Origin of the sequence: Leucobacter komagatae (genome assembly GCF_006716085.1) — a bacterium.
Lineage (GTDB): Bacteria > Actinomycetota > Actinomycetes > Actinomycetales > Microbacteriaceae > Leucobacter > Leucobacter komagatae.
Genome location: NZ_VFON01000001.1, coordinates 1,725,380 through 1,839,577, shown reverse-complemented (window position 1 = coordinate 1,839,577; position 114,198 = coordinate 1,725,380). Strand labels below are relative to the sequence as shown.

General features: G+C 67.3%; 104 protein-coding genes, 1 tRNA gene and 1 riboswitch (2 of these 106 only partly in view). Of the genes, 64 read left to right on the top strand and 41 right to left on the bottom strand.

Annotated features, from left to right (window positions below):
* From FB468_RS08425 to FB468_RS08415, 3 genes are all read left to right on the top strand, one after another.
* Positions 1-2,000: the 3' portion of an efflux RND transporter permease subunit gene (locus tag FB468_RS08425; RefSeq protein ID WP_141886945.1), read on the top strand. Its footprint begins 1,507 nt before the window's first position; only the last 2,000 of its 3,507 coding nucleotides appear in the window; its start codon lies off the left edge, out of view; it ends in the stop codon at positions 1,998-2,000.
* A 186-nt stretch (positions 2,001-2,186) separates the two neighbouring features.
* Complete coding sequence (locus tag FB468_RS08420) at positions 2,187-3,647, top strand: DEAD/DEAH box helicase (RefSeq protein ID WP_246055814.1); 1,461 nt, start codon at positions 2,187-2,189, stop codon at positions 3,645-3,647.
* Between the two features lie 224 nt (positions 3,648-3,871).
* Entirely contained in the window at positions 3,872-5,950 is a 2,079-nt protein-coding gene (locus FB468_RS08415; RefSeq protein WP_141886943.1) for an acyl-CoA dehydrogenase family protein, read from the top strand.
* Positions 5,951-6,046: 96 nt separating this feature from the next.
* Here FB468_RS08415 and FB468_RS08410 read toward each other — a convergent pair whose 3' ends face one another.
* Genes FB468_RS08410 through FB468_RS08395 form a run of 4 tightly spaced genes read right to left on the bottom strand, consistent with a single transcriptional unit; the run spans position 6,047 to position 8,326 of the window.
* Positions 6,047-6,811 (bottom strand): ABC transporter permease, encoded by a 765-nt coding sequence (locus FB468_RS08410; protein ID WP_141886942.1) that lies wholly within the window; start codon positions 6,809-6,811, stop codon positions 6,047-6,049.
* Positions 6,808-7,575 (bottom strand): ABC transporter ATP-binding protein, encoded by a 768-nt coding sequence (locus FB468_RS08405; protein WP_141886941.1) that lies wholly within the window; start codon positions 7,573-7,575, stop codon positions 6,808-6,810. The genes FB468_RS08410 and FB468_RS08405 overlap by 4 nt, the downstream gene beginning before the upstream one ends.
* Entirely contained in the window at positions 7,572-7,952 is a 381-nt protein-coding gene (locus tag FB468_RS08400) for a DUF1048 domain-containing protein (protein WP_141886940.1), read from the bottom strand. The genes FB468_RS08405 and FB468_RS08400 overlap by 4 nt, the downstream gene beginning before the upstream one ends.
* A gap of 47 nt (positions 7,953-7,999) precedes the next feature.
* A complete protein-coding gene (locus FB468_RS08395) occupies positions 8,000-8,326 on the bottom strand; it encodes a PadR family transcriptional regulator (protein ID WP_141886939.1) in 327 nt (108 codons plus the stop codon).
* A 114-nt stretch (positions 8,327-8,440) separates the two neighbouring features.
* On the opposite strand from FB468_RS08395, the gene pip reads away from it, so the two are divergent.
* Both pip and FB468_RS08385 read left to right on the top strand, forming a co-directional pair.
* Positions 8,441-9,418, top strand: a complete 978-nt coding sequence (pip, locus tag FB468_RS08390) for a prolyl aminopeptidase (protein ID WP_211359109.1) — start codon at positions 8,441-8,443, stop codon at positions 9,416-9,418.
* 30 nt (positions 9,419-9,448) lie between these two features.
* The gene (locus tag FB468_RS08385; RefSeq protein WP_141886938.1) at positions 9,449-10,366 is read left to right on the top strand and encodes a glutaminase; all 918 of its coding nucleotides are present in this window, start codon (positions 9,449-9,451) and stop codon (positions 10,364-10,366) included.
* Here FB468_RS08385 and FB468_RS17115 read toward each other — a convergent pair.
* Genes FB468_RS17115 through FB468_RS08370 form a run of 4 tightly spaced genes read right to left on the bottom strand, consistent with a single transcriptional unit; the run spans position 10,363 to position 15,405 of the window.
* Positions 10,363-11,979, bottom strand: a complete 1,617-nt coding sequence (locus tag FB468_RS17115; RefSeq protein ID WP_170219673.1) for a dipeptide ABC transporter ATP-binding protein — start codon at positions 11,977-11,979, stop codon at positions 10,363-10,365. The genes FB468_RS08385 and FB468_RS17115 overlap by 4 nt on opposite strands.
* A complete protein-coding gene (locus FB468_RS17110) occupies positions 11,976-12,890 on the bottom strand; it encodes an ABC transporter permease (RefSeq protein ID WP_170219672.1) in 915 nt (304 codons plus the stop codon). The genes FB468_RS17115 and FB468_RS17110 overlap by 4 nt, the downstream gene beginning before the upstream one ends.
* The gene (locus tag FB468_RS08375; protein ID WP_121078076.1) at positions 12,887-13,870 is read right to left on the bottom strand and encodes an ABC transporter permease; all 984 of its coding nucleotides are present in this window, start codon (positions 13,868-13,870) and stop codon (positions 12,887-12,889) included. The genes FB468_RS17110 and FB468_RS08375 overlap by 4 nt, the downstream gene beginning before the upstream one ends.
* Entirely contained in the window at positions 13,867-15,405 is a 1,539-nt protein-coding gene (locus tag FB468_RS08370) for an ABC transporter substrate-binding protein (RefSeq protein ID WP_141886937.1), read from the bottom strand. Before FB468_RS08370 ends, FB468_RS08375 begins: the two co-directional genes overlap by 4 nt.
* Positions 15,406-15,518: 113 nt before the next feature.
* Between FB468_RS08370 and FB468_RS08365 the strand changes: the two genes are divergently transcribed.
* Positions 15,519-16,211, top strand: coding sequence for a DUF1028 domain-containing protein (locus FB468_RS08365; RefSeq protein WP_141886936.1), 693 nt, complete (start codon positions 15,519-15,521; stop codon positions 16,209-16,211).
* Positions 16,212-16,228: 17 nt separating this feature from the next.
* Here FB468_RS08365 and FB468_RS08360 read toward each other — a convergent pair whose 3' ends face one another.
* Positions 16,229-16,822 (bottom strand): helix-turn-helix domain-containing protein, encoded by a 594-nt coding sequence (locus tag FB468_RS08360; RefSeq protein ID WP_141886935.1) that lies wholly within the window; start codon positions 16,820-16,822, stop codon positions 16,229-16,231.
* Positions 16,823-16,886: 64 nt separating this feature from the next.
* On the opposite strand from FB468_RS08360, the gene FB468_RS08355 reads away from it, so the two are divergent.
* Complete coding sequence (locus FB468_RS08355; RefSeq protein WP_141886934.1) at positions 16,887-18,578, top strand: DUF885 domain-containing protein; 1,692 nt, start codon at positions 16,887-16,889, stop codon at positions 18,576-18,578.
* Positions 18,579-18,595: 17 nt separating this feature from the next.
* A complete protein-coding gene (ypfJ, locus tag FB468_RS08350; RefSeq protein ID WP_141886933.1) occupies positions 18,596-19,489 on the top strand; it encodes a KPN_02809 family neutral zinc metallopeptidase in 894 nt (297 codons plus the stop codon).
* Here ypfJ and FB468_RS08345 read toward each other — a convergent pair.
* Positions 19,486-20,409 carry a LysR family transcriptional regulator gene (locus tag FB468_RS08345; RefSeq protein WP_141886932.1) on the bottom strand — a complete coding sequence of 308 codons (924 nt, stop codon included), beginning with the start codon at positions 20,407-20,409 and terminating at the stop codon, positions 19,486-19,488. The two genes, ypfJ and FB468_RS08345, sit on opposite strands and share 4 nt — an antisense overlap.
* A gap of 86 nt (positions 20,410-20,495) precedes the next feature.
* On the opposite strand from FB468_RS08345, the gene tdh reads away from it, so the two are divergent.
* Together tdh and FB468_RS08335 are read left to right on the top strand one after the other, a co-directional pair.
* A complete protein-coding gene (gene tdh / locus FB468_RS08340; RefSeq protein ID WP_141886931.1) occupies positions 20,496-21,539 on the top strand; it encodes an L-threonine 3-dehydrogenase in 1,044 nt (347 codons plus the stop codon).
* A complete protein-coding gene (locus FB468_RS08335; protein WP_141886930.1) occupies positions 21,539-22,723 on the top strand; it encodes a glycine C-acetyltransferase in 1,185 nt (394 codons plus the stop codon). The genes tdh and FB468_RS08335 overlap by 1 nt, the downstream gene beginning before the upstream one ends.
* Before the next feature lie 219 nt (positions 22,724-22,942).
* Here FB468_RS08335 and FB468_RS08330 read toward each other — a convergent pair whose 3' ends face one another.
* Entirely contained in the window at positions 22,943-23,572 is a 630-nt protein-coding gene (locus FB468_RS08330) for a TetR/AcrR family transcriptional regulator (protein WP_141886929.1), read from the bottom strand.
* Between the two features lie 69 nt (positions 23,573-23,641).
* Between FB468_RS08330 and FB468_RS08325 the strand changes: the two genes are divergently transcribed.
* Positions 23,642-24,553: a DMT family transporter gene (locus FB468_RS08325; RefSeq protein ID WP_211359108.1), complete on the top strand. Its 912-nt coding sequence runs from the start codon at positions 23,642-23,644 to the stop codon at positions 24,551-24,553.
* 25 nt (positions 24,554-24,578) lie between these two features.
* Here FB468_RS08325 and FB468_RS08320 read toward each other — a convergent pair whose 3' ends face one another.
* The 4 genes from FB468_RS08320 to FB468_RS17380 form a co-directional block, all read right to left on the bottom strand.
* Positions 24,579-25,439, bottom strand: a complete 861-nt coding sequence (locus tag FB468_RS08320) for a substrate-binding domain-containing protein (RefSeq protein WP_141886928.1) — start codon at positions 25,437-25,439, stop codon at positions 24,579-24,581.
* Positions 25,436-25,774 (bottom strand): MGMT family protein, encoded by a 339-nt coding sequence (locus tag FB468_RS08315; protein ID WP_141886927.1) that lies wholly within the window; start codon positions 25,772-25,774, stop codon positions 25,436-25,438. The genes FB468_RS08320 and FB468_RS08315 overlap by 4 nt, the downstream gene beginning before the upstream one ends.
* A 60-nt stretch (positions 25,775-25,834) precedes the next feature.
* Positions 25,835-26,566: a VIT1/CCC1 transporter family protein gene (locus tag FB468_RS08310; protein ID WP_246055813.1), complete on the bottom strand. Its 732-nt coding sequence runs from the start codon at positions 26,564-26,566 to the stop codon at positions 25,835-25,837.
* A gap of 160 nt (positions 26,567-26,726) precedes the next feature.
* Positions 26,727-27,197, bottom strand: a complete 471-nt coding sequence (locus FB468_RS17380) for an Rv3235 family protein (RefSeq protein WP_246055812.1) — start codon at positions 27,195-27,197, stop codon at positions 26,727-26,729.
* A gap of 177 nt (positions 27,198-27,374) precedes the next feature.
* On the opposite strand from FB468_RS17380, the gene FB468_RS08305 reads away from it, so the two are divergent.
* Positions 27,375-28,883, top strand: coding sequence for a sensor histidine kinase (locus tag FB468_RS08305; RefSeq protein ID WP_141886925.1), 1,509 nt, complete (start codon positions 27,375-27,377; stop codon positions 28,881-28,883).
* Between the two features lie 34 nt (positions 28,884-28,917).
* Here FB468_RS08305 and FB468_RS08300 read toward each other — a convergent pair whose 3' ends face one another.
* Positions 28,918-29,394 (bottom strand): hypothetical protein, encoded by a 477-nt coding sequence (locus tag FB468_RS08300; protein ID WP_141886924.1) that lies wholly within the window; start codon positions 29,392-29,394, stop codon positions 28,918-28,920.
* Positions 29,391-31,091 carry a PspC domain-containing protein gene (locus FB468_RS08295; protein WP_141886923.1) on the bottom strand — a complete coding sequence of 567 codons (1,701 nt, stop codon included), beginning with the start codon at positions 31,089-31,091 and terminating at the stop codon, positions 29,391-29,393. Before FB468_RS08295 ends, FB468_RS08300 begins: the two co-directional genes overlap by 4 nt.
* Positions 31,092-31,206: 115 nt before the next feature.
* Here FB468_RS08295 and FB468_RS08290 point away from each other — a divergent pair, with 115 nt between their 5' ends.
* The 5 genes from FB468_RS08290 (at position 31,207) to FB468_RS08270 (ending at position 36,573) form a co-directional block, all read left to right on the top strand.
* Positions 31,207-32,664 carry an ATP-binding protein gene (locus FB468_RS08290; RefSeq protein ID WP_246055811.1) on the top strand — a complete coding sequence of 486 codons (1,458 nt, stop codon included), beginning with the start codon at positions 31,207-31,209 and terminating at the stop codon, positions 32,662-32,664.
* On the top strand, positions 32,661-33,335 hold the full coding sequence (locus FB468_RS08285; protein WP_141886922.1) for a response regulator: 675 nt from the start codon (positions 32,661-32,663) through the stop codon (positions 33,333-33,335). Before FB468_RS08290 ends, FB468_RS08285 begins: the two co-directional genes overlap by 4 nt.
* A 132-nt stretch (positions 33,336-33,467) precedes the next feature.
* Positions 33,468-34,244, top strand: a complete 777-nt coding sequence (locus FB468_RS08280; RefSeq protein ID WP_141886921.1) for an SDR family oxidoreductase — start codon at positions 33,468-33,470, stop codon at positions 34,242-34,244.
* Positions 34,241-35,491, top strand: coding sequence for an acyl-CoA dehydrogenase family protein (locus tag FB468_RS08275; protein ID WP_141886920.1), 1,251 nt, complete (start codon positions 34,241-34,243; stop codon positions 35,489-35,491). Before FB468_RS08280 ends, FB468_RS08275 begins: the two co-directional genes overlap by 4 nt.
* Positions 35,488-36,573 (top strand): phosphotransferase family protein, encoded by a 1,086-nt coding sequence (locus FB468_RS08270; protein ID WP_246055810.1) that lies wholly within the window; start codon positions 35,488-35,490, stop codon positions 36,571-36,573. Before FB468_RS08275 ends, FB468_RS08270 begins: the two co-directional genes overlap by 4 nt.
* 108 nt (positions 36,574-36,681) lie before the next feature.
* Here the strand turns inward: FB468_RS08270 and FB468_RS08265 are convergent, their stop codons facing one another.
* Positions 36,682-37,275, bottom strand: coding sequence for a TetR/AcrR family transcriptional regulator (locus FB468_RS08265; RefSeq protein WP_141886919.1), 594 nt, complete (start codon positions 37,273-37,275; stop codon positions 36,682-36,684).
* Positions 37,276-37,457: 182 nt separating this feature from the next.
* Between FB468_RS08265 and FB468_RS08260 the strand changes: the two genes are divergently transcribed.
* The 3 genes from FB468_RS08260 to FB468_RS08250 all read left to right on the top strand — a co-directional run bounded on the left by FB468_RS08260 (position 37,458) and on the right by FB468_RS08250 (position 42,075).
* Positions 37,458-39,122 (top strand): class I adenylate-forming enzyme family protein, encoded by a 1,665-nt coding sequence (locus FB468_RS08260; protein WP_141886918.1) that lies wholly within the window; start codon positions 37,458-37,460, stop codon positions 39,120-39,122.
* 85 nt (positions 39,123-39,207) lie between these two features.
* On the top strand, positions 39,208-40,548 hold the full coding sequence (locus tag FB468_RS08255) for an MFS transporter (protein ID WP_141886917.1): 1,341 nt from the start codon (positions 39,208-39,210) through the stop codon (positions 40,546-40,548).
* Between the two features lie 177 nt (positions 40,549-40,725).
* On the top strand, positions 40,726-42,075 hold the full coding sequence (locus FB468_RS08250; RefSeq protein WP_141886916.1) for an MFS transporter: 1,350 nt from the start codon (positions 40,726-40,728) through the stop codon (positions 42,073-42,075).
* Here FB468_RS08250 and FB468_RS08245 read toward each other — a convergent pair whose 3' ends face one another.
* Complete coding sequence (locus FB468_RS08245; RefSeq protein ID WP_246055809.1) at positions 42,076-42,987, bottom strand: LysR family transcriptional regulator; 912 nt, start codon at positions 42,985-42,987, stop codon at positions 42,076-42,078.
* 141 nt (positions 42,988-43,128) lie between these two features.
* The gene (locus FB468_RS08240) at positions 43,129-44,124 is read right to left on the bottom strand and encodes an IS481 family transposase (RefSeq protein ID WP_141886915.1); all 996 of its coding nucleotides are present in this window, start codon (positions 44,122-44,124) and stop codon (positions 43,129-43,131) included.
* 113 nt (positions 44,125-44,237) lie between these two features.
* Between FB468_RS08240 and FB468_RS08235 the strand changes: the two genes are divergently transcribed.
* The gene (locus FB468_RS08235) at positions 44,238-45,125 is read left to right on the top strand and encodes an NAD(P)-dependent oxidoreductase (RefSeq protein WP_141886914.1); all 888 of its coding nucleotides are present in this window, start codon (positions 44,238-44,240) and stop codon (positions 45,123-45,125) included.
* Positions 45,126-45,129: 4 nt separating this feature from the next.
* On the opposite strand, the gene FB468_RS08230 is transcribed toward FB468_RS08235, so the two are convergent.
* Positions 45,130-46,647: a phospholipid carrier-dependent glycosyltransferase gene (locus tag FB468_RS08230; RefSeq protein WP_246055807.1), complete on the bottom strand. Its 1,518-nt coding sequence runs from the start codon at positions 46,645-46,647 to the stop codon at positions 45,130-45,132.
* A 28-nt stretch (positions 46,648-46,675) separates the two neighbouring features.
* Here FB468_RS08230 and FB468_RS08225 point away from each other — a divergent pair, with 28 nt between their 5' ends.
* Together FB468_RS08225 and FB468_RS08220 are read left to right on the top strand one after the other, a co-directional pair.
* Entirely contained in the window at positions 46,676-48,439 is a 1,764-nt protein-coding gene (locus FB468_RS08225; protein WP_141886913.1) for a proline--tRNA ligase, read from the top strand.
* A gap of 281 nt (positions 48,440-48,720) precedes the next feature.
* Positions 48,721-49,608, top strand: a complete 888-nt coding sequence (locus tag FB468_RS08220) for an alpha/beta hydrolase family protein (RefSeq protein WP_170219671.1) — start codon at positions 48,721-48,723, stop codon at positions 49,606-49,608.
* Positions 49,609-49,827: 219 nt separating this feature from the next.
* On the opposite strand, the gene FB468_RS08215 is transcribed toward FB468_RS08220, so the two are convergent.
* Entirely contained in the window at positions 49,828-50,313 is a 486-nt protein-coding gene (locus tag FB468_RS08215; protein WP_141886911.1) for a CarD family transcriptional regulator, read from the bottom strand.
* A gap of 181 nt (positions 50,314-50,494) precedes the next feature.
* On the opposite strand from FB468_RS08215, the gene FB468_RS08210 reads away from it, so the two are divergent.
* Positions 50,495-51,130 (top strand): DNA modification methylase, encoded by a 636-nt coding sequence (locus FB468_RS08210; protein ID WP_141886910.1) that lies wholly within the window; start codon positions 50,495-50,497, stop codon positions 51,128-51,130.
* Between the two features lie 117 nt (positions 51,131-51,247).
* On the opposite strand, the gene FB468_RS08205 is transcribed toward FB468_RS08210, so the two are convergent.
* On the bottom strand, positions 51,248-51,940 hold the full coding sequence (locus FB468_RS08205) for a response regulator transcription factor (protein WP_141886909.1): 693 nt from the start codon (positions 51,938-51,940) through the stop codon (positions 51,248-51,250).
* The gene (locus FB468_RS08200) at positions 51,940-53,052 is read right to left on the bottom strand and encodes a sensor histidine kinase (RefSeq protein ID WP_141886908.1); all 1,113 of its coding nucleotides are present in this window, start codon (positions 53,050-53,052) and stop codon (positions 51,940-51,942) included. The genes FB468_RS08205 and FB468_RS08200 overlap by 1 nt, the downstream gene beginning before the upstream one ends.
* A gap of 137 nt (positions 53,053-53,189) precedes the next feature.
* Between FB468_RS08200 and phoU the strand changes: the two genes are divergently transcribed.
* Genes phoU through rlmB form a run of 3 tightly spaced genes read left to right on the top strand, consistent with a single transcriptional unit; the run spans position 53,190 to position 56,402 of the window.
* Positions 53,190-53,843, top strand: a complete 654-nt coding sequence (gene phoU, locus FB468_RS08195; protein WP_141886907.1) for a phosphate signaling complex protein PhoU — start codon at positions 53,190-53,192, stop codon at positions 53,841-53,843.
* 58 nt (positions 53,844-53,901) lie between these two features.
* A complete protein-coding gene (cysS, locus tag FB468_RS08190; RefSeq protein ID WP_141886906.1) occupies positions 53,902-55,386 on the top strand; it encodes a cysteine--tRNA ligase in 1,485 nt (494 codons plus the stop codon).
* Positions 55,383-56,402: a 23S rRNA (guanosine(2251)-2'-O)-methyltransferase RlmB gene (gene rlmB, locus FB468_RS08185; RefSeq protein ID WP_141886905.1), complete on the top strand. Its 1,020-nt coding sequence runs from the start codon at positions 55,383-55,385 to the stop codon at positions 56,400-56,402. The genes cysS and rlmB overlap by 4 nt, the downstream gene beginning before the upstream one ends.
* Before the next feature lie 115 nt (positions 56,403-56,517).
* Here the strand turns inward: rlmB and serC are convergent, their stop codons facing one another.
* Positions 56,518-57,642, bottom strand: coding sequence for a phosphoserine transaminase (gene serC / locus FB468_RS08180; protein WP_141886904.1), 1,125 nt, complete (start codon positions 57,640-57,642; stop codon positions 56,518-56,520).
* Positions 57,643-57,803: 161 nt separating this feature from the next.
* On the opposite strand from serC, the gene FB468_RS08175 reads away from it, so the two are divergent.
* From FB468_RS08175 to FB468_RS08160, 4 genes are all read left to right on the top strand, one after another.
* Positions 57,804-58,493 carry an iron-dependent transcriptional repressor DtxR gene (locus tag FB468_RS08175; protein ID WP_141886903.1) on the top strand — a complete coding sequence of 230 codons (690 nt, stop codon included), beginning with the start codon at positions 57,804-57,806 and terminating at the stop codon, positions 58,491-58,493.
* 99 nt (positions 58,494-58,592) lie between these two features.
* Complete coding sequence (gene gdhA, locus FB468_RS08170) at positions 58,593-59,945, top strand: NADP-specific glutamate dehydrogenase (RefSeq protein ID WP_141886902.1); 1,353 nt, start codon at positions 58,593-58,595, stop codon at positions 59,943-59,945.
* A gap of 124 nt (positions 59,946-60,069) precedes the next feature.
* Positions 60,070-60,819 carry an NlpC/P60 family protein gene (locus FB468_RS08165; RefSeq protein ID WP_141886901.1) on the top strand — a complete coding sequence of 250 codons (750 nt, stop codon included), beginning with the start codon at positions 60,070-60,072 and terminating at the stop codon, positions 60,817-60,819.
* Between the two features lie 172 nt (positions 60,820-60,991).
* Positions 60,992-61,064 (top strand) — tRNA-Arg (locus tag FB468_RS08160).
* A 28-nt stretch (positions 61,065-61,092) separates the two neighbouring features.
* On the opposite strand, the gene FB468_RS08155 is transcribed toward FB468_RS08160, so the two are convergent.
* A complete protein-coding gene (locus FB468_RS08155; RefSeq protein WP_141886900.1) occupies positions 61,093-62,118 on the bottom strand; it encodes an Lrp/AsnC family transcriptional regulator in 1,026 nt (341 codons plus the stop codon).
* 114 nt (positions 62,119-62,232) lie between these two features.
* On the opposite strand from FB468_RS08155, the gene FB468_RS08150 reads away from it, so the two are divergent.
* From FB468_RS08150 to FB468_RS08105, 10 genes are all read left to right on the top strand, one after another.
* A complete protein-coding gene (locus tag FB468_RS08150) occupies positions 62,233-63,522 on the top strand; it encodes an MFS transporter (protein WP_170219670.1) in 1,290 nt (429 codons plus the stop codon).
* Complete coding sequence (locus FB468_RS08145; protein WP_141886898.1) at positions 63,519-64,721, top strand: M20 metallopeptidase family protein; 1,203 nt, start codon at positions 63,519-63,521, stop codon at positions 64,719-64,721. Before FB468_RS08150 ends, FB468_RS08145 begins: the two co-directional genes overlap by 4 nt.
* Positions 64,718-66,088, top strand: coding sequence for an MmgE/PrpD family protein (locus FB468_RS08140; RefSeq protein ID WP_170219669.1), 1,371 nt, complete (start codon positions 64,718-64,720; stop codon positions 66,086-66,088). Before FB468_RS08145 ends, FB468_RS08140 begins: the two co-directional genes overlap by 4 nt.
* Positions 66,085-67,161, top strand: a complete 1,077-nt coding sequence (locus FB468_RS08135) for an asparaginase (RefSeq protein ID WP_141886896.1) — start codon at positions 66,085-66,087, stop codon at positions 67,159-67,161. The genes FB468_RS08140 and FB468_RS08135 overlap by 4 nt, the downstream gene beginning before the upstream one ends.
* Positions 67,162-67,423: 262 nt before the next feature.
* A riboswitch (M-box (ykoK) riboswitch) is annotated at positions 67,424-67,589 on the top strand.
* A gap of 48 nt (positions 67,590-67,637) precedes the next feature.
* Complete coding sequence (locus FB468_RS08130) at positions 67,638-68,003, top strand: hypothetical protein (protein WP_141886895.1); 366 nt, start codon at positions 67,638-67,640, stop codon at positions 68,001-68,003.
* Between the two features lie 57 nt (positions 68,004-68,060).
* Positions 68,061-69,011 (top strand): CorA family divalent cation transporter, encoded by a 951-nt coding sequence (locus tag FB468_RS08125; RefSeq protein WP_141886894.1) that lies wholly within the window; start codon positions 68,061-68,063, stop codon positions 69,009-69,011.
* A 39-nt stretch (positions 69,012-69,050) separates the two neighbouring features.
* Entirely contained in the window at positions 69,051-69,299 is a 249-nt protein-coding gene (locus tag FB468_RS08120) for a hypothetical protein (RefSeq protein ID WP_141886893.1), read from the top strand.
* A 62-nt stretch (positions 69,300-69,361) separates the two neighbouring features.
* Complete coding sequence (locus FB468_RS08115; protein WP_141886892.1) at positions 69,362-70,309, top strand: CorA family divalent cation transporter; 948 nt, start codon at positions 69,362-69,364, stop codon at positions 70,307-70,309.
* Positions 70,306-71,199, top strand: coding sequence for a CorA family divalent cation transporter (locus FB468_RS08110; protein WP_170219668.1), 894 nt, complete (start codon positions 70,306-70,308; stop codon positions 71,197-71,199). The genes FB468_RS08115 and FB468_RS08110 overlap by 4 nt, the downstream gene beginning before the upstream one ends.
* 171 nt (positions 71,200-71,370) lie before the next feature.
* Entirely contained in the window at positions 71,371-71,748 is a 378-nt protein-coding gene (locus FB468_RS08105; protein WP_141886890.1) for a DUF4259 domain-containing protein, read from the top strand.
* Between the two features lie 66 nt (positions 71,749-71,814).
* Here FB468_RS08105 and FB468_RS08100 read toward each other — a convergent pair whose 3' ends face one another.
* The 3 genes from FB468_RS08100 to FB468_RS08090 all read right to left on the bottom strand — a co-directional run bounded on the left by FB468_RS08100 (position 71,815) and on the right by FB468_RS08090 (position 75,441).
* On the bottom strand, positions 71,815-72,078 hold the full coding sequence (locus tag FB468_RS08100; RefSeq protein WP_141886889.1) for a hypothetical protein: 264 nt from the start codon (positions 72,076-72,078) through the stop codon (positions 71,815-71,817).
* A gap of 141 nt (positions 72,079-72,219) precedes the next feature.
* Positions 72,220-73,590, bottom strand: coding sequence for an ABC transporter ATP-binding protein (locus FB468_RS08095; protein WP_141886888.1), 1,371 nt, complete (start codon positions 73,588-73,590; stop codon positions 72,220-72,222).
* A gap of 21 nt (positions 73,591-73,611) precedes the next feature.
* On the bottom strand, positions 73,612-75,441 hold the full coding sequence (locus FB468_RS08090; RefSeq protein ID WP_246055806.1) for an ABC transporter permease: 1,830 nt from the start codon (positions 75,439-75,441) through the stop codon (positions 73,612-73,614).
* 58 nt (positions 75,442-75,499) lie between these two features.
* On the opposite strand from FB468_RS08090, the gene FB468_RS08085 reads away from it, so the two are divergent.
* Positions 75,500-75,886 (top strand): ArsR/SmtB family transcription factor, encoded by a 387-nt coding sequence (locus tag FB468_RS08085; protein ID WP_141886887.1) that lies wholly within the window; start codon positions 75,500-75,502, stop codon positions 75,884-75,886.
* Between the two features lie 286 nt (positions 75,887-76,172).
* Here the strand turns inward: FB468_RS08085 and FB468_RS08080 are convergent, their stop codons facing one another.
* On the bottom strand, positions 76,173-76,712 hold the full coding sequence (locus FB468_RS08080) for a hypothetical protein (RefSeq protein ID WP_141886886.1): 540 nt from the start codon (positions 76,710-76,712) through the stop codon (positions 76,173-76,175).
* Positions 76,713-76,754: 42 nt separating this feature from the next.
* Here FB468_RS08080 and FB468_RS08075 point away from each other — a divergent pair, with 42 nt between their 5' ends.
* The 3 genes from FB468_RS08075 to FB468_RS08065 all read left to right on the top strand — a co-directional run bounded on the left by FB468_RS08075 (position 76,755) and on the right by FB468_RS08065 (position 79,873).
* A complete protein-coding gene (locus FB468_RS08075) occupies positions 76,755-78,344 on the top strand; it encodes an EamA family transporter (RefSeq protein WP_141886885.1) in 1,590 nt (529 codons plus the stop codon).
* Complete coding sequence (locus FB468_RS08070) at positions 78,341-78,553, top strand: MFS transporter (protein WP_141886884.1); 213 nt, start codon at positions 78,341-78,343, stop codon at positions 78,551-78,553. The genes FB468_RS08075 and FB468_RS08070 overlap by 4 nt, the downstream gene beginning before the upstream one ends.
* Before the next feature lie 105 nt (positions 78,554-78,658).
* Positions 78,659-79,873, top strand: coding sequence for a globin domain-containing protein (locus FB468_RS08065; protein WP_342777245.1), 1,215 nt, complete (start codon positions 78,659-78,661; stop codon positions 79,871-79,873).
* A gap of 33 nt (positions 79,874-79,906) precedes the next feature.
* Here the strand turns inward: FB468_RS08065 and FB468_RS08060 are convergent, their stop codons facing one another.
* Complete coding sequence (locus FB468_RS08060; protein WP_141886883.1) at positions 79,907-80,581, bottom strand: helix-turn-helix domain-containing protein; 675 nt, start codon at positions 80,579-80,581, stop codon at positions 79,907-79,909.
* 121 nt (positions 80,582-80,702) lie between these two features.
* On the opposite strand from FB468_RS08060, the gene FB468_RS08055 reads away from it, so the two are divergent.
* From FB468_RS08055 to FB468_RS08035, 5 genes are all read left to right on the top strand, one after another.
* Positions 80,703-82,124 carry an NAD(P)/FAD-dependent oxidoreductase gene (locus tag FB468_RS08055; protein WP_141886882.1) on the top strand — a complete coding sequence of 474 codons (1,422 nt, stop codon included), beginning with the start codon at positions 80,703-80,705 and terminating at the stop codon, positions 82,122-82,124.
* A gap of 99 nt (positions 82,125-82,223) precedes the next feature.
* Entirely contained in the window at positions 82,224-83,636 is a 1,413-nt protein-coding gene (locus FB468_RS08050; RefSeq protein WP_170219667.1) for a choice-of-anchor D domain-containing protein, read from the top strand.
* 113 nt (positions 83,637-83,749) lie between these two features.
* Complete coding sequence (locus tag FB468_RS08045; RefSeq protein ID WP_141886880.1) at positions 83,750-85,099, top strand: uracil-xanthine permease family protein; 1,350 nt, start codon at positions 83,750-83,752, stop codon at positions 85,097-85,099.
* Between the two features lie 125 nt (positions 85,100-85,224).
* The gene (locus FB468_RS08040; protein WP_246055805.1) at positions 85,225-88,992 is read left to right on the top strand and encodes an AAA family ATPase; all 3,768 of its coding nucleotides are present in this window, start codon (positions 85,225-85,227) and stop codon (positions 88,990-88,992) included.
* Between the two features lie 16 nt (positions 88,993-89,008).
* Positions 89,009-89,257, top strand: coding sequence for a hypothetical protein (locus tag FB468_RS08035; RefSeq protein ID WP_141886879.1), 249 nt, complete (start codon positions 89,009-89,011; stop codon positions 89,255-89,257).
* Positions 89,258-89,317: 60 nt separating this feature from the next.
* Here FB468_RS08035 and FB468_RS08030 read toward each other — a convergent pair whose 3' ends face one another.
* Both FB468_RS08030 and FB468_RS08025 read right to left on the bottom strand, forming a co-directional pair.
* A complete protein-coding gene (locus FB468_RS08030; RefSeq protein ID WP_141886878.1) occupies positions 89,318-89,557 on the bottom strand; it encodes an FmdB family zinc ribbon protein in 240 nt (79 codons plus the stop codon).
* 11 nt (positions 89,558-89,568) lie between these two features.
* Positions 89,569-90,186 (bottom strand): 5-formyltetrahydrofolate cyclo-ligase, encoded by a 618-nt coding sequence (locus FB468_RS08025; RefSeq protein ID WP_141886877.1) that lies wholly within the window; start codon positions 90,184-90,186, stop codon positions 89,569-89,571.
* Positions 90,187-90,266: 80 nt separating this feature from the next.
* Between FB468_RS08025 and galU the strand changes: the two genes are divergently transcribed.
* The 3 genes from galU (at position 90,267) to FB468_RS08010 (ending at position 92,966) form a co-directional block, all read left to right on the top strand.
* Positions 90,267-91,172: a UTP--glucose-1-phosphate uridylyltransferase GalU gene (gene galU / locus FB468_RS08020; RefSeq protein ID WP_141886876.1), complete on the top strand. Its 906-nt coding sequence runs from the start codon at positions 90,267-90,269 to the stop codon at positions 91,170-91,172.
* Between the two features lie 21 nt (positions 91,173-91,193).
* Positions 91,194-91,832 carry a GNAT family N-acetyltransferase gene (locus tag FB468_RS08015; protein WP_141886875.1) on the top strand — a complete coding sequence of 213 codons (639 nt, stop codon included), beginning with the start codon at positions 91,194-91,196 and terminating at the stop codon, positions 91,830-91,832.
* 81 nt (positions 91,833-91,913) lie between these two features.
* Complete coding sequence (locus FB468_RS08010) at positions 91,914-92,966, top strand: hypothetical protein (RefSeq protein ID WP_141886874.1); 1,053 nt, start codon at positions 91,914-91,916, stop codon at positions 92,964-92,966.
* Positions 92,967-93,409: 443 nt separating this feature from the next.
* Here FB468_RS08010 and FB468_RS08005 read toward each other — a convergent pair whose 3' ends face one another.
* The 4 genes from FB468_RS08005 to FB468_RS07990 all read right to left on the bottom strand — a co-directional run bounded on the left by FB468_RS08005 (position 93,410) and on the right by FB468_RS07990 (position 98,363).
* The gene (locus FB468_RS08005) at positions 93,410-95,008 is read right to left on the bottom strand and encodes a sensor histidine kinase (RefSeq protein ID WP_141888200.1); all 1,599 of its coding nucleotides are present in this window, start codon (positions 95,006-95,008) and stop codon (positions 93,410-93,412) included.
* 8 nt (positions 95,009-95,016) lie between these two features.
* The gene (locus FB468_RS08000) at positions 95,017-95,718 is read right to left on the bottom strand and encodes a response regulator transcription factor (protein WP_141886873.1); all 702 of its coding nucleotides are present in this window, start codon (positions 95,716-95,718) and stop codon (positions 95,017-95,019) included.
* A 198-nt stretch (positions 95,719-95,916) separates the two neighbouring features.
* Positions 95,917-97,563, bottom strand: a complete 1,647-nt coding sequence (locus FB468_RS07995) for a DNA repair helicase XPB (RefSeq protein WP_141886871.1) — start codon at positions 97,561-97,563, stop codon at positions 95,917-95,919.
* 50 nt (positions 97,564-97,613) lie between these two features.
* A complete protein-coding gene (locus FB468_RS07990) occupies positions 97,614-98,363 on the bottom strand; it encodes a GntR family transcriptional regulator (RefSeq protein WP_141886870.1) in 750 nt (249 codons plus the stop codon).
* 205 nt (positions 98,364-98,568) lie between these two features.
* Here FB468_RS07990 and FB468_RS07985 point away from each other — a divergent pair, with 205 nt between their 5' ends.
* From FB468_RS07985 to FB468_RS07950, 8 genes are read left to right on the top strand one after another with little or no spacing between them, the layout of a single operon-like run.
* Positions 98,569-99,657 carry a substrate-binding domain-containing protein gene (locus tag FB468_RS07985; RefSeq protein WP_170219666.1) on the top strand — a complete coding sequence of 363 codons (1,089 nt, stop codon included), beginning with the start codon at positions 98,569-98,571 and terminating at the stop codon, positions 99,655-99,657.
* A gap of 31 nt (positions 99,658-99,688) precedes the next feature.
* On the top strand, positions 99,689-101,188 hold the full coding sequence (locus FB468_RS07980; protein ID WP_170219665.1) for a sugar ABC transporter ATP-binding protein: 1,500 nt from the start codon (positions 99,689-99,691) through the stop codon (positions 101,186-101,188).
* Complete coding sequence (locus FB468_RS07975) at positions 101,185-102,156, top strand: ABC transporter permease (protein ID WP_141886867.1); 972 nt, start codon at positions 101,185-101,187, stop codon at positions 102,154-102,156. The genes FB468_RS07980 and FB468_RS07975 overlap by 4 nt, the downstream gene beginning before the upstream one ends.
* Positions 102,153-103,238 (top strand): ABC transporter permease, encoded by a 1,086-nt coding sequence (locus FB468_RS07970; RefSeq protein WP_141886866.1) that lies wholly within the window; start codon positions 102,153-102,155, stop codon positions 103,236-103,238. The genes FB468_RS07975 and FB468_RS07970 overlap by 4 nt, the downstream gene beginning before the upstream one ends.
* A complete protein-coding gene (lsrF, locus tag FB468_RS07965) occupies positions 103,231-104,103 on the top strand; it encodes a 3-hydroxy-5-phosphonooxypentane-2,4-dione thiolase (protein WP_141886865.1) in 873 nt (290 codons plus the stop codon). Before FB468_RS07970 ends, lsrF begins: the two co-directional genes overlap by 8 nt.
* A gap of 54 nt (positions 104,104-104,157) precedes the next feature.
* Positions 104,158-105,795, top strand: a complete 1,638-nt coding sequence (locus FB468_RS07960; RefSeq protein WP_211359107.1) for a glycerol-3-phosphate dehydrogenase/oxidase — start codon at positions 104,158-104,160, stop codon at positions 105,793-105,795.
* A gap of 8 nt (positions 105,796-105,803) precedes the next feature.
* Entirely contained in the window at positions 105,804-107,294 is a 1,491-nt protein-coding gene (locus tag FB468_RS07955; RefSeq protein WP_141886864.1) for an FGGY-family carbohydrate kinase, read from the top strand.
* Entirely contained in the window at positions 107,291-109,213 is a 1,923-nt protein-coding gene (locus FB468_RS07950) for an SDR family NAD(P)-dependent oxidoreductase (protein WP_211359106.1), read from the top strand. The genes FB468_RS07955 and FB468_RS07950 overlap by 4 nt, the downstream gene beginning before the upstream one ends.
* A 45-nt stretch (positions 109,214-109,258) precedes the next feature.
* Here the strand turns inward: FB468_RS07950 and FB468_RS07945 are convergent, their stop codons facing one another.
* Together FB468_RS07945 and FB468_RS07940 are read right to left on the bottom strand one after the other, a co-directional pair.
* On the bottom strand, positions 109,259-111,124 hold the full coding sequence (locus tag FB468_RS07945; RefSeq protein WP_141886863.1) for a helicase-associated domain-containing protein: 1,866 nt from the start codon (positions 111,122-111,124) through the stop codon (positions 109,259-109,261).
* 12 nt (positions 111,125-111,136) lie between these two features.
* Complete coding sequence (locus FB468_RS07940; protein WP_141886862.1) at positions 111,137-111,403, bottom strand: hypothetical protein; 267 nt, start codon at positions 111,401-111,403, stop codon at positions 111,137-111,139.
* A gap of 170 nt (positions 111,404-111,573) precedes the next feature.
* Here FB468_RS07940 and FB468_RS07935 point away from each other — a divergent pair, with 170 nt between their 5' ends.
* Genes FB468_RS07935 through FB468_RS07925 form a run of 3 tightly spaced genes read left to right on the top strand, consistent with a single transcriptional unit; the run spans position 111,574 to position 113,078 of the window.
* A complete protein-coding gene (locus FB468_RS07935) occupies positions 111,574-111,951 on the top strand; it encodes a cold-shock protein (protein WP_141886861.1) in 378 nt (125 codons plus the stop codon).
* Complete coding sequence (locus FB468_RS07930; RefSeq protein WP_141886860.1) at positions 111,944-112,597, top strand: DUF3027 domain-containing protein; 654 nt, start codon at positions 111,944-111,946, stop codon at positions 112,595-112,597. The genes FB468_RS07935 and FB468_RS07930 overlap by 8 nt, the downstream gene beginning before the upstream one ends.
* Positions 112,598-112,616: 19 nt before the next feature.
* Complete coding sequence (locus FB468_RS07925; RefSeq protein WP_141886859.1) at positions 112,617-113,078, top strand: ASCH domain-containing protein; 462 nt, start codon at positions 112,617-112,619, stop codon at positions 113,076-113,078.
* Between the two features lie 14 nt (positions 113,079-113,092).
* On the opposite strand, the gene FB468_RS07920 is transcribed toward FB468_RS07925, so the two are convergent.
* Positions 113,093-114,088 carry an IS481 family transposase gene (locus FB468_RS07920; protein WP_141886858.1) on the bottom strand — a complete coding sequence of 332 codons (996 nt, stop codon included), beginning with the start codon at positions 114,086-114,088 and terminating at the stop codon, positions 113,093-113,095.
* A gap of 104 nt (positions 114,089-114,192) precedes the next feature.
* Positions 114,193-114,198 carry the 3' end of an LppP/LprE family lipoprotein gene (locus FB468_RS07915; RefSeq protein WP_141886857.1) on the bottom strand. 1,047 nt of this gene lie beyond the right edge of the window, so only the last 6 of its 1,053 coding nucleotides appear in the window; its start codon lies off the right edge, out of view; its stop codon occupies positions 114,193-114,195.

The window sequence follows — 114,198 nt, the reverse complement described above, 5'->3', positions numbered from 1 at the left end:
GCGGCATGGTTGGCGAGCTGTTTAGGCCGTTCGCCTTCACGGTGACGATCGCGCTCGCCGCATCGCTGCTCGTCTCGCTCACCATCGTGCCGGTGCTCGCGTACTGGTTCCTGAAGTCCGAGGCGCGGCCCGCCGCGGTTGAAGGCGCAAGCGCTGAGAGCTCGACTGAGAACGAGCACCGCGGCAACTGGCTGGCGCGCGGCTACAAGCCGATCATTGAGTGGACGCTCGGCAAGCCGGGCATCACCCTGATCCTCTCCGTGCTTGTACTCGCGGGCACCGTGCTCGCGACGCCGCTCATGAAGACCACGTTCATGAGCGAGGACGAGCAGAACTCGGTCGGGCTGACACAGACCCTCGCCCCGGGCGCGAGCCTCGACGAGCAGCTTGCGCAGGCCGAGCGGGTCGAAGACGCCCTCTCGGGGCTCGACCAGGTCGAGACCGTGCAGGTGACGATCGGCTCCGCAGGCGGCATGATGGCGATGTTCGGCGGGGGCGGCGACGGCGCGATCAACTACTCACTGACGCTCGACCCCGACGCCGACCAGGCGAAGGCGAAGGACGACATTCGGTCGGCGGTCGACAAGATCTCTGACGCGGGCGACTTCTCGATCGGGCAGTCGGGCGGCGGCATGTCGATGTCGAGCGCGATCCAGGTCAACGTGACGGCGCCCGACCAGGAGACGCTCGCCGCCGCGAGCGACGACATCGTCGCCGCGTTGAAGAAGCAGGACGGGTTGCAGCAGGTCGAGAGCGACCTCGCGATGTCACGACCGTACGTGCGCGTCGCTGTGGATCGCCAGAAGGCCGCCGAGGCCGGCCTCAGCGAGGCCGCTGTCGGTGGCATGGCCGCGAAGACCATGCAGCCCAGCCAGGTTGGCCGCATCACGATCGATGACTCGACGGTCAACGTGTTCCTCGACCTCGGCGATGCGCCCTCCGACGTGGAGGGCGTGAAGGCCCTGAAACTGCAGACCGGCGTTGGCGAGAAGCGCCTCGACGAGCTCGCGACGGTTGAGGTCGCCGACGGCCCCGTGACCGTTCGCACCGAGAACAACGCGCGCATGGTCACGGTTTCGGCGCTCCCGAAGGGCGATGACCTCGGGGCAGCTGGCACTCAGGTAACGGCCGCGCTTGACAGCGTTGACCTGCCGACGGGGGCCTCGGCGAGCATCGGCGGCGTCATGTCGCAGCAGGAAGAGGCCTTCCAGCAGCTTGGCATTGCGCTGCTCGCCGCGATCCTCATCGTGTACGTGGTCATGGTCGCGACGTTCCGCAGCCTGCTGCAGCCGCTCCTGCTGCTCGTGTCGGTGCCGTTCGCGGCGACGGGCGCCATTCTGCTGCTCATCGCGACCGGCATCCCGCTCGGCGTTGCCTCGCTCATCGGCGTGCTCATGCTCGTCGGTATCGTCGTGACGAACGCGATCGTGCTCATCGACCTGGTAAACCAGTACCGAGACCGCGGCGACAGCCTGCGTGACGCGGTGCTGCACGGCTCACTGCAGCGTCTCCGGCCGATCGTGATGACCGCGCTCGCGACGATCCTCGCTCTGACCCCGATGGCACTGGGCATCACGGGCAAGGGTGGGTTTATCTCGCAGCCGCTTGCTGTCGTCGTCATCGGCGGCCTGCTCTCGTCGACAGTGCTCACGCTTGTCGTGCTGCCGACGCTCTACTACCTGGTTGAGCGCAAGCGCGAGGAGGCTCGTGAACGCTGGGCGGCGAAGCGTGAGGCGAAGGCCGCTGGTGCTGTTGCTGGTGCTGGTGTTGAGCTCGCTGGGGTCGCTGGTGCTCACGGTGGGGCGGTTGACACCAAGCCAGCTGCCGCGCTTGGTGAAGCCGTGGAGCCTGAGCACGCGGCGCCCGAGGCTGCGGTGCTTCCGGAGGCTGAGGCTGAGGCTGAGGCCCAGGCCCCTGGCGAGATTGCGGCGCCTGAGGCTGAGCCTGACACCACACTCGATGGTGGACCCTCTCTCGACACCCAAGAACGGAACAGCTAACTCATGGCGCAGAAGAAGCGGCGCGGGTTCAAAGCCCCGGCCAACTACGACCCGAACCGTACCAGAGCTCCGAAGCGCAAGTACGGCGGGGCCGCGGCTGGCCGGGATGGCTCTGGCGGTTCTGGCAGCTCCGGTGGCTCTGCCAGGGCCCGCCGTGGGGCGCAGGGCCTGGGATCTGCAGAAGATATGTCGAACTCCAGGGGTTCGGGCATTGGTGGTGCAGGTCGCAGGTCTACTGCCGGCGGCAGGCCGGGAAGAAGGGATGGCCGGCCGGAAACTCGGGGTAGCAAGCCTGAAAGCAAGGGCGGCCGTGACGACCGTACCCAGCGGCCGGGCGGGGCCGAGCGTGGCGCGAAGCGACTGCGCCCGGCGGGGGAGACCCTGCAGAACTACACGCCGAAGGTGTGGAGAGCTGAGGACGCCTCGGGGCGAAGCTTCGGCGACCTCGGGCTCGGCCAGAACCTCGTGCGAACGCTGGGGGAGCTTGGCGCAGACGCACCGTTCCCGATTCAGGTTGCGACGATCCCCGACGCTATTGCGGGTCGCGACGTGCTTGGCCGGGCCGAGACCGGCTCTGGCAAGACCATCGCTTTTGGCGCCGCACTCGTTGAGCGCATGCTCATCCTCAAGGCAGACGGCCGGTTCGGCGAGCCCGCGGCGAAGAAACCGAAGCAGGCCAAGCGGGGCGAACGCGTCTCGCGCGGCTCGGCCGGGGCGACGCGAAAGCCCAAGGCGCTGATCCTCGCCCCCACCCGCGAGCTCGCGCTGCAGATCGATCGCACCGTGCAGCCGCTCGCGCGCTCGGTCGGGTTCTACACCGCCCAGCTCGTTGGCGGCGTGCCGAGCGAGCCGCAGGTGCACGCTCTCGAGCGCGGCGTCGACATCGTCATCGGCACCCCGGGGCGCATCCGCGACCTCGTCGAACGGCGCAAGCTCGACCTGCGCGAGGTGCAAGTCTCAATCGTTGACGAGGCTGACCACCTCTGCGAGCTCGGCTTCCTTGAAGAGACTCAGTGGACGCTGCGGCAGACGGCGAGGGGCGGCCAGCGGCTGCTCTTCTCGGCGACGCTCGACCGCGACGTTGAAGAGCTCGTCAGCGAGTTTCTCGTCGACCCCGCTGCCCACGAGATCGAGCGCACAAAGTCGACCGTGCCGCACCGCGTGTACATGGTGATGCGCGAGGACAAAGACGCGGCGGTGCTCGAGTTCGCGAAGATCCCGGGGCGCGTCATGCTCTTCTCGCGGACCCGCGCTGCGGCCGAACGCATCACCGAGCAACTGCTCGACGCCGGCGTATCGGCGACGTCGCTGCACGGCAACCTCAGCCAGGCCCGCCGCGAGATCAACCTCAAGCAGTTCGCCACGGGCAAGGCTCGCGTGCTCGTCGCGACCGATGTCGCGGCCCGGGGCATCCACATCGATGACGTCGATGCCGTCGTTCAGCTCGATCCGCCGCAGGAGGCGAAGACCTTTGTGCACCGCTCGGGTCGCACCGGCCGGGCCGGGCGGGGCGGACAGGTGGTGACGCTGATCCCGCGCACCTGGCAGAAGCGCACGCGCGAAATGCTCGACGAAGCCGGCATTGAGCCGCTCGTGTTCGAGGCCTACGAGCCGGGCAAGCAGCCCCGAGCGCAGCGGCGCAAGTAGCGTTCGATAGAGAAACTGTACAGGTTACGCTCGCCCAGCTTGTAGGTTCTTGACAAGACTCGGGAAGGGGTGCCCGACCGTGGTTGTCGAGTGCCCCGCGAACGGTTGAGGGTTTCTCGACGTCGACATACTCTGGCTCCATATTCAGGGCAGAGAGAGCTGTGCCGCCAGCCCGGTGGCCCGAGCGGCTCTGCCTCCGCCGTCAGGTCGAATTGGAGATATCGATGGCCGACAACGCCCCTCGCATCAACGTCCAGCAGGTGAGCGACGCGCTCCTCGGGAAGTGGAAGACCGAGCGCCTCGAAGCCAGGGAGCTCGTACGCTCGAGGCCGAGCCTGCACACGATTCCCGGCCAGCCGATGGACGAGCACCGCATCCGGGTGCTCAGCCAACTGCACGAGCTTGTTGAGGCGGGCGCGATCCAGCGCGCGTACCCGAAGTACCTCGGTGGCGGCGACAACCACGGCGGCAACGTCGCGGCGTTCCAGGAGCTCGTGCTCGCTGACCCCTCGATGCAGATCAAGGGCGGCGTGCAGTGGGGGCTGTTTGGCTCCGCGATCCTGCACCTCGGCAACAAGGCGCACCACGAGAAGTGGCTGCCAGACGTGATGAGCCTGAAGCTTCCCGGCGCGTTCGCGATGACCGAGATCGGGCACGGATCTGACGTGGCGTCGATCGGTACGACCGCGACCTACGACCCCGACACCGAAGAATTCGAGATCCACACCCCGTTCAAGGGCGCGTGGAAAGAGTTCCTTGGCAACGCCGCGCTGCACGGCCAAGCCGCGGTGGTCTTCGCCCAGCTCATCACCCGCGGGGTGAATCACGGCGTGCACGCGTTCTTCGTGCCGATCCGCACCCCCGAGGGCAAGCTCCTGCCTGGCGTCGGTAGCGAGGACGACGGCGTCAAGGGCGGCCTGAACGGTATCGACAACGGCCGGCTGCACTTCACGAACGTCAGGATCCCGCGCGAGAACCTCCTCAACCGCTACGGCGACGTCGCGGCCGACGGCACCTACTCGTCGCACATTGAGAGCCCCGGTCGGCGCTTCTTCACCATGATCGGCACGCTCGTGCAGGGCCGCGTCTCGCTCGACGGATCGGCCGTGCGCGCGATGCAGGCCGCGCTCACCATCGCCATCCGCTACGGCACGCAGCGCCGGCAATTCCCTGGTGCATCGGGCCGCGAGACCGTGCTCATGGACTACGGCCAGCACCAGCGCCGCCTGCTGCCCCGGCTCGCAGAGACCTACGCAATGGCGTTCGCGCACGAGCGGCTGCTCACGGTGTTTGACGAGGTGTTCTCGGGCGTGAAGGACACCGATGAGAACCGCGAGGATCTCGAGACCCTCGCCGCCGGCCTGAAGTCGCTCTCGACGTGGGCCGCGCTCGACACCCTGCAGGAGGCGCGCGAGGCCTGCGGTGGCGCGGGCTTCATCGCGAAGAACCGCCTGACCGGCCTGCGCGCCGACCTCGACATCTATGTCACGTTCGAGGGCGACAACACTGTGCTGCTGCAGCTCGTTGGCAAGCGCCTGCTCACCGACTACGCCGCGCAGTTCAAGGACGGCGATAAGGCCGCCCTCGCGCGCGCCGCGGCGAGCCAGATCGGCGACCGTGTCAGCCGCTTCGGGCTTCGCCAGCTCGGCCAGAGCATCGCCGACTTTGGGCAGACCGCCCGCTCGGTTGAGAGTTTCCGCAGCCCCGAGTCGCAGCGCGAGCTGCTCACCGACCGCGTCGAGACCATGGTCGCCGAGGTTGCGGGCGCGCTGCGCGACGCGACGAAGGACGTGCCGAAGGCCGAGCGCGCCGCGCGCAGCGAGGATGCTTTCAACGCCCAGCAGCACAAGCTCATCGAGGCAGCTCGCGCGCACGCCGAGCTGCTGCAGTGGGAGGCCTTCACCGAGGAAGTCGACAAGCTTACGGACCCGGGCACGAAGCAGGTCATGACCTGGCTGCGCGACCTGTTCGGCCTCACCGTGATCGAGCGCAACATGACCTGGTACCTCGTGCACGGCCGCATGTCGGGCAAGCGCGCCGAGTCGGTCACCGCGTACATCGACAGGCTGCTCGGCCGCCTCCGCGAGCACGCGCTCGACCTTGTTGACGCGTTTGGGCTCGACGACGCCCTGCTGCGCGCGGAGATCGCGACGGGCATCGAGGAGGAGCGCCAGCAGGAGGCGCAGAACTACGTCGACGAGCAGCGCGCCGCCGGCCTCTGGCCCGTGCACGAGAAGGAGCTTCGCGCACAGGCGAAGGCGGCAGCGAAGATCGCTGAGAAGGCCGCCGCCACAGCGAGCTGAGTCGCGCACCACCCAGCCGCAGACAGCATGGACAGCGCAGGCAGCGCGCCCCGCAACCGGTGAGGTTGCGGGGCGCGCTGCCGTATCGGGGAGCGGCTATCTGATCTTTCGACGGTAGATCAGGATCGCGGCGCCGTATGCGACTCCGAGGATGCCGACGAGCCAGGCGAGGGCGACCCACAGCTCGCTCCCGACGGGGGCGCCTGCGAACAGGTTGCGGATCGAATCAACGATCGCCGTGACCGGCTGGTGCTCGGCAAACCACGCGACCGGGCCGGGCATGCTCGCCGTCGGCACGAACGCCGAGCTGATGAACGGCAGGAAGATGAGCGGGTAGCTGAACGCGCTCGCGCCGTCGACTGTCTTCGCCGAGAGCCCGGCGATGACCGCCACCCAAGTGAGGGCGAGCGTGAACAGGGCAAGGATCCCGATGATCGCGAACCACGCGCCGGGCGACGCGCTCGTGCGGAAGCCGAGGAGCAGTGCGACCCCGATGACGAGCCCGATCGACACGAGGTTCGCCGCGAGCGACGTGAGCACGTGCGCCCAGAGCACGCTCGACCGCGCGATCGGCATGGATTGGAATCGCTCGAAGATGCCGCCTTGCATGTCGAGGAACAGTCGGTACGCGGTGTACGCGATCCCTGATGCGATCGTGATGAGCAGGATGCCGGGCAGCATGTAGTTGATATACGAGTCGCCGGAGCCCGTGTTGATCGCACCGCCGAGCACGAACACAAAGAGCAGCATGAGCGCGACCGGCGTGACCGCGGTCGTGATGATCGTGTCGGGGCTGCGGAGGATGTGCCGGAGCGAGCGCGCGGTGAGCGCGCTGGTGTCTGAGAGTGCTTGAGTGCTCATCGTTCCCCCACCAGCGTGAGAAACACGTCTTCAAGCGAGGGCTGCTTCTCAATGTACTCAACCTGCGCGGCGGGGAGCAGAGCCTTGAGCTCGGCGAGGGTGCCGTTCTGGATGATCGTGCCCTCGTGCAGGATCGCGATCTGGTCGGCGAGCTGCTCGGCCTCGTCGAGGTACTGGGTGGTGAGCATCACCGTCGTGCCGCCGCGGGCGAGCTGCCGAATCGTCTCCCAGACCTCGATGCGAGACTGCGGGTCGAGACCCGTCGTCGGCTCGTCGAGAAAGATCACCTGGGGGTCGCCGATCAGGCTCATCGCGATATCAAGCCTGCGGCGCATCCCGCCCGAGTACGTGCACGCCCGGCGGCCACCGGCCTCGGTCAGTGCGAACCTGTCGAGCATCGCGTCGGCGATCTCGGCGGGGCGATCGAGGTGGCGCAGCCGCGCGATGAGCGCGAGGTTCTCGCGGCCGGTGAGGATCTCGTCGACCGCTGCGAACTGGCCGGTCAGACTGATCGCTCGGCGCACCTCAGCCGGGGCCTCGGCGACGTCATGGCCCGCAACTGTGGCGCTGCCCGCGTCAGCAGACGTGAGTGTCGCGAGGATGCGAACGAGGGTGGTCTTTCCGGCGCCGTTCGAGCCGAGCAGCGCGAAGATGCTTCCCGGCCTCACCGCGAAGTCGACGCCGCGGAGCACGGCGAGCTCGCCGAACGCCTTCGTGATTCCCTCGACTCTGAGGGCGGGTTCGGGTTCGTTCGTGGCGGTCATGACTCTTGCCTGCCCTCTTGCTTCGCCGCGGCTGCGTCGATCGCCTGCGTGAGGCGGTTCCGCTCGCGGTCGATCCACTGCTTGCCCGCGTAGGCCCTGGCGAACTCCTCCGCGAACTCGACGGGGTTGTCGCCCACGATCGCTCGGACGGGGGTGCCGTCCACTGCCGCGCGCTCCCAGAGATCGACGTGGTCGCCGATCATCGTGACGAGGGTGTCGCCGTCTTCCGCGGCGCCCGCGTAGGTGAGGTAGCGCTGTACGGCCTTCGCCGCCTCGCCGTATGGCGCGGGGAGAGCGTCGAGGCGAGCCACGTGCTCCCGGTACTGCTTCTTCTGCTCGAGTGAACCGGTGAGCATTTCAATCCACTTTGCGGCCATGATGTTCTCCTTGAATACGTGTGTGTCTGTTTGCGTGTGGTGTCGGGCTACGCGGTGGGGCGGAGCCGTTCGATGCGGCCGGCGAGGAAGTTCCACGTCTGCCAGAACTCCGCGAGCTGGGTGCGCCCGGCCTCGTTGATGGAGTAGACCTTGCGGGGCGGCCCCTTCTCTGACGGGACCTTTGCGACGTCGACGAGCCCCCGCTGCTCGATGCGCACGAGAAGCGCGTACACCGTGCCCTCGGCGATGTCCTCAAACCCCTCGTCGCGCAGGCGCGTGGTGATCTCGTACCCGTACGCCGGGTCTTCGGTGAGAAATGCGAGGACGATCCCTTCTAGGGTGCCCTTGAGCATTTCGGTGAGTTGGTTTGCCAACCTCAACCTCCTCTACTTAGCGTGAGTGACTACCGCTAGAAAGTAACACTAAGTACCGCTACTTAGCAAGGCCAAGTACCAAACAAGTTGGGCCGGGGGTTCTAGAGTGGGGGAATGACTGAACTGCGCACGCTGTACCCGCCCATCGAGCCCTACGACCACGGGATGCTCCCGGTCGGCGACGGCCACGAGGTCTACTGGGAAGTCTGCGGAAATCCCGACGGAAAGCCGGCCATCTTCCTGCACGGCGGCCCCGGTGGTGTGCTCTCGGCCGACTATCGCCGCTACTTCGACCCCGAGCGTTACCGCATCGTGCTACTCCAGCAGCGCGGCAGCGGGCGCTCGACGCCGCACGTGAGCGCGCCCGATGCCGACATGTCGGCGATCACCACCTGGCACTTTGTTGCCGACATTGAGCGCCTGCGCGAGCACCTCGGCATCGACCGATGGCTCGTGTTTGGCGGCTCCTGGGGGTCGACGCTCTCGCTTGCATACGCGCAGACGCACCCCGAGCGGGTCACCGAGCTCGTCGTGCGCGGCATCTTCACGCTGCGAAGGAGCGAGATCGACTGGTTCTATCAAGACGGCGCCTCGCACCTCTTCCCCGACTTCTGGGAGGAGTACCTCGCGGCGATCCCCGAGAGCGAGCGCGGCGATCTCGTCGCGGCCTACCGCCGCAGGCTCACCGATCCTGACCCCGCGGTGCACGTGCCTGCCGGGGTCGCCTGGACGGTCTGGGAAAACGCGACCGTGCGTCTGATCCCCGACTCCGACGTCATCGCGGAGGCGCGCGCCGACGTTGCGGGCGCGGTCGCGTTCGCGCGCATTGAAAACCACTTTTTCTCGAATGGAGGGTGGTTCGAGGACGGGCAGCTCATCGCGAACGCAGGCAAGCTCGCCGGCATCCCCGGCGCGATCGTGCAGGGGCGCTACGACGTCTGCACACCGGCGCGCACCGCGTGGGATCTGCACCGCGCGTGGCCCGAGGCCTCGATCGATATGGTCGCCGACGCAGGGCATGCCGCGAGCGAGCCGGGCATCGTCGACGCGCTCGTGCGGGCGACGGATCGCTTCGCGGAAAACCTGGCTTGAGCAGGGTAATTTCGATAAACTAGCCCCACTATGACGAGTGATCTGCAGGGCGTGCTTGACGAGGTGTACGAGGCCGTTCGGCCGATCATGGGCGGCGGCAGCGTCGCCGACTACATCCCGCGTCTCGCGGCGGTGAACCCAGACCAGTTTGGCATCGCAGTCATGACGACGGACGGCGAGCGGTTCGCCGCCGGAGACGCGGCAGTCGACTTCTCGATCCAGAGTATTTCGAAGGTGTTCTCGCTTGCCCTGGTCATGGCCGAGGACGGCGATGAGATCTGGCAGCGCGTGAACCGCGAGCCGTCGGGCGCCGCGTTTAACTCGCTCGCACAGCTTGAGTACAAACGCGGTATCCCGCGCAACCCGTTCATGAACGCGGGCGCCCTCGTGGTCGCCGATCACCTATTGAGTCTGACGCCTGGAGAGCAGTCGCCCGTGCTCGAATTCGTCCGCGCCGAGTCGGGCAACCCCGACGTCTCGGTTGATGCGCTGACCGCGGCGTCCGAGCTCAGCCACTCCGACAGAAACTCGTCGATCGCGCACCTGCTGCGCAGCTTCGGCAACCTCACCAACGACGTCGAGGCTGTGCTCGCGCGCTACGTCGACCAGTGCGCGATCGCGATGACCTGCGAAGATCTCGCGGCTGCCGGCGCGTTCCTCGCTCGGCGCGGGGTGCGCGCGGACGGCACCCGGCTGCTGAGTTCAAACCAGGCCCGCCGCGTGAACGCCGTGATGCTCACCTCGGGGTTCTACGACGCCGCGGGCGAGTTCGCCTACCGCGTTGGCCTGCCCGGGAAGTCTGGCGTCGGCGGCGGCATCCTCGCGATCGTGCCCGACGTGTGCTCGATCTGTGTCTGGGGGCCGGGCCTAGACGGTTCCGGCAACTCGTTGACGGGCATGGCGGCGCTTGCCGAGCTCACGGCACGCACCGACTGGTCGATCTTCTAACTCAGCGCAGCCGCAGGCCGGTTCGGCGGGATCGCTGCGAGCAGCGACCGCGTGTAATCGTGTCGGGGCGCCCCGTAGAGCGCCTCGCTCGGGCCCGCCTCCACGATCTCACCACGGCGCATCACCATGACCTCGTGGCTCATCTCGTGCACGACGGCGAGGTCGTGCGCGATGAAGAGATAGGCCAACCCGAGCTCGCGCTGGAGCCGCTTGAGTAGCGCCATGACATCGGCCTGGATCGAAACATCGAGCGACGCGGTCGACTCATCGAGGATCAAGACGTCAGGCTCGCAGGCGAGCGCGCGCGCAATGCAGACCCGCTGCCGCTGGCCGCCGGACATCTCGTGCGGGTAGCGCGACGCGAACGAGGTCGGCAGATTGACCTGTTCGAGGAGCTCCGCGACGCGCGAAGCACGGGCGCGCTTGCCGTCGCGTAGGCCGTGCACGATGAGCGGCTCGGAGATCGCCTCGGAAACTGTCGTGCGAGGGTTCAGTGCAGAGAAGGGATCCTGGAAGACCATTGCTAGCCGTCGGCGGATCCCCCGCAGCTCGCCCCCACGGGCGGCGAGCACGTCGGAGCCCGACAGGGAGACCGAACCGCTCTCGGGCGACACCTGGCCGGTGAGCGCACCAGCGATGGTCGATTTGCCAGACCCTGACTCGCCCACGAGCCCGAGCGTCGTCCCGCGGGCAATGGTGAAGCTCACGTCGCGCACCGCGTGCACCCAGGTGGTGCCAGTCTTTGACTTCACCGGGAACCTGACGTTGAGGCCGGACACCTCGAGCACGGGCGCTGCGTCGGCGGGCGCGGGCTCGGGCGGCGGACTCGACAGTGAAGGCCGGCTGGCGAGGAGCCGCTTGGTGTAGTCATGATCGGGCCGGTCGAAGAGGTCGAGCACCGGCCGCTGCTCGACGGCGTCGCCGCGGAACAGCACGGTCACGTCGGTCGCGACCTGCCCGATCACGCCGAGGTCGTGGCTGATCCACACGACTGCCATGCCGCGCTCGCGCTGCATCTCTCGGACGAGGTCGATAATCTGCGCCTGTGTCGTGACGTCAAGCGCCGTTGTCGGCTCATCGGCGATGAGCAGCGACGGGTCGCAGGCGAGTGCGATCGCAATCATCACGCGCTGGCGCTGGCCGCCGGAGAGCTGATGCGGGTAGGATTGCAGCCGGCGTTCGGGATCGGGAAGACCGACGGCCTCCAGCAGCTCGATCGCCCGCGTGCGTGCGGCACGGTGGCTGAGCCTGAGGTGCGTCTCGGGCCCCTCCGTGAGCTGCCGTTCGAGCGTGAGGAGCGGGTTCAGCGACGTGCTGGGATCTTGGAAGACGAACCCGATTTCAGGGCCGTGCACGCGCCTGAGCTTCGCTTTGGGGGCGGTCACGAGATCGTCGCCGCGGAGCAGCGACCGCCCAGTCACCCGCTGGTGCGGGAGGTCGAGCAGGCGGGTCGCGCTGAGCACGCTCAGTGACTTACCGGAGCCAGATTCACCGACGATGCCGACGGTCTGCCCGTCGTGGACGTCGAACGAGACGCCGTGAACGAGCTCGGTTGCTCCGATGGTGACGCGCAGGTCCTGCACGGAGAGAACGGGGGTGTCTGTGTGGCTCATCGGCGAGCGCTCCTTGATTCGATGACGCTGCGCTGCTTGGGATCGAGGACGTCGCGGAGGCCGTCGCCGACGAGGTTGCAGGACAGCACGGTGAGAAAGATCGCGAGCCCCGGGAAGACCGCGAGCCACCAGGCAGTACCCAGAAACGATTGCGCTTCGAAGAGCATCCGACCCCACGACGGCTGCGGCGGCTGCACGCCAAGCCCCAGGAACGAGAGCGCGGCCTCGGACAAAATCGCGAACGCAAGGGAGAGCGAGGTCTGCACGATGATCGGGCCCGAAATGTTGGGGAGGATGTGCTTCACGAGAATCCTGCCGGCGCCCGTCCCCATGGTCTGCGACGCGCGGACGAAGGGTTCCGAGCGCACGCTGAGCGTGCTGGCTCTGGCAACGCGGGCGAAGATCGGCACGTAGACGACGCCGATAGCGATGGTCGCGGTGTTCGCACCGGGACCGAGCACCGCGACGATCGCGAGCGCGAGGATGAGCATCGGGAACGCGAACATCACGTCAACGATTCGCATGAGCACGCCGTCGGCCCAACCGCCCGCATAACCGGACACGATGCCGAGGAGCACCCCCAGCACGAGCGCGATGGCGACGCTGATGACGGCGACGCGCAGCGATACCTGCGCGGCGATGACGACTCGCGAGAACACGTCTCGCCCGAGGTCATCGGTCCCGAACCAGTGCTCGGCGCTCGGCGCTTTGAGCGCGCCGGCGATGTCGGTCTCGTTCACGCCGTAGGGCGCGAGCGCCGGCCCGACGAGCGCCGCGGCGATCATCACGAGGAGCACGAGGCTGCCGACGACGCTCACGGGGCTTCGAAGGAACAGGCGGAAGGCCGACGGGCGGCTGCCATCAGCGAGTGTGGGCGCGGTCGCGAGTGCGACGGTGTCTGGCGCGGTCATGACAGTCGAATCCTCGGGTCGATGAGGGCATACAGTGCGTCGACAACGAGGTTGACGACGAGGAACGCGATGGCGATGAGCAGCACCGCCCCTTGCACGACCGGGTAGTCGCGGGAGGCGACCGAGTCGTAGACGAGCCGGCCGAGCCCCGGCCACGCGAACACGACCTCGACGACGAGTACGCCGCCGAGCATCGTTGCCAGCTGGATGCCCGTGATGGTGAGGATCGGAATGAACGCGTTCCGGGCGATGTGCACGCCCGTCACGACCGCGGGCCGCAGCCCCTTCGAGCGTGCCGTGCGGACGTACGCTGCCTCAGCGACCTCAAGCACCGCACCGCGGACGTAGCGCGTCATGATCGAGCCGGCGACGAGGCCGACGGTCAGGGCGGGGGTGAACACGCGCCGGAGCCACTCGCCCGGATCCTCGCCGAACGCGACGTACCCTGACGGCGGCAGCCAGCCCAGGATCGTCGAGAACAGCGTGATGAGCAGCATGCCCATCCAGAAATCAGGGATCGAGACGCCGAACTGGCTGAACACTCGGACGATGCCGTCGCCGACGGTGCCCTCCTTCAGCGCCGAGAACGTTCCGGCTGGGATCGAGATGAGCAGCGCAATGAGCATGCCGACGCCGGCGAGCGACAGTGTCGCGGGGAGCCGCTCGAGCAGGATCTCCGTGACAGGCTGGCCGTTTCGGAAGCTGACGCCGAGATCACCCGTGAGCGCGTGGCCGACGTACGCGAAGAACTGCTCGATGAGCGGCCGGTCGAGCCCTGAGGCGGCCCGCAGCGCATCGTACGATTCCTGGGTGTACCGGGTGCCGAGCGCGATTCGGACAGGGTCGCCCGGCACCAGGTGGATCAGCGTGAACACCAGCACAAGTACGCCGAGAAGCACGACGACGGTGTGAAGGAGTCGCTTCCCGAGGAAGCGCAGTGTTGCCGAGCCGGTGACGCGGCTCGTCAGCGTGGACGTCATTCGGCGAGGCTCACATCCTTGAAGCGGACGGCGCGGTCGCTGCGCACCTCGTACCCCTCAACGGCGGGCAGCCAGGCCTGCACGACCGAGGGGTTGTAAAGGTAGATGTAGCTTGCCTCCTGGGCGATGAGGGTCGCGGCCTCGTCGTAGAGCTTCTTGCGGGCGTCGACGTCGGTCTCGGTACGTCCGGCGTCGAGCAGCTCGTCGACCTTGGGGTTGCTGTACCCCTGCGCATTGCTCGCGCCCTTCGAGTGGTGCTGCGCGTAGTAGAAGTCGTCAGGATCGATGTTGCCGAGCCAGGCCATCATGAGCATGTCGAAGTTGCCGCTGTTCTGCTCGTCGAGCCAGGTGGCGAAATCGGGCTGCCGGATCGAGACATCGATCCCGAGCGGCGCGAGGTTGTCGGCGATCACCTGCGCGGCGGTGACAGTCTCAGGGTAGTCCGAGGAGGCGAGCAGGTCGAGCGTGAGCGTCGAACCGTCGACTCCTGCCTCAGCGAGCAGCTTCTTGGACTCGTCGACGTTGGTGCTGAACTCGTCGAACTCCGTGTACCAGGCGCTCTGCTCGGGGATCGCGAGCTGGTTCGTCGCCGCGGTCCCGTAGCTCGTGACCTGGGCGATCGCCTCCCGATCGATGGCGTAGGCGATTGCCTGGCGCACGCGGACGTCACCGTACGGCTCGTGCCCTTCGTTCAGCGCGAGGTACCAGTAGTCAGTGCTCGGTTCGACGCCGATCTCGAGGGCGGAGTCGCCACTCAGCTGCTCGATCTGCTGGGCGGGAATCGAGTCGGTCCAGTCGATCTCCCCGCTCTTCAGCGCGGCGATCGCAGTGTTGCCCTCGGAGAGGAAGGAGAAGTTCACGCCGCTGACCTTGGGCGCACCACCCCAGTAGTCCGGGTTCGCGGCGAGCTTGATGCTGTCGCCCTGGGTGTAGCTCGTGAGGGAGAAGGGGCCGGTGCCGATTGGCTTGGTGGTGATGTCGCCGCTCTCGACGTTCTCGCGCTGCACAATCGCCATGCCCTTGAACCCGCCGAGGCTCGACAGTAGGTTCGGGGTGGGCTGCGCGACCGAGATGACGACGGTCGTGTCGTCTGGCGTCTCGATCCCGGTGATCGCGCTGAGCCGCCAGGCGTTCGCAAGCTCGTCGTCGATGATCCGGTTCAGCGAGTATGCGACGTCCGCGGAGGTAAACGGCGAGCCGTCGTGGAATGTCACGCCCTCGCGCAGATGGAATGTCCAAGTGAGCTGGTCGTCGCTCAGGTCCCAGCTCTCCGCGAGTGCCGGCTGCATTTCGAGGTTCTCGTCAGGCTGCACGAGCGTGTCAAAGACATTCTCGAGCACCTCAAATGAGAAGTAGGCGGTGGTCTTGTGCGGGTCGAGCTGATCCGGCTCGCCAGCGATTGCCGCCGTCAGCACGGCGCCGGAGGCGCCGCCGGTGCCGCCGCCATCGAGGTCGACGGCGGTGCCGGTCGAACAGCCGGCGAGAACGAGGGCGCCCAGCAGGGCGACTCCTGGGAGTAGTGTGCGTGACTTCATCGGCACTGATCCTCTGCGTGAGTGGGCGGAATTATCATTTTTATGATGGAATCATCATTATTGCGATAGTCAACATCGAAAACGGGCTCGCGTCAACCCGAGGAAGCAGCGACATGACATTTACCATCCTGGCGAGCGACCCAACGAGGGGTCTACTCGCCGCGGCGACGGTGAGCCGCTCGCTCGCCGTCGGCGCGGGCGTGCCGGCCCTGCGGGTCGGCGTCGGGGCCGCAGCAAGTCAGGCCTACACGAACCGATCCCTGCGCGGGCTGCTGCTCGACGCTGTCGCCTCGGGGGCGTCGCCGGCAACGGCAATCGCGCGCATCCCCGACTGGGATTCCGGCGCAGCGTGGCGGCAGGCCGCGGTCGTGACGGCGGACGGCGCCGTCTCAGCGCACACTGGCGATGCCTGCACTGCGTGGGCGGGAAGCGAAGTCGGGGAGGGGTTCGTCGTGCTCGGCAATCTCCTGCCCGGCCCTGAGGTGCTTGCCGCGATGGTGGCGGCGTTCGAAGGCGCACCCGATGATGACGGCGTGGCTAGCGAACGGGCCCTCGCTGGCTTCTCGCGCCGCGTGCTCGCGGCGCTCGCCGCAGGTGATGCTGCAGGCGGAGACCTTCGCGGCAGGCAATCTGCTGCGCTGCTCGTTGGGGTCGCGCCAGCCGCTGCCGACGCGGCGACGCACGAACCTGCTCCGCGCGACGCGCCCCTTGCGATCGATCTGCGCGCGGACGATCACGTGCGGCCGATCGACGAACTCGCAAGGTTGCTCGATCTTGCCCTTGATGAACGGCGGGCGACTGGGTGATGGCTCGCCGGCCAGGGCTACTGCTCGAACGGGGTCACAGCCCCGAGCACAACGCACGGCTCCGCGGTCGTGTTCGCCCACCAGTGCGGCACCGAGCACGGATAGGTCATGGCGTCGCCCGGCTCGAGCTCCACTCGGCGCTCGCCGTGCACGACGGTGAGCGTGCCCGACTCGACGACGACACACTCGGTCCCCAGATGCCGGAACGCCTTGCCCTCGTTCGTGAAGCCTGGCGGCAGCGTGCTGCGAATCACCTGCAGCGACGACCGTCGGCCGGGCGTGAGCAGCTCACGCACCACGAGCTGACTCTCGGGCTCGCTCTCAAGGACCGGAAGCATCGTGCGCTCGTCGGCGCGCACGACAAGGTCGTCGCGGTCGGCGCCGCCCTCAAGAAAGCGCGAGATGGGGATCCCGAGCGCTTCGGCCAGCCGCTTCAGCGCGAGGAAGGAAGGGTTGCCAAGACCGCGTTCAAGCTGGCTGATCAGCCCGAAGCTGACGCCGGAGCGCTGGCTCAACGCGTTCAGGCTCAATCCCTGTCGCTGGCGCTCGTCGCGCAGCTCGCGACCCAGTGCAGCGACCTCGGCGTTCGGGGCATCTCGTTCCTTGCTCACACCCACAGACTAATCTCCCAGCCCAGCGGCCCCCACACCGGGGTAGCAGAAAGGTGACCGGACAATGAGCCCTCAGCATCGAACCGGAGCGATCTCTGGCTCTCGGCAACCCACGGCCATCGACGCTATCGCCGAGCGGTGGCTCGACACCGAGGTCGGGCTTGACCCGGTACTCGGCACCAAGCTCGGGCGGGTCGAGTCGGCGACGACCTTTGGTGACTACTCGCCCGATGGGTCGGCCCAGGCCGCTGCCGACGCTCGCGCCGTACGCTCGAAACTGGAGCGTGCAGTCCCTGCGGACCGCACAGACGACATCACGGTGCGCGAACTGCGCGATCGTCTCGACGTTCGTATCGCCCGCGTCGAAACGGGCCTCGCGCTGCGAGACCTGACGGTGCTTGAAACACCCGCACAACTGATTCGCCAGGCGTTCGACCTCATGCCGCGAGCAGCGGAGGGTGACTGGGAGGCGATTGCCAGGCGGCTCGCGGCGGTTCCCGCGGCGCTGTCAGGGTATGTGCAGTCCCTGGAACTCGGCGCCTCGCGCGGCAATGGACCCGCGCGGCGGCAGGTGCTCGCGGTCGCTGCTCAGGCCGACAGGTTTGCTGTCGAGTACTTCTCGCGGCTTGGGGAATCCGCCAACGACGCGGCCCAGACCTGGCCCTCGGAAGGCCGCGCGCTGGTGGCAGAAGTGAGCGAAGGAGCCCGTGGCGCGGCCCGCGCCTATGCCTCGTTCGCTCGATACCTGCGTGAGCAACTCGCGCCGACGGCCAACGCAGACGACGCAGTTGGTCGCGACCACTACGCACTTGCCGCCCGTGACTTCCTCGGCACCGACATCGACGCCGACGAGACCTACGAGTGGGCGCTCGTTGAGATTGACAGGATTGCCGCCGAGCAGCGGTCGACGGCCGAAGCGATCGCGCCGGGAGCGTCGCCCGCGGAGGCGATCGCCCTGCTCGACCGGGACCCCCAAAAAACCATCCACGGGGAGGAGGCCCTCCAGCGGTGGCTGCAGGAGCGTAGTGACGAGGCCATTGAGGCGCTTGACGGGACGGTCTTTGCGATCCCAGGAGAACTCCGCCGGCTGGACTGCCGTATCGCCCCGACCAGTGAGGGAGGGATCTACTACACGGCCCCGAGCGATGACTTCGCCCGGCCCGGCAGCATGTGGTGGACCGTGCCCGCAGGCGTGACAGAGTTTCGAACCTGGCGTGAGCTCACGACGGTCTACCACGAGGGAGTTCCCGGCCATCACCTGCAGCTCGGCGGGGCCGTCGCCCGACGAGTCGAACTGAACGCCTGGCGGCGTACTCGGGCGGGAACATCGGGGCACCTCGAGGGGTGGGCGCTCTACGCCGAGCGCCTCATGGCCGAGCTCGGGTTTCTTGAGGATCCCGGGGCCCGCCTCGGCATGCTCGACGCGCAGCGCATGCGGGCCGCCCGGGTGGTCGTCGACATCGGATTGCACCTCGGCAAGCATGCCCCCGACGGCAGTGTGTGGACAGCGGAGCGAGTCTACGACTTCATGGCGAGCAACGTGACGATGCGCCCCGAGGCGCTCCGATTTGAGGTGCTCCGCTACCTCGGCTGGCCAGGTCAGGCGAGCTCATACAAAGTGGGGGAGCGCCAATGGTTGGAGCTTCGGGCAGAGGCAGAAAGTGAGCCCGGGTTCACGCTGGCATCGTTCCACGATCGTGCGCTTTCGCTCGGCACGCTCGGGCTCGACACTCTGCAGTGGGCGATGCGCCGCTGACGGGATACTATTCGAGCATGACATTCAACGAGAACGTTCGCATCGACACGAGTCAGGTGCAGAAGCGCAGCGGCGGCGGGCGTCGCACGGGCTTGGCCGTCGGTGGCGGCGGCATCGGGCTCATGCTCGTGCTGTTTCTCGGGTCACAGCTTCTCGGCGTTGACCTCACGAGCTTCGCTCCGGCGCTGAGCTCTGGTGGCGGCGGCACCTCATCGAGCGAAGAGATCGTCGCGGTCGAGAACTGCGAGACGGGCGCCGACGCGAACGCGAATGTCGAGTGCCGCATGACCGCGACGAGTGATTCGCTCAACCGCTACTGGAATACCCAGGTCGGCAACTACCGCGGCCCGCAGCCGGTCGCCCTCTTCAGCGGCCAGACCCAGTCGCAGTGCGGCACCGCGTCGGCAGCGACCGGGCCGTTCTACTGCCCTCCGGAGGAGCGGATTTACGTCGATACCGCGTTCTTCGACACGCTGCGCTCTGACTACGGCGCGTCGGGCGGGCCGCTGGCCGAGATGTACGTGCTCGCGCACGAGTGGGGCCACCACATCTCGAACATCACTGGTTCGCTGAACCAGGCAGGCCGTGAGTCGGGCGCGACCTCGGGCTCGGTGCGGCTCGAGCTGCAGGCCGACTGTTTTGCGGGGGCGTGGGTTGGGGCGGCGCAGACCGTCACCGACGACAGCGGCGTGCCGTTCCTGAAGCCCGTCACGCAGTCTGAGATTAACGACGCGCTGAGCGCCGCGGCCGCCGTTGGCGACGACCACATCATGCAGTCCTCGGGCATGCGCGTTGACCCCGAGCGGTTTACGCACGGCACCTCTGAGCAGCGCCAGCGCTGGTTCATGGTGGGCTATGAGCAGGGGCCGACCTCGTGCGGCACCTTCGAGGTGCCCGCGAGTCAGCTCTAGCGCCTCGCTTCGCCCGCGCTGACCAGGCGATCCATCGCGGTGCGGAGCGCCGTCACCGTTACCTGAACGGAGCGGCGGTGCAGCGTCTCCGGGCGCGTGAGCAGGTCGATCGCGCGGGTCGCGTTCACGCCCTGGAGTGGGCGGAGCACGAGCCCGGCGAGGGCCGAGCCGACCGTGTAGCGCGGAACCATGCCGATCGCGTCGCCCGTCGCGACGATCGACGCGACTGAGCCGTAGTCGTTGATGCGGTGCACCACCTTGACCGAGCGGTCGGCGACCGCTGCGATGGCGCCGAGCAGGTCGTCGGGGGAGTAGCCAGCCCGGCTCGTCACCCACGCCTCACCGGCGACGTCGGACGGCGTGAGGTGATCCCTATCCGTGAGCGGGTGGCCCACCGGGAGTGCGATGTCGAGCGGCTCTTGCGCGAGCCGGATCACCCGAAGCCCTGCTTCGGGCCAGGGCGGGCTGTGTTCAAGTCTGTGAGCGATGACGAGGTCGTAGCTCGCAGTGAGGAGCGGAAACTCCTCCTGCGCCACGTCCTCGTCAGACAGCCTGAGATCGGGCGCGGCTTCAACGCCCCGCAGTTCGCCGAGTAGCCCGCCGAAGATCGCCTGGGAGGCGCTGTGGAACCCGCTGACGGTGACGATGCCCGCGGGCTCCTGCTCAAAGGCTTCGACCGCGCCGGCCGCCGCCGCCATCGCCTCGATGACGCCGGTGCCTGCCCTGGCGAGCGCGTGGCCTGCCTCGGTGAGTACGAGCGTGCGCCCGTCTCGGCGGGTGAGTGGCGCACGGAAGCCGCGCTGTAGGGCGGAGAGCTGCTGCGAGACCGCCGAGGGCGTCACATGCAGGCTCTCGGCGACGGCGGTGACGCTTCCCAGCGTGCCGAGTTCACGCAGAATCTCGAGCTGGTAGATCTCCATGCTGCCGCCTTTCTTTAGCTATAGCTTAATGAAAACTAAAGAAAGAGCATCTTGTTCTGAAGTGTGTTCCGTGGCGAAATAGCTCTATGCGAGCACTCACGAAACCGGAGGCGGGGCCAGGCCTCGTTCTGACCGACGTCCCCGATCCAGAATGCGGCCCCGACGACGTCGTCATCCGCGTCCTCCGCACCGGCATCTGCGGCACCGACTTGCACATCTTGGAGTGGGACGCGTGGGCCGCGAATAACATCGCCGCCCCGCTGATTCCCGGGCACGAGTTCTACGGTGAGGTCATCGAGATCGGCGCTGGCGTGCGCGACGTGCGCGTCGGCGACCGCGTATCGGGCGAGGGCCATATCGTGTGCGGCACCTGCCGCAACTGCCGGGCGGGCCGCCGCCAAATGTGCATCCGCACGAAGGGGCTCGGCCTGCACCGCGATGGTGCGTTTGCCGAATACCTGTCGCTGCCGGCGAGCAACGTCTGGGTGCACTCCGACACGATCTCGCCCGAGCTCGGTGCGATCTTCGACCCGCTCGGCAACGCGGTGCACACGGCGCTCGCGTTCCCGCTCGTCGGCGAAGACGTGCTCGTGAGCGGCTGTGGCCCGATCGGGCTCATGTCGGTCGCCGTCGCCCGCCATGTTGGCGCGCGATATGTCGTTGCGACAGACATCAGTGACGCCCGGCTTGAGCTCGCACGCGGCCTGGGCGCTCACGCGACGGTCAACGTCGCGAGCGAATCGATCCGTGACGCGCAGACGCAGCTCGGCATGCGCGAGGGCTTCGATATTGGGTTCGAGATGAGCGGCGCGAGCCCCGCGCTGCCCGGCATGCTCGAGAACATGAACCACGGTGGCAGGATCGCGATGCTCGGGCTGCCGACAGCGGAGTTTGCGATCGACTGGGCGAAGGTCGTGACCCACATGATCACGTTGAAGGGCATCTACGGACGTGAGATGTTCGAGACCTGGAACGCGATGGCTGCGATGCTCGAGACGAGTGAGCAGCTGCGCGAGCGCATCTCGTCGGTGATCGCCGACACCATCCCCGCGCGTGACTGGCAGCGGGGTTTCGACGCCGCGCGTTCGGCGACGACCGGAAAAATCATCCTCGACTGGACGGAACTGTAATGTACGGAGCATTCAAAGCACACCTGAACGCGGAGCTCGCTGAGATCGAGGGCGCCGGGCTGTTCAAACGCGAGCGCGGTATCGCGGGCCCGCAGGGCCCCGAGATCACCGTGGGCGACACGCAGGTGCTGAACTTCTGCGCGAACAACTACCTCGGCCTCGCCGACCACCCGGCGATCGTCGCCGCGGCGCACACCGCACTCGACGAGTGGGGGTACGGCCTCGCGAGCGTGCGGTTCATCTGCGGCACGCAGGATCAGCACCTCGAACTCGAATCGCGGCTCTCGAGCTTCCTCGGGACCGAGGAGACGATTCTTTTCGCCTCGTGCTTCGACGCAAACGGCGGCGTCTTCGAGACGCTCTTCGGAGCGGAGGATGCGATCATCTCGGACGCCCTCAACCACGCGTCACTCATCGACGGCATCAGGCTGTCGAAGGCCCGCCGGTACCGGTACGCGAATTGTGACATGAAAGATCTTGAGGCCCGCCTGCAGGAGGCCGCTGATGCCCGGTTCCGGGTGATCGTGACCGACGGTGTGTTCTCGATGGACGGCTTCGTCGCCCCGCTTGAGGCGATCTGTGACCTGGCCGACAAGTACGACGCGCTCGTGCTCGTCGATGACTCGCACGCGGTCGGCTTCATGGGGGAGACCGGCGCCGGCACCCCCGAGCTCTGTGGTGTCGCTGACCGCGTCGACATCCTCACGGGCACGCTCGGCAAGGCCCTCGGTGGGGCCTCCGGTGGCTACGTGTCGGGCCACAGCGAGATTGTGCAGCTGCTCCGCCAGCGCGCGAGGCCGTACCTCTTCTCAAACACCCTCGCCCCGGCGATCGTCGCGGGCTCGCTCGCCGCGCTCGACCTCGTCGAGGGTGCCGGCGACGCCCGGGTGCGGCTGCAGCAGAACGCAGAGCTGTTCCGGTCGCTGATGACGGAGGCCGGCTTCGAGCTGCTCCCCGGCAACCACCCGATCGTGCCGGTGATGTTCGGCGACGCCGCTGTGACCGCTCAGGTCGCGGCCGAGCTGCAGCGCCGCGGGGTCTTCGTGACTGCGTTCAGCTTCCCCGTCGTTCCGCGCGGCGAGGCGAGGATTCGCGTGCAGTTGTCTGCGGCTCACACCGAGGCGCAGATCCGCGCCTGCGTGACGGCGTTTGTTGAGGCGACCCGCGAGGTGCAGTCGGCGTAGGGATTGGCCTGCGCACGGACGCGCGTGCTGCGTCTTACGCTCTGTCCCGTGCCTCCCGTACCGCGCTGTGTGCCTCCCGTACCGCGCTCTGTGCCTCCCGCTTGCCAACTTTGTCTACGTTTTGACGTAGTTCGAAGCCAGTGAACTACGTCAAAACCGAGAGAAAGTTCGCGGGGCGGGGCGGGCCGGGGCTGAGACGCTGCTGCGGGGCTGATCGCCTCAGCCCCGCAGCAGCGCCTCAGCGAGCCCCCGCGCCGTCTGTACCCAGGCGTCAGTGCCCTCAAGCCCCGACTTCGCCATAGAGCCTTCGAGTAGCAACGACAGGTGCGCCGCCAGCGCGTCGGGTGTCTCGGTGATCCCGGTGAGGTGCTCTCTGAGAAGCCCCTCGACCTCGTCTTTGTGCGCCCGCACCGCGGCTCGTCCCGGGTGCCCGACGGGGAGCTCGGCGGCCGCGTTGAGTAGCCCGCAGCCCCGCCAGCCGTCGCGGTAGTCGAAGTGCACGTGGTCTGCGTACGCGTCGAACACCGCGAGTACGCGTTCGGTCGGAGTTGAAGCCTTGGCGAGGCGGGCCTCGAAGAGGGCGAGCCACTCGCGGTGGCGCTCCTCAAGGTAGGCAGCGACGAGCGCGTCCTTCGAGTCGAAATTGTTGTACAGGCTCTTCTTCGCGACACCGGCGGTCGCAATAATCGTGTCAATGCCCGTACCTGTGACCCCTGAGGCGTAGAACTCCTCAGATGCCGCTCGAAGCAGCCGATCGCGGGCAGGCTTGCGCTTCGTGCCGGCGGAAGCCGCGGAAGCGGCAGATGCCGCAGGAGCGGCAGATGCTGCAGGAGCGAAAGCGGTGTTCACGGGGCCCTCCCTGGTGTGAGACGCTGCCACAAGTGTAGCAAGGTAGACTGATCTGTCTACTATGCTGGGATGATGCTATCCGCTTCATCTGTGCGCCCTGGGTTCGGCGTCCTCCTCGTCCTCCTCGCGTCCCTCCTATGGGGCACCACGGGTACTGCCGCGACGTTCGCGCCAGAGGTTGGCCCGCTCGCGATCGGCGCGGTGGCGCTCGGCATCGGCGGGCTACTGCAGGCCGTGGTCGCAGGGCGCGGGCTCGTGCGGGCGCTGCCGCACCTGCGGGCGAGGTGGGGTCTCGTGCTGTTCGGTGGCCTCGGCGTGTTCGCCTACCCGCTCGCGTTCTATAGCAGCATGCACACCGCGGGGGTCACGATCGGAACGGTCGTCTCACTCGGGTCTGCCCCGGTGTTCGCAGCGCTGCTCGACTGGGCGATCGACCGCAAGCGTCCCTCCCGAAGGTGGCTTCTTGCGGCCGCCCTGGGGCTCGCCGGAATGGCGGTGCTCAGCCTCTTTGGCGGGCACGCGTCGACGGGCGGCACCGGGCAGGTCGGCCTAGGTGTCGGCCTTGGCCTCGTTGCGGGCGTCAGCTACGCCGGGTACGCCTGGGCGGCCCATCGACTCATTGGGCCCGGCGTGGATTCGCGCGTCGCGATGGGGGCCGTGTTCGGCCTCGGCGGACTCCTGCTCATGCCCGTGCTCATCGCTACGGGCGGCCCGCTGCTGAGCTCGTGGCGGACGTTCGGTGTCGGCGCGTACATGGCGCTCGTGCCGATGTTTCTCGGTTACGTGCTATTCGGGCTCGCGCTGCGCCACGTCGACGCGACCACGGCGACCGTGCTGACGCTGTCGGAGCCAGTCATTGCCGCCGGGTTCGCCGCGCTGATCGTCGGAGAGCGACTTGCTGGCGGTGGGATCGTAGGCGTCTGCCTGATCGGGGCAAGCCTCGTACTGTTCGCCTTGCCGTCGAAGAGAGCGAAACCCTAGAGCAACCGGGGCGCTGCGAGCCCCGCTACTTTCGCTTGGCCTTGCGGCGGGCGGCCTTCTCGCGCTCGCGCTTCTCGGTCGCCGCCTGGAGCTGAGCGCCGCGGGAGTTCGGCTTCAGCTTCGCCTTTGCCTTCGCGGGCTGCGCCTGCCGGTTCCCGGTCTTCCCTGCCTTCGCCGCTTTCTCAGCCTTTGAGGGTCGCCCAGTTGCAGACCCGCCATCGGCCGAGGCCCGCGATGAGCGGGCGGTGCGGCCGCGCATGACGCCCGCGAGGTGCTGCATATCGGGGGCGTCGCGCTCGACACGCCAGCTCGCCCAGACGGTGCCGCCGACGATCGGTTCGGCGAGGCGGATCGCGATGTGCGAGTGCTTGTCGATGATGTGGCGGGCGAGCGGGGCTGGCATCAGGATCCCGCCGAGGCCAGTTGCCACGATCGCGAGCGCGGCGTGAATGTCCGAGGGCATCCATGCGGGGTCTGCCCACGGCTCAGCTGGCGGCCACTCGGGAGCGTGGTCGGGGTGGTCGAGGATCCGCACGTCGGCGAGGTCTGCCAGAGACACGCTCTCGCTCCCCTTCAACTCGTGACCCTTCGGGAGGACGAGCGCGAGTGCCTCGTCATAGAGGCGGAGCGCGTGGTGGGTTCGGGATCCCTCGCTCGCGGAGCCCGCGGGCGCACCGCCCGGTGCGCTCCGTTCGAGCATCATGTCGAACTCGTCGGTGCCCTCGGGGCGGCCGTAGGGTTCGGGGAACGGCACGATCGTGAGGGGGTGCTCGGGCGAGATGGCGTTCCACCGCCGCTCCCACTTCGAGGGGGCGACGCCGCGAGTGAACCCGAGCAGGATCTTCGCCGCGCCCGTGTTCTGGTCGTCTGCTGGTGACTCGTTCACAGCTGTACCTCTGCGTAGATTTCGTGGGTGTAGGGCAGCCGGGCGGCTGAGAGTGCGATGCGGTACTCATCGGGAGACGCGACCGACCGAAGCGGGGTGCCCTCTTCGCGGTAGCGGGGGAGCGCATCGCGCGCGTGCCCCTGGGGTGGCAGCCCGCTCGCCGGGACGACACGCCACCAGGCGACCGCGTGGCCGAACAAAGCCATCACGCGGCCGACCGCGCGGGGCGCGTTCGACCCCACGGCGAGGGCAACGTCGCCGTACGTCATGACGCGGCCCGCTGGGATCTCCCCAACGACCGCGAGCACGGCTTCGGTAAATTGGGCGTCTGGCACGGAGACAAGCCTACGCCCGCCGGGTGGCGTGCGGGCGTAGGCCGCGGCTGGAGAAGCCTGCTAAATGTTGGAGACCCCGAGGAGCATGCCGATCGTGTAGGTCGCGGTGACGGCGATGCCCCCGAACAGCAGCTGGCGGGCAGCGCCCGCGAGCCAGTTGCGCTTCGTGGTGGTCGCTGCCAGCGCGCCGGCGAGGAGGAGGCCAGCGCCGCCGAAGGCGAGCCCGACCCAGAGGTTTCCGAAGCCGAACACGAACGGGATGATCGGGATGAACGCGCCGACACCGAACGACAGGAGCGACGAGAACGCCGCGACCCACGGCGACGGGCGGTCGTCGAGGCTCAGGCCAAGCTCGTGCGCCAGGTGGACGCGCACGGCGCTCTCACTGTTCGCGTGCACCTGCGAGGCAGCCTCGTCGGCGGTGTGCTGCTCCATTCCGAGCTTCGCGAAGAGCGCCGAAAGCTCGGCCTGCTCACCAACGGGGTTGCGCGAGTGCGCTTGCCGCTCGGTGATGACCTCGGCGTCGAGCTGTTCGTTTGCCGTGCGAACGGAGGTGTACTCGCCGAGCGCCATTGAGATTGCGCCGGCGATGAGCCCAGAGATACCGGTGATGGCGACGATGGTGTTCGAAGCGCCGGCCGCCGCGATGCCGGCGATGAGGCCGATGTTCGACACGAGCCCGTCCATTGCGCCAAACACGGTCGCGCGCAGCCAACCCGACGAGACGTCGGCGTGCCGGTGGTCGTAGTCGTGGGGGCGGGAAATGTCGCTGGGTTGCGCGGGGAGACTCACGGTCGCCTTTCTGAAATGTACTGCGTGTTGTGTGGCCCCCGGGAGGGCCAAAGGGCAACGGTAACAGGGATTTTGCGTGAGGGAATAGCCCTGTGAGACCTCGGAAGATCGTGTTTTTGGAGTTCGATATGGCGAACTCAGGAGCCGGATAGAGCGCCGGCTACAGCACCGTGATTGAGGTCGCCTGCCACCTGCCTCGGATCGCCTCAAACCTGAGCGCGACGGCGCGAGACCTGCTCGGCGTGGAAAGTACGACGGCGGCTTCGGTAACGTCGTCGTTCGGCCGAGTTGTGCGGACCCGCTGGATCGCGGGCACGATGCGACGGCTATCGCGGTAGAGGGATCGGCGCTCAACATTGAGTCGGCGCAACTCAGAGAGCTGTGCGGCGACGGTGTCCGTGATCCACCTGCCGAGCTGCGCGACCTGGCGCGCCCCCTCGACGGCCTCGAACGCGAACACCGCGATTGCGCCGATGACGCGGGGCTCGAGCGCGGGAAGCGGCGGGGGTAGCGATGCCCGGGTGGGGTCCCCGGAGTCCGTGGGCGTTCCGGCCCCGACCGCGCGGAGGTGCCGGGACCGCGGCGTGCGCGAAACATCGATATGGGCAGGCGAAGAAAGCGGCACACTCATGGTGAGGACTCCCTGTGTCGGGCTGGACAACCCGCACCCCCACCGCGGTCTGACTGGAAGACTCACGTTACGACGCCCGGCTCAACGCTGGTCAAGCGCACTTTTCGCCCGGGTGGCCTGGCGCGTGGGCGCGGGCCGCAGCGTCGCAAAGCGGGCGGCGTACTCTAGGCTATGACCGTGGCAACCCTTCGAAATCTTGCAACGAAGTACTCCGATCTCACCGAGGACGAGCTCGAGTGGCTTGAGCTGCTCGCCCTCGACCTCCCGCTGCTCGCCGACGTCGCGCTGAGCGACATTGTGCTGTGGGTTCCGTCAGAGAACGGCGACTACCTCGCCGTCGCGCACAGCAGGCCAGCCGGGTACATCACGCTGTTCTACCGCGACGTCATCGGCGACTTCCTGCGGCCCGAGTGGCGCGAGGTCGTCGAGCAGGCGCTCGAGACCGGCAAGCCGGCGGCGTCGACGTCACCCGCGTGGTACGAAGAGAACCCGATGAAGCTGACCGCCTACTCGATCAGTAGGCGTGACAGCCAGGGGAAGGTCTTCGGCCCCTTCGCGGTCGCTACCGTCCACACGAGCGCGCACGACACGCAGCATGCTTCGCGCATCGCCGCGGCGTTCCGCGAGGTCGCGAGCGACCTGCTCGGGATGATTCAGACCGGCGCGTTCCCGAACCCGGGTGGTGTCGGCGGCCAGCAGGGCGCGCCTCGCGCGACCGATGGGCTCGTGCGGGTCAACCTCGACGGCATCGCGACGTTCGTGAGCCCGAACACGCAGACGACGTTCACGATGCTCGGCTACCGCGACGAGATCGAGGACCAGAACTTCTCGGAAGTGCTCGCGGAGGTGCTGAAGGGCCAGTTCGACACGAACGAGTCGCTGCCCCTCATCAGCCAAGGCAAGGTCGCACGGCGCACGGAGATCTTCGCCCGCGGGCTCTCGGTCGCGATGCGCTCGATCCCGGTGTTCCGCGACGGCGAACGGATCGGCGGCGTCGTGCTGACGCGCGACGTAAGCGAGCTGCGCCAGCAGGCGCAGGAGCTCATTACCAAGGACGCGACGATCCGCGAGATTCACCACCGCGTGAAGAACAACCTGCAGACGGTCGCATCGCTGCTGCGCGTGCAGGCCCGCCGCGCCCGCAGCGAGGAAGCGAAGCAGGTGCTCGGCCAGGCGATGCGTCGCGTCGCCGCGATCGCGGTCGTGCACGACACACTGTCGACCGGCCTCGCCCAGATCGTCGACTTCGACGTGGTCTTCGAGCGGGTGCTCGGCCTCGCTGCCGAGGTCGCGAGCCTGCACGGCACGACGGTGCACCCGCGCAAGGAGGGCGAGTTCGGCGAGCTGCCCTCCGAGTACGCGACGCCGCTGGCGCTCGCGCTGACGGAGATCGTGACGAACGCTGTCGAGCACGGCCTCGCCGGGCGCGAGGGCGAGGTCTTCATTCGGGCCGACCGCACCCCCGAGAAGCTCGCGGTCGAGGTCATCGACACGGGCACCGGTCTCCCCGGTGGCACGGTCGGCGACGGGCTCGGCACCCAGATTGTGCGCACCCTCATCGAGGGCGAGCTCGGCGGGACGATTCACTGGGGCGCCGACGTCGGCGGCGGCACCCGGGTTGCGATCGATATCCCGCTCCACTGGCTCGCAGCCCAGACCCGGCCGATTCCGAAGGTCGAGCGCTAGCGAGCCAGCGGGCGGAGGATCGCGGGGGTCGGCGCTAGCGCCGATCCCCCGAACTACGCACGAGCACCGCGACGCCGACGACCAGCAGGAGCGCTCCGAGGCCAAGGATCGTCGTGATGAGCCACGCCGTCACATCGATCGAGCCGCCGGCCGCGCGCACGGCAACGTAGGCGCAGAACACGAGGATCAGCGCACCCCACACAATCGGGCTCGTGCGCGGGCGAGGACGCTTCTGCGCAGCCGGGGCCGGAACGGTAGCCGGGCCGCTCACCGTGTGCGGGGTTGGTGCCGCGTGTGTTGTGTGAGCGCTGGGTGCTGCCTGGGCCCCGAGCGGGGTCGTTGCCGCGGTTGCCTGGTGCGGAGCGTACGCGCCCTCGGCCCCCTGCGGGGTCGGCGGCACCGGAGGGATCGGCGGGGACTGGACCGTCGGGCCTGTCGAGGCCATCGGCACTGCCTCAGTCATCTCGGCATCGCCGACGGGCTGGTCTGCGGGGTTCTGCTCGGTGCTCATCGTGCGAGCTCCTTCTCTAGCTTTGCGATCTCGTCGCGGGTGAAGTCAAGCGTATTCTCCAGCCGCTCCTGCCGCACCTCGCTGAGGCCGGGGGCGTCGAGCTCGTGCTCAAGCTGCCCCTCCTCCTCGCGGAGGTCGGAGAGCTCCTCGCGCAGGTCGGCCCGGTTCTCGGACGTGGCTGACCCTGCGCTCGCGGTCGAGCGGGAGCCCGAACGACCGGCTTCGTTCACGTGAACGCTGCCCGCGAGGAGGTACACGGTCACCTGCGATGCCTCGTCGGAGACGTCGTCGCGAGTGTCGATGGTGCGCGACAGGAAGGGTCCGGCAGCGGTTGAAGCGCCCGAGCTGAGATTGGAGGCATCGATCGTGCCCGCGAGTACCCGCACGGTGAGCTTCACGTCCTCGTGCGAGGGGAGCGTGATCGTCGAGCGGCCCGCGACCTGCCAGATGTCGATGCTGCGCCACCCTGGAGCATCGTCGAGCGTCGAGAGGTCGATATCGGTGTTTCCGCCGATGAGCACCGCGCCCGTGTCTTCTGCGGTGACCTGCACGTTGCCGAACGGCTGGAACCTCGTGCCCTGGGGCAGCACGGCGGTGAAGAGTAGAGCGATGACGCCACACGCGGCCAGGAACCCGACCCAGCCGGTCTGCCTGCCGCGAATGCCTGCCACGATCAGCGAAACCGCGAGCACACCTGTCGCTCCGAGCAGAGCTGCGGTGAGCATGAGGCTCGAGTCCAGCTGCATGTCGAACGCGATATACGAGGCACCGCCAGCGGCGAGCAGTGCGAGCGCGAGCGTGATGACGACGTGTGCGGCGCCGAGCTTCATCATGTCGTGCTGCGCGGCGTAGCGGGCGCTCCACTCGTCGGCCTGCTTCCCGACATCTTCGCTCCAGCGGGTGGCTCGCTCGGTGGCCCGTTCGGCCTTCTCAGTGAAGCGCGTCGCCCAGTCCGGTTCCCCATCAGGGGCTGCGGTAGGGGCTGAGGCATCAGGGCTCGACCACGAGCCGGGGGAAGCCGCGGCGAAGGCCTGAGGGGCCTGCGGGTCATACGGAGTCTGCGGGGCATACGTCTGCTGCGGGGCCTGCGCCGTCGGTGCGCCAGAGGGGTCGCCCGGGTGCTCAGCCGTCGGCGCGTCGTAGGCACCCTGCTGTGCTTCGTCGCGAACCTTGCGGCCGTGCTGCAGCACGAGCCTGCTCACGAGGTAGCCCGCGACCGCGATCACGGCGATCCATACGAGCACGGAAATCGTGGTCGTGAGCCAGTGGGGCATACCGAACGCGTTCCAGATGCTCCAGCCCCCGATGGTCGTCACCCCGAGAATGCGGAACAGAGTCGGGAAGACGACGAAGACGCCGACCGCGACGGTGGCTACTACCGCCGCGGTCCCCGCTCGCCCCCGGAAGACCTCCTCCAGGTGAATGCGCCCGCCCTGGTCGGGGAGCAGCAGCCAGCCGAGCAGGTAGAGCACGATGCCCGGGCCGCCGAGGATAGCAAGCACGATGAAGAGCCCGCGGACGATGATCGGGTCGATCCCGGCGCGCATCGCGATGCCGCCAGCGACGCCCGCAAACCAGCGGTCGCCGCCGCGGCCGATACCGAGGCCACGGATCCATGCGAAGAAGCCGGCGCCGAAGGGCGCGTTCGGGGGAGTGCCCTCGGGGGCGCCGCCTGTTGGGGGAGGAGTGTGGTTCATGCTTCGAGTTTGCCCGGAACGGTCTGCCGGGGGCTATGGGGGTTCCCCCTGATCGAACCCTGGTTCGTACCCCTGAGGGGTGTGAACCCCCAACAACGGGTGCTTTGATAGTGACATGAGCTACAGCACCCCGCCCAAGCGCATGCTCGTGCGCTCGGAGTCCGACCGTCTCCTTGCGGGCGTCTGCGGCGGGCTCGCTGAGCACCTTGGCGTCCCGGTGATGGCCGTGCGAATCGGCATGCTGATCCTCACCCTCGCGGGCGGGGCTGGCGCGATCTTCTACCTGTGGCTGTGGGGCACCGTGCCACTCGGTGGCGCCGCGGATACCGTGGCGCCGATGCGCCGCGCGCTCACCCGCGATGCGGCAACGCTCGGCAAGGCGGGCGTGGCGCAACCGCGCTCGCCGCAGTCTGCACCCGCGAGTCAGCCACCGCAGGCGCCTGCCGCCCCGCTGGCGCAGGCGACTCCGCAAGGGCAGCAAGCTCCGCTGGCGCAGGCCGCGACGGCGAACGCGGCAGCGCCTGTGCCGGTCGCCGAAGCGATGCCCGTTCCTGGGCCGGCTGGGCCGGCTGGGCCGCCTGCCAGATCGCTCACGAGGTGGCCCATCGCTGAGCTGCTGCTCGGCGCCTGCCTCTTGGTCGTGGGGGCGCTGCTCGTCGTTCAGCGGATGGGCGTTGAGCTGCAGCTCTCACTGATCCTCCCCGGCCTTGCCGTGCTCGTTGGCGTCGGGCTGACCTGGTGGCAGATCGCTGACCGCAACCGGCCCGAGTCGAACCCCGTGCCGCGCGTACTCGGTGCGCTGTCGCTCGTAGCGGTCGGCGTGCTCATGTTCTTCGTCACCTCTGAATCCCCGAACGTCTGGACGGTGATGGCGGCGGCGCTCGCCGCACTGGCTGGTGTTGCGCTCGCGATCGCGCCCTGGCTGCTCAGGCTCAACCGCGAGCTCATCGCAGAGCGCGCGGGGCGTGAACGCGAGGCCGAGCGGTCGGAGATCGCGGCCCACCTGCACGACTCAGTGCTGCAGACGCTCGCGCTGATCCAGCAGCGCTCGGCGCCGGGCAGCGAGGTTGCGCGGATCGCCCGCGGCCAGGAGCGCGAGCTGCGTGAGTGGCTGTTTCGGGCAGCGGACGGTGGCGTGACCGCGCCGAAAGAGACCGCGCTTGAAGAACTCCGAGCCCACGCCGCTGGCCTTGAGGACGCGCACGCCGTGCGGTTCGAGATCGTCGGCGTCGGCGCCGAGGTCGTGGTGCCTGAGCCGATTGTCGCCGCCGCTCGCGAGGCGATGCTGAACGCAGCTCAGCACGCAGGGGGCGAGGTGACCGTGTATGCGGAGGTCTCGCCAACACGGGTGTCGATCGACGTGACCGACCGGGGCCCCGGCCTCGATCCCGAGCACCTGCCGGAGGGGCGGATGGGGGTTCGCGATTCGATCCTTGGCCGCATGGCGCGCGCAGGTGGAACTGCGAAGATTGTGCCGGGGCCCGGCGGAAACGGTACCTCGGTGCGGCTTGAAATGCCGCGTGAGAACAGAACGGACACTGCGGCTGACGCAGGGACAGGAGCCACCCCGTGAGTGAGGCATCGCAGGCTGCCGCCACCATTCGCGTGGTCATCGTTGACGACCACCAGATCTTCCGCACGGGCCTCCGCGCCGAGCTCGGCGCCGAGATCGAGGTTGTCGGCGAGGCTGCAACGGTCGATGAGGCCGTGGCATTGATCCCCGGCCTTGCCCCCGACGTTGTGCTGCTCGACGTGCACCTTCCGGGCGGCTCCGGCGGCGGCGGTGCAGAGGTGCTGCAGCGCCTCGCCGGTGTGACTGGCGAGACGCGCTTTCTTGCGCTGAGCGTCTCGGACGCCGCCGACGATGTCGTGAGCGTGATTCGAGCGGGCGCTCGCGGGTACCTCACCAAGACCGCGTCGGGCGCCGAGGTGACCGCCGCGGCCCTTCGCGTGCGCGGTGGCGACGCCGTGTTCTCGCCGCGCCTCGCGGGGTTCGTACTCGACGCCTTCGGGACGGGCCTCGGCGAAACCGCGGCAGCCGACGATGAGCTCGACCGGCTCACGGCACGGGAGCAGGAGGTCATGCGCATGATCGCGCGCGGCTACGCCTACAAGGAAGTCGCCGCTGAGCTGTTCCTGTCGGTGAAGACCGTCGAGACGCACGTGTCGAGTGTGCTGCGCAAACTCCAGCTGTCAAACCGGCACGAACTCACAGCTTGGGCGCTCTCGAAGCGACTCCTGTAATACCGAACTGAGTCATCTTTGCCATTTCAGGGAGTTGTGAGTGGCAATCTCCTCGGGTTACAGTGAGACCGAGCGAGTGATCGGTAAGGCCCGAGGTGTGCCTGCGATCCTCCCCGAACGATGGAGTTTCACATGACTGACAGCAAGAACCAGCCGCTCGCGGGAAAGACCGCGATTGTGACGGGGGCGAGCCGTGGCATCGGCCTCGCGATCGCGGCGCGGCTCGCCGCAGACGGGGCGAAAGTTTGCATCACCGCCCGCACGGAAGACGCGCTGCGCGAGGCCGCGGCGACGCTCCCCGCGGGGCAGGTCATCGCCGTCCCCGGCAAGGCTGACGATTCCGAGCACCGCGCGGAGGTGATGGATCGGGTCGCCGCTGAGTGGGGGCGCCTTGACATCCTCGTGAACAACGCAGGCATCAACCCGATCTATGGGAAGCTGATCGATGTCGACCTCGCGGTGGCCCGAAAGATCATCGAGGTCAACATCGTCTCGACGCTCGCCTGGTCGCAGGCCGCCTATCAGCACCCGGGGCTCGGCTTCACCGAGCACGGCGGCTCGATCGTGAACCTCTCGTCGGTGACGGGCTACATCCCCTCGCCGGGTATCGGCATGTACGGGGTCACCAAGGCCGCCGTGTGCCACCTGACCACGACGCTCGCCGCCGAGCTCGGCCCCGAGGTGCGCGTGAACGCGGTCGCGCCGGCCGTCGTCAAAACCGACTTCGCGAAGGCCCTCTACGAGGGGCGCGAGGCCGACGTTGCCGCCGAGTACCCGCTGAAGCGCCTCGGCACCCCCGAAGACATTGCGGGCGCCGTCGCGTACCTCGTCTCACCCGACGCCTCGTGGGTTTCGGGCCAGACGCTTGTGCTCGATGGCGGCTTGCTCACCGTTGGGGGTGCGGCATGACCGCGGTGCTCCCGGAGCCCTACGAGGGACTGCGCCTCCGCACGCGTGAGTTCATCCGTAACGTGGTCATTCCTGCCGAGCCAAAGCCCGGCACGACGCTCACGCACGAGAACCGGCTTCAACTCATGGAGCAGACGAAGGCCGCTGGAGTCTTCGCGCCGCATCTCGCCGAGGAGTACGGCGGCCAGGGCGTGCCGCTTGAGCACTGGCCCGCGATCTTCATCGAGGCGGGCTACTCGCCGATCGGGCCCGCGGTGCTCAACTGCATGGCCCCCGACGAGGGCAACATGCACATGCTTGAGCTCATCGCGACCGACGCCCAGAAAGAGCGCTACCTCCGGCCCCTCGGCGCTGGCGCGGTGCGGTCGTGCTTCGGCATGACGGAGCCCCACCCCGGCGCCGGGTCTGACCCGCTGGCCCTGCGCTCCTCGGCTGAGCGAGTCGACGGCGGCTGGAAGATCAACGCACACAAGCGCTTCATTAGCGGTGCCGAGGGGGCTGCGTACTGCATCCTCATGGTGCGCACGTCTGCCGTCCCCGCGGAGGGATTCCCCGAGGGGGCGACGATGTTTCTCGTCGACATGGACCACCCCGGCGTGCGCGTCGGCAACCCCATCAACGCGATCGACACGGCGATCGCTGGCGGGCATCCACACCTCTACTTCGAGGATTGCCTCGTGCCAGACGACGCGGTGCTCGGCGCTCCGGGGGAGGGGTTCGCGTACGCCCAGGTGCGCCTCGGCCCCGCCCGCCTGACGCACTGCATGCGCTGGCTCGGCCTCGCGAAGCGGGCGCAAGACATCGCACTCGATCGGGCCGCGAGCCGCGAGCTGTTCGGCTCGCCCCTGCGGAGCCTCGGCGTCGCCCAAGACATGCTCGCGCAGTCGGAGATCGACATCGCGACGTCGGAGGCAATCATCGACCGCACGGCGGCCCTGCTCGAGCGGGATCCAAAGGCCGGCGCCGCGCTCTCGGGCGTCGCGAAGGTGCACTGCTCTGACGCAATCGGCCGGATCATCGACCGCGCGATCCAGATCTGCGGTGGCGACGGGGTGACCGATGCGCTGCCGCTCGCCTCCTACGCGAACGAGGTGCGGCCCTTCCGCATCTACGACGGCTCGAACGAGACGCACAGGTGGGCGATCGCGAAGCGCGCCTCGTCGCGCCGCCGGCGCGAGGTTGAGGCCGGCGCGCCCCGTTTGGACCTCGTCGACGAGCACGGCGCCGACACGTGGGGCACGCTGTGAGTGGCGGGAGCGGGGCGGTCGAAGCGGTCGAAGTCGTCGCGACGTTCGCCGACGCGGCCGGGCTCGCGATGCCGCCGCTGTTGATCTTGGACAGGGTCGCCGCGTTCCTCGATGCCCACGGCATCGGCGAGGGTGAGATCGCGTGGCGAAGGATCGGCGACGGTCAGTCCAACATCACCTTCCTCCTCGAGCGCGGCGAGACCCGCGTGGTGCTGCGACGCGGCCCGCGCCCACCCCTGCCGCGGTCAACGCACGACATGATCCGAGAGGCCACCGTGCAGCAGGGGTTGGGGCGCGTCGGGATCCCGGTTCCGCGCATCCTCGCGGTGTGCTCAGACGCCGAGGTGCTCGGCGTGCCCTTCTACGTGATGGAGTACCTCGACGGCGTGATCCTGCTCGATGAGACGCCTCGTGCGTTCGACGGGAGCGACGGGCGGCGCCTCGCCTCTGAGGCGCTCGTCGACACCCTCGTGGCGCTGCACAGCGTCGACCTCGACCGTGCCGACCTCGGGGGCTTCGGCCGCCCCGACGGGTACCTCGAGCGGCAGCTGAAGACCTTCACGGGCCTTGCGGGCCAGGTCTCGCGGCGTGAACTCCCGCTCGTCGCGGAGCTGGGGGCGAGGCTCGCTAAGACGATGCCCGTGTCGCAGGGCGCCTCGCTCGTGCACGGCGACTACCGGTTCGGCAACGTGATGTTCAGGGAGTCGTCGCCGCCGAGCGTGCTCGCGGTGCTCGATTGGGAGATGGCGACGCTTGGCGACCCGCTCGCCGACCTGGGGTACCTCACCGCGACCTACTCAGACGCAACGTCGCCGCGCACGGTGATGGAGCTCACGAGCGCGACCCGCGAGCACGGCTACCTCACGCGTGATCAGCTTGCGGAGCGGTACGCGCGCGGCACGGGCCTCGACGTGAGCGACCTGCGTTGGTACCAGGCGCTCGCGCTGTGGAAGTCGTCGGTGTTTCTCGAAGCGATCTACACGAGGTGGCTGGCGGGGGAGCGCCCGGACGACGACTTCGCGCACACCCTGGAGCACGCCGTGCCCGAGGTGCTTGAGCGGGCGCAGGAGCTCGCCCGGTAAGTGATTGCCGCCGTCGGCACATGATTCTCTGGCCGCCACATCTTATTTGTTGTGATTAAGGTGTGGCGGCCAGAAGATGATGTGGCGGCGCGCTGCCGCGGCATCGCGTCAGCGGACGAAGCGCGCGGTGTCGCGGCAGATTCCGGTGTAGGTCTCAACGATCTCCGCGACAGAGTTCACGCCGCCCGGGCGGTACCACTGCGCGACTCCCAGGCAGATGTGCGTAATGGCGCGCGCAACGTGGCGGGGTTCGTTGGTCGCGAAGATGCCCTCTGCGATGCCGTCGGTGACCGCGTCGATGACGTACTGCTCGACGCGTCGGCGCGATTCGATGTGGGCCTCTCGGGGGCCGGGCTGGAGCGACCGGATCTCGCTGTACGTCACGAACGCGACCGCCCCAAACTCGGCGTGGAACTCGAGAAGGCACGCGACAAGGCGATCGAAACGGTCAAGCGTGGAGGTCGCGCCGTCGCGCGCATTCGTGAGGGCGGCGTGCAGCTCGGACATGGAGACCTCGCAGAGCTTCTCGAGTAGCGCGGCCTTCGACGGGTAGTGGTGGTACAGGCCCGGGACCGAGAGCCCGGCGGCGCTCGCGATCTGACGGATCGACGTGCCGTGGAAGCCATTCTGCTCGAAGCACGACAGCGCTGCAGTGCAGCACGCGTCGAAGACGATGGCCTCTGGAAAGTGGGACTCGGTCATGGGTGTCAGACTTCCACGCCACGCCTGTCCGCGCAACTGAGACGCGCCCCTGAATCAGGGTTGATTCTGGGCGAGCATCCTGGTTACACTGGGACAACCTATTCACCGAGCGAGTGATCGGTCGGTAATGTTGTGAGGCCTGCGTGCCCACGCATGACAGCTTTCACAAGTAAGGATCAATGATGATCGACACGTTGGAACGGTGGTACGAGTGGTACCCCAAGAACGTCTCGCGAGAGCTCCCGGTGCCGAAGCGCACGTTGGCGGAAGCCTGGTCTATGCGCGTCTCCGAAACGCCAGAGGCTACGGCGTTGCGATACTTCGACGCCGAGTACACGGCGCGCGAGGTCGACACTGCCGCGAGCGCTATTGCAGTCGGGCTACGACGCCTCGGCGTACGCCGCGGAGACGTTGTCGGGATCCAGCTCCAAAATGTCCCGCAGTTTGTGCTCGTTGAGCTTGCCCTGTGGCAACTAGGCGCCGTGGCATTGGTCTTGAACCCGATGTACAAGCAGCGTGAACTCGCGACGATCGTCGCTGATGCGCGACCCGTCGGTCTCGTGGGGGCCGAGGGTGAGATTGAGGCCGCTGCGAGTATGCTCGGTGATCTCTTCTCGGGGTGGGTGCTCACCACACGGGAGTACGACGCCTCCGCTCGCGATTCACGCATGCCCGACGAACTCGGTAGGCCAGTTGCAGGCGACCTCCCTCAGACGGACCTACATACGTTGCTCGCGCGGCATCAGGGTGAGACGCCCGGCCAAGTGGAGCTGTCCCCGGATGCTCCTGCTCTGCTCACGTACACCTCGGGAACGACGGGGGAGCCCAAGGGAGCTGTGGCCTCGCACGCGAACCTGTTGGCGACAGCGGAGTCGACGCGCCAATGGTTAGACCTGCGTCCCGGCGAGCGTGTGCTGGCTATCGCTCCGCTCTTCCACATCACTGGTGCCGTGGCCGTGGCGGTCACCTCCCTCGTATCGGGAGCCGAGCTCGTGTTCATCGGCAGGTTGACTCCGGAGCGCTTCTTGCAGGCGGTCGTCGACTACCGGATCCAACATCTCTGCGGATCTATTACGGCGTACAACTCCCTGCTGGATCTTCCGGCCGGCAACGCCGATAGTTTTCAGTCTTTGCGCACAGTGTTTTCCGGCGGGGCACCTGTGCCTCCCCAGACTGTTGCACGATTCCAGGCACGGTTCGGGCATTACATTCGCAACATCTACGGCATGACCGAGACCGCGTCCGCGTGTATCGCCGTGCCCCTCGGCCACGAGGCGCCGGTCGAGCCCAGCACTGGCACACTGGCGATCGGAGTGCCGATGCCGGGCGTCCGCGTGCGGGTGCGAGGCTCTGAGGGAAGCGTTGCCGCTCCTGGCGTGCAGGGAGAACTCGAGATTTCGGGGCCAAGTGTGACCCGCGAGTATCTCAACAAGCCTGACGCTACGGCCGAGACGATTGTCGACGGGTGGCTGCGTACGGGAGACGTCGCCATCCTCGACACTGCCGGTTGGGTCTACCTGGTTGACCGCATGAAGGACCAGATTAACGTCTCCGGGTATAAGGTTTGGCCGCGCGAGGTTGAGGACGTGCTCTACGAACATCGCGCAGTGCGCGAGGCCGCCGTCGTGGGGCGCCCTCACCCATACAGCGGCGAAGAAGTAGTCGCATATGTGTCGTTGCGGACTGGGGGAGTAGCAACCAGCGAGGAGATCCGCGCGTATGTCAAGGCCCGACTCGCGGCTTACAAGGCTCCGAAGACCGTCGTAATCCTGTCGGACCTGCCAAAGACCGCGACCGGCAAGATTCAGCGGCGCGCACTGCGGGACCCATCGACCGACCTCCAATAGGTCCGTGCACGGGCCACTGACGCACACCAGGATTCTTCCGACTCACGCCTAACCGACCAACCATTCAATGCAAAGGAGCACTGACATGACCTCGCAGACACTTGAAGACCAGAAGCAGCAGGGCCGACCTGTGTCGGCGGAACACCGTAGATCCATGATCGCCAGTAGCGTGGGCCAGATCCTCGAGTGGTACGAGTGGAGCGCGTATGCGGTCTTCGCGCCGTTCATCGCTGGCATGATGTTCAACCCCGAGAATCCTGTGTCTGCCCTCCTAGCGACCTTCGCCGTGTTTGCCGTCGGCTTCCTCATGCGCCCGCTCGGAGGGCTCGTGTTCGGCATTGTCGCTGACCGCAGGGGACGCAAGTTTGTCCTCATCACTACGATGCTCTCGATGGCCGTGGCTTCAGTCGCGATCGGCGTCATGCCGTCCTACGCTCAAGTTGGCATCTGGGCATCGGTGGGGCTGCTGCTGGCGCGGATGGTGCAGGGGTTTGCCCATGGCGGAGAATCCGCGACCGCTAACTCGTATGTTGCGGAGATTGCGCCCCGACACAAGCGGGGTCAGTGGGGCAGCGTGGTGTTTGTCGCAATCTTCGGAGGCACGATCATTGCGTACTCACTGGGAGGGGCAATCACCAACGTGCTCCACGAGGGTGCGGTCGCAGCATGGGGTTGGCGGATTCCTTTCCTCCTCGGCGCGGTTCTCGCGTTGGTCGCGCTGTGGCTGCGCCGCGGAATGATCGAGTCCGAGGTATTTGTCGAGGAGGCAGTCGAGGAGCAGTTGCAAGACGACGGCGAGCCCGCCACTCGACTCACCGCTGCCGCGATTGCAGGCCGCCCGCGGGGGCAGCTCGTCTCGGTCCTGTTACTGATCGGGATGGTGACGGGGATTACTGCCGCGCACTACACCTGGAGCTCGTATGTCTCGACCTATGCGATTGTGGAACGCGGCATGGCGACACAGTCCGCCTACTGGGCGATCGTGCTCGCGCAGATCATCGCGTGCATTGCGCTGCCGTTCTGGGGAAGGCTGTCAGACCGCGTTGGAAGGAAGCCGGTGCTGTACGGCTTCACGATCGCGATGGCGCTCGCCCAGTTCCCGTTGATGAGCCTGATCTCTGACCAGGCTTGGATGCTATTCGTCGCGTCAACGATTGCGTTGCTCATTGTTGGCGCCGCAGGCGCGCTGCTCTCGAGCTACATGTCCGAGATCTTTCCCACAGCCACCCGCACGCGCAATATTGGGATCGCTTACGGTTTCTCCGTTGCGGTGTTTGGCGGCTCCGCTCCCTACCTCAATCAGCTGTTCAACAGCATGGATGTCGGCTGGCTCTCGAGTGTTTACGTCATCGTGCTGTGCGGTGTCACCTTCCTTGCGCTGACACGGCTGCCGGAAACTCGCGGGATCGACCTGAGCAAGGTGTAGTGGGTGGACGCTGCACCCAATGCGGGTGCAGCGTGAGGAACGGAACCCCGCCCGCGAGTGTGCAAATTTGCGCATGAGCGGTGCGGGAAGGGCCGTTGCGGGGGCTGAGGAGACCGAGCAGCATGGGAATCCCGGGACATGTACGTCAGCAATAGTCGGAGCTACAAGGAGGTAGCAATGTCAGTGGATTCTTCACGCACCGAACCCACAGGTAAACTCGGGGCACTGCGCAAGGTCGTCGTCGCGTCGATGGCGGGGACGGTCGTCGAGTGGTACGAGTTCTTCCTCTACACGTCAGCCGCGACGCTCGTGTTCAACCTCATCTTCTTCCCGCAGACGGACGAGCCGCTCGATGGCGTGATTGCGGCGTTCGTGACCTACGCCGTCGGGTTCGTCGCGCGGCCGCTCGGCGGTGTCGTGTTCGGGTACTTCGGTGACAAATACGGACGCAAGAAACTGTTGCAGGTCGCGATCATTTTGGTGGGGCTCAGCACATTCCTGATGGGGTGCCTGCCAACGTTCCAGACGATCGGCTACTGGGCACCGGCACTGCTTGTGACGCTGCGCTTCCTGCAGGGCTTCGCGGTCGGTGGGGAGTGGGGCGGCGCGGTGCTGCTCGTCGCCGAGCACGCGCCGAAGGACCATCGCGGGTTCTGGGCAAGCTGGCCGCAGGCCGCACTGCCGCTCGGGAACCTGCTCGCGACGATTGTGCTCTGGATGCTGTCGGGCGTGCTGACTCCCGATCAGTTCCTGTCCTGGGGCTGGCGGATTGGGTTCTGGCTCTCGGTTGTCATCGTCGCCGTCGGGTACTACGTGCGAACGAAGGTCACGGATGCGCCGATCTTCACCGAATCGCAGAAGATTGAGGTCGTCGCTGAGAAGCGCACGAACGGACTCGTCGAGGTGTTCCGTTACTACCCCCGCCAGGTGTTCACCGCGATGGGCCTTCGGTTCGCCGAGAACATCATGTATTACCTCGTCGTGACATTCTCGATCACGTACCTTTCGATTCATGTCGGGATGGAGACGACGCCGATCCTCGGATTCCTGCTCATCGCGCACGCCGTCCAGTTCATCGCGATTCCCCTGATCGGGAGACTCGCAGATGCTCTCGGTCGGCGCGTCGTCTACGGCGTCGGGGCCGTGCTTTCCGCGGGGTGGGGGTTCATCGCCTTCCCGATGTTTGACACGCAGAACACCGTGATCATCGTGACCGCTATCGTCATCGGCCTCCTGTGCCACGGCATGATGTACGCGGGACAGCCCGCGATTATGGCCGAGATGTTCCCGACGCGCATGCGCTACTCGGGGGTCTCGCTCGGCTACCAGGTGACGTCGATCGTGGCGGGTTCGATCGCGCCGATCATCGCGGCTGAGTTGCTGAAGCGGACGGGGTCGAGCGTGCCAATCGCGGTGTACCTCGCGGCCGCGTGCCTGGTGACGCTCGTCGCGGTGCTCTCGCTGCGGGAGACCAAGGGCATCGATCTGCAGGACCTCGACCGGGCAGACCGCGCGCGGTTCGCCTAACTATGTGGTCGCCGGGGAGGCCGCGGGCCTCTGCGGGCCGGCGTGATCCACGAGTGCTTGGATGGTGAGCGCGACGGCCGGCTTGCGGAAGCCCTCCTCGCGCACGACAGCCCAGTACTCCACGGGGTGCTCGTAGGCCGTGGGCAACACGCGCCGGAGCGTGCCATACTGCTCTGCGAGGTAGTCGGGGAGGATCCCGATCCCGGCGGACTCGAGTGTGGCCGAGACGTGCGCGAAGACGCTCGTCGAACTGATGCTTGGCTTACCGAGCGGCAGCCGCTGGTGCGCGGCGTCGAGCTCATCGACCTGGAGCGCAGATTCGACGTAGTAGATCAGGCGGTGCTCCGAGAGATCGTCGAGCGAGAGCGGTTCACCGTAGACCCGCAGGTACTCGTCGGTCGCGTACAGTGCGAGTCGATAGCCCGAGAGCCGCAGCGCCGACGCCTTATACACCTCCGGTTTGCCGACGACGATCTCGACGTCGACGCCCGACCGGTGCTGGCGTACGCGCTGCGTCGCCGCGATCACTTCGAACGCGACGTCAGGATGGCGCTCCTGCACTCGCGCAAGGGCTGGAATCGCGCAGGCGGAGCCGAACGCGTCGGGGGTGGCGATCCGGACGAGGCCCGAGATCGTGCTCGGACTGTCGTGCGCCGCGAGCCTGCCGATCGCCGCCTCCATCTCCTCGGCCGCGAGCATCGCCTTGTGGCCGAGATCAGTGAGTTCCCAGCCATTCGGCGTGCGGACGAGGACGCGGTCGCCGAGGCTTTCCTCGAGCGCCGCGAGGCGGCGGGAGACCGTGGAATGGTTGATACCGAGCGAGTCTGCGGCCGCTGTGTAGCGGCCGAGCCGGGCCACCGCGAGGAATGTCATGAGCGCCTCGGGCTGGAGGTCGGGTCGGAGATGTCGCATGCCGCCATTGTGCGTCAGCGCACGGAGCGATTGCAAGAAAGGGCCTGCGCTGTGTATTGATTCCTAGTCGGTCGTTCGGCAGGCTGAAGCTACACCAGAGAGGTCAAGGAGGACACGATGGCAACGATTGCGTGGATCGGGCTAGGTGTACTGCCCGGGGAGGTTGCTCGATAGTCGTGTGACTGGCGGGAGCTGCCCGATGGCCGAGTGGGGCCTGTGCTGATTGTAGTAGTGCAGCCACGCGGGGAGCGCTTTCCGTCTCGCCTGCTCTGAAGAGTAGTGCCGACTGTACGCCCACCCGTCCGCGAGGGTGCGATGGAACCGCTCGATTTTCCCGTTGGTCTGCGGCCGGTACGGGCGTGTCCACTTCGGTGTGATTCCCAAGCCGCTGCAGGCATCACGCCAGGCGTGAGAGCGGTACGCGGATCCGTTGTCCGAGAGCACCCGCTCGACCCGCACCCCGCGATCTTGGAACCAGGACACGGCCCGCTGGAGTACTCCGATCGCGGTCTCGGCCCGCTCGTCATCGTGGATCTCGGCATACGCGACTCGGGAGTGGTCATCGATCACGGTGTGCACGTAGGCGTGCCGCATCAGCACGTCACGCCTACGGCTCCGTTCCTTCCCGGGAGTCGCAGCCCGGTTCTTCCCACCCTGGACTCGTCCGACCGTGCGCCAGCCTCCTCCGTCAGGAATGTTGCCGAGCTTCTTCACATCGACATGGATCAGGGAACCCGGATGCGGGTGTTCGTACCTGCGGGCTGGTTCCCCGGTCTTCCGGTCGATGTGGGAGAGCCGGTTCAACCGTTCCCGCACCAAGACTGCGTGAACCGTGGAGGGTGGAAGCTGCAGGAGACCGCCGATCTCGACCGGGCCGAGTCGGCGCGTGATCCGCAGGTGCTTGATCTTCCGCACGATCGGGCGCGGGGTCTGGTTCGGGTGGGCGTGCGGGCGAGAGGATCGGTCGGTCATGCCGGCGATCCCATGCTCGGCGTAGCGGCGAGCCCATTTCTGAGCGGTCGGCCAGGCGACGTGGAAATAGTCAGCGGCGTGCGCGACTGTCCATCCTTCATCGATGATGAGGCGGGCGATGCGGAGTCGTTGGCGTGGGGTCAGGGCTGCGTTAGCGTGGGACACGAGAACCTCCGGTGTAGAGCTGTAGTGGTAGCAGCTCCACTCTGCCCGGAGGTTCTCGTCTCTGTCACGGAGTCCAGATCAAACAACGACCCTGGACACTACAGCTAGGAAACATGGGGTCGCGGATGAGCGCGCACCTCATCGCTGCGGGCCACACGGTACTCGGGGTTGACCCGAGCGCAGCAGCGCTGGAGCAGGCTGTCGCGGCGGGCGTCACCCCGGCCGCAAGCGTCGCGGAGGCCGTCGCCGGGGCGGACGCCGTGATCACGATGCTCCCGAAGGGCGAACACGTTAGACGGGTCTACGAGGGGCCAGACGGCGTGTGGGAGCACGCCCAGCAGGGGGCGGTGCTCTTCGACTCGTCGACCGTCGACATTGAGACGTCGCAGTGGTGTCACACCGGCTCCGCAGAGCGTGGGGTCGCATTCGTCGATGCGCCAGTTTCGGGCGGCACGGCTGGCGCGTCCGACGGCACGCTAGCGTTCATGCTCGGCGGCGCCCCGCAAGATGTTGAGCGCGTACGGGAGCTCATCGGCCCGATGGCGGGCAACGTCTTCGCGACCGGCGGGCCGACCACTGGCATCGCGGCAAAGATCGTGAACAATATGATGCTCTTCATCGCGCAGCAGGCGTCAGCCGAGGGCTCGCAGCTCGCGCTCCAGCTCGGCCTCGATCCGCAGGTGTTCTGGGACGTTGTATCCGCGTCCTCCGGCAGATCCTGGGCCCAACAGACGTGGTATCCGGTGCCGGGCATCGTCGAGCGTGCGGCCGCAAACCAGAACTTCGATGCGACGTTCAGCGCTGATCTCGCTCGAAAAGACATCGGCCTGGCGGTTCAGGCGGGAGCCGACACGGGGGTTTCGCTCCCCGGCGCTCACGCTGCGATGGCCCAGTTGGATCGCCTGATTGACGAGGGGCTCGGACACAAGGACTCGAGCCTGGTGGTGAAGTATTCGTCGCCAGACGGCACGGTGGCGGGGTACGCGCCCGAGGGCGAATAGCGACCTACCCCCAACTTGGGAGCCACAGGTGCCACCGCCAGAATCCTTCCGGGATCGGCGCGCCAGACCACACAGGGAAGAACGCCAGCGAGAGGATCACGGCCGCGGTGACAAACACCGCGACCGCCATCCGGCGCCCGGACGTCTCCTCCAGCGAGCCGCGGCGTTTGCAGATCACGCCGACGACGAGCGCGAGCGCGAGCGCAGAGAACGGGGTGAGGACGACGGCGTAGAACTGGAATACCGCCGAGCGCGAGAACGTGAGCACCCAGGGCAGCCAACCTGAGAGGTAACAGACGACGACGAACGAGGCCGCGTATGCGCCGCGGGCGGCGAGCGGGCGGGAGCGAACAAGCGTTGCTGGCCTACGGAGTGCGCGGATCGCCCACCACGCGAGGACCAGGAGCGCCGCGACGCCGCCCCATGTGATGAGTACGTTCGGGATCGGCGAGATCACCTGCACGAGACCGCTATCGAGGGCCTCAAAGTACATCGCGGTCGGACGGAGACCGAATGGCCAGGTGAGCGGGTGCGCCTGGTACGGGTGCGGCGCGGAGAGCGTTGAGTGCCACGCGAACATGTCGACGTGGTACTTCCACAGCCCCGCGACCCACCCGGCGTCGCGCCCCCAGCCGCCCGGGGTGCCGACCCACCCGGCCCAGCTCGCGACGTAGACGGCGCACGCTGTCGGAAGCGCGACGAGGCCGGTCGCGACGGCCTGCGCAAGCGAGCGGCCGGCCGCCACCGCGTAGTTCGCGTGTCGGTGAGCCCCGAGGTCTGCGGTGAGCCCGAGTGTTCGTCGCACCTCGCGCGCAACTGTGAACCGCACGAAGGCGTCGCGCGCCGCGGTCAGGAGCAGGAACGCGGCGAGCGGGTAGAGCCCCGACCATTTCACCGCCGCCGCGCAGCCGAACGCGGCGGCCGCCGCGACGAGCCACGGGCGCGCCCAGAGCACGGGGAGCCCGCCGCGGGCGACCCGGGTTCGCTCCGTTACCCACTCGTGATCGCGCCACATGAACAGCGCGCCGAGCACGACGAAGAAGGTGAGGATCCCGTCGAGCAATCCGACGCGAGTGAGCACAACGTGCACGCCATCGATCGCGAGGAAGAGGCCCGCGAAGAGCGCGACGCCGAGGCTTCGGCTGATCCGCCACCCGAGACGCATGGTGACGGCGACCGTCGCGACTCCCGTGAGCGCGACCGCCGAGCGCCACCCCCAACCGGAAGCGTCACCGAAGGCCGCGATCCCGAGCGCGATGACCCACTTGCCGAGCGGCGGGTGCACGGCGAATGATGGCTCGTCGGTGAACGGCACCGCCATGGTCGGGTCGTCGTCGGGCCACGAGGTCGGGAAGCCGTGCGCGAGCTGCGTGATGGCGTCGCGCACGTAGTAAAGCTCGTCGAAGACGAGTACTCCCGGTCGGCCGAGCGCCCAGAACCTGAAGACCGCCGCGAGCGCGAGCACGGCGAAGACGCCGAGGGCGGCGAACATGCGTGGACGCCTGCGCAAACTGACGGGCATACGCTCAGCCTAGGGCTAGCATGGGAGAGTGATCACACGGCTCAGCTCATACTTTCTCAAGACTCTGCGCGAAGACCCCTCTGACGAGGAAGCGCGGAGCCACAAACTGCTGCTGCGCGCGGGGTACATCCGCCGCCAGTCACCGGGCGTGTTCGCGTGGCTGCCGCTCGGCCTCCGGGTGAAGGCGAAGATCGAGCAGATCGTTCGCGAGGAGATGGCAGCAGCCGGCGCTCACGAGGTGCACTTCCCGGCGATGCTGCCGCGGGAGCCGTACGAGCTGACCGGCCGCTGGGAAGAATACGGCGACAACATGTTCCGCCTGAAGGACCGGCACGGCGCCGACCACCTGCTCGCGCCCACGCACGAAGAGGCCTTCACACTGCTCGTGAAGGACATCGTGACGTCGTATAAGGATCTGCCGCTGCAGCTCTTCCAGATCCAGGACAAGTACCGCGACGAGGCGCGCCCCCGCGCGGGCCTGCTGCGCGGTCGCGAGTTCACGATGAAGGACGCATACTCGTTCGACGTTTCCGATGAGGGCCTGAACGCGGCCTACCAGAAGCAGCGCGACGCCTACGAGCGCATCTTCACCAGGCTCGGCCTCGAATACGTCATCGTGTCGGCGGATGCCGGGGCGATGGGTGGCTCGCGCTCCGAGGAGTTCCTGCTTCCCATCGCGATCGGCGAGGACACGTTCGTGCGCTCAGCGGGCGGCTACGCGGCCAACGTCGAGGCGTATGAGACCCCGGTTCCCGAGTCCCTGCCGATCGAGGGCCAGCCCGCCGCGGTCGTCTTCGATTCGCCCAACACCCCGACCATCGACACCCTCGTCGCGCACGTCAACGCGACGATGCCGCGCGAGGACGGCCGCGAATGGACCGCCGCGGACACGCTGAAGAACGTCGTGCTCGCCGTGACCGACCTTGAGGGAGAGCGCTCGCTCGTCGTCGTTGGCATCCCCGGCGACCGCGACGCAGACATGAAGCGCGTCGAGGTCGCCTTCCCGAACTGCGAGGTCGAGCCCGCGACGCCGGCCGACTTTGCGAAGCACCCCGGCCTCGTGAAGGGCTACATTGGGCCCGGTTTCGCAGACGCCCCCGTGCTCGGCCTCGAGGGCTCGAGCGGCGTGAAGTACCTGCTCGACCCCCGCATCGTTCCCGGCACCTCCTGGGTCACGGGCGCGAACGAAGACGAGAAGCACGTCGCGCACCTGGTTGCCGGCCGCGACTTCACGGCCGACGGTGTCGCGGAGATCGCGACCGTGCGCGAGGGCGACCCCGCCCCCGACGGTTCGGGCCCGATCGAGACCGCGCGCGGCATGGAGATCGGCCACGTCTTCCAGCTCGGACGCAAATACGCAGAGGCGCTCGGCCTGAAGGTGCTCGACGAGAACGGCAAGCTCGTTACCGTCACGATGGGGTCGTACGGCATCGGCGTCACCCGCATCATGGCCGCGCTCGCTGAGCTCAACAACGACGAGCGCGGGCTCGTGTGGCCGCGGGCGATCGCGCCCTTCGACGTGCACGTGGTCGCGACAGGCAAGGACCCCGAGGTGCTCGCCATCGCTGAGGAGCTCGTCGCCACGCTCTCGGACGCACGCGTCGACGTGATGTTCGACGACCGCCCCAAGGTTTCACCCGGTGTGAAGTTCGGCGACGCCGAGCTGCTCGGGGTGCCCCGCGTGGTGGTTGTGGGCCGTGACGCTGCAGAGGGCTTCGCCGAGGTGTGGGACCGGGCAGCTGGAACTAAGGAGAAGGTCGCCCTCGCGGAGGTCCCCGGCCTGTTCGCGTAGGGCGCTGGGCTCCGGCGGGCTTCGGCTGCCCTGCCTTCGGAGCTTCCACTTGAGATCTGCAGTTCATATGCTCCTTCGGCAAGGAGTGGGCATGTGAACTGCAGATCTCAGTGCTTTTGGCGGTGGACTCGCGCTTTTGGCTGAGGACTCGGGCTTGGACGAGCGGGGCTGACGAGGGGCGGGCCAGGTCGACTACGATGGGTCCAGACCGACGGAGGGACTGAGTGACTGGCAGCGCGCCCACAGCACGAGAAAGCGCTGGAGGTGCGCCCGGACGCGACGTGAGCATTCCCTGCGCTGACGGCTTCGTCCTGTCGGCTCGGGCTTTCACTCCTCGCCCCGAGACCGACCTCGGCATCACCGCAGTCGTCACGACCGCGACGGGGGCAAAGGCCTCTTACTACTGGAGGTACGCCGCATTTCTCGCCGAGCGCGGCTTCAGGTCAGTCGTTGCTGACTATCGGGGAGTCGGTAGATCCGCACCCGCTGGTGGCACACGAGCGCTGCGCCGCATGCGCACCCGCTGGCACGAGTGGGGCACCCTAGACATCGACGCGGTGTTCGGCTGGGCACAGGCCAACGGGCCGGGGCGCAGAATAGTCGCGGTCGGGCACAGCTTTGGCGGCCTTGGTGTCTGCCTGGCCCCGCGCGCGAACGAAGTTGAGCGCCTGCTCACCGTCGGCGCTCAGCATGCGCACTGGCGAGACTACGCCTTGCAGGACCCGCGGGCGCTGCTCCGCTGGCACGTCGTGATGCCGGCGATCGCCCGGGTCGCGGGCTACCTGCCTGGCAAACGGCTCGGCTGGCTCGAGGATATTCCGAGGGGCGTCGCGTTCGACTGGGCCCGCGGCCGAGCGAACTTTGCTGACACGATTGGGCTGGGAGGGGCTGGCGTGATGGAGCGGGTGGCGAACCTTGACTTCGAGGTCTTGGCGGCGGCGTCGACCGACGATCCGTTTGCGACAGAGGCCGCGACACAGCGCTTCTTGAGCTACCTTCATCGCGCGAAGGTCGAGCGCCGCGAACTCGAGCCCGCCGAACTCGGGGTGACCGAGATCGGGCATCTTGGAGTCTTCCACGAGCGGTTCAGGGAGCCGCTCTGGGGGCGTTCGGCCGACTGGCTCGCCGAGCACTCGGGCAGGCACAGCCGAACAACAGCAGCAAAGTAGCCGCTGCCCAGCCACCGGCCAGCAGCCGGGTCACGGCGTTTGCGCTGCACTTGAGATCTGCAGACCCAATGCCGTTGCGCGGCGAAACGAACATTGGGTCTGCAGATCTTAGGGACTGGAGTTGAGGACGCCGGGCTGACCTGGCCCCGGCCCCGCAACAAAAAACTGGCCCCGGCTGTGCAAACCGGGGCCAGTCCACGCGCGCAGCGCGAAATCTAACTAGGAAGCGAGAACCTCGTCGAGGATCGCACCAGCCTTCTCCTCGTCAGTCTTCTCAGCGAGCGCGAGCTCGGACACGAGAATCTGACGAGCCTTGGCAAGCATGCGCTTCTCGCCGGCCGACAGCGAACGCACTTCCTGGTCGCGACGCCACAGGTCGCGAACAACCTCAGACACCTTGATGACGTCGCCGGAGGCGAGCTTCTCGGTGTTTGCCTTGAACCGGCGTGACCAGTTCGTTGGCTCCTCGGTGAAGGGGGTGCGCAGCACCTCGAAGACCTCCTTGAGGCCCTCCTGATCGATCACGTCGCGGACGCCGACGAGGTCGCAGTTCTCAGCGGGAACCTCAATGGTCAGGTCGCCCTGGTCGACCTGAAGCTTCAGGAACAGCTTTTCTTCGCCACCGAGCTTGCGCTTCTTCACCTCGATGATCTTGGCTGCGCCGTGGTGGGGGTAGACGACGGTCTCTCCGACCTCAAATTGCATCGAGTTGCTCCTTGGTGTAAATCCAACCACTAGAATACCACAGCTCGCCCTCTGGAAGCTGGTGTATCTTGCGACTCGTCGTGCGCCAGGTCGCAAGCGACCCGCGCGAGGGATAGTATTGAGACAGGTCTGCGTGCTTCGGGCGCGCACGTTTCAGTTCATACACGGCTCGGAGGCCCTCTTGAAGAATCGGATCGCCGCTTCACTCGCACTTGCAGGAGCGCTCACGCTTGGCATGAGCGGCTGCAGCCTGATCGCCCACAACGCGACTACCGTTGAGTACGCTCCCAGCGATGGCGTGCAGGTCACCTCGGAGGGCGTTGCGCTGCGCAACATCATGCTCGTCGCCGACGAGTCGGGCGAGAACTTTAACCTCGTGCTCACCGCCGTCAACCAGACCGAGAACCCCGCGAAGGTATCGCTCAGCATGAAGAGCGATACCGCCGACGCGACCATCGACTTCGTCGCGCCCGTGGGCACGACCTCGTTTGGTAACCCCGAGAGCGACGACGAGCTGCTCGTCACCCCGCTCGAGGGCCTGCAGGCCGGTCAGACCGTCAAGACGTACTTCACGATCAACGGCAAGGGCGACCTCACCGAGTTCGTTCCGCTGCTCGACGGCACCCTCAAGGAGTACCAGGCGTACGTGCTGCCCGAGGGCGCTGGCGCCGAGGCTCCGCTCACCGTCGCTGATCTCGCGAAGATGACCGAGGCAGAGGTTGCCGCTGCGGCGAAGGAAGCCGGCGAGACCGTTGAGGCCTTCACCGCACGCGTTGCAGCTGAGGCAGCCGAGGCGCTGACCTCCAAGGCTGGTTAAGACCCCGCGGCTCACAAGCCGCAGCACAGAGGCGCCCCGCGAGAATCTCGCGGGGCGCCTCTGTCATTGCTGGGGCGGTGCCGTGGCCGCGGAGCCAGGTGGCCGCGCAGCCAGGCCCTACCCGAAGCGGTAGCCGACCCCGCGCACCGTCGAGATGAGCTTGGGCTGCGCCGGCTCCTCCTCGATGCGTGATCGCACCCGCTTCACGTGCACATCGAGCGTCTTCGTGTCGCCGTAGTAGTCGCTGCCCCACACCCGGTCGATGAGCTGACCGCGGGTGAGAACGCGGCCGCTGTGGCGCATGAGTAGTTCGAGCAGCTCGAACTCGCGCAGCGGCATTGCGATCTCAGAGCCGCGCACGGTGACGGTGTGGCGATCGGTGTCGAGCCTGATCCCGTGAGACTCGAGCGCGCCCCCGTCTTCGTCGAGGTCGGCCTCTTCGGCGGGCACCGCGCGTCGCAGTGCCGCGCGTACGCGCGCGAGCAGCTCGCGAGTCGAGTAGGGCTTCGTCACGTAGTCGTCGGCGCCAAGCTCGAGGCCGACGACGATATCGATTTCGCTGTCTTTCGCGGTGAGCATGATGATCGGCACCTGCGAGCGCGACCGGATCTCGCGGCAGACCTCTGTGCCCGGCAGGCCCGGCAGCATGAGGTCGAGCAGCACCAGGTCGGCGCCGTCGGAGGCAAAGGCGCGAACCGCGTCGTTACCGTCGGCGACGACAGTCACCCGGTAACCCTCGCGCTCGAGCAGAAACGCAAGGGGCTTCGAGATGGACTCTTCGTCTTCGACGAGGAGGATGCTTGGGGACACTACACGCGTCCTTTCGTGTCTGTGAGCTGCTTGAGTGCTTTACGCGTGCGTTTGACACGCTTCGCGCGTTTCTTCTTCGGGATGTCGTTGAGTGGGAAGGACAGTGTGAAGCGGGCGCCCTCGCCCGGCTTGGATCTGACGGTGACGTCGCCGCCGTGCGCGCGGAGCGAGTGGCGGGCAATGCTCAGCCCGAGCCCGGTGCCGCCATCCTCGCGGCTGCGCGCGCCGTCGACGCGGTAGAACCGTTCGAAGATGCGCTCGAGGTGCTCCTGGGCGATCCCGGGCCCTGAATCCGTGATCGTCACGGTGAAGTGCCGCTTCTTGTGTGCGATCCGGATCCTGACCGATGCGCCCTCGGGGGAGTGGCGGATCGCGTTGCTGAGAATGTTCGCCACCGCGCTCTCGATCGCGCTTTTGCGCCCCTGGATCGCCGACGTGCGCTTCGGGTTCGCGCTATCGATGAAGAACAGGTCAACGCCCCGGCGCCCAGCGAAGCTCTCGTGCGCGTCGATCTCTTCGTCGACGACCGCTCGCAGATCCACGTAGTCGAGCAGCTCCGGGCTCAGCGTCGATTGCGCCTCGGAGAGCTGGATGATGTCGCGAGACAGGTCGGCGAGGCGCTTCGACTCCTTGACGAGGCTCGCCGCGAACTCGCGCACGAGCTCTGGGTCGCCCGCGGCCTCCAACACGGCTTCCGCGAGGAGGCCGACCGCGGCGATCGGCGTCTTCAGCTCGTGGGAGACGTTCGCTATGAAATCGCGCCGCATCGCGGTGAGCCGCTGCTCCTCAGCGAGATCCTCCGCGATCACCACGAGGAAGTCGCTCTCGATCGGGATCACGTGCGTGCGAACGGGCGCACCCGGGTCGCTCGGCTTCGGGTCGCGGTGGGAGGGGGATCCTGACGCGAGGGCCGCCTGCGCGCGCTTGCGGAATTCGCTCGTGCGGAGCAGCCCGAGCTCGGTCGGCGTCTCGCTGCGGCGGGCCACCTCGTTCGCGTAGACCGCGGTGAGCGAGCTGTCGAGAATGACAGCGAACACGTCGAGTCCGTCGAGGATTGCGGTTGCAGTCTCGGGGAGGCCATGGCTCGCGGGGAGCTCGGCAAGGTGGAGCATGTCTTCATCGTAAACGGGAGCGAACCATCCGCGCACCGGGTAGTGAAGAGTTCGCCCACTGTTTACCTTGCGGTGACGGACAGTTCACCGTGAGAAGCGAAAGTAAGAACGCAAGAGATTGCCCACGAAAGGACATCATGCGCGCAGTATTTCAGCAGTCGCTGAGCGAGTTGCAAGAGCGACTCGCAGTTATGGCGGAGCTCGTCGAGGCTTCGATCGGCGAGGCAACGACAGCCTTTGGCGATTCGGATGCCGAGCTTGCCGAGAATGTCATCGAGCGGTCGGAGGAGGTCAACGCGCTCGCGCTCGCGCTCGATGAGCTCGCGTTCGACATTCTGCTCCGCCAGTCGCCCGTCGCCTCCGACCTGCGTCTCGTCGTCGCGTCGCTGCGCATGAGCTCCGAGCTCGAGCGCATGTCTGACCTCGCAGAGCACATCGCGGAGCTCGCGCGCTACCGGTACCCGGACAGTGCGATCCCGAAGGGCCTGCGCAAGGTCTTCACCCGCATGGGCGCGCTCGACGTTGAGATGGCCGAGGCCGTCGTTCGGTTGCTGCGCGAGCAGGATCCCGCGACGATCCTTGAGATCCGTGACCTCGAAGACGACCTTGACAAGCTTCACGCGAAGGTCTTCTCGAAGATGCTCAGCGACAAGGTGAACGCCGACGCGCTCGGCCTCGTCGACGCGACGCTCGCTAGCCGCTACCACGAGCGCTTCGGCGACCACGCTGTCGGCGTCGCGAAGCAGATGCAGTTCTTCTTCTCGGGTGAGATCTCGAACGACCTCTCGTAGCAGCTGGACGGCTGAAACATTCCCCGGCCACCGGGGCGGCAAACGGTAGGCTTGGAGCGTGACACAACGCATCTACGACACGCACAAGCAGGCAATTGTTGACTTCGTTCCGCAGCAGGCGGGCAAGGTTGGCATGTACGTTTGTGGGCCCACCGTGCAGTCGGCGCCGCACATCGGCCACCTGCGCAGCGTGCTCGTGTACGACCAGATGCGCAGGTGGTTCCGTGCGACAGGTCACGACGTCACCCTGATTCGGAACGTCACGGACATCGACGACAAGATTCTCGACAACGCTCGCGCGGCTCAGGAGTCGGGCGGCACCGAGGAGTGGTGGGCGCTCGCCTACCGCGTCGAGCGCGAGTTCACGGCGGCGTACGATGCGCTCGGCGTGCTCGCGCCGACCTACGAGCCGCGGGCGACCGCGAATATCCGCGAGATGGTCGCGCTCATCGGCGAACTCATTGAGCGTGGGCACGCCTACCAGGCAAACGATGGTTCGGCGAGCGTCTACTTCGATACGGGCAGCTGGGCGGCTTACGGCTCCCTCACGCGGCAGCGGCGCGACCAGATGGAGGACGCGGCCGACTCCGAGCCCGTTGGCAAGCGAGATCCGCGAGACTTCGCGCTGTGGAAAGCGCACCGGGATACCGAGCCCGCGACCGCGTCGTGGCCGTCCCCCTGGGGCGATGGCCGGCCCGGCTGGCACATCGAGTGCTCGGCGATGGCTCAGCGCTACCTCGGCGACGCCTTCGACATCCACGGCGGCGGGCTCGACCTGCGCTTCCCGCACCACGAGAACGAGCTCGCGCAGTCGCGCGCCGCGGGTCAGGGCTTCGCGAACCACTGGGTGCACAACGGCCTCGTGCATACGGGCGGCCAGAAGATGTCGAAGTCGCTCGGCAACTCGCTCTTCGCTGCAGACCTGCTCGCGCAGGCCCGCCCGGTCGTGCTCCGCTATTTCCTGGGAGCCGCGCACTACCGTTCGACGCTCGAGTACTCGGCGGGCTCGCTCGCCGAGGCGGCCGCGGCGTTCGACCGTATCGAGGGCTTCCTCGAGCGCGCCGAAGAGTACATCGTCGGGGCCGCTGAGGATCGGGCCGCCGGCGAGGCCGCCGCGGAGCTCTACCTGGCGCCGCTCGGGGGCGCCGCGACGACCGAATCGCTCCCCGCCGAGTTCACCGCGGCGATGCTCGACGACTTCGCCATCCCGCAGGCGCTCGCGGCGCTTCACGAGGCGGTTCGCGCCGGAAATTCGGCGATCGACGCTGGCGACGGCGACACCCTGCTGCACCGCGCGATCGAGGTCGTCGCGATGCTCGATGTGCTTGGACTCGATCCACGCGATAGTCTGTGGGGCGCGGCTTCTGGGAACGCCGCTGCCGACACGGCGCTCGACGCGCTCGTAGTTGGCCTCATCGAACAGCGTGCCGAAGCGCGCGCGAACAAAGACTTCGCCACCAGCGACGCGATCAGGGATCGTCTTGCCGGGGCCGGAATCATCCTTGAAGACAGTCCGACCGGAACCCGCTGGAGCCACGCATGACCAATAAGAAGGGGCGCACAGGCGCCGTACGCAAGAAGGGGCTCGGCAAGGGCGTCGGATCTGGCGGCCAGGGCCGCCAGGCGCTCGAGGGCCGCGGCCCCACGCCTAAGGCAGTCGATCGCGAGTACCACCCCGCCGCGAAGGCGAAGGCCGCTCGCGAGCGCTACGAGGCCGCGAAGGCGCGCCACCAGCGCGGTGGCGCCGGGGCAGGCGGAGGCCAGGGGCAGAGTAAGCGCAAGGCCGACGAGTCTGAGCTCGTCACCGGCCGCAACGCCGTGCTTGAAGCGCTGCGCACGAAGATCCCGGCAACCACACTGTACATCGCAGCGCGCGTTGAGATGGATGACCGGATGCGCGAGATCATGCGCATCGCTACGAACCGCGGCGTGGCCGTGCTCGAAGTGATGCGCCAAGAGCTCGACCGGATGACCGACCGCGACACCGTCCACCAGGGCGTGGTGCTCAAGGTCCCGCCGATGGAGTACGCGCACCCGATGGACCTCCTCGAAGAGGTGTTTGACCGCGACGAGACCCCGCTGTTCGTTGCGCTCGACGGCGTGACTGACCCCCGCAACCTCGGCGCGATCATCCGCTCCGTCGGCGCGTTCGGCGGCCAGGGCGTCATCGTGCCGCAGCGTCGCACTGCGAGCCTGAACTCGGCCTCGTGGAAGACCTCGGCAGGCGCCGCGGCGCGCATCCCCGTCGCGCGCGCATCGAACCTCACGCAGACGCTGAAAGAGCTGAAGAAGCAGGGGCTCTTCGTCGTCGGCCTCGACGGCGACGGTGACGTTAGCCTCCCGGGCCTCGACCTCGCGGGCCGCCCGCTCGTGATCGTCGTCGGCAGCGAGGGCAAGGGCCTGTCCCGCCTCGTCAGTGAGACGTGCGACGCTATCGTGTCGATCCCGATATCTGCGGTCACCGAGTCGCTGAACGCTGGCATCGCCGCGTCGGTAGCACTCTACGAGGTGTCGAAGCTTCGCGCGGCTGATGCCGCGTCGGCCGCAGCCGCCGAGTAGCCGATCGGCGGGCTCTCGCCCGCTTCTCGGGCCGCCCGGCCACACAGCACGAAAGCCCCCGCCTCGGCGGGGGCTTTCGTGTGTCGCGGGAGGGCATCCAGCGCGGCGGGGCCGGCTAGAGGCGCTCGAGGATGTAGTCGATCGCGCCGGTCAGCGTGCGCACGTCGTCGGGCTCGATCGCCGTGAACGTCGCGATGCGCAGCTGGTTACGGCCGAGCTTTCGGTAGGGCTCGGTGTCGACGATTCCGTTCTCGCGGAGCGCCTTCGAGATCGCCGAGGCGTCGATCGAATCGTCGAAGTCGATGGTCGCGACGACCTGCGAGCGGTGGGCGGGGTCGGTCACGAACGGCGTCGCAACCTCGGACTGCTCGGCCCACTCGTAGAGCACGCCCGACGACTCGGCGGTGCGCGCCGAAGCCCAGGTCAATCCGCCGTTCTCGTTGATCCAACGCACCTGCTCGTCCATGAGGGCGAGCGTCGCAAGCGCCGGGGTGTTGAGCGTCTGGTTCAGGCGCGAGTTCGAGAGCGCGCCCGCAAGGTTCAGCGTCTCGGGGATGTAGCGGTCGCCGTTGGTCTGCTGCTCGATGCGCGCGATTGCGGCGGGGGAGACGAGCGCGAACCACAGGCCCCCGTCTGAGGCGAAGTTCTTCTGCGGGGAGAAGTAGTAGACGTCGGTCTCTGCCGCGTCGAAATCGATGCCGCCAGCCGCGCTGGTCGCATCGACGACGGTGAGGGCACCGGGATCCATGTCGGGGCCTGCCGCCCGCCGAACCTCGGCCATGACACCGGTCGAGGTCTCGTTGTGCGGGTAAGCGTAGACGTCAACGCCGGCCTGGACGAGCAGCTCCGAGCGCGAGCCCGCGTCTGCCTTGCGGATGATCGGCTCCTCAAGGAACGGGGCAGCCGCCGCGGCTGCGCCAAACTTCGCGCCGAACTCACCGAAGGTGAGGTGCTGGCTGCGACGTGAGATCAGCGAGTGAACCGCCGAGTCCCAGAACGTCGTTGCCCCACCGTTCGCGAGCAGGATCTCGTAGCCCTCGGGCGCGCGAAACATCGACGCGAGGCCCTCGCGCAGCGAACCGACGAGGTTCTTCACCGGCGCCTGGCGGTGCGAGGTACCGATGACGGTCGACTGCAGGCTTGCGAGGAAGGCGAGCTGTTCGTCGCGCACCTTCGACGGTCCGCAACCGAAACGACCGTCTGCGGGAATGAGTGAGGAGGGAAGTTCAATCGCGGGCATGCCCTAATTCTATGGACTAACGCGCGCCAGGTTGGCATTTACGGGGCCGTGCGCCCATTCCGTTGGCCGAATACTGCGCACCCGTGGCCGAACTGTTGCGTGAGCCCAGCAGAAAGATGTCGTAAGCTGGGGCTACGCAGACGGCTGGTGGGGTATATACATTGACGGATCTGATTGACACTACCGAGATGTACCTTCGAACAATTCTCGAACTCGAGGAAGAAGGTATCGTTCCGCTGCGCGCGCGGATTTCCGAGCGCCTGGGGCACTCGGGGCCGACGGTATCGCAGACGGTAGCTCGCATGGAGCGCCTCGGGCTCGTCGTCGTTACTGACGATCGCCAGCTGGCGTTCACCGAGGAGGGGCACGCCCGCGCGATCCGCGTCATGCGGAAGCACCGCCTCGCGGAGCGGCTGCTCGCCGACGTCATTGGGCTCGAGTGGGAGTTCGTGCACGAAGAGGCATGCCGCTGGGAGCACGTGATGAGTGAGCAGGTCGAGCGGAAGCTGCTCGGCATCCTCGACCGGCCGACGGTGTCGCCATACGGCAACCGCATTCCCGGGCTTGAGGAGTTGGGTGCGACCCCGGCTCCCGCCGCAAGCGTGAGCGAACTGAGCCTGCTCGACTGGCTCGCCGAACCGCACAACCCGACCGAGGCGACGATCCGCCGCCTCGCAGAGCCCGCGCAGTACGAGCCGGAGCTGCTGGCGCAGCTCTCTGCGGCGAGCGTGCTGCCCGGCAACAAAGCTTCTTTCACCCGCACAGGCGACTTCGTGCGCGTTGAGGTGGAAGGGAACAGTGAGGCCATCGACATTCCCGTGGAGGTGGCGGCACACATTTTCGTCTCATAGATGAGGCGGCGCCTACGTACATGGCGTTTCGTAGGCGTTCGATATCGCCTTATTTGGCGAGCCCATGAACCATGGAGCTGATACCCCGAGGAGACAGCATTGTCACTTCCAACGTCGGAGGCGCACCTTAGCGCTGTTCTAGAAGCTGTCGAGGGTCGGAACGCCGGAGAGCCAGAGTTTCTCCAGGCCGTCCGTGAGGTGCTCGAAACCCTGGGTCCCGTGCTCAACGAGCACCCCGAATACATTGAGAGCGGCATTCTTGAACGCCTCGTCGAGCCCGAGCGGCAGCTCGCCTTCCGCGTGCCCTGGGTAGACGACGCGGGCAAGGTGCAGGTCAACCGCGGGTACCGCGTGCAGTTCAACGCGGCGCTCGGCCCCTACAAGGGCGGGTTGCGGTTCCACCCGAGCGTCAACCTCTCCGTCGTGAAGTTCCTCGGGTTTGAGCAGGTCTTCAAGAACGCGCTCACATCGCAGCGCATCGGCGGCGGCAAGGGCGGTTCAGACTTCGACCCGGCAGGCAAGAGTGACGCAGAGGTCATGCGGTTCTGCCAGGCCTACATGACCGAGCTCGTGCACTACATCGGCGAGCACACCGACGTTCCCGCGGGTGATATCGGTGTTGGTGCGCGCGAGATCGGCTACCTCTTCGGCCAGTACCGCCGCCTGACGCACCGCTACGAATCGGGCGTGCTCACCGGTAAGGGCAAGGGCTGGGGCGGCGCAGAGGTGCGCACCGAGGCTACGGGCTACGGCGCCGTGTTCTTCGCGGAGGAAATGCTCGCGCGCTCAGGTGACGGGGTCGCTGGCCGCCGCGCAATCGTATCGGGATCGGGTAACGTCGCGATCTACGTCATCGAGAAGATTCAGCAGCTTGGCGGTCGCGCAGTGACGGCCTCTGACTCGAGCGGCTACATCGTCGACGAAGCCGGCATTGACGTCGAGCTGCTCAAGCAGGTGAAGGAGAACGAGCGGGCGCGAATCTCCGAGTACGCTGAACGGCGGCCCGGCGCGCACTACGTCGAGGGCGGCAGCGTCTGGGACGTGCGGGGCGAACTCGCGTTCCCGTGCGCTACCCAGAACGAGCTGGGGGAGAGCGCTGCCCGCGCCCTCTTGAAGAACGGCGTTCGCGCCGTCGCAGAGGGCGCGAACATGCCCACCACTCCTGAAGCCATTGAGCTGCTGCAGGGTGCCGGCGTGCTCTTCGCGCCGGGCAAGGCGGCAAACGCCGGTGGCGTTGCAACGTCTGCCCTCGAGATGAGCCAGAACGCCGCCCGCTCGCGCTGGGACTTCGACAAGAGCGAGAACCGGCTGCACGAGATCATGCGCGACGTGCACGAGCTCTGCTACTCGGCCTCCGAGCGCTACGGCAAGCCGGGCGACTACGTGCTCGGCGCCAACTCGGCGGGCTTCGTGACGGTGGCTCAGGCCATGCTCGAACAGGGCGTGATTTGAGCCCTGTTTTGGCTTCGTAATCCAAGCGTGACAATTTCGTGATGTTCGGTTAGGCTTGGTCAAGTCTTGGCTTCAACGGTCACAAGCTGACCGCCATTAAGCACCAACGTAAGGTAGATATTTCGTGAATTCACAGCCCAGCACTGAGGTCGTAGCTGCGACCGCACCCGCAGCTTCGTCCAAGGCGAAGGTCAAGAAGATCGCACGAGTGGGCGGCGCCGCCGTTTTCACTTTCGCCATGTTCGGCACGCTTGCGCTGCCGGCCTACGCGTTCAACGACAAAGAAGAGCCCGTCGCAGCAGTCGCCGAATCGCAGACGATTAAGGTCACCGCTGGCCCCGCGCTCACCAAGATCGACGACATCCCGCTTGAGGTCGACACGACCGTCGCCGAGCAGGAGCAGCGCGAGAAGCTCGTAGCAGAGGCTGAGAAGCGCGCTGCTGAGCTTGCGGCTAACAAGGACACCAAGACCACCTCGGGCGCATCGGCTACCCCCGCTGCAGCTGAGGTTCCGGCTGGTTCGGGCGCAAGCGGCCTCGTCGCAGCTGCCCTCGCACAGGTCGGCGTTTCGCAGGACTGCACCGACCTCGCGCAGAACGCGCTCGCAGCGATCGGCCTGACCGAGCGCCGCGACCAGGGCGGGTACGACCACGGCGTAAGCGACTTCTTCCGCTACGGTGCTTCGGTTGACTACGTGCACGGCACCACGGCGCTCGCACCCGGTGACCTCCTCATGTGGCCCGGTGCTCCCCACGTTGCTGTCTACATCGGTGGCGGCCAGGCCGTCCACGGTGGCTGGACCGGCGGTACCACCGTCGTCGCTGGCCTCAGCACCTACGCTGGCTTGCCGACTCAGGTTGTGCGCATGAGCTAATTGCTCGTTTGCGAGTAAGGGCGTGGCTTCCGTGCCGCGCCCTTTCTGCATTTTTGGGGCTTCGGTTTTCTAGGGCTTGGTTTGGCGGCGCTTGGTTTTTTCGGCGTGCGGGTTTTCCGGCGCGGCGGCTCGGTGCGCTAGACTCGTTGCTTGGCGCCCTGTGGCGCTTCCCGCCTTGGTAGCTCAGTGGATAGAGCACTTCTCTCCTAAAGAAGGTGTCGGAGGTTCGATTCCTCTCCAGGGCACAACACGGGCCTCGTGGTCCGTTTGGCTTTAGCCGTCCAGTGGCTCTGGAAGCCGGTGAGCGATTGTCTGTCCCGTTGCGAATCCGGTCCCGGTGAGGATGTGCCCGTAGTGCTTGACCGAGCCGATCACGAGGGAGCGGTCGATCACCACTAAGTCCGGTATGCGCGTCGACACCATCACCTCGAACCGCTGTGCGTCGGCGAGCGTGCGCAGCCACGCCGAGATCATGATGTTGCTCTCGCCAAGCGTGAGCAGCACGGAACGTACCTCCTCCACATTGGTGAGGGCCTCCGCGACCGCGGTCGCGCGTTCCGCAGGCACCCGGAACGAGTACCAGACATAGTGCGGCCAGGCAGTCAGCGTGCGTGCGACATCAACTCTGACCGAGAGCAGCCCTGCACTCTGGAGCCCTGCGATCGCGTCGTGCACGCGCTTCTGGCTGAAACCGGTACGCCGCGCGATCGTCGCAATCGGTGCCCTACCGTCGTGGTTCAGCTGAGCGATCACTGCGCGCTCGACGTCCAGCGGCTGGCGCCGCGCGTTCACGGGTATAGCGGGCTGTAGCGCGGCTACCCTGGCCTGCTCTGCGGGAGAGAGTGCTCGCGGTGTCCACGGGCGAGCGTCGGTCATCATTGACGTCACAACGGTAGTGCGCACCGACGTCGCATCTTCGAGCCCGCCCATGTCACGAAGCACATACATCGAGAGCGCCTCGAGGTCTGGCGCGGCCACGGTGACAAGAATGTCGCGAGCGCCGGCGGTGAGATTAATAGTCAGGGCCTCGCTATCCTGTGCGAGCTGTCTCGCTACCTCATGAGCTCGGCCCGGTTTGCACTGTACCTCGGCGACGGCGACGGTGAAGGGTGTTCCGAGGGTGCCGTAGCCGGTCACGTACACCTGCCCGCGTTCGGTGAGCTTTGCCCAGCGCCTCGCGAGAGTCGCGGCGTCAACCCCAATGACGGGCGCGAGTGCGCTCCATGCGGCGCGCGGTGCGAGCTTTACGGCGTGGATAAGTCGCAGATCAAGGTCATCGAGGGAGTTTTCTGGCGACATTGCTCCATAATATGCATAAATCCTGCGATGCGCTCCATGCCTTCGGACGGTTTCTATGCTGTGTTCTGCTCAACACCCTCGTGCGGAAACCGCAACATTTTCGAAGGAGAAAACATGTCAGAGGACACAGCCCAGCGCACGGACGCGCCGGTCAAGGAAAAGCGTGCGCCGCTGCCGCGTTCCGTGAAGTTCACAGTCGCGATCCTGTTTGCCGCGTGGATCGTGGACTACATCGACCGGCTCGTGATCACGATCGTGCTACCGCTCATCGGCGCAGACCTCGAACTCAACAACACCCAACTCGGCCTGCTCGCCTCCGGGTTCTTCTTCGCCTACGCGTTCGCGCAGGTCCCGGGCGGCATGCTCACTGATAGGTTCGGGGGTCGCCCGATCGCAGGCGTTGCGATGCTCACCTGGTCGGTTTTCACCGCCCTGTCAGGCCTCGTCAGTAGCTTCGGGGTGCTGTTTACCATTCGTGTGCTGTTCGGCGCCGCGCAGGCCCCGTTCCCGAGCGCCGCGGCGAAGATCCTCGCGGAGCGCACCACACCGAATCAGCGGATGACGGCGCAGGGCATCGTCTCGGCCTCGAACGGCATCGGGTCCCTCGTCGGCTACCTCGTGATTCCGCCCGTGGTCGTACTGCTCGGATGGCGGGGCACGTTCATTGCGATGGCGGGTCTCGGAGTGCTCAGTTTCTTCCTCCTCTTCCTGCTCCCGAAGCTGAACATCGAAGTCCCCAAGCCGTCCGCTGAGAGCGCGGCGGCACGGGCAGAGCAGTGGCGCCAGGTCCGCGCGCTCGTTCGGAACCCGACCATGATGATCTTTGCCGCAATGTACTTCGGCAGCAACCTCATCACCTGGGGCGTCGTGACCTGGATGCCGTCGTATCTGCAGCAGGTCCGTGGTATCGACGTGGGCAGCTCAAGCCTGTTGCTAGCTCTGCCCGCGCTGTGCATCGCGATCGGCATTTACGTTGGCGGACGCCTCACCGACAAGCTCGGTGGCGCGAGCGCGAAGATCGTTGCTCCGGCAATGGCCGTGAGCCTCGTCGCGATCATCCTCATGGCCTCCTCGGAGTCGCTGACGATGTTCATCATCTTCGAGTGCATCGCGATCTTCGGCTGCGGTCTTTGCAACGTTCCAGTCGTGTCAGTGCCGCTCAAGGCACTGTCGACGCAGCTCTCGGGAAGCGCGTTCTCCATCGTGAACTTCGGTGGCCAGCTCGCGGGCATCGTCGCGCCGCTCGCCATGGGGATCCTGCTCGACAGCTACGGCTACACGTCGGCATTCCTTTTCCTCGGCGTCGGAGCCGTGATCGCCATCGTGATGGCGATCATCGCTCCCCAGTCCGTTGCCGCGTTCGCCAAGCGCACGCGGCTCGTTGGACAGGAGGCGCAGCAGTGACATCGCCCACACCCCTGCAGCACCTGAGACGCGAACTGCACAGGCACCCGGAAGTCGGGCTGCATCTGCCCGACACCCGCGATCGAATCGAGCGCGAGCTCGCTCCGCTCGGCATTGAGCTTAGTTTCTCTGAACAGCTGAGCTCCATTGTTGGGGTGCTTCGGGGCAAACCGACAGGGCGCTCCGTACTTCTCCGCGCAGACATGGACGCTCTGCCCGTCGCCGAGCCCGCCGGGCTCGAGTACGCTTCGCAACGCCCGGGCGCGATGCACGCCTGCGGCCACGACCTGCATATGGCGGGCCTCGTCGGGGCTGCGCGACTGCTCTCGGCCCGGCGCACCGAGCTCGAGGGCGACGTCGTCTTCATGTTTCAGCCGGGCGAGGAGCGTCTCGGTGGTGCGCGAATCATGCTCGCTGAGGGCGTGCTCGACGCCGCGGGCGCCAGGGTAGGGGCGGCCTTCGCCGTGCACGTGAGCCCGGGGCCGCGCGGTACGTTTCTCACGCGCTCTGGCCCGACGCTCGCGGGGAGCAATGAACTGCGAGTCAAGATCGTTGGCCAGGGCGGGCACGGCTCTCAGCCGCACACCGCCCGAAACCCGATACCGGTTGCCGCCGAGGCAGTCGGCATCATGCAGTCATTCACGGCGCGGCGGCTCGACCCCTTCGACCCCGCGATCATCACGCCGACCGTCATTCGGGCGGGCGAAGCGATCAACGTCATCCCAGAGAGCGTCGAAGTGGCGGCCACGGTGCGTAACTTCTCGGCGCGAACGCTCGCGCGCGTAGGATCCGGTCTCGTTGAGGAACTTGAGGGTCTGGCTCGCGCTCACGGTATGACCGCGGAAGTGTCGCTGCACGTCGACTATCCGGTCACCGTCAACGACGAAGCCGCGACTGACTGGGCTGTCGCCGAGCTCGCCGGGCTGCTGGGCAACGAACGGGTCGCCGAGCTCCCACAACCGATCATGGGGTCGGAAGACTTCGCCTACGTGGCCGAACTCGTGCCGAGCACGATCTTCATGCTCGGCGCGTCTCCCGACGGGGTCGAGTTGAGCGCAGCAGCACCGAACCACTCGCCTCGAGTCTTGTTTGATGACTCTGTTCTCGACGATCAGGCCGCCGCGCTTGCGGCTCTCGCGGCTGGTTGGCTTGCCAGGGGATGGCGCTCGCTCGGGGGCGGGGCCGAGGGGGCGGCATGACGGCGTTGGAACGAATCGCCGAATGGGTGACGTCGAACCCCCCGGTCACAGCAGCGCGGCGTGCGGCGGCGACCGACGCCTTTGTCGACACGCTCGCCTGCATGGTCGCGGGCGCCTCGGACGTGTCGACGCTCGGCGCGATTGCGGTCGCGTCGCACGCAGATCCGCGGGAATCTGCCATGTGCGTCGACGGCGCGATGCGGGCGCCGAGCTCGGCCGCTCTCATCAACGGCACGGCCGCACACGCGCTCGACCTTGACGACAACTTCATCGGCGCCGCGACTCACGCCAGCGCCGTCCTTGTGCCCGCCCTGCTCGCCGCCGCGCGGCAGGCGGGCGCCGACGGTGCGGCGCTGCTGGACTCGTACCTCGTCGGGCTCCAGGTGCAGCGCGAGATCGGGCGAGAGATCGCCGCAAAGCACTACACCGCGGGCTGGCACGCGACATCAACGATCGGGCAGATTGGGGGTGCCGCTGCGGTAGCGCACCTGCTCGGACTCGACGCCACACGGATTGTCGCTGCAATGAGCGTCGCGGTGAGTACGGCGAGTGGCCTGAAGTGGCAATTCGGCACCCCGGTGAAGCCCGTTCATGCCGGGTTCGCCGCGCGCAGCTCGGTCGAGGCTGCGCTCTTTGCCCAGGCCGGGGTTGCCGGGCGCTCGGACGTCCTCGAAGGCGAGCGCGGATTCGCGGCCCTCTATGGAGCCCCACACGCGGACTGGCCGACGGCACCGATCGACACCTCCGTCGCGCATGCGATCGAACAACCCGGGCTCTTCCCGAAGCTCTACCCTTGTTGCGGGTCGACGCACCTCGCAATCGACGCGGTGCTCGACCTGCTCCGCGAGCACAGCTTCGCCGCTGCCGACGTCGCCGAGATCGTGGTGACCGTGCTGCGGCCGAACGCCGCAAACCTTCCGTACACCCATCCCGAGAACCCGACCCAGGCGAGGTTCTCGATGCAGTACGCGCTCATATCGGCGCTCGAGAGCGGCACAGTCTCGATGGCAGACTTCGAGCCGGCGACGGTGCGCGAGCGGCGCACACATCCACTGCTCGACAGGATCTCGGTTCGCACATGGTCGGAGAAGGCTGAGCGAATCATGCTCGACCAGGGGCGCACCCCGCACCGGGTCGAACTCACCCTGACCAACGGCCGGAAACTCGACCGCCAACGCGAAGTCGCTCGCGGGGCGGTGAGCGAGCCGTTCGCGCCGTGGGAGAAGCGCCGCAAGTTCACCTCGCTCTCCGGTCTTAGCGACGCGCATTATGACGCAGCCCTGCGGCTGGCGGCGTCGCCTAATATCGATGCAATTGAACGGCTGCTGGCGGCGGCCATCAGACTGAGAAACGGAGCAGGCGAGTGACGAGGCTATCCAGGCTGCCGCACGTGGCCGTCATCGGGTTGGGCGGGACCATCGCGAGTTCAACGCTCGTGCCAGACGACTTGATTACGTACGGAGCCCCGGGGTTTCACGTTGATGAACTGCTCGAGTATCTCCGCCCCGAGCTGCTGAACGTCGCCGAACTTGACGGCGAGCAGGTGCTCGCGAGCGGGTCGAGCGCGCTCGGTATCGCAGACCTGGTGCGGGTGTCGCACGCTGTGAACGATGCCCTCACCACGGCCGACGCGGTCGTGGTGACGAGCGGAAGCGATGCGCTCGAGGAGATCGCCTACTGGCTCGACCTCACTGTCCCAGCTGACCGCCCGGTCATCGTCACTGGATCGATGCGGCCGTTCGCCGTTCGGGATCCTGAGCGGCCGGCACCGCCGACCCGTCTCGTGCACGGTACGGACGGACCCGCGAACCTCTTGGCGGCGATCAGAGTCGCAGCGAGCGGTGTTACCGCCGGGCAGGGTGTTGTCGTCGTGTTTGGAGATCTACTGCATGCCGCGCGCGACGTCGTGAAACGCCATTCGACGCTTCCGGACCCTTTCGAAAGCCCGGTTTCGGGGCCCATCGGCTACGTTTTCGGTGGCTCGGTCGTACTGCACCGCCACGTCCTCCGCCCGCCGGGGGATCCTGCCAAGCCTCTCGTCGACCTCGCAGATCGTGTTGCGGGAGATGAGCCGCCCAGGGTCGAGATCCTCATCTCATATCCGGGCGGTGGGGGCGAAGCAGTCGAAGCGTATGTCAACGCGGGGGTGCGGGGGCTAGTGATCGCAGGCATGGGATTTGGGTCTATTTCGAATGGGCTCGCCGCGGCGGCGGGGCGGGCCGCGCAAGAGGGGCTCCCGGTGGTGTGCGTCTCCCGCACCGGAGCAGGGAGCACTGTCGCCAAGCGAGGATGGGAGATTCTCGCCGGAGACCTCGCCCCGACGAAAGCGCGGCTGCTGCTGATTCTTGCACTGCTCGTCGAACAATCGTCGGCTCGGCTCGCAGATACGATGGTCCGCCTGGCGATGCCTGCGGCTCCCGGGAAGCGCGACGCTACCTGAGCCAATTCGATCGGGGCTCTACTGCCGCTCGAGCAGCCGATGTACCCACTTCGCGCGGATTCACCCGGAAAATGCGTGTCTTTTCTGGGTGAAACGGTTCAAAGCGGGTGAATTGGGCGCTGTCGGGGCGCGCCGGGCGCTGGTGGGTCGGGCCGGGCAGGTCGGGCGCTGGTGGGCCAGGGCCGCCGGGCACCAGTCCCGCGGCGCCCAACACTTGCCCAAGTGCTTAGTTGCGCAAGTCGTTGAATGTTGTTAGGCTGGCAACGCGCTTCGTTCGGTGAGGCTCTTGCGTGAACATAGGCCACTGATCTGACGACATCGAGAGATGCCCAAGGTTAAGACAGGCGCCCTCGGCTTAAGGGGGTGCCCAAAGCGGCTGCACTGCGACTACGTCACGCAATGCCGAAGCTCTGACATGGAAGCGCGCTTCCCAAGCCCAAGGGCTTATTTGGTGTGCCCTGAGAGGAATAACCGGTATGCGCACAGCACTCGTCGAGCCGACAACCCAGACCCCACCCGTGCCCGCGACACAGCAGGCACAGCTGGCACAGCAAGCACTGCAGGCACAGCAGGGCGTGGCGGTGTCCACCTCCCACACTGAGGTGATGCCCGCGGGCGGCCCCGTCCGGTGGCGGAGCCAGTTCTTCAGCGAGCCCAACCCGAACCGGGCCGCCAAGCGGCGCCCGACACGGTACGAGCGCTTCACGACCCGCATGGTGCTTGTCAGCAGCATCATCATGCTCGGAGTGACCGCGTGCCTGCATGTCTTCAACTACGGGCTCGAGACGAAGACCTCATCGACGTCGGGCACGCACGGCAGCTTCTACAAAGAGAACGAGTAGAGCTCGGGCGCAGCCGGAACGGGCGGCACCGCCGCACCCACAGAGAAAGTGAAACACATGAACACAGAGCACGGAACGGCGACCCTCGCAGGGGGCGAGGAGTCGCTTCTCGGGGGCCGCTGGCTGCGGATCCGAGGCGCAGACCGGCAAACCTACGCCGCGCTGCGGGACGAATACGGGGTGGACGTCGAGCACGCGAGTGCCGCATCGTTCAGTGCGGAGAACGGATTCAGCTACGTACCCGTCTCGTACGTCGCGACGGCGGGCAGCTCCTTCAGCATGACCCGCGTGATGATCGCGGTGAGCGCCGATCTCGTTGTCACGATCGAGCCGGGCGGCTCGGCCGAGGCGCTCGACCTGGCGCTCGCACGCATGGCGCGTGACGGGCGTGAGGACGACAGCGCGGTGGATATCGTGGGCAGCATTCTGCAGGCGATCGCCGACACCACCGACGAACTGGTGAGCGCGATGAGCCTCGGCACGGAGCGGATGATGATGGAGACGAGCGCGATTCTCCAGAGCCTTGAGGCGAAGAAATCGCGTGAGTTCGGTGTCTCAGACGTCACCTACACCCAGCAGGAGCTCGCCGACATGGAGTCGCTTCTCTCGCACTGCATGGAGAGCCAGCTCGCGCTCGCGGAGGCGGCGCGCCATCTCAGGGCGAAGCTCTGGGGCCTCGGGGTCGAAGCGCGGGGCGACCTTGCGCGCCTCATCGACGACATCGAGGCAATTGAGCCGCACATTGACTTCGTGCACGACAGGGTTCGCCTCCTGCAGCAGACAAACAACCTGGCGCTGAACGTGAAGCAGAACCAGATCATCAAGGTGTTCTCCGTCGTCACCGCGGTGTTCCTGCCCGTCATGTTGCTGTCGACGTACTACAGCATGAACTTCGAGAACATGCCCATCCTCGCCTGGCAGTACGCGGAGCCGATGATCATCGTGCTGAGCTTCATCTTCGCGCTCGCCCCGCTCGTCTACGTTCGCCAGCGCGGCTGGCTGCGCTAGGCACCACGCATCACCCAGACCACTATCGAAGGAACTGACATGTCCAACAACACCCTCACCGATTCCCGCGCGACCGAGACGGCGAAGCCCGTCGCCTGGAGTTCACGGATCGACGTGCACCACCTCGCCGGCGACATTTCCGCCGACCAGCGCCCCGCCCAGCCCGGTGCCGAGAAGCAGGGCAGCTCGAAGATTGAGCGCGAGATCATCTGGGCCGTCGTCGTGCTCTACGCGGGCCTGATCGCGTGCTTCGCCGGGCTCCACCTGTTCGGCCTCACCCTGGGGTAGGCCATCCCGCAGTCTTCCAGGTCGCCCCACGTTGCGGGTGATCGCACATCGAAAGTTTGAATATGCAAGAGAACACCGTCATGAGTGCGCAGCTCGATGCGCAGCAGCTTCCGCGGCAGGGATGGCTCCGGGTCCGAGCCTCGGACCGGGTCATGCTTGACGCTATCTTCCGGCAGTACGGCCTCGCGCTGGGCCGGCCGATCAAGCACGCGGTCGAGGAGCACGGTTTCGTGCTGTTGCCGCTCGACCTTCCTCTGCCCGACCGTGAGCCCGAGGCCGCTGAGGGCGCATCGTTCTCATCGGCTCAGATCCTCATCGCCTTTACCAGTGACCTGCTCATTACCGTCGAACCGGATCACCCGATCGAGGCCCTGCGTCGCGCCCAGAACCGCTTCGGCGCGACTGGGGAGGTCCCCGAGAGCCGCGACGCGCTGATCGTGATCTTGGAGGAGCTGAACGACGCGATGCAAGAAACGGTCGCGCAGATTTCCCAGGTGCTGACTAACCTCGCCGATCAGGCGGTTGACAGCAGTGGCGGCTTCAAAATGGAGGGCCGCCAGGTCGGCGTCGCGGATATCGCGCAGACGGCGATCCTGCTCGGGGGAGCGGAGGAGCTCATCGCCCGAACCGTCCAGGGGCAGCTGATGCTCGAGCGCGCGGCCCGCTGGGTTCGGCGAAGCGGGGGAGATCTTACGCTCGACTACTCGACGGCCCTCTCGGACATTCAGGGTGGCCGCCGCCACGCGCGCTTCCAGCACGCGAAGGTGCGCAACATCCAGCAGTCGCTGATGACGACGCTCGACCTGAAGCAGAACCAGATCATCAAGGTGTTCACGGTCGTGACGGCCGTCTTCACCCCGCCGACGCTCATCGCAGCGTACTACGGCCAGAACTTCGCAAACATGCCGGAGCTCGCGCTGCCGTGGGGCGAATGGTTCGTCATGGGCACGACGGCGCTCTTCGCGCTCGTGCCGCTCGCCTACATCAAGCGGAAGGGGTGGCTGCGGTGAGCGTTCGGAGCGTCACGCGCGACACCTGGACGCGGGTGTTCGTCGACACGTCAGAGGACTTCGCGACGGCGGATCGGGTGCTCCTCAACAGGCTCGGCGGCGACGGTGAACAGCGCGGGCGCAGGCTCCAGGTGAGCTTCGTCGTGGCCGCGGGGGGATCCGCGCAGGTCTACGAGTTCGCGGTTGTCGCGCTGCCCGAGCAGCTCGTCACGGTCGAGCCGGGGAAGGGCGTTCCGCTGCTGCAAGACGTCGAAGCGCGGCTGCAGTGGGCCGGGGCCGTCGAGGGGAGGCCTCACGAGGCCTGGTTCGCCATCGCGCAGGCGGGGCTGCTCTCGAGCGTTTCCGCGCTCGAGTACATGGAGGCCGACATCAATACGGTTCGTGCGCCGATGGCGGCGGCCGCGAGCGCCGAGTCGTCCCGCAGCATGGCCGTGAGCGACCTGCCGCGGGTCAGCGAGCTTCTCGTTGACATCGACCACGCGCTGTCGTACGTCGCCGCCTCGGTCGCGTCACTCACGCAGCTCGCGCGGCTGCTGCGCCGCGAGAGCATCTCCGCCAGCGATGTCATGCCGCGCCAGGAGATCGACGCGCTCATTCAGCAGGGCGAAGCGCTCACGCGGCGGGTCGAGTTCATGGTGGATCGCCACAGGTTCCTATCCCAGGGCGTCTCCCAGCAGATCTCGACGAGTGACCTGAACATCGTGAAGATCTTCACGGTGCTCTGGGCCATTCTCATCCCGGGCACGACGCTCATCAACTGGTATGGGCAGAACTTCGAGGTCATGCCAGAGCTCAGCTGGGATGCGTCGGCCTGGGTGCAGATTCTCGGCGTGTTCTTCCTCGCCGTGATCCCGATCTACACGGTGAAGCGCGCGGGCCAGCTGCGGTAGCTGGCGTTGCGGCGTGGGCCCGGGCGCTTCGCGTGCCCGGGCCCACGCGCGCTTTGGGGATACCGAGATTTCTCGCACTGGTCACCGCGCGGGGGTCGTGCCCGCCGCCCGGTGTGCGAAAGAATGGGCGAGAGTGCTCGGAACCGCCGGGCTGAGCGAGAGGCGAAACTCATGGGGGCTTGGGGCAGTGCGCCGTGGCACAACGACGGGGCGGCCGACTGGTTTGCCGAGGTGTTCGAGGGCATCGACATTGACGCGCACATCAGCAGCGCTTTCGAACACGACGACGACTACGACAGGATCCGGGCCGCGGGCTACCTGCTCGCCGTTCTCGGCCACAGCACGGTCTGGCCAGGCGACCTTGAGCGCCTCGACGACCACCTTGAGCGCGGCATCGAGCTCATGACCGAGATGGTTGAGGAAGACTCGGAGTTCCTCGAGCTCTGGGAAGACGAGCCCGAGGTCGTCGACGCGGTGCGCGCTGAGATCGCCGCACTCGAGGCGCGCCTCGATGGTGAGGACGACGACGAAGACGGCGACGACGAGTAGCCCGAATACGTGAGGGGCCTGGGCCGGTTGTTTGCCGGCCCAGGCCCCTCTGCGTGGGCGCGCGGGCTACGCCGAGCGTTCCCGAGTCATTGCGAGTGTGATGACGATCGCGACGGCGACGCAAGCCCCTGCGACGCCAAACGGGACCGATGCGTGGCCGTCGGCTACGAACGCGGCAACGAGCTCGATGAGCGAAGCGAGAAAGAGCAGCATCGCCACGAACGCGAGCAGTGAGCGGACCCAGAGGCGCGTCGTGCGCTTCGGAGTCAGCGAGGGGTCGTGATCGGGTGCCTGGCCGGTAAGCCCGGCTGTGCCGGTGGGGGTTCCCATTCCTGCCTGTGTGAACCAGATTGAGTGGCGCATCGTGGCCTCCGCTGTCGTTGGTGGCGGTGTGCTCGGCGCTCGTGGGCCGGGCACGGGGTCACCCCCAACTCTATCTCAATTGCGCAATCACGCAAGTAATAGGTGGCGTCACAGCGCACCGGGGTCGCCCGCGGGGCCCTCCCCGTCAGAGTCGAGAAGCCCAGCGAGGCCGGCCGACACCTCCGAAAGTACGAGCTCGTCGGTGTCAGCATCGAAGTCGAACAGTTCGCCGTAGCGGCCCCAGTCGATTGCGAGGGAGAGCTGCCGCTCGGCGTCGCGCTCGTTGAACCCGCGCCTGAGAAGGTCGCGGAAGAAATCGGCTCGTAGCGTGCCGGTGTCGCTGTTCTCGAGCGCCCTCACGACCGTGCGCACGAGCGGCGCGCGCGTGACCGCGAGTTCGGCGAACCGAGACTTGCTCTCTTGGATGCCCGCCCAGTGCCAGGCGTAGCCCCCGTCGGTGATGAACACCTGGGCTCCGTCGATGGTCAGGAGGCCGAGCATGCTCCCGGCGTCGACGAGTGGGAGCAGGTCGTCGATGTCGAATGACAGCTCGTCGGCAAGGTCGGGGAGGTCGGTCTGGCCGCCGTGCGCAACAACAATCTCGACGAGGCCCGCAAGCCCGCCGCTTGTGGCGGCTGGCAGGGGGTGGGTGAGCGGGCTCGGCATGCTGCTCTGCGGGCCGGTCGCTGACTTGCCCGTGAGCAGCGCGTACAGGCTGTCGACGGCAGCCTCAAACGTTGGGCTGCGCTTGTCTCGCGGCCGCGGAATATGAATCGGGATCTCAGCCTGAATCGCCCCCGGAGTGCCACCGAGAATGAGCACCCGGTCGGCGAGCTGTACGGCCTCCTCGATGCTGTGCGTCACGATACAGATGCTCTGCCCGGCAAGCTCACGCTCCTGCCAGACCGACATGAGCTCGCTCCTGAGGTTCTCGCCGGTGAGCGCATCGAGAGCCGAGAATGGCTCGTCCATGAGCAGGAGGTCTGGGCGTTGCACGAACGCGCGGGCGAACCCGACGCGCTGCGCCATGCCGCCCGAGAGCTCTCGAGGGTACGCGGCTTCGAAGCCGTCGAGCCCGATCTGGTCGATGGCCTCGAGCGCGCGCCTCCTGCGTTCGCGACGGGGCACTCCCGAAGCACGCAGCCCGAGCTCGACGTTTTCCACGACGCTCAGCCAGGGCATGAGCGCAAACGACTGGAACACCATCGCAACGGCCGGGGCGGCCTCCTCGATCGGCACGCCACCGTAGCGCACGTCGCCACTCGACGGGGGGATGAGGCCCGCGAGGATTCGCAGCAGCGTCGACTTCCCCGAGCCCGACCGCCCGAGCAGCGCGACGACCTCGCCCTCCCTGATCGACAGGTTCACCCCGTCGAGCACGTCAAGGCTGCCCCCGTCGGCCGAGGGGAACGTCTTCGCGACGTCCTCGGCGCTCACGAGCACGTTACCCGGTGGTTGGGTGTTGTAGATGCGGGTCATAGCGGCCATTCCTTCACGCCATCATGCCAGGGAAAAACGGGTCTGCGCGAGCCGATAGAGCCGGCGCCAGACGAGTCTGTTCGCCGCGACGACGAGTACGCTCATCACGGCGACACCAACGAGTACTCGCACCGTGTCGCCCGCGGCGGTCGCCCCTGCGATGTAGGCGCCGAGCCCGGTCGCCGTGAGTGTCGTGTCACCGTAGCTCACAATCTCCGAGACGATCGAGGCGTTCCACGCGCCGCCCGCGGCCGCGAGAGCTCCCGTCACCCAGCTGCCGAAGACCGCGGGGGCGTAGAGGGTGCGCCAGGTGAGCGCTCGGCCGAGGCGCAGGCTGCGCGCTGACTCGCGCAGGTCGATGGGGATCGCCGCAGCGCCGGCGATCACGTTGAACAGGATGTACCACTGCGACCCGAGCGCCATGAGTAGGAAGCCGCCAACGTCGAGGCTTACGCCCGTCGAGATGAGCGCGAGGGCGAAGAGCGGAAACAGGAAGTTAGCGGGAAAGCTCGCGAGCACCTGCACGATGGGCTGAGCGACTCGCGTGACCCGGGGATTCAGCCCTATCCACACGCCGATCGGCACCCACACGAGCGTGCCAAGGGTGACTACGACGACCACCCGAGCGAGGGTCACGACCCCGAGCCCCGTTGTGGTGAGGAACTCGCTGAGCCCCACTTCGGACGCCACGAACGCGAGCGCCGCGACAACCCCCGCCGCCAGCAGTGCGAGGGCGAGCGCAGTTGCGGCGATCCTCATCGAAGCGGTGCGGTGCGAGCGGAGGCGCGTGGCCCGTGCCCGTTCCCCGGCGGGTCGGCGGCCCGTCGTGCCGAGCGCCCTCATCGCCGTCTCTATTCCATCGCTGAGCGGGCGCATCACCCGCGCGAGGGCCCGAGGGATCGCCGAGCGGCGCAGCAGGTCGTAGACGGCACTCGTCTGCGGCTCTGAGGTGTCGGTGTCGCCGAGGCGGAAGCGCTCGGCCCAGGCCGTCAGCGGGCGCCAAAACACGACGTTGACGCCGACCACGAGTAGCACCATGACCGCCGCGGCGAGAAGCAACAGGTCGATGCGCGACTCGCGCGATGCCGCCGCTGCGAACGAGCCGATGCCGGGGAGCGCCTGCTCGCTGCGGCCCACCGTGAAGACCTCGGAGGCGATGAGGAAGAACCAGCCGCCGCCAAAGCTCATCATTCCGTTCCACACCAGCGGAAACGCGCCAGACGGGGCGTCGAGCTTCCAGAACCGTTGCCACCGGCTGAGCCCCATCGCGCGGGCGGCTTCGTCGAGCTCGCGGGGCTGGGCGATGAGTGATTGGTAGAAGCCGAACGTCATGTTCCAGACCTGGCTCGTGAAGATCGCGAACACCGCGGCGCACTCGAGGCCCAGGACGGTGTCTGGGAAGAGGGCGAGCCAGAGCGGGAGCGTCACGGCGAGGAATCCCAGCACCGGCACGGATTGCAGCACGTCGAGAATCGGGATCATGAACCGCTCAGCGCCCCGCACCCGCGCCGCGATTGTCGCGTACACAAACGAGAAGGCGACCGAGCAGGCAAGGGCGGCGAACATTCGCAGCAGCGAGCGTGCGGCGTAGTGCGGGAGCTGGGCCGGGTCAAGCGCGACGGAAAGCGTTGAGGTCTCGCGGTCGAACGGTTGGGAGAATTCCGGGGCGAGCACGGTGAGGCCCCAAAATGCTACGAAGACCCCGGCGAGGATGACGATGTCCGCGAGGCGACCCCTCCGGGGGTTGTGGCTGTGGCCGGTGCTGCCGTCGGAGTCGGCGCCGCCGCGCTGAGGAGTTGCTATCGGTTCGATGGCCGACTCCTGTCTGTCTTCTGGCGGCCTCGGGTGCAAAACAAGCCTACGACATGCAATGACTTGCGCAAATCCGAGAATAATGGATTATTGAAGGATGGACGATCACCATTTAGCCGACATCACCGACGCCCAGCTGCAGGCGGCCGCGGGAACCTTCGACATGCTGTCGACCCCAACGAGGCTGCACCTCGTGTGGCTGCTCGCCGCGGGGGAGTACGACGTCTCGACGCTCGCCGAGCAGGCCGGGGCCAACGTTCCAGCGATCAGTCAGCACCTCGCAAAGCTCCGTGCGGCGGGCATCGTCGCTTCGCGCCGGGACGGGCGGCGGCAGCTCTACCGGGTGGAAGATCCGCACATTATTGCGGTCGTCGCCCAGATGTTCAGCCACATCGCCCCCGACGGCACGCTTGCAGCCGACCCCGACGAGCGTCGCGCCCCGCGTGCGCCGCGCTTTGCGGTAGCGACCCAGCCCGTCGGGTAAGAGAGGCCGCAGCGCTCCGTTTCCTGCGCCCCCATCAGCAGCGCGTATGTGATCTGCAGTGCATATGCCTCAGCCCTTGGCGGCTTGGCATAGCTACTGCCGATCGCAGGCGGAAGAGCTGAGGGGTAGGGCTGTACAGCCCTCCGCGCAGCTTCCTCCTCCAGCAGCGCGTATGTGATCTGCAGTGCATATGCCTCAGCCCTTGGCGGCTTGGCATAGCGACGGCCGATCGCAGGCGGAAGGCCTGATGGGGTGGGTACGGCAGGCTGAGAGCCGGGCGGGGGCCCTAGCTTGCGCCCTGCGGCGGGTTCGCGAGCAGGTCAGCGCGCTCACGGAGGTAAGCCGACAGCGTGGGCGCGCCAGCAAGTGGGGCTCCGACGCGCCAGCGGACCCTGAGCTCGCCGTCCGCAAACCCGATCGGCAGCTCGGGGGAGAGCGAGCCGAGCGTCGCCTCATCGAGCCCGATCTGCAGGGCGTCGTAGTTCACCGGCGTGCCCTCGGGGAAGCCACCGTGGAGCGCGGCTGCAGCGACGTCGCGCCGTTCCTCGCGCGAGACCGACTGGTTGCCCGGGTGGAGCCGTGCGGCGGCCCGAGTGGCCCGCCCCACGACGAAGAGCGCTGGCGGGGCCCCGAGATCTGCGCCGACCATGAGCGACCCGAGGCGCCACACGGTACCGAGCGGAAGCATCGTCGCCCTGCGCCGGATGAGCAGCTTGCGGCGCTCGGGCACGAACTCCGCGAGCGCCTCCGGAACGACCCCGGCGGTGCGCAGCTGCTCGCCGGCTTCGCGCACGGCATTCGACACGGCATTCACGAGGTCACTCACGAAGCTAAGTGTAGGCAACCGGCGGGGATTAAGCTTGGGAGGATGCAGACTCAGCCGAACAGATCCGCGACGATCCGGGCCATGCTCCTCGTGCTCACGGGCTCGATCGGCATGCAGATCGGTGCGGCGATCTCCCTGTCGCTCTTTGCCGACCTCGGCGCGGCCGGCACCAGCGGCCTGAGAATGATGCTCGCCGCGGCAATCATGCTCGTGCTCTTCCGGCCGAAGCTCAGGGGCCGGTCGCGTGACGAGTGGCTCGGCATTGTGCTCTACGGCGTCGCCATGGCGGCCATGAACCTCTTCCTGTACCAGGCGATCGAGCGCATCCCGCTCGGTGTCGCGACGACGCTCGACTTCCTCGGCCCCTGCATGGTCGCGTTCCTCGCCTCACGCCGACTGCGAGAGGGGCTGCTTGCGATCGCCGCGTTCGCGGGGGTCGTGCTGCTCGCGGGCTTCGGTGGCCCGTTCGACACCGTCGGCCTGCTCTGGGGCGCACTCGCTGGCGTGAGCTTCGCCGGCTACACGCTGCTCGCCCCGCGCATCGGGAAGTCCGAGGGCGGGCTGCAATCAGTCGCGCTGTCGATCACCGTTGCCGCGATCCTCACCACGCCGTTCTCGCTGCCCGTCATCACGCAGGTGCAGCCACAGCAGTGGGGTTTGCTCGCGCTCTCGGCGCTTGTCGGGACGGCGCTCGCGTTCTCCGTCGATACGATCGCGGGGCGGCTGACTTCCGCGCGGATTCTCGGAGTGTTCTTCGCGTTCGACCCCGTGATGGGAACCCTCGTCGGGGTGCTGTTCCTCGGCGATGTGTTCACCCCGGCCGCGCTCGCAGGGATCCTGCTCGTGGTGCTCGCGGGCGCGGGCATTGTCTGGTCGGCCGGCCAGCGCCGCGCGCCAGACGACGAGACGCCAGCCGCAGCCGCGGGCGCCGCGACGGAATCGCTCGAGATCGAGCGCAAGTATGAGGTGCCGGCCGAGACCACGATTCCTGCGGAAGCGGCGTTCCATGCCGCAGGCCTCGGGGTCGGCGCCGTAGAGGTGCATCAGCTCCGCGCGCGCTACTTCGACACAGCCGACGGGGCACTCGCAGCCCAGGGCCTCGCGATGCGCGTGCGCGAGGGCGGCAGCGACGAGGGATGGCACATCAAAGCGAAGACCCCCGGCGGCACCCGTGAGTTGCACTGGCCCCTCGCAGACACCATGCCGGCCGGGCTCGTGAGCGAGCTCAGGGAGCGGATCGGCGACGCCGCCACCAACGTGCGCCCGATTGCCGAGCTCAACACCGAACGCCGAATCGTGCGCCTCACTGACGCTTCGGGCGCAGAGGTCGTCGAGCTGGCGGATGATCGGGTGCGCGCGACCGAACTCCGCGGCGACCAGCCCGTCGCCCGGGCCTGGCGAGAGTGGGAGGCCGAGTTGTTGCCCGGCGCCGACGAGCGCTGGCTCGACGCTGCCGGGAGCGTGCTTGAGGCGGCGGGCGCTGCTCCGTCGCTGAGTACCGCAAAGATCGCCCGTGCGCTGGGGGCGCTCGTGGAGGTCGCGATGTCGAAGGGCGCGTCGCCCGAAACCATCGCCCAGTTGCAGGAGATGGACAGGATCGATCGGGCGACCGCGCGTAGGCTGGACTCATGAGCAAGTCATCACGCCCGGGCAAGGACTCGAAGAGCAAGGGGCAGGGCCCCACGCCTGAGCAGCGGCGCAAGCAGATCTTCCTCGGCCTCGCGGTTGGCGCGGTCATGGGCCTCGTGCTCGGGTTCTTCACGCAGTTCTGGCTGTGGCTGCCCGCCGGCCTCGCGATGGGGCTGGCCACCGGCGCCATCATGAAGCCGCCCGCGAACTAGCGCTGCAGGCCGCACCGGGAATACTCACGGTGGAAAACGCCGCGGCGTTCGCCCGCTGGCGGGAGGATCTGGGGAGTGGAAGTTCCACGCAACCAGGAGGCAGAAATGTCGATGCAATTGTCCCCCAGCTCAGCAGCCACGGTCGCGGCAACGGCGGAGGTCGTCGCGGCGCACGCGGACGAGATCACGCGCACGTTCTACCCGGCAATGTTCGCCGCTCACCCCGAACTCAACAACGTGTTCAACTCGGCGAACCAGGCGATCGGGGAGCAGCCGAAGGCGCTCGCCGCATCGGTCGTCGCCTTCGCGGTGCAGCTCATCGATCCTGACGCCCCTGACTTCACCCCGGTGATGCAGCGGATCGCCCACAAGCACGTCTCGCTCGGGATCAAAGCCAGCGAGTACACGATCGTCGGTCACCACCTCCTCGCTGCCGTGGGAACGGTGCTCGGTGATGCGGTGACTCCCGCAGTTGCCGAGGCCTGGGACGAGGTGTACTGGCTGTTCGCGACGGCGCTCATCGCGGAGGAAGCGAAGTTGTACGCGCTCGGCGGGACGGACCCGGAGGAGCCGTGGCGAAAGTACCGCGTCGCGGAGCGGATCGAGGAGAGTGCCGACGTGTTTTCTCTCTTGCTCGCCCCGGTCACGGGAACCGTGCCGGAGCACCGGACAGGGCAGTACGTCGCGATCGCCGTTGACCTCCCCAACGGTGACCGGCAGCCCCGGCAGTACACGGTCTCCTCGGGGCCGCGCGGAGACTCGCTGCGGGTCACCATCAAGCGGGTGCGGGGCGAGGGCGATGCGCCGGCGGGCCGGGTGTCGGGCTGGTTGCACGAGCACGCGGTGCCGGGCGCGGTGCTCGACGTGTCGCAGCCCGCCGGCGACGTCGTGCTTGACGACAGCGATGCGCCCCTCGTGCTCGTGTCTGCTGGGATCGGGATCACGCCGGTAGCCGCGATCCTTGAAGACGTGTCGCGCCGACAGCCCGACCGCACCGTGCGACTGTTCCACGCCGACCGCTCGCACGCCGAGCACGCGCTCTACGCGGGGCTGCGCAGGCAGGTGCAGTCGATGGGCGACGCGCGGGCCCAGAACTGGTACGAGGAGGGCGCAGAGACTGCGCCGACCCTGGTGCCCGCGAAGAGCGGCTACATGGACCTGAGCGGCGCAGACCTGCCGGCGGGTTCACGGGTGTTCATGTGCGGGCCTCTGCCGTTCATGCAGGCGGCGCGGAGCTCGCTCATCGGGCAGGGAATCCCGGCGACGCACATTCAGTATGAGGTGTTCGGGCCCGACATGTGGGCGCAAAACCCCGCGTAGTGGTGCGGGGCACGATCGGGGCGGGCGCGGTGGTTAGCTGGTGGCCGCCGCGCCAGCGCCGAGGTCTGATGCGGGGCCCGGGGGCGCCGCGGCCTCGCCACACACCTCGAGCGCGATCTCGCAGCGCGTCGGTGTCACGAATGGCTTCACGCTGCGCAACCGAACTGGCCCGGGAACCTGCTGGAGCTGTTGCTTGAGCAGCTGGATATGCACGGAGCACACCAGCGCCCGCTCGGTCTTGATCGCGAACGCGTACCGGCAGGGCGCGACATCGACCCTGAGCTGGGAGTCGTCCGGCTTTGGCTCGAGGCCGATGTCTTCCAGGTGCTCGTAGAGCGCATCGAGTTGCGCCATTGCGGCGTCGCCGAGCTCGTCGCTCCGGTCGAGGTCGGGCGCGAGCCTGCGTAGGATCTTGCCGCGCTCGGTGGCGCCCTCGGCGCGCTCGCGGGCAGCAGCGTTGTCTTCCAGGTCAGTGACGGGGTGGAACGCGACGGGCGGGCGGCCGCGCACCCCGGTGACGAGGGTGAGACTCTGCACGAGCCCCTCGGCTTCGAGTATCGCGAGGTGCTCGCGGGTCGTGTTGAGGTGGAGGTCGACCTCCGCAGCGATCTCCGCCAGTCTTCGGCCCGGGCGGCGGTGCACGGCGTGGAGGATGCGCAGGCGGCTCACGCGCGTCAGCCCGCGATAATCTTCGACCCGTCGAGGCATAACCTCACCCTAGCAGCGGAATTTGAGTGCGAGATTTGCTCGTCGCGCACACTGTTGCCACTTGTTTTGCGCCCGGTACACTCCCCGTAAGACACCTTGACGACGAGGACTCGGAGCCAGCATGGAACAGACCGTATTTGAGACGCATCGCCCCGCGGCACGGATCGTCGACGAAGCGCTCGCCGACACCCGGCTCGGAGTGTTCTGGCTGGATGACGTCGCTGACAGCGCCACGACGTACCCCAAACTAGACGCCGCCCTCATGGTCGACGACGCGGTGGTCGGCGGCGGCTACGCGGGTCTCTGGACCGCGATCAAGCTGAAGCAGGCACGCCCCGAGCACCGCGTCGTGCTGCTCGAAGCGGTCAAGGTGGGGTGGGCTGCGTCGGGCCGCAACGGTGGCTTCTGCGAAGCGAGCATCACGCACGGCGAGCCGAACGCTGAGTCGCGCTGGCCGGACGAGACGGGCACGCTTCGCCGCCTCGGGTACGAAAACCTCGACGCGATGGAGCGCTTCATCACTGAGCATGAGCTCGACGTCGACTGGGAGCGCACCGGGCAGCTCTCAGTCGCGAACAACCCCTACCAGGTCGAGTGGGTGGGGGAGAGCCCCGACCCGCACGTTGTCACGCTCGGCGCGGAGGCGGTGCGGGCGCGGGTGAACTCGCCGACGTTCCTCGCGGGTGAGTTCTCGCCGCGCGAGAACGCAAACCTGCACCCGGCGAAACTCGCTCAGGAGCTCGCGCGGTTCGCGACCAAGATCGGCGTCGAGATCTACGAGGGCACACCGGTTGACAGGCTCGGCGGGCGCGACGACGAACCGATCGTGCTCGAGACGAAGCGCGGGTCGGTCGCGGCCGCCCGCGTCGCGCTCTGCACGAACGTCTTCCCGTCGCTGCTGAAGCGCTACCGCTTCCATACCGTTCCCGTCTACGACTACGTGCTCATGACCGAGCCGCTCACGGATGAGCAGCTCGCGTCGATCGGGTGGGAGGGGCGCGAGGGGCTCGCCGACATGGCGAACCAGTTCCACTACTCGCGGCTCACGGCAGACAACAGGATCCTGTGGGGCGGTTACGATGCCGTCTATCACGCGGGCGGGCGCATCAAGCGCGAATATGAGGATCGGATGGAGAGCCACCGCAGACTCGCGAGCCACTTCTTCACGACATTCCCGCAACTCGCGGGGGTGAAGTTCTCGCACCGCTGGGCAGGCGTCATCGATACGTCGACGCGCTTCTGCGCGTTCTTCGGGCAGGCGCACGGCGGGCGTGTGCAGTACGTCGCTGGGTTCACCGGCCTCGGCGTCGGTGCGACGCACTTCGCGGCCGACGTGCTCGTCGACAGGCTCGAGGGGCGGGTGACCGAGCGCACCGAACTCGAGATGGTGAAGAGCGTGCCGCTCCCGTTCCCGCCCGAGCCTGCCGCCTCGATCGGCATCAACCTCACGCGCTGGGCGCTCGACCGGGCCGACCACAATCGTGGCAAGCGCAACGTGCTCCTGAAAACGCTGGATGCGCTGGGACTCGGGTTCGACTCGTAGCGCCGAAGTTTTCCCAGCGTTCACCAAATTGTCACCCCGGGCGCGTAGGTTCGTACGCACGATTCTCGCTTTCTGACGATTGGGGTACGGATGAAGCGGATGCGCCCTATTGCGCTGGCGGCTGCCGCGGCGCTGGTTCTGGGAGGTGGTGCCGCCCTCGTCGGCCCAGCGCCCGACGCCGAAGCCGTGGCGAACGGCACAGCGGGGGAAGGCACACAGGGACAGGACACGGTGCTAGAAGGCACGGTGGCGAACACCGAGGCTCTGTTTGAGGTGACCCCAGCGCAGCTCAGGGCGACGACGGCGGTCGGGGCCGAAGAGACGCACACGGCGACTCTCGTGGCGAACCGCACGATGGTGCTGACAGGCACGTCCCACGGCGAGAACACCGACAGCGAGACGACGACGAGTTTCTCAGGTGTCTGCCCGGCTGGCTGGTTCGGCAGCGTCACCATGCAGGCCGGTGACACATGCCAGCTCACCTGGACGACGCACCCGACGCGAATCCTGTCGACTTCGCAGTCGGCGAGCTTTACCGCACAGGCGGTTGACGCGGAGGGGCAGCCAGCGGGCGAGCCCGTGCTCTCGTCGTTTAACCTTGAGCTCACCTCAACGGTGTTGGAGTTCGAACGCGATTACGGCTTCGGCGAGGTACCGTTGGGGCGCGACGGCTCGCAGACGCTGCGGCTCACGAACCGGGCGTCGACTGACGCGCTCGTCTCGCTCTCGAATGTCGACGCCCCGTTCGCGGTGGACGAGCGTCTGCTCATGGAGGAGCTGAGGGTGCCGGCCCTCGCAACCATTGAGGTGCCGCTCTACTTCCGGCCGACGGCAGCGGGGCCGGCGAGCGGCTACGGCGATTGGAGCTACAGACTCGACGATGGCACGGGTGACCGGCGGAGCGGGTACCTCCGGCTTTCTGGCCTGGGGAGCGCGGAGCAGCCGCCGATTGACGTGTCTGCCACGGGCGTCGACTTCGGAAAAGTGCGCGTCGGCGACACCGTCGAGCGGACGATCACCCTCACGAACTCGAGCACCGATGCCGTCGCGATTGATGCGCTGAACCCCGTCGACCTTGGCCTGCTCGGCCTGTCTCTTGGGGAACTGCCGGAGTACGGCTTCGTGCCCGCGGGCGAGAGCATCACCGTGACGATTTCGTGGAAGCCAACGAAAGCCGGGGCACTCTCTCAGCAGGCACTGTTTGCGGCGTCGCGCCTGCTCCCCGCGCGGGCCGCGTCGACTCCCGACCCTGATCTCGCTGAGTTTGCTGCCGCCCTTGCGGGAACAGCGATCGCGGACGGCCCGACCACGGACGGCGGCGGCACAACCGAGCCACCGACGAAACCGAAGCCAACGCAGCCCAAGCCAACCCAGCCAAAGCCGGAGCCGCCGACCGGGGCGGGCAGCCTTCCCGGAACGGGTGGCCCGGAACTCGCTTGGGGCCTCGGCATCGCGCTCGCGCTCGCCGCAGCTGGGGGAGTCACGCTGCTCCGCTCGCCGCGCCGCCGCTAGCGGCCCAGCCCGCGCGCGTTCCTGAGTGTTCGCTGTATGCTTGACTTTTGGTCGAGCGCCTGAAGGGGTGGACGCACGGCACGCGAGTACCGATCGCCCCGAAGGAGCCACCTATGGCGCTGCCCTGGAAGCTGCACGGTGACGGGAAATCCGTCGCGCAGGACGCGATTGTTCTCCCCGAAGAGCGGCTGAGCTGGCCGCGCACCATCGGCTTCGGCGCGCAGCACGTTGTCGCGATGTTCGGGGCGACCTTCCTCGTGCCGCTCATCACGGGCTTCCCGCCCACCGCGACGCTCTTCTTTTCGGGCCTCGGAACGATGCTGTTCCTCCTCCTCACCGGCAACCGCCTGCCGAGCTACCTCGGCTCGTCGTTCGCGTTCCTCGCTCCGATCGCCGTCGCGACCGCAGGGTATGACTACGGCGACGTCGCTGGCCTCGCCCGCGCCTCGTTCGCGATTATCGCGATGGGTGTGCTTGTTTCGCTCGTCGGCATCATCGTGCAGCGCTTCGGCATCGGCTGGGTCAACGCCCTCATGCCGCCCGTCGTCATGGGCTCAGTCGTCGCCCTCATCGGCTTCAACCTTGCGCCCGCGGTGAAGAACAACTGGTTCGGCAACCCGGCCTCAAACCCCGACGTGAACCAGGGCCTGCACTCGACCGCTGCGCTCATCACCATCGGCTCGATCCTGCTCATCACGGTGCTCTTCCGCGGCCTCATTGGCCGCCTGTCGATCGTGCTCGGCATGGTCGTTGGCTACATCGCCGCCGCGCTCATGGGCATTGTCGATTTCGAGGCCGTGAAGTCAGCGGCCTGGGTTGGCCTTCCTGAGTTCCACCTCCCCGCGAACCCGTTCGCCGACCCTTCGCTGTGGGGGCTCCTGCCCGCGTTCCTCCCCGTCGTGCTCGTGCTCATCGCCGAGAACGTCGGCCACGTGAAGAGCGTCGGCCTCATGATCAACCGTGACCTCGACCCCGTGACCGGCCGTGCGCTGCTCGCTGACGGCGTCTCCACGATCCTCGCGGGCTTCGGCGGCGGCTCCGCGACGACGACCTACGGCGAGAACATCGGCGTGATGGCCGCGACGCGCGTCTACTCGACCGCCGCGTACTGGGTCGCCGGCATCATCGCGATGCTGCTCAGCTTCTCGCCCAAGGTCGGCGCGCTCATCTTCTCCGTTCCCGCCGGTGTCCTCGGCGGCGTGACGGTCGCGCTCTACGGCCTCATCGGCCTCATCGGTGTGAAGATCTGGATCGACAACAAGGTCGACTTCTCGAAGCCGATCAATCAGTTCACGGCCGCAATCGCACTCATCGTCGGCATCGCCGACTTCAACATGCAGCTCGGCGACGTCATGTTCAACGGCATCGCGCTCGGCACGATCGCCGCGGTCGTCGTCTACCACCTCATGCGCCTGGTCGCCCGCGCCCGCGGCACGGCGACCGACACGGCCATCATCAGGTAGCCGCAACCCGCGCACCTGGGCTTCGCCGTGTCGGGCACCTCGGCCGGCGAAGTCACAGGAGCTGCGCGAGAAGAAACACCGCGATAATGCCGCGTTTTCTGAGGTCAACACCTTAGGGTGGCGGTGTGTGGAGTGTGGACCGACTGAGGCGACCCGAGTCAAAGGGCAACGCCGCCGAAGCACCGGACGTCGCAGAAGCGACAGCGCCGGCGGCTGACAGCGTGCCCACGGAAGGCGCGGAGGCTGAGTTCGCGCGCCAGGACCTCGGTGGCCCCGTCGCCGTTGTCGACCCATTCGCTGACGAGCACGCCGCGTGGCTGCGCGAGCTCCAGGCGATCGGCGGGAAGAACCCGCTGCTGCATTTTGAGGATCATCCGGCGAACCGCATCGAGCTTTCCTCGACGCACCCCGGGGGGCTGCCGCAGTTCATCTCGGGCAACAAGATCTTGCTTTCGGCGCTGATCCGCGACGACCTCGCGCTGCGCCACGCGCGCGCCGCCGCCGCCCGGGTCACGGACAAGGCCGTCGAGATGCGTACGATGCGCGGGCTCGAGACGGTGAACCTCGCGGTGGGACTCGCGAAGTGGACGTTTGAGGGCGACGAGTTCTCGGCGCCCGTGCTGCTGCGGCCGCTCGCGATCCGCCGCTACGGGCGCGACTTCGAGCTGAAGCTCAAGAACTTCCCCGTCGTGAACTCGGAGCTGATCAGGGCGCTGCGCGACCAGTTCGGGATCACGATCGACGCCCGCTCGCTCATCGAGCTGTCGCAGTCGGAGGGCGTGTTTAAACCGCAGCCTGTCATTGACAGACTGCGCCAGATGGTTGCTGGGGTGCCCGACTTCCTCGTGCAGCCGCGCCTCGTGGTCTCGTCATTCCACAACATCTCGCAGGGCATGACGGCCGACGCCGTGCGGCTCGACACCCCGATCCTGCAGGCGATCTGCGGGAGCGAGCCTGCGAAGCGCGCGCTCGCCGAGAGCTATCACCCGGTGAACCCGGTGTCGCCCGACCACGTTGCGCCCGAGACCGACAGGTGCCTCTACGATTCTGACCCCGAGCAAGACGACGTGCTCGCGCAGATCGACGCCGGCCAGTCGATCGTTGTGCGGCAGCTGCCTGGCACCGGCGGCACCCAGACCGTCGTGAACGCGATCGGCAACCTCGTTCGCGACGGCAAGCACGTGCTTGTCGTGACGCCGCGCCGCTCCACGATCGACGGCATCACGCACCGGCTGACCCGGGCTGGCCTGCCTGGCCTCGCAGTGACCCCGCGGAGGCTGCGCCGCAACCTCGTCGAGTCGATCAGCCGCAACGAGAACGCCTCGTCAGAGCAGATGCGCGATGTTGATGAGGCGCTCGTGCGGCTCCGCGGCGTGCTGCTCGACTACCGCGACGCGCTCTCGAAGCCCGACGAGCGCTACACGGTGACACCGCTGCAGGCACTCCGACAGCTCACCAACCTGTCGCTCGGCGAGAACCCGCCGTCGACGACTGTGCGGCTCGACGACCAGGCACTCGGACAGCTCACGATCGACCGCTCGTCGGTCGCCGATGACCTCACCGAGGTCGCGCGCCTCGGGCAGTTCCAGTACGGCCCCGAAGATTCGCCCTGGTACGGCGTCGACTTCTCGACGACGGAGGAGGCGCGTGCCGCCTACGGTATCGCCGTCGACCTCGCAGAGTCGCAGCTGCCGCGCCTCATCTCAATGGCGAACGAGGTCGTCGAGCAGACGTCGATGCGCCCCTTCGAGTCGATCTCGGAGCTCGGCGTCTACCTGCGCCTGCTCATGGGGGTGCGCGACACCCTCGACCGCTTCACGCCCGAGGTGTATGACCGCTCGCTCGCGGAGGTCATTTCGGCGCACGCGCCGCGCGGCAGCGACGACGACATGTCGGCCTCGAACAAGCGCCGACTGAAGAAGCTCGCGCAGGAGTACGTGCGACCGGGCGTGAGCATCACCGACATGTACGCGCGGCTCGTGCAGATCCAGCAGCAGCGCGTGCTCTGGCAGAGGTACACGACGGTCGTCGGTACCCGCCCGGAGGTGCCGCTCGGCATCGCAGACGTCGTTGTCGCCTTCCAAGCTGCGTACCAAGACCTCGACAAGCTCGACGCGGTGCTCGGCACGACTGTCGAGCCCGACCGGCTGAAGAACCTCACCCTGCACGAGCTCGCGGCGCGCGTCTCCGAGCTCGCGAAGGAGTCGGAGGTGCTACAGAACATCCAGGAGCGCACGACGATCGTCGAGCGCCTGCGCAGCGCGCGCCTCGGCCCGCTGCTTGACGACCTCTCCGCGCGCCACGTTCCGGCCGACGAGGTCGCCGCCGAGCTCGAACTCGCCTGGTGGCAGTCGGTGCTTGAGCGGATGCTGCAGACGAACCCGGCGCTGCTCAGCGCGAACACGAGCGTCATCGAACGGCTCGAGGCCGATTTCCGCCTCGTCGACGACGCCCACGCCGGCGCGAACGGCACGCTGCTCGCGTCGAAGCTCGCGGACTCGTGGCGGGTTGCCGTGCTCGACAACAAGCAGGAGGCGCTCGCGCTCCGCGGGCTGCTCCGTAGCGGCTACGCGACGATCGCCGCGCTCGCGCAGGATTCGCCGGTGCTGTTCTCTACGCTCGCGCCCGTACTCGCGATGTCGCCCTACGAGGTGTCACAGCTGCCCGAGACGGCGCGCTTCGACACTGTGCTGCTCGTCGACGCGGGCGCGACAACGCTCGCCGAGAACCTGGGCGCGATTCGCCGCGCCGAGCAGGTCGTGGTGTTCGGAGATGACACGACGCAGACCCCCAGCCGGTTCGAGATCGGTGTGCACGTGCCCGACGCAGAGTCGGCCGATGCCGAGACCGGGCTCCGTTCGGCGCTGTCGGAGCTCTCAGAAGTGCTCCCGACGCTCAAGCTCACCCGCAGCTACCGCGCAGGCGGGGAAGACCTCACGAACCTGGTGAACTCACGGTTCTACGGCGGCGAGATCAACTCGCTTCCCTGGGCCGGCAGCTTCCTCGGTCACTCGAGCCTCACCTACGATTTCGTGCCGGCCGGCCAGGGCCTGCCCGACCAGCAGACGGGCGCCGTTGAGAGCACCGAAGCCGAGGTTGACCGCGTCGTGCAGATGGTGCTGCAGCACGCTGACGAACGGCCGAACGAGTCTCTCATGGTCATTACCGCGAGCGAGAAGCATGCGGTGCGGGTCTACCGCGAGGTGCTCCAGGCGTTCTCGAAGTTCCCGCAGTACCGCGAATTCCTGCTCGGCGAGCGCGCGGAACCGTTCGCGGTGCTCACCCTCGAGCAGGCGACCGCGCAGAGCCGCGACCGCGTGATCTTCTCGATCGGGTACGGCCGCACGCCGCACGGGCGCGTGCTCTCGAACTTCGGTGCGCTCGGGCGCCCGGGCGGCGAGCACCTCCTCGCGGTGGCGATGACCCGCGCACGCCGCGCGATGACGATCGTGTCGTGCTTCAAACCCGAGGACCTCGACTCGTCGCGCCTGAAGCACGGCGTCGTCGAGCTCGCCGAGCTGCTCGCCTTTGAGCACCCCGATCCCGAGCCGCTGTCGCTCCCGGCCGAGACCGACCCGCTCATTCGTGAGTTCTCGGACAGGCTCGAGGGCTACGGCATCACGGTCGCGCTTGACTACCGCGGCGAAATCCCGATCGCGGCATCGTTCGGCGACCGTGCGATCGCGATCGATATCGATTTGGGGACCGCGAGCGACGGTGGCGTGAGCCTCCGCGAGGCGCTGCGTCTCAGGCCAGCAGTGCTGCGCAGGCTCGGGTGGCACTACCACCGCGTGCAGAGTTTCGACCTGTTCGCCGATCCCGAGGGCGCGGCCGCTCGGATCGCGCGCGTGCTCGGCGTCAGCGAGGATTCCTCGCCCGCGGGCGCGAAGTAGTCTCGGCCACGAGCGAATGGGAAACGGACCGGGCTCGGAGCCCGCGAGTGAGCCTGAGCCGGTGATTCGGCGCGTGCGCGGGTCGCGGCGTGCGCAGCGGCCCGCTCCGCGCGGCGTAGATCCTACGCCGAACGACCACGCGCTCTCTGCGCGCGCCGCGGAGGACACGGCCCAGGGCTGGGGCGGTGCGCCCGCGAACCGGCCGAAGGAGTCGGGTGAGAACGACAGTCGGCTCCGCGCCGACAAGCCACCCCACTGGGGGTAGAGAACGCTGCGTGTGGCCGGTGGGCCGCTCGGAGAGAGCCTAGGCGGCTTGGGAGTGAGCCTAGGAGCTGCTTGAGGATCCCGATCCGGACCCCGAGGAGCTGCCAGAGCCGCCCGAGCCAGATGCGCGCGAGTCGGTGCGGTAGAAACCGGAACCGTTGAAGGTGACGCCGAGCGAGCCGAAGACCTTGCGGAGGTCGCCGCCGCACTCGGGGCACTCGGTCAGCGTCGCGTCTGAGAAGCTCTGGTAGATGTCAAAGCTGTGCCCGCAATCGGCGCAGCGGTAAGCATAGGTAGGCACAAACGATGAGCCTACCCGAAGTGGCGGACTCTTTCCTCGGTGACGACTCCGTCGACGGGGGCGTCGTGTGCCTCGCGGGGCACCGCACCCACCACTTCGGCCTCCCACACGACCGCGAAGACCGTCGGTCGGGGCCTGCCTCTCTGCGCGTCTGAAGCTGGGGCTTGGGTATCGCCGAGGGCGGCGAGCTCGCGGTCGTAGAAGCCGCGCCCCCACCCGAGTCGCCAGCCGCCCTCGTCGACGGCCGCGGCGGGGATGAGTAAGAGGTCTGCGGTCGCGGTCGCCCCCGAGGGAAGGGCCGGGCCGGTGGGCTCCGGGATACCGAATGGGCCCGGGGCGAGCGCGCCGCGCTCGTGCAAGGCCCACTCGAGCGTGTTGTCGGCGAGGGATCGCGGGAGCATGATCTCAACTCCGTGGTCGAGGGCCCACGTGATGTAGTCGGCCGTGTCTGGCTCGCCGCGGTGGCTGACAAAGCACGCGACGCGCTGCGCCCCGAGGCCTTGGGTGAGCCGTGTGAGCTGTTCCGTGAAGGATGCCGCGTGTGCTCGCGCCTCGGCTGCGGTGCGCGTTGCTACACGCTCGGCCCGCGCCCCGCGGATGCGCTTTCGGAGGAGCTGCTTGTCGTCCACGACACCACTCTAACCGGGCGGAGAGGGCACTCGCGGTGCGAATTCAGGGAACGACCGGACCCCGGGATAGGCTTACCCCTATGACTGAAACCCGACCGAACGTCGTGAAAGCGGTAATCCCGGCGGCAGGCCTTGGCACCCGCTTCCTCCCCGCTACCAAGGCGATGCCCAAGGAAATGCTGCCGATTGTCGATAAGCCGGCGATCCAGTACGTCGTAGAGGAGGCCGCTGACGCGGGTCTGAACGACGTGCTTATCATTACCGGGCGCAACAAGGACAACCTCGTCAACCACTTCGACGGCGTTCCCGAGCTCGAGTACACGCTGCAGAACAAGGGCGACGACAACAAGCTCGGAAAGGTTCACCAGGCGAGCGAGCTCGCAGAGGTCCACTTCCTCCGCCAGGGCCAGCCCCTCGGCCTGGGCCACGCTGTCGGCCGCGCCCGCATGCACGTCGGTGACGAGTCGTTCGCCGTGCTGCTTGGCGATGACCTCATCGACGCCCGCGACCCGCTGCTCGAGCGCATGGTCGACGTGCACAACACCCGTGAGGCGACCGTCGTCGCGCTCATGGAGGTGCCCATGGAGTCGATCCACCTCTACGGTTGCGCGCAGGTCGAGGCGACCGAGGATGCTGACGTCGTACGGATCACGGAGCTCGTCGAGAAGCCGAGCCGTGAAGAAGCGCCGTCGAACCTTGCGATCATCGGGCGCTACGTGCTGCGCCCCGAGATCTTCGACATCATCGACGACCTCGAGCCGGGCCGCGGCGGCGAGTACCAGCTCACCGACGCGCTGAACGTGCTCGCTGCCGGCGAGGGCGAGGCGCCCGTCTATGGCGTGATCTTCAAGGGCCGCCGCTACGACACCGGAGACCGCGCCGACTGGATCAAGGCGAACGTGCTGCTCGGCGTTGACCATGCAGAGCTCGGCGACGAGATCCGCGACTGGGTCATCGGCTTCGCGGATAAGCTGCGCGGCGAGTAGTCCCGACGCTAGAGTCGGAACATGTTTAGCGCTGCAGGGGGAGAGCTCCCGAGCTCTCTGGGCGCGGGGCGGATTGGGATCAGGCTGATCCACCGCCGCGATGCCCGCACCCTGGAGCGCCTGCTGCGCGAGAACCGGGCATGGCTCTCGCCGTGGGAAGCTACGCACCCCGGCGGCTTCAGCGCCGTGCCGGGGGAGGTCTCGCTGAAGCCCGGGATCAAGCGCATGCTGCAGCAGTTTCGTGAGGGACGAGGCGTGCCGTTCGTCATTACCTATGACGGAGACGTCGTCGGGCAGTTGAGCGCCTCCGACATTTCTCGCGGTGCGCTGTGGTCGGCGAGCATCGGGTACTGGATTGATAGCGCCTACGCGGGGAAAAACATCACCCCGACTGCCGTCGCGCTCGCGATCGACTACCTGTTCGTGACGCAGGGGCTACACAGGGTCGAGATTTGCATCCGCCCAGAGAACGCGGCGTCGCTGCGCATCGTCGAGAAGCTTGGGCTTCGCTACGAGGGCCGCAGGCTCCGCTACATCCACATCGACGGCGCCTGGCGCGACCACGACAGCTTCGCGGTGACGCGCGACGAGGTGCCGGGCTCGATGCTGGAACGGTTGCGGGGGCCTGTGGCCGAGGCTGAGGCTACGCCCGTGCACTGAGCCCCAGGCAAACGCTGGGAACCCTGTCGTTTGCGGCGTGCCGACGGTGCGGTCGGAGCCCACGCTGGCTACAGTTGCCACATGAGTACCGGAGGGCTTGGCGGAGGGATGATGTTCATCGTCATCGCGCTCCTCTGGGCTGTCGTGCTCGTGCCCGCGTGGTTTCGCAGGCGGGAGTTCAATGCCGCCGAGCGGAACGCCCTCAGGCTGCAGCGCACGCTCCGGGTTCTCGCCGAGACGGCAGAGGTGCCGCACGAGGTACGGGTCGAGGCAACGGCGCGCGAGGCGCTCGCCCACGAGCGGCTGCTCAAGACCGCGCAGAAGCGTCAGGAAGCCGAGCGCGAGGCAGAGCTCGCGAACGCGCGCGCTGAGCAGGTGCGGGCAGAGATCAGGGCGCAGCAGATGCACAGAAAGCAGGTAGCGATGAACCGGGCAGCGAAGCTTCGGAAGCCGATCGTGCGGCGGGTGCGCTCGCTCGCAGCGCTTACCGGGCTTCTCGGCATCGTTGGATCGCTCGTTGGCCTGGGAATGCTCATCGCCGGGATCGGCCCCGGTGTGCTGCTCGGGTCGTTGCTCGCGTTCACCGTTGGCCTCGGTACGCTCGTGCTGCTCGCTCCGGGCCGCGCGAAGCTCGCTCCGATCGCCGCCGAGCAGGTCGTCGCCGACGTTGCCCCGCAGACGCAGGCGTTTGACGAGGCAGTCGCGACGGGGGAGACTCATGACTCCGCTGCGGCACACATGGCTGCGCAGCGCGCGGCTGCCGAGCGAATCGAGCGGGCGCGCGCTATGGCCCGCGCGCGCGAGGCGAGGGCCTACGCCCCGCGTGAGAACCAGCCTGACTCGATGCTGCTGCGCGAGGTTCGTGACCAGATTGCGCGTGAGCGTGGCCAGGGCGAGCCCGCTGCTGCTTCCGAGCCTTCGCAGACCTCGGCGCGTGCCGCGGGAACGGTGGCAGGGGCCCAGGCGCAGGGTACTCAGGTACAGGGCGCTCAGGCACCTAGGTCGCGGCCCCAGCGTGCCCCGCGAAACACCGTCGCAGGGTCGCCGCTGAGCGAGCTCGGGGTTGTCGGTGACACGACCGAGGGCATGCCCAACCTCGACCAGGTGCTGCGCCGCCGCCGCAACGCGGGCTAGCGTACCCCGGAGTGTGACCGGCCGTGGCGTCGGTTGCTTGACCCCTGCGGTCTCGGAAGCCCCGCCAGCCCATCGCCTCTTCTGACTGGGAACAGCCGTCGCAATCCCGGGAGCACCTCAAAAAGGGGCAGACCCTGTGCAGATCCCAGACGGTAGTCGTGAGCTGACGTGGTGCATGCGGGTTGCGCCGCCCGCGCCAGCATGGCTGCCACACCTTCGGTCTGGGAAGAGCCGAAGATAGCACTGGAGCACCGAAACGTGGCAGATATTGCGCAGACCCCAGATGCTGGGGTTGGGGTTGGGGTTGGGGCTAGGTGCTTGGACCTGGGGCTGGGGTTGGGACTGGAAGCTGGGTGCTGGTGTTGGTGCGGGTGCTGGGGCTTGAAGCTGGGGCTGTGCGGGCCAGAGCTAGGCACAGCCCCAGGCTAGGTCCGAGAGCCGCCCTAGGAAGCCGCTGCCGGATGAGGGGCCGCCGCCGGAAGGTCAACCCTGAAGGTCGCCCCGCCGCCCGGGGTATCGTGCACCGAGACGGTGCCGTGGTGCGCCTCGACAATTGACTTCACGATCGCGAGGCCCAAGCCCGAGCCGCCGGTTTCCCGGTTGCGCGAGCTGTCGGCCCGCCAGAACCTGCCGAAGATCTTCTCGCGCACTTGCTCGGGGATACCCTCGCCGTGGTCGACGATCTCGAACCGCGTCATCGCCTGCGGCTGCACGGTCTTGATCACGCCGGTGCTACCGGTCGCGGGCGACGAGCCACCATTGCGCTTCGAAGGCGCGGCATCCGCGGGCGCCGCCTCAACTGGCGCTGCCGGGGCGGGGAGCGCGCTCACAACGATCTCGATCGGGCTGCCCTCGGGCGTGTGTTGCTTGGCGTTGCCGATGAGGTTCGTGATGAGCTGGCGAATCTTGTTCTCGTCGCCCAGCGCCTGCGGGTTGTTCGGGTCTTCGACAACGCTGATCTCGCGGTCGGGCGCACCCGCGCGCGCGTCGAGCGCGGCGTCTCGTGCGAGCTGGTTGAGGGGGAGCGGTGCGAGCTCAAGCGGCCTGCGTTCGTCAAGGCGTGCGAGCGCCAGGAGATCCTCAACGAGCGAGGTCATACGGATGGCCTCCTTCTCGATGCGTTCCATTGCCTGGCCCACCTGATCGGGAGTCTGCAGCGCCCCCATCCGATACAGCTCGGCGTAGCCGCGCACCGAGACCAGCGGGGTGCGCAGCTCGTGGCTCGCGTCGCCGACGAAGCGGCGCATGCGCTCGATCGTGCGCTCGCGGTCTTCCAGGGAGCCGTCGAGTCTGTCGAGCATCACGTTCAGTGAGTCGCCGAGGTGGCCGACCTCCGTGTGCGGGCTCGCGACGAGGATGCGCTTGGAGAAGTCGCCGCGAGAGATCTCGAGCGCCGTCTGCTCGACCTCGGCGAGCGGCAGCAGCGTCGTCGTGATGAGGATGCGCGTGAGCGCGGCGCCAAGCAGGATCACGGCGATACCGAAGCCCGTGAACACGATCACGTACTGTGCGACGAGCTGGTTGATGATCGTCGTAGAGTCGGCGATGAGCAGTGCGCCCGAAGCGTGCTTCCCGCCCTGGCCGTCGACGACGTAGAGTATCGTGACGACCGAGCGCCAAAGCGTGCCGTCGGCGCTGCGAATGTCTTCGGGCGTCGACGAGGCCTTCTCGTGTGCCGCGGCGGCTTGCAGTGTGAAGCCGAGGCGCTCGACGTCGGGCAGCGAACCGGGCCGACGGTCGCGCGAGTTGTCAAAGCGGACCTCGCCGTTCGCGTCGAGCACGGCGACGTAGTAGCGGCCGTTCGCCGCGACCACGTCGTCCTGCGTCAGCTGCTGCGTGTCCGCGCCCGGGGCGAGCACGATCGTCGGGTCGTTGCGGATCTGCGAGAGCTCAGCGCTCTGCTGATTAATGAGGATGGGGCGGAGCACTGAGAAGGTGCCCACCCCCGCGACAATGAGCCCCAGGAACAGAATGAACACCGTGACGATGGTGATCTTCGTTCGGAGTGAAACGTCTGCCCAATGGCTCCCGAAGTCGCGCAGCTGTGTCACTAGACTCCGTCAGCCTTCAGCATGTACCCGAAGCCACGCTTCGTCTGAATGAGCGACTCGTCCGTGAGCGGGTCGAGCTTGCGGCGAAGGTACGAGATGTACGACTCCACGATGCCCGCGTCGCCGTTGAAGTCGTACTCCCAGACGTGGTCAAGAATCTGCGCCTTCGACAGCACGCGGTTCGCGTTCTGCATGAGGTAGCGCAGCAGCTTGAACTCGGTCGGGGAGAGCTCGACGGAGGTGCCGGAGACGGTGACCTCGTGCGTATCCTGGTCGAGGCTGATGGGCCCGACCTCGAGCATGGTCTCCTCGTCCTCCTGGATCGTGCGGCGAAGCACCGCGTTGATCCTGGCGATGATCTCGTCGAGGCTGAACGGCTTGGTGACGTAGTCGTCGCCACCGACATTGAGGCCCTCGACCTTGTCCTCGGTGTCATCCTTCGCGGTGAGGAAGATGATCGGGGCGGTGTAGCCTGCCGAGCGCAGCCGCTTAGTCACGCTAAACCCGTTCATGTCGGGGAGCATGACGTCGAGGATGATGAGATCGGGCTCTTCCTCGAGCACTGCTGAGATGGTCTGAGCGCCGTTTCCTACTGACCTGACGCCGAAGCCGGCGAACCGAAGGCTGGTGCTGAGCAGCTCGCGAATGTTTGGCTCATCATCGACGATGAGGATCCTGGGGCCTTTTCGTTCAATGTTCATGTCCCCAGTCTCTGATGATTTGCTATGAACTGGCTGGAAGCTCGCGCACCGTGTCGACGATTCGCCTCACTTCGCGCGGTCTCCTCTCTCCCACGCTCCATCGGAGAGAGCCATTCCTGCAGGAGAGGCCCTTGCCGGCAGTGGGTTTGGGGCACTTTGGAAGGGAAGGTGCAGTCCGGCGGCAGTGGGCGGGGCCGGCTAGCGCACCGCCGCGAGGTCCTCCGCATCAAGGATCGTGTACGCGTACCCCTGCTCAGCGAGGAAGCGCTGGCGGTTCTGCGCGAAATCCTGGTCCACGGTGTCGCGCGCGATGAGCGTGTAGAACGAGGCCTTCACATCGGTCTGCTTGGGCCGGAGAAGCCGGCCGAGGCGCTGTGCCTCTTCCTGGCGCGACCCGAACGAGCCCGAGATCTGGATCGCGACAGAGGCGTCTGGGAGGTCGACCGAGAAGTTTGCGACCTTCGACACGACGAGAATCTTCTCCTCGCCGCTGCGGAACGCGTTGAACAGGTCTTCGCGATCGTTCACGGGGGTCTGCCCGGTGATGAGGGGCGCGTTGAGCGCCTCGGCCATTGACTCGAGTTGGTCGATGTACTGGCCGATGACGAGGATGCTCTCGCCCTCGTGCCTGTCGATGATCTCGCGGGCCACACGCTCTTTCTGGGCGGTGGAGGAGGCGATGCGGTAGCGATCCTGATCTTCCGCGATGGCGTACTCGAGCCGCTCGCTCTCGGGGAGATCGATGCGAATCTCGAAGCACTCAGCTGGCGCGATGAATCCCTGCGCCTCGATGTCTTTCCATGCCGCGTCGTAGCGCTTCGGCCCGATGAGGCTGAAGACGTCGCCCTCGCGGCCGTCCTCGCGCACGAGCGTCGCAGTGAGGCCGAGGCGGCGGCGCGCCTGCAGCTCGGCGGTGAGCTTGAACACGGGCGCGGGGAGCAGGTGTACCTCGTCGTAGACGATGACGCCCCAATCCTGGGCATCGAGGAGCGAGAGGTGCGCGTACTCGCCCTTCCGCTTGCTCGTGAGGATCTGGTAGGTCGCAATCGTGACCGGCTTCACCTCTTTGACCTGGCCGGAGTACTCGCCGATCTCGTCTTCGGTGAGGTTCGTGCGCTTGAGGAGCTCGTCGCGCCACTGGCGTGCAGAGACCGCATTGGTGACGAGGATCAGCGTCTTCGCACCGACCGCGGCCATCGATGCGGCGCCAACGAGGGTCTTGCCCGCGCCACAGGGCAGTACGACGACGCCGGACCCGCCACGCTGGAACGCTTCGACGGCCTTCGCCTGGTAGTCGCGGAGCTCCCAGTCGCCCTCCTCGAGCGAGATGTCGTAGGGCTCGCCGGGACGGTATCCCGCGAGGTCTTCCGCGGGCCAGCCCCTCGCAACGAGCTGCTGCTTGAGTTCGCCGCGAGCCCACGCCTCGACGGGCGCGGTCAGGTCATCGATCTTGTTGCCGAGCAGCGGCGCGATCTTCTTCGCCGACGATACCTCGCGCATAATTGCGGCGTCGTCAGAGCGGAGGATGAGCTGGCCCTCGGCGTCGCGTTCGATGGTGAGCCGGCCATACCGGCGCATCGTGTCGGCGATCTCTGAGGCGACGCCGCTCGGCACGGGGAACTTCGCGTGCCGGTTCAGGGTGTCGAGGATCTCTTCGGCGGTGTGACCGGCGGCGCGCGCGTTCCACAGGCCAAGCCGAGTCACGCGGTACGTGTGGATGTGTTCGGGGGCGCGCTCGAGCTCAGCGAAGACTGCGAGTTCGTGCCGCGCATCCTCGGCGTCGGGGTGCGCAACCTCGAGCAGCACTGTGTGGTCGCTCTGAACGATGAGGGGGCCGAGAGTCATAACTGGCCATTCTACCCCGGTTCGCTGCGCATTGGTGGTGTGTGACGGTGCTACCGAATGCCCAGGTAGAACCTGTTGCCATCGCTGCGGTGGAGCGCGTGATAGCGCTCGAACGGAACTCCCTGCGCATCCCAGGCGATGGAGTCGATGGCGAGGATCGGGTCTTCAGGGCGCAACTGCAGGAGCTCTGCGTCTTCGACAGACGGATTCACCGCGCTGATCCAGCGGTCGGCGCCGGAGGGGTGTACCCCGTAGTGCCTGCGCAGGTGGTCGTAGAGCGACTGGTTCTCGAGGTTTGCGCGGGCGAGGTTCGGAAAACGCCGCTCCGGGAGCACCGTGTCGACAAGCAGCCAGGGTGCGGTGTCCACAAAGCGCAAACGGCGGAGCCGAATGACGGGCTCGCCGACCGTGATCTGGAGCTCTTCGGCGAGCTTCGCGTCGGCGGCATCGGTTTCGAAGTTGATGACCCTGGTCGTGATGATGCGGCCGGTCGCTTCGAGGTCGGCCGAGGAGCCCATCATCGAGCCGACGAACTTCAGCTCGGGTCGGCGCGGTGAGACAAACGAGCCGCGCGCCCGCACCTTGTAGATGAGGCCCGCCCGCACGAGGTCTGCGAGCGCTTCCCTCACCACGGTGCGCGAGACCCCGTAGCGGTTGATGAGCTCTGACTCCGAGGGCAGCGCCTGATCGGGGAGGAGACGACCCTCATCGATCTCTTCTCTGAGGGCGCTTGAGAGCTGTTGCCACAGGGGCGCGTCCGCGTAGCGGTCGAGTGACCCTGGTGCGGCTGAACTCTGCATTGCTGGCCTTCCTGACTGAGCGATGGTCTCGCCCGAGCATAACGGTTTGCGGGTGGTGCACGCTTCGGAATTGACAGCGGTATGACTTCAACCTAATCTAGTCACGACCAACTCGTCATTACCAGTTGGTTATTACAAGGTGATGAAGATCTTGTGGCACGGAAAAGAATTTCGAGCCGCGCAACGGAGCGACCAGGAGACAACAATGAAGTTCAAGATCAACCGCCGCCTGATCGGCGGAATTGCGGCCGCAAGCGCAGCGGCGCTGCTGCTCGCCGGCTGCTCCGGCGCAGCGAAGCCCGCCGATGACGGCCAGGCCGGAGGCGACCCAAAGGGGTTGAAGATCGCCCTGTCCAACGGGTTCGTGAACGGCTGGCGCCTCACCCTCATCGACAAGTTCGAGAAGGAGGCCGAGAAGCTCAAGGGCGAGGGAATCGTCTCCGAGTACTCGGTCGTGAACGCTCCCGGCGAGAACAGCGCAACCGAGCAGGCTTCGCAGATCCGCAGCCTCATGCTCCAGAACCCTGACGTGCTCATGGTGATCCCCGCATCGTCGACGGCCCTCGTGCCGGTCGTCGAAGAAGCCTGCACCGCAGGCATCAACGTCGTCATCCTCGACGCTGACATGGACACCAGCTGCGGCACCGTCGTGCGCAACGACTATGGCCAGTGGGGTGCTGACTCGCTCGAGCCCGCGCTCGAGGCCATCGGTGGCAAGGGCAACGTCATCGTCAACCGCGGCGTCATCGGCTCGCAGCCGGAGGAAGAGTTCAACGCGCGCCAGCAGGAGATCCTCGCGAAGCACCCCGACGTGAAGGTCGCGGCCGAGGTCAACGGCTTCTGCGACGCGGCAACGGCGCAGAAGGAGATCGTCGCGATTCTCGGCTCGATGCCCGAGATTGCCGCGGTTCCCGGCTGCATCGGCGGCATGGGCGTCGTTCAAGCGTTCGAATCGGCCAACCGCGAGGCTCCCGTTGTCGTGTTCGACACCGACGGCAAGTCGCTGAGCTTCTGGAAGGACAAGGGCATCGACAACGGTTCGTTCGCCGCGCTCACCGACCCTGGCCAGGTCATCGCTGCCATCTACGTTGCGCTCGCGAAGGAGCGCGGCGAAGAGGTGCCCGACCAGGTCGTGCTGCCGCTCGTGCAGGTCACCAAGGACAGCCTCGACTACTGGGTAGACGCCCTCGGCGCCGACGAGTACGCCGCCAACCAGTGGGATGAGGCCTCGACCGAGGCAGCCATCAAGGCGCTGCTCGCAGGCGAAGACGTCCAGGCTCCGGCCCAGAAGTAACCCCGGTCGACCAGCTCACAAGGAGAATCCGATGACGACCCAGACGGAGAGCACCCGCGTGGCGGGGGCGCAGCCCGGGCCCGACCTGCTGCGAGCAACAGCGGTGTCGAAGCGATACGGGAATACGCTCGCGCTCGCGGGAATCGATATCACGGTCGCAGCGGGGGAGATCCTCGGGCTGGTCGGCCACAACGGTGCTGGCAAGAGCACCCTCATGCGGGTGCTCGCCGGCCGCGAAACCACCGACACCGGATCGGTGGACTGGCACGAGGGCGGCGCGTGGGATCAGCGCGCCGCCGCTCGCGCCGGAGTGCGCATGATCTACCAAGAGCTTGCGCTGTGCCCCGACCTCACGGTCGCCGAGAACATTGCGCTGTCGAGCGAATCTGCTCGCGGTTGGAGCTGGAAGAAGCGTGCCGAGCGCCAGGTCACTGAGACTCTCGACCGGGTGTTCCCCGGCCACGGGATCAGCATTGTGCGGCGCACCAGCTCGCTCTCCATGCCCCAGCGCCAAATGGTCGAGATTGCCCGGGCAATGTGCACCCCCAAGCTCTCCATGCTGATCCTCGACGAGCCCACCGAATCGCTGAGCATGGACGCGACGAGGCAGATGTACGCGGCGCTCGGCGAGCTCGCGGAGCGCGGTGTCGGCATGGTGCTCATCTCGCATCGCATGCAGGAGGTGCTCGCGAACGCCGATCGCATTGCAGTCATGAAAGACGGCAAAGTCGTTGAGATCCTGCCCGCGAGCGAGACCGACGAAGATGAGCTGCTGTCGATCATGGGTGGCGGCGTTCACGCCGACACCGCAGTGATGCAGAACGTCGAGGTGATCGACGAGGCGCCGGTCGCGGCTGCTGGCGAGACCGTCGCGCAGATCGGTGCTGGCGATACCCCGTTCACCGTGCGCAGCGGCGAAATCATCGGCCTTGCCGGCCTCGCGGGGCACGGTCAGGAGCAGCTGCTGCAGCGGCTGTGGGCGGGATCGCGTGGGGTCGACGTGCGTGGCCGCAGGGCCTACGTGCCCGGCGACCGCCAGACGAGCGGCATCTTCCCGCTCTGGTCGGTCGCTGAGAACCTCACCGTCTCCGCCGCGCGCCAGCTCTCCGTCGGCGGCGTGATCTCGGCCGCGCGCGAGCGGGTGCTCGCCGCGGACTGGGTGCAGCGCCTGAACGTGAAGGGCGGCGCGAAAGCGCCGATCACATCCCTGTCTGGCGGCAACCAGCAGAAGGTGCTCGTCGCACGCGCCTTCGCAACCGATGCGCCCCTGGTGCTGCTCGACGACCCGTTCCGCGGCGTCGACGTCAAGACGAAGAACGAGCTGTACGCCCTCATGCGCATCGAGGCTTCCCGCGGCCGCTCGATCGTGTGGTACTCAACGGAGAACGGCGAGATGGCGCACTGCGACCGCGTGTACGTCTTCCGCTCCGGCCGGATCGTGAGCGAGCTTGCGAACGAAGAAATTTCCGAGGATCGGATCATCGCCGACTCCTTCGGCGTAGACCCCCGGCTGACGGAGGAGAACCGATGAGCACAACCATTTCGTCCGCGCCGAGCGCCCGCGAGCGCATGCGCGCCGGGGCCCAGAACGGCTCGCCCGCGCTGCTGTCGTTCATCGCCCTCGCCGTGATCTTTGCGGTCACCGCCTCGCTCCAGCCCGGCATCCTGAGCGTTCCCGGCCTCACCCTCATGCTCATGTCGTCGGTGCCGCTCGTGCTTGCAGCCCAGGCCCAGATGATCATGATGAGCGTTGGCGATATTGACCTGAGCGTTGGCTACCTTGTCGGGCTCGTCACCGTGATCGCGGCCAGGCTCCTGGCCGATTCGCCGCTCATGGCCGTGCTGCTCATCGCTGGCATTCTCGCGGTGTACGCGGTGCTCGCGTACGTTGTGCAGCGGCACGGGGTGCCCTCGATCATTGTGACGCTCGGCATGTCGTTTGTCTGGCTCGGGATCGGCCTGCAGATCAGCCCGACGCCCGGCGGCGAGACACCGGCCTGGCTTTCCGTGATCTCGCAGTGGCGGCCGACTGGCTTCCCGGCACCGATCGTGCTCATCGCGCTCGCCACGCTGCTCGGCTGGTTCATCTCTCGCCATGCAAAGGTCGGCATGCGCATCCGCGCTCTGGGTTCGCAGGCGCCCACGCTTGAGAAAGCCGGCGTCTCGCTCATCGGCACGCGCATCAGCGCCTACGTCATCGCGGCCGCAATGCTGGTGCTCGCAGGCCTCCTGCTCGCGTCGCAGACCTGGTCGGGCGACATCAACTCGGCGAGTGAGTTCACTCTCATGACGATTGCCGCGGTGATCCTCGGCGGCGGCACGTTCTCCGGTGGCCGCGCGCTGCCCGTCGGCGTCACGATTGGCGCCGTCACGCTCGGCCTCATCACCGTGCTTCTGAGCCTCATCAACCTGCCTTCGAGCCTGCAGTCTGCGGCACAGGGCATCATCGTGCTCGCCGTGCTCGCGGGTCGAATCATCACGGAGAGGATTGCGCGATGAACACGCAGCTACACTCTGACCGCGCCCCGCGCCGGGGCTTCGTCTGGCCCGCCTGGGGGTGGTCACTCGTCGGCGTGCTCGTCGTCTGGGGCATCATCATCTCCGTTCGCCCAGGGGCCCCGTTTGACCCGCTCACGCAGGCGCTCTCGCTCGCGCCATTCCTCGTGCTCGTCGCGCTCGGACAGATGCTCGTCATCACGCTCGGGCCTGGCAACATCGACGTTTCCGTTGGCACAATCATCTCGATGTCCTCGTACGTGTCGGTGCTCGTCGCGTCCACGGCGGGCCCACTCGCCGGTGTGCTTGCGGGCATCGCCGCGGGCCTGGCCGCCGGGCTCGTGAGCACCGCCGCGATCCTCTTCTTGCGAGTGCCTCCCATCATCGCGACGCTCGCGACGAGCCTCATCGTGACGAGTGCGACCCTGCTGCTCGCGGGGTCGGCCCGCGGGGGCGCCCCGCAGTCGCTGCGCGAGCTCGTGAACGCGAAGGTACTCGGCGTCCCGGCTATCGCCCTCTTCGTGCTCGTCGTCACCGTCGTGATCTGGTTCGTGCTGCGTCGCACCCGATTCGGGCACTCGGTGATCGCCGTCGGCCAGAGCGCGAAGGCGGCGGAGCGCGCGGGCCTGCCGGTCACGCTCGTCACCGCCTCCGCCTACATTCTCTGCGCTGGCTTTGCAGGCCTCGTTGGGGCCCTGCTCGCGGCGTTCATCTCGCCGAGCACGGTGCTCGGCACCTCATACATGCTCGACTCGATCGCGGTCGTCGTCATCGGCGGCACGCTCATCTCGGGTGGCCGCCCCGTACCGATCGGCGCGTGGACCGGCGCGCTCTTCTTCGTGCTGCTCTCGGGCCTTCTGAACCTCGTCGGGTGGTCCGTGGGCGCGCAGAACGTGCTCAAGGGCGTGCTCGTTGTGCTCGTGGTGATCGTCGCCTCGCTCGCGACGGGCACCGGCCGCTCGAACCTCTCCCGGCTCAAGGCATCGGTCTCGCCGGCGCCCGCCGCAGCGGTGACAGCAGCACCAGCAGCGGCACCCGATTCACACGCTTCCGTTTCACAACAAAAGGAGAACACCAATGGCTGACCTCGACGACCTCCGCGAAGGTACCGACTTCACCGGCGGCACCGCCGCGCGTGAGGGCTTCCACCTCAAGGGCCAGGCCGGCCAGGACTGGGGCATGAAGGCTCGCCTGTCGCGCATCTTCGACCCCCGCGACGGCAACACCGTCATGCTGGCGTTCGACCACGGCTACTTCCAGGGCCCGACCTCAGGCCTCGAGCGCCTCGACCGTTCGATCGTGCCGCTCGTGCCGCAGGCCGACGCGCTCATGTGCACTCGCGGAGCGCTGCGCACGACGATCCCCGCTGACAACGGCAAGGGCATCGTGCTCCGCGCCTCGGGCGGGCCGAGCGTGCTGACCGACCTTTCGAACGAGGAGATCGCCGTTTCGATCGACGACGCGGTTCGCCTTGACGCCGCTGCGCTCGCGGTGCAGGTGTTCGTCGGCGCCGAGAACGAGACGAAGTCGATCAAGAACATGACGACGCTCGTCGACCAGGGGCAGGCAGCCGGGATTCCCGTGCTCGCCGTCACCGCCGTCGGTAAGGACATGGTGCGCGACGCCCGCTACTTCCGCCTCGCGACCCGCATGAGCGCAGAGCTTGGCGCAGCGTTCGTGAAGACCTACTACGTCGAAGAGGGCTTCGAGACCATCACCAGCGCGTGCCCGGTTCCGATCGTCATCGCCGGCGGTAAGAAGGTGTCGGAGCCCGAGGCTCTGCGCGTCGCGTACCGCGCGATGCAGGAGGGCGCTGCGGGCGTCGACATGGGGCGCAACGTGTTCCAGTCGGAGCACCCGGCGGCCATGCTCTCCGCCGTGCGCGGCGTCGTCCACGACGGCCTCACCCCCGAAGAGGCATTCGACCTCTACCAGACACTCGCGAACTGATACCACCTCGATGGGCGCCCACCGGGCGCCCATCGGTCTGAAGGGACCCCTGCATTGCCTACCCTCCGTACTTACGCCGAACCGAGCGCAGCCGACGTCGTCGTCATCGGCGCCGGAATCAACGGCCTTGCGATCACCCGCGAGGCGGCTCGGCGCGGCCTGAACGTCGTGATGATTGACCAGGACGACCTCGCTGCACGCACCTCGGCGATCTCCTCCCGCCTCATTCACGGCGGCCTGAAGTACCTTGAGCGCTTCGAGATCCCGCTCGTCTTCGAGTCGATCCGGGAGCGCAACATCCTGCTGCGCACGGCGCCGCACCTCGTGCACCCGTACCCGATGCTCATTCCGTTCACGAAAGACGGCTCGCGGCCGGGCTGGCTGCTGTCGTGCGGCCTCATCTTCCATGACGTGCTCTCGGTCGGGAAGAAGCTGCCGTTCAACCGCATCGTGTTCTCGCGCGGATTGAAGCGCGACTTCCCGGGCATCGCGGCCGGCGGAGTGAAGTGGGGCGGCCTGTTCCAAGACGCGCACGTGCCGGTCACCGAGCGGTTCGCGGTGGAGATTGCGATCGACGCCGCGCGCAATGGCGCGACGATCCTGACCCACACACCGGTGCTGTCGCTCATCCACGAGGGCGGGCGCGTCGCCGGCGTCGTGTACCGCGACCGCGAGTCGGGCGAGCAGCGGTCGCTGCGCGCACCCGTTGTGATCAACGCGGCGGGCCCGTGGGTCGATTCGGTGCTCGACCTCGATGGCGAGCACGAGCGGAAGATCGGTCCGACAAAGGGGAGCCACCTCGTCGTTGACGCGTTCCCCACCGCACCTGACAAGTGCATCTTCTTCGAATCGCCCGACGACAACAGGCCGATGTTCGTCTTGCCGTGGCACAACGGGAAATACATGCTCGGCACGACAGATCTGCCGTACGCCGAGTCCATCGACGAGATCATCGCCGACGGAGACGAGACTGACTACCTCTTGCGGGCGGTCAACACGATCCTGCCCGGTGCGAAGCTCACGAGCGACGACGTTCTGTGGTCGTACTCCGGCGTTCGCCCGCTCCCGTACGTCGCCGACCTCTCCGACCCGTCGTCGGTGACGCGCGACAGTGAGATCGTCGCCCACGACGGCGACGCTCGGGGGCTCTTCACGCTCATCGGCGGAAAGTACACGACGCACCGCGCGCTCGGCGTGCAGGCGCTGAAGGTGATCGAGAAGGCGCTCGGTGTGCCGCACCGGCGCTCGCAGACCGACAGGCTGCCGTTCCCCGGCGCGCCCGCGGTCGACGTCGATGAGTTCCGCGCCCGGTTTGTTGCGGCGAGCACGCTCCCGCAGCGCACCGCCGAGCGGCTCGCGGCGGTTTACGGCGAACTCGCGTGGGAGGTCGCTGCGTTCGCGGCTGAGGATCCTTCGCTCGCGGAGATCATCGACGACGAGACCGGCGCCATCGCGGCCGAGCTTGTCTACGCCGTGCGCGAGGAAGGCGCGGTCACGCTCGAGGACGTGTTGCTTCGGCGCACGACTATCGCGTTGAATAGCGATGTTGGGCTCACCGTGGCGCCTCGGGCCGCCGCGGTGCTCACGCAGCACGTGGGGTGGACGCAAGAGCTCGCGGATGAGGAACTTGCGCGCTACCGGCACGCTGTGCGGCGGTTCGCACCGCGCGCGCTGCGTGTGGAACAGGGTTAGGGAGAACGATGAAGACCTGTGTCATCGGAATTGACGTCGGGCTCACGAGTGCGAAGGCGGCAGCCTTCGACGAAGCGGGCCGCGAGATCGCGACGGTGTCGGCACCGAACCCCCGCGTCGCCGTCTCGCGGGAGCGCCAGGAAATCGACATGCGTGCGCTCTGGGACGTCGTCGCGGGCGTGCTGCGCGAACTGCAGGGCGGGCTCGCCCGTGACGGCTGGGTCGTGCGCGGCATCGGTGCCACGGGCCACGGCAACGGGCTCTACCTCGTCGACGAGCAGCTCGCGCCGGTGCGCACCGCGATCGCGTCGACCGACAGCCGCGCCGAGCGGATCGTCGCCGAGCTCGACCCCGAGTGCGTCGAGTCGGTGCGCCAGATCAGCGGCTCAATCCCTTGGGCTGCGCAGCCGGGGGTGCTGCTGCGGTGGCTGCACGACAACGAGCCCGAGACGCTCGACGCAGCTGCATGGGCGCTCACCTGCAAAGACTGGATCACCGTCTGCCTCACCGGCGCGCCCAGCGCCGACCTGTCTGACTCGTCGGGGTGTGGGCTTGTGAACCTCCGCACCCGCGAGTATGAGCCGGCCGTCTTCGACATGCTCGGGGTGCCGCGAGACCTCATGCGGTTGCTGCCCGAGCTGCACCCGTCTGACGCGGTTGTCGGGGCTGTGACTGCCGAAGCCGCCGCGCTGACGGGCCTGCCCGAGGGCGTTCCCGTCGTCGCCGGCTGCATGGACTGCGTGGCGAGCCCGCTCGGCGCAGGATCGACCGAGAGCGGTGACGTCACGGTCATCGTCGGTACGTGGGCCATCAACAGCGTTGTGGTGCCGGCGAACGCCCAGCCACCGAGGGTGACCATCAATGCGCTGCTTCCCGACCCGCGCTTCATGCTCGCGATGGAGGTCGCACCGACATCAGCGGCGAGCATTGAGTGGGCGGCCAACGTGCTCGGTGATCGCGCGGCTGGCCCCGTCACGCCGCGAGAGCTCCTTGAGGCGGCGGGCAACGTCCCGCCGCTCGCCGACGGGCTGATCTTTCTTCCGTTCATCCACGGCGCCCCCGAGCACCTTGGTGCGTCGGGCACGCTGCTCGGAATCAAGGGCAGCCACGGGTACGCGCACGTCGCGCGCGCGGTCGCCGAGGGCATCACGCAGTACCACCGTGTGCAGATCGAGAAGGTGACGAGCAGCGACGCCGAACTCAGCGAGGAGCCCTGGACCCTCGCCGGCGGTGGCGCGAAGAACCCCGAGTGGGCGCAGATGTTTGCCGACGTTGTCGGGCACCCGATGCGCAGGCAGCTCGGTACCGAACTTGGGGCGCGCGGGGTGGCCTCGCTCGCGGCGACCGGTATCGGCTGCGACATGACTGCGTGGCGGGTCGAACCCGACCCCGAGCTTGTCGTCGAGCCCGGCCCCGAACAAGAACAGTACGCCGCACAGGCCGCGATGTTCGACCGCATCATCACCGCAATGGGACCCGTCTGGGAGGAATACAAGTGACAACCGAACTGCAGCGCGACCTCGACGACATCGTCCGCGTCAGCCGAGAGCTCGGTGGCGAACCGTCGCTCGTGCTTCACGGCGGTGGCAACACGTCGATCAAGACCACGGGCACCGACGTCACCGGAGCACCCGTCGACCTTGTGCTCGTCAAGGGCAGCGGGTGGGACCTCGGCACGATCGAGGCACCGGGCTTCGCCCCGCTGCGCCGCGACCGGCTTGCGGAACTCCTCACCCTCACCGAGCTCGACGATGTGACCATGGTGAACGAGCTGCGTCAGGCCTCACTCGACGCGGCCGCGCCGACGGCATCGATCGAAGCGCTGCTCCACGCCTACCTTCCGGGGAAGGCCGTGCTGCACTCGCACGCGAACGCGATCGTCACGCTCACAAACAGCGGTCTTACCGACGCCGAGATTCTCGCCGTGCTGGGGGAGCGCGTGCTCGTGCTGCCCTACGTCATGCCCGGTTTTCCACTCGCGCGGCTCATCGCCGACAGCGACGTGTCGGGCGTCGACGCGGTGGTGCTGCGCAACCACGGGCTCTTCACCTTCGCTGACGACGCCGACGCGGCGTTCGCGCGGCACCGCGAGCTTGTGGCGCTCGCTGAGGCGAGCCTCGGCGTCGGCACGTGGGGCGACCCCGGAACGCGGGCGCCAGCCACAGGCACCGCCGCAGAGCTCGCGACGCTGCGCAGAGACGTGTCTCGGGCGGCCGGAACCCCCATGCTCGTGCGGCAGACCCGCTCCGCTCGCGGCGCGGAGTTCGCGGCCCGCCCAGAGGCCCGCCAGCTCACGAGTCGCGGCACCGCGACCCCCGAGCACGTCATCCACACGAAGCGCACCCCGATGGTCGGCCGCGACGTCGAGGCGTACGCGGCCGAGTACCGCGCCTACTTCGAGCGGCACGCCGCGCGGGCGAACCCGAGGGTGTCGCCGCTGCACCCCGCCCCTCGCGTTGTGCTCGACCCCGAGCTCGGGCTGCTGGTGACCGGCGCGACGACCAAAGAACTTGGGGTCGCCGGCGACATCGCGCTGCACACGCTCGACGTGATCGACGCAGCCGACGCGATCGGCACGTACGGCTCGATCTCGGAGGCTGAGTCGTTCGACATCGAGTACTGGACGCTCGAGCAGGCGAAGCTCGCCGGGAAGCAGGCGAAGCCGCTCGGGGGAGAGGTGGCGCTTGTCACGGGCGCCGCGTCGGGCATCGGCCGGGCCATCGCCGAGCTGCTGCTCGCGCAGGGGGCCGCGGTCGTCGGGGTCGACCTGAACGCCGAGGTCGCCACGCTCAGCGACAGTGATGCGTGGCGCGGCGTTACGGGCGACGTGAGCGCGCCAGAAACCATCGACGAGGCGATCGCGACCGCGGTACGCGAGTTCGGCGGCGTCGACATGGTCGTCGTCGCAGCGGGGATCTTCCCGCCGAGCCAGGTGCTTGCGGAGCTCGATGACGAGGTGTGGGATCGCGCCTTCCGCGTCAATGTCACGGCAGTTGCGCGGCTCTTCCGAGCGGTGCATCCCGTGCTCGCCCTTGCGCCCAGCGGGGGCCGCGTCGTGCTCGTGTCGACGAAGAACGTCGCCGCTCCCGGCCCCGGTGTCGCCGCGTACTCGGCGAGCAAGACGGCTGCCGCACAGCTCGCTCGCGTCGCGGCGCTCGAATGGGCCGCCGACGGCATTCGGGTGAACCAGGTCGAACCCGACGCCGTATTTGACACCGCGATCTGGACCCCGGAATTGCTCGCGGCGCGCGCCGCGAACTACGGCCTGAGCGTGGAGGAGTACCGCACCCGCAACCTGCTGCGAACTGAGGTGCGCAGCACCACGGTCGCCGAGGCGGTCGTCGCTTTCTGCGAGCGGTTCCCAGCAACGACCGGCGCACACCTGAGCGTCGACGGTGGCAACGACCGCGTGATCTAGCCGCGGGAGCAGCGCGGGGGGAAGCCGTGGAAAACGGCGCCTCAGCTACGCGAGCTGGCTGATCTCGGTGATCGCGTCGAGCGGCAGTGTCCGTTCGACGCCAGCGGTCTCGTCGAGCGCGCGCATGCGGCCGCCAGCGAGCGACACCGGCACAATGGCGAACGTGCGCGTCTCCCCGCGGATCTCGACAGTCACGCTGAGCCTGGTGCGGTCGCGAATCGCGAGCGTAATGAGCCTGCTCGTGTCGGTCGGGCCGTCGCTCGCCGAATCGAGCACCCGCTCGATGAGCTCCTCCGCAGCCGTGGCTTGCCGTTCGGCGGGGCCCGGAGCCTCAGCCGCCCGGCGTGCACCACTCGGGCGAAGCGCAGACGTCGGCGCCTCAGGATCCTGCTGGGCGACGAGGCCCTCCGCGCCGCGGGCGGGGTAGCGCGCGTCGAGCAGGGCCGCGAGCACGTGGTCGGCGCGTAGCCGCGAGAGGAGCGAGGGCGCCGCGAGGTCTGCTGGGTCGTCGGAGGGGTCGAAGCCAACATCTGTACCTGGGCCCGGCTCGTGCAATTGCAGGTGGGCGAGCCTCCTGTCGACGAGCACCGTCGAGCGCAGCTCGGGGCGGGCGAACGTGACGCGGCTGCGCCACTGCTCGCTCAGGAAGGGGCGAACAACGATGCTCCCGGCCCGCTCACTCAGAGCGGTGATGAGGTAGTCGACGGGCTGAGGGATGCCGGTGAGGGCGAGCCCGCCGATGAGCTCGCGAATGTCGTCGCCGCTCAGGCCCCGGTGGAACGCCTCGGAGAGCGTCGCCTCCGAAATGCGCAGCGTCGAAGCGACCCCGAGCTGCTCGGGCAGCGCGATCGCCGCGAGTGCCGCCTCGTCGTCCGCGCCGAGCGTGCCGGGGACGATGACCGAAAGGTCTGGCTGAATGTAGATCCCAGCGGCGGGGTCGGGGAACCCGAGCTCGATACCCACAGCGGTATCGTCGGCCGCGGCGGCGGGCAATTGCGACAGCTCGTTGAGGATCACGGTGGCCCCGACATCGCTCACCGACCCTGCGACGGTCAGGCCGATCCGCTCCCAGAGCGCGGCGGTGTGCTCGATCGCCGTGAACGTCGTCTCCGTCGCAAGCGGAAAGCGCGCAGGGAATCGCCCGATGACGGGCGGGATCGCGGTTCCTGGGCGCAGCCCAGCGAGCATCTCCAACAGTTGCACGGGCATGAGTGAGACGGCGGCGCGGGCGAGCAGGAGCCAGCGCTCCTCATGCTCGGCCCGGAGCCAGTTCGCGCCGGTGGAGACGCACACCCCGTCAGCCGGGAACGCGAGGTCTGCGGCGCGCACGAGCGTGACGAGGTCAGCGGGGTGCGGGATCGCGAGCCGATCCTCAACCGCGCGCAGCCACGCCGAGGCAACGTCGCCGTTCCGGTTCAGCTTCGCCGGTGAGCGCTCGAGCTCACGGAGAATCCACGCCGTCTGGCCCGTCGCCGTGAGTGCGGCGGCGAACCAGGAGGAGGTGTCCGACCCCTCTGGGGCTGCCGGGAAGCCCTCTCCCGGGTCGCCGTCAAGCACTTCGCGACGCGTGAGCCCGCGCGCCGCGAGCAGCGACTCGAGCGCCGCACTCACCTCGGGGAGCGCCACGTCGCCCGCGCCGAGCAAACCTCGCCCGCGCAGTCGCTCGGCGGCGAGGGATCCGGACACGTTCGCGCCACCGCCCTCTTCCGCGCCGATCAGCCGCGCGAGATCCTCCCACGGCAACAGCGTGAGCGCCTGTGAGATTGACTCTGGCTTGAGCAGCTCGGCGGCGAGGTCAAGCGGATCGTGCACTGACCCAGGCGCGGCCACGCGCCGGGAGCGCACGAGCGACGTCAGCCCCGCCCGATCGAGCGAGGCGATGAGCGAGGAAAGCGCGAGTGTGCCGCTCACGGGCGAACCCCGCTAGTTGGTTCCGCGGCGAGCGTCTCGGCTGCGGCGGCGCTGCGCGAGCACCAGCAAGATGATGAGGAGGACGAAGCCAGCGGGGAGGGCGAACAGCGAGATGCCGTAGACGACAGGCCAGAAGCCCTCTGCGACAGCCTGACGGTTGCTCATGCCGACGATGAGCGTCGCGAAGAAGGAACCGAGGGCGACAACAATGATGGAGACTGTTGCCCACGCGAGGATCCGCTCGAAGAGCGACGGGTTGCTGGTTTCTTCGGTGCTCATTCCACCGAGTTTAGCGCTCGCCGGTGTGTGACAGCCCAGCTCTGTGATTTCGCACAGTCTCAGAGGGCAGAACGGCTAGACTGCTAGTCAACGCGTGGCGAGACGGCCGCGCTCACATACTTCGGCCAGTGGGCCGCTGCGGTACGAGCCGCGAAGGGAAAGGGCGAGACATGCCGAACGGCAAGGTCAGGTTCTACGACGAGGACAAGGGCTTCGGGTTCATCCAGGGCGAGGACGGTCAGCAGGTGTACCTGCACGCCTCGGTGATTCCCGATGGCGTCGAGGTGCGGGCCGGTAGCCGGCTTGAGTACAGCGTGGGCGAGGGCCGGCGCGGCCCTCAGGCGCTGTCCGTCCGCGTCATCGATACTCCGCTCCTCGCGAAGCGCAGCCGGAAGTCTGCCGACGAGATGGCGTTGATCATTGAAGATCTCGTGAAGCTCCTCGACAGTGTTGGCGGCAAGCTCAAGGGCGGCCAGTACCCCGAACGGCAGGCGTCGCGCCAGGTCGCGACGATGCTGCGCCGAGTTGCGGATGACTTCGATGTCTGAGCCGAACATCGATCCAGGGCTCCCTGAGGCAGACGTAGAGGTCGAGGCCGCCGAGCCCGAAGCGGCCGAGTCCGCTCCCGCGACCGCCGACCCGATGCTCTTGACCGCTGAATCGCGGGCGCAGGCGAAGGCCGCGCTTGAGGAGATCACCGATCCGAAGACCATTGGCGGTGACGCCGGCTTCGAGGTGCACGACGAGCGCACCGTGACGCTGTACTTCGAGAGCATGCTCGCGGGGTACCCGGGGTGGCGTTGGGCCGCAGCCCTCGCGCGCGTCGACCAGGATGCTCCGGTGACGGTGCTCGAGGTCGAGCTGCTGCCAGGCGAGGGTGCGATGCTCGCGCCCGAGTGGGTGCCGTGGTCGGAACGCCTCGCACAGTACCGCGACGCACAGTCGCGCCAGTCTCGGGAAGCCGCGGCCGAGCGCGCGGCCGCGGAGGAGGCGGCAGAAGAACTCGCAGACTTCGACGAGGCCGATGAAGACGCGCTCGAGAACGACTACGCGGACTTCGATGACACCCTTGACGGCGTCGACCTTGATGAAGACGAGCTCGATGAGGATGATCTCGATGACTCAGACGATGCCGCTGAGGATGACGACGACCACGACTCGGACGCTGACGGCGAAGACGCTGACGGCGACTAGCTCCTGAGGACCTTGCACCATGGCTGACGACCACAGCGTCGCCGAGTTCTGGGAACGCTGTCGGGCGAACGTCTCGGGCCTCCCGATCGCGCTCCCTGAGGCGTGGGCATTCGGCGCGACTGTTGAGCACGCCGACAGCCTGCTTCGGCTCGTGCTAGACGGCATCAAGACCGGAACGGCCTCGTCAGTGTGGGACTATGAAGCGACGGGAGGCCCGCTGCCTGAGGTTGGCGAGCTCAGCATCATCCTTGACGGCGGGCAGCGCCCCCGAGCCCTGATCGAGACGACGCGTGTTGAGATCGTGCCCTTCGACCAAGTGTCTGAGGAGCACGCTCACGCGGAGGGCGAAGACGACCGCACCCTCGCCTCGTGGCGCGTGATTCATGAGCGGTACTGGCGCTCGCACTCAGAGGGCCCCAAAGGCTTCGAGCCCCAAATGCCCGTGCTGTGCGAACGCTTTCGGCTGGTCTACGCCGGCTGACCGAGACGGTCGGGCTAGGTGTACTGCCCGGGGAGGTTGCTCGATAGTCGTGCGACTGGCGGGAGCTGCCCGATGGCCGAGTGGGGCCTGTGCTGATTGTAGTAGTGCAGCCACGCGGGAAGTGCTTTCCGTCTCGCCTGCTCTGAAGAGTAGTGCCGACTGTACGCCCACCCGTCCGCGAGGGTGCGATGGAACCGCTCGATTTTCCCGTTGGTCTGCGGCCGGTACGGGCGTGTCCACTTCGGTGTGATTCCCAAGCCGCTGCAGGCATCACGCCAGGCGTGAGAGCGGTACGCGGATCCGTTGTCCGAGAGCACCCGCTCGACCCGCACCCCGCGATCTTGGAACCAGGACACGGCCCGCTGGAGTACTCCGATCGCGGTCTCGGCCCGCTCGTCATCGTGGATCTCGGCATACGCGACTCGGGAGTGGTCATCGATCACGGTGTGCACGTAGGCGTGCCGCATCAGCACGTCACGCCTACGGCTCCGTTCCTTCCCGGGAGTCGCAGCCCGGTTCTTCCCACCCTGGACTCGTCCGACCGTGCGCCAGCCTCCTCCGTCAGGAATGTTGCCGAGCTTCTTCACATCGACATGGATCAGGGAACCCGGATGCGGGTGTTCGTACCTGCGGGCTGGTTCCCCGGTCTTCCGGTCGATGTGGGAGAGCCGGTTCAACCGTTCCCGCACCAAGACTGCGTGAACCGTGGAGGGTGGAAGCTGCAGGAGACCGCCGATCTCGACCGGGCCGAGTCGGCGCGTGATCCGCAGGTGCTTGATCTTCCGCACGATCGGGCGCGGGGTCTGGTTCGGGTGGGCGTGCGGGCGAGAGGATCGGTCGGTCATGCCGGCGATCCCATGCTCGGCGTAGCGTCGAGCCCATTTCTGAGCGGTCGGCCAGGCGACGTGGAAATAGTCAGCGGCGTGCGCGACTGTCCATCCTTCATTGATGATGAGGCGGGCGATGCGGAGTCGTTGGCGTGGGGTCAGGGCTGCGTTAGCGTGGGACACGAGAACCTCCGGTGTAGAGCTGTAGTGGTAGCAGCTCCACTCTGCCCGGAGGTTCTCGTCTCTGTCACGGAGTCCAGATCAAACAACGACCCTGGACACTACAGCTAGGT

Excerpts from the sequence above, each read along its gene's own strand:
- FB468_RS08420 (WP_246055814.1), top strand. The coding sequence starts at position 2,187 with ATGTCGAACTCCAGGGGTTCGGGCATTGGTGGTGCAGGTCGCAGGTCT.
- FB468_RS08415 (WP_141886943.1), top strand. The coding sequence starts at position 3,872 with ATGGCCGACAACGCCCCTCGCATCAACGTCCAGCAGGTGAGCGACGCG.
- FB468_RS08410 (WP_141886942.1), bottom strand. The coding sequence starts at position 6,811 with ATGAGCACTCAAGCACTCTCAGACACCAGCGCGCTCACCGCGCGCTCG.
- FB468_RS08405 (WP_141886941.1), bottom strand. The coding sequence starts at position 7,575 with ATGACCGCCACGAACGAACCCGAACCCGCCCTCAGAGTCGAGGGAATC.
- FB468_RS08400 (WP_141886940.1), bottom strand. The coding sequence starts at position 7,952 with ATGGCCGCAAAGTGGATTGAAATGCTCACCGGTTCACTCGAGCAGAAG.
- pip (WP_211359109.1), top strand. The coding sequence starts at position 8,441 with ATGACTGAACTGCGCACGCTGTACCCGCCCATCGAGCCCTACGACCAC.
- FB468_RS08385 (WP_141886938.1), top strand. The coding sequence starts at position 9,449 with ATGACGAGTGATCTGCAGGGCGTGCTTGACGAGGTGTACGAGGCCGTT.
- FB468_RS17115 (WP_170219673.1), bottom strand. The coding sequence starts at position 11,979 with ATGAGCCACACAGACACCCCCGTTCTCTCCGTGCAGGACCTGCGCGTC.
- FB468_RS17110 (WP_170219672.1), bottom strand. The coding sequence starts at position 12,890 with ATGACCGCGCCAGACACCGTCGCACTCGCGACCGCGCCCACACTCGCT.
- FB468_RS08375 (WP_121078076.1), bottom strand. The coding sequence starts at position 13,870 with ATGACGTCCACGCTGACGAGCCGCGTCACCGGCTCGGCAACACTGCGC.
- FB468_RS08370 (WP_141886937.1), bottom strand. The coding sequence starts at position 15,405 with ATGAAGTCACGCACACTACTCCCAGGAGTCGCCCTGCTGGGCGCCCTC.
- FB468_RS08365 (WP_141886936.1), top strand. The coding sequence starts at position 15,519 with ATGACATTTACCATCCTGGCGAGCGACCCAACGAGGGGTCTACTCGCC.
- FB468_RS08355 (WP_141886934.1), top strand. The coding sequence starts at position 16,887 with ATGAGCCCTCAGCATCGAACCGGAGCGATCTCTGGCTCTCGGCAACCC.
- ypfJ (WP_141886933.1), top strand. The coding sequence starts at position 18,596 with ATGACATTCAACGAGAACGTTCGCATCGACACGAGTCAGGTGCAGAAG.
- FB468_RS08345 (WP_141886932.1), bottom strand. The coding sequence starts at position 20,409 with ATGGAGATCTACCAGCTCGAGATTCTGCGTGAACTCGGCACGCTGGGA.
- tdh (WP_141886931.1), top strand. The coding sequence starts at position 20,496 with ATGCGAGCACTCACGAAACCGGAGGCGGGGCCAGGCCTCGTTCTGACC.
- FB468_RS08335 (WP_141886930.1), top strand. The coding sequence starts at position 21,539 with ATGTACGGAGCATTCAAAGCACACCTGAACGCGGAGCTCGCTGAGATC.
- FB468_RS08325 (WP_211359108.1), top strand. The coding sequence starts at position 23,642 with ATGATGCTATCCGCTTCATCTGTGCGCCCTGGGTTCGGCGTCCTCCTC.
- FB468_RS17380 (WP_246055812.1), bottom strand. The coding sequence starts at position 27,197 with ATGAGTGTGCCGCTTTCTTCGCCTGCCCATATCGATGTTTCGCGCACG.
- FB468_RS08300 (WP_141886924.1), bottom strand. The coding sequence starts at position 29,394 with ATGAGCACCGAGCAGAACCCCGCAGACCAGCCCGTCGGCGATGCCGAG.
- FB468_RS08295 (WP_141886923.1), bottom strand. The coding sequence starts at position 31,091 with ATGAACCACACTCCTCCCCCAACAGGCGGCGCCCCCGAGGGCACTCCC.
- FB468_RS08290 (WP_246055811.1), top strand. The coding sequence starts at position 31,207 with ATGAGCTACAGCACCCCGCCCAAGCGCATGCTCGTGCGCTCGGAGTCC.
- FB468_RS08280 (WP_141886921.1), top strand. The coding sequence starts at position 33,468 with ATGACTGACAGCAAGAACCAGCCGCTCGCGGGAAAGACCGCGATTGTG.
- FB468_RS08275 (WP_141886920.1), top strand. The coding sequence starts at position 34,241 with ATGACCGCGGTGCTCCCGGAGCCCTACGAGGGACTGCGCCTCCGCACG.
- FB468_RS08265 (WP_141886919.1), bottom strand. The coding sequence starts at position 37,275 with ATGACCGAGTCCCACTTTCCAGAGGCCATCGTCTTCGACGCGTGCTGC.
- FB468_RS08260 (WP_141886918.1), top strand. The coding sequence starts at position 37,458 with ATGATCGACACGTTGGAACGGTGGTACGAGTGGTACCCCAAGAACGTC.
- FB468_RS08255 (WP_141886917.1), top strand. The coding sequence starts at position 39,208 with ATGACCTCGCAGACACTTGAAGACCAGAAGCAGCAGGGCCGACCTGTG.
- FB468_RS08250 (WP_141886916.1), top strand. The coding sequence starts at position 40,726 with ATGTCAGTGGATTCTTCACGCACCGAACCCACAGGTAAACTCGGGGCA.
- FB468_RS08245 (WP_246055809.1), bottom strand. The coding sequence starts at position 42,987 with ATGCGACATCTCCGACCCGACCTCCAGCCCGAGGCGCTCATGACATTC.
- FB468_RS08235 (WP_141886914.1), top strand. The coding sequence starts at position 44,238 with ATGGGGTCGCGGATGAGCGCGCACCTCATCGCTGCGGGCCACACGGTA.
- FB468_RS08230 (WP_246055807.1), bottom strand. The coding sequence starts at position 46,647 with ATGCCCGTCAGTTTGCGCAGGCGTCCACGCATGTTCGCCGCCCTCGGC.
- FB468_RS08215 (WP_141886911.1), bottom strand. The coding sequence starts at position 50,313 with ATGCAATTTGAGGTCGGAGAGACCGTCGTCTACCCCCACCACGGCGCA.
- FB468_RS08200 (WP_141886908.1), bottom strand. The coding sequence starts at position 53,052 with ATGCTCCACCTTGCCGAGCTCCCCGCGAGCCATGGCCTCCCCGAGACT.
- phoU (WP_141886907.1), top strand. The coding sequence starts at position 53,190 with ATGCGCGCAGTATTTCAGCAGTCGCTGAGCGAGTTGCAAGAGCGACTC.
- rlmB (WP_141886905.1), top strand. The coding sequence starts at position 55,383 with ATGACCAATAAGAAGGGGCGCACAGGCGCCGTACGCAAGAAGGGGCTC.
- serC (WP_141886904.1), bottom strand. The coding sequence starts at position 57,642 with ATGCCCGCGATTGAACTTCCCTCCTCACTCATTCCCGCAGACGGTCGT.
- FB468_RS08155 (WP_141886900.1), bottom strand. The coding sequence starts at position 62,118 with ATGTCGCCAGAAAACTCCCTCGATGACCTTGATCTGCGACTTATCCAC.
- FB468_RS08150 (WP_170219670.1), top strand. The coding sequence starts at position 62,233 with ATGTCAGAGGACACAGCCCAGCGCACGGACGCGCCGGTCAAGGAAAAG.
- FB468_RS08140 (WP_170219669.1), top strand. The coding sequence starts at position 64,718 with ATGACGGCGTTGGAACGAATCGCCGAATGGGTGACGTCGAACCCCCCG.
- FB468_RS08130 (WP_141886895.1), top strand. The coding sequence starts at position 67,638 with ATGCGCACAGCACTCGTCGAGCCGACAACCCAGACCCCACCCGTGCCC.
- FB468_RS08125 (WP_141886894.1), top strand. The coding sequence starts at position 68,061 with ATGAACACAGAGCACGGAACGGCGACCCTCGCAGGGGGCGAGGAGTCG.
- FB468_RS08120 (WP_141886893.1), top strand. The coding sequence starts at position 69,051 with ATGTCCAACAACACCCTCACCGATTCCCGCGCGACCGAGACGGCGAAG.
- FB468_RS08115 (WP_141886892.1), top strand. The coding sequence starts at position 69,362 with ATGCAAGAGAACACCGTCATGAGTGCGCAGCTCGATGCGCAGCAGCTT.
- FB468_RS08105 (WP_141886890.1), top strand. The coding sequence starts at position 71,371 with ATGGGGGCTTGGGGCAGTGCGCCGTGGCACAACGACGGGGCGGCCGAC.
- FB468_RS08100 (WP_141886889.1), bottom strand. The coding sequence starts at position 72,078 with ATGGGAACCCCCACCGGCACAGCCGGGCTTACCGGCCAGGCACCCGAT.
- FB468_RS08095 (WP_141886888.1), bottom strand. The coding sequence starts at position 73,590 with ATGACCCGCATCTACAACACCCAACCACCGGGTAACGTGCTCGTGAGC.
- FB468_RS08085 (WP_141886887.1), top strand. The coding sequence starts at position 75,500 with ATGGACGATCACCATTTAGCCGACATCACCGACGCCCAGCTGCAGGCG.
- FB468_RS08075 (WP_141886885.1), top strand. The coding sequence starts at position 76,755 with ATGCAGACTCAGCCGAACAGATCCGCGACGATCCGGGCCATGCTCCTC.
- FB468_RS08070 (WP_141886884.1), top strand. The coding sequence starts at position 78,341 with ATGAGCAAGTCATCACGCCCGGGCAAGGACTCGAAGAGCAAGGGGCAG.
- FB468_RS08065 (WP_342777245.1), top strand. The coding sequence starts at position 78,659 with ATGTCGATGCAATTGTCCCCCAGCTCAGCAGCCACGGTCGCGGCAACG.
- FB468_RS08060 (WP_141886883.1), bottom strand. The coding sequence starts at position 80,581 with ATGCCTCGACGGGTCGAAGATTATCGCGGGCTGACGCGCGTGAGCCGC.
- FB468_RS08055 (WP_141886882.1), top strand. The coding sequence starts at position 80,703 with ATGGAACAGACCGTATTTGAGACGCATCGCCCCGCGGCACGGATCGTC.
- FB468_RS08050 (WP_170219667.1), top strand. The coding sequence starts at position 82,224 with ATGCGCCCTATTGCGCTGGCGGCTGCCGCGGCGCTGGTTCTGGGAGGT.
- FB468_RS08045 (WP_141886880.1), top strand. The coding sequence starts at position 83,750 with ATGGCGCTGCCCTGGAAGCTGCACGGTGACGGGAAATCCGTCGCGCAG.
- FB468_RS08035 (WP_141886879.1), top strand. The coding sequence starts at position 89,009 with ATGGGAAACGGACCGGGCTCGGAGCCCGCGAGTGAGCCTGAGCCGGTG.
- galU (WP_141886876.1), top strand. The coding sequence starts at position 90,267 with ATGACTGAAACCCGACCGAACGTCGTGAAAGCGGTAATCCCGGCGGCA.
- FB468_RS08015 (WP_141886875.1), top strand. The coding sequence starts at position 91,194 with ATGTTTAGCGCTGCAGGGGGAGAGCTCCCGAGCTCTCTGGGCGCGGGG.
- FB468_RS08010 (WP_141886874.1), top strand. The coding sequence starts at position 91,914 with ATGAGTACCGGAGGGCTTGGCGGAGGGATGATGTTCATCGTCATCGCG.
- FB468_RS08000 (WP_141886873.1), bottom strand. The coding sequence starts at position 95,718 with ATGAACATTGAACGAAAAGGCCCCAGGATCCTCATCGTCGATGATGAG.
- FB468_RS07995 (WP_141886871.1), bottom strand. The coding sequence starts at position 97,563 with ATGACTCTCGGCCCCCTCATCGTTCAGAGCGACCACACAGTGCTGCTC.
- FB468_RS07990 (WP_141886870.1), bottom strand. The coding sequence starts at position 98,363 with ATGCAGAGTTCAGCCGCACCAGGGTCACTCGACCGCTACGCGGACGCG.
- FB468_RS07985 (WP_170219666.1), top strand. The coding sequence starts at position 98,569 with ATGAAGTTCAAGATCAACCGCCGCCTGATCGGCGGAATTGCGGCCGCA.
- FB468_RS07980 (WP_170219665.1), top strand. The coding sequence starts at position 99,689 with ATGACGACCCAGACGGAGAGCACCCGCGTGGCGGGGGCGCAGCCCGGG.
- FB468_RS07975 (WP_141886867.1), top strand. The coding sequence starts at position 101,185 with ATGAGCACAACCATTTCGTCCGCGCCGAGCGCCCGCGAGCGCATGCGC.
- FB468_RS07970 (WP_141886866.1), top strand. The coding sequence starts at position 102,153 with ATGAACACGCAGCTACACTCTGACCGCGCCCCGCGCCGGGGCTTCGTC.
- lsrF (WP_141886865.1), top strand. The coding sequence starts at position 103,231 with ATGGCTGACCTCGACGACCTCCGCGAAGGTACCGACTTCACCGGCGGC.
- FB468_RS07955 (WP_141886864.1), top strand. The coding sequence starts at position 105,804 with ATGAAGACCTGTGTCATCGGAATTGACGTCGGGCTCACGAGTGCGAAG.
- FB468_RS07940 (WP_141886862.1), bottom strand. The coding sequence starts at position 111,403 with ATGAGCACCGAAGAAACCAGCAACCCGTCGCTCTTCGAGCGGATCCTC.
- FB468_RS07935 (WP_141886861.1), top strand. The coding sequence starts at position 111,574 with ATGCCGAACGGCAAGGTCAGGTTCTACGACGAGGACAAGGGCTTCGGG.
- FB468_RS07930 (WP_141886860.1), top strand. The coding sequence starts at position 111,944 with ATGTCTGAGCCGAACATCGATCCAGGGCTCCCTGAGGCAGACGTAGAG.
- FB468_RS07925 (WP_141886859.1), top strand. The coding sequence starts at position 112,617 with ATGGCTGACGACCACAGCGTCGCCGAGTTCTGGGAACGCTGTCGGGCG.